This is a genomic window from Caballeronia sp. S22, from assembly GCF_964261745.1.
GTDB lineage: Bacteria > Pseudomonadota > Gammaproteobacteria > Burkholderiales > Burkholderiaceae > Caballeronia > Caballeronia jiangsuensis.
In genome coordinates this window covers 1369351-1483639 of record NZ_OZ180035.1, presented here as the reverse complement: position 1 = coordinate 1483639, position 114289 = coordinate 1369351, and the positions used below count along the sequence as shown (strand labels likewise).

At 62.9% G+C, this 114289-nt stretch carries 99 protein-coding genes, 9 tRNA genes, 3 rRNA genes and 1 pseudogene (2 of these 112 running past the window's edge); 46 read left to right on the top strand and 66 right to left on the bottom strand.

The genetic code is table 11. The features are described 5' to 3' along the window. Positions 1-486, top strand: the 3' portion of a protein-coding gene (locus tag ACEN42_RS06995) for a group III truncated hemoglobin (protein WP_371880991.1). It extends 57 nt beyond the left edge of the window; 486 of the gene's 543 nt are visible here — the last part of the coding sequence; its start codon lies beyond the left edge, outside the window; the stop codon is at positions 484-486. A 6-nt stretch (positions 487-492) separates the two neighbouring features. On the opposite strand, the gene moaE is transcribed toward ACEN42_RS06995, so the two are convergent. The 3 genes from moaE to glp are packed head-to-tail and all read right to left on the bottom strand — an operon-like array spanning position 493 to position 2445. Then, positions 493-966 carry a molybdopterin synthase catalytic subunit MoaE gene (gene moaE, locus ACEN42_RS06990; RefSeq protein ID WP_187604591.1) on the bottom strand — a complete coding sequence of 158 codons (474 nt, stop codon included), beginning with the start codon at positions 964-966 and terminating at the stop codon, positions 493-495. Position 967: 1 nt separating this feature from the next. Next, the gene (moaD, locus tag ACEN42_RS06985) at positions 968-1225 is read right to left on the bottom strand and encodes a molybdopterin converting factor subunit 1 (protein WP_035501053.1); all 258 of its coding nucleotides are present in this window, start codon (positions 1223-1225) and stop codon (positions 968-970) included. Then, positions 1222-2445 carry a gephyrin-like molybdotransferase Glp gene (gene glp / locus ACEN42_RS06980; protein WP_371881080.1) on the bottom strand — a complete coding sequence of 408 codons (1224 nt, stop codon included), beginning with the start codon at positions 2443-2445 and terminating at the stop codon, positions 1222-1224. Before glp ends, moaD begins: the two co-directional genes overlap by 4 nt. A gap of 221 nt (positions 2446-2666) precedes the next feature. Between glp and ACEN42_RS06975 the strand changes: the two genes are divergently transcribed. The 6 genes from ACEN42_RS06975 to ACEN42_RS06950 all read left to right on the top strand — a co-directional run bounded on the left by ACEN42_RS06975 (position 2667) and on the right by ACEN42_RS06950 (position 7762). Continuing rightward, positions 2667-3212, top strand: a complete 546-nt coding sequence (locus ACEN42_RS06975; RefSeq protein WP_035501055.1) for an NUDIX hydrolase — start codon at positions 2667-2669, stop codon at positions 3210-3212. Between the two features lie 43 nt (positions 3213-3255). Beyond that, a complete protein-coding gene (aat, locus tag ACEN42_RS06970) occupies positions 3256-3987 on the top strand; it encodes a leucyl/phenylalanyl-tRNA--protein transferase (RefSeq protein WP_035501057.1) in 732 nt (243 codons plus the stop codon). A 115-nt stretch (positions 3988-4102) separates the two neighbouring features. After that, positions 4103-4930 (top strand): arginyltransferase, encoded by an 828-nt coding sequence (locus ACEN42_RS06965; RefSeq protein WP_371881079.1) that lies wholly within the window; start codon positions 4103-4105, stop codon positions 4928-4930. Positions 4931-5026: 96 nt separating this feature from the next. Beyond that, the gene (locus ACEN42_RS06960) at positions 5027-6049 is read left to right on the top strand and encodes a quinone-dependent dihydroorotate dehydrogenase (protein WP_371880990.1); all 1023 of its coding nucleotides are present in this window, start codon (positions 5027-5029) and stop codon (positions 6047-6049) included. 114 nt (positions 6050-6163) lie between these two features. Continuing rightward, positions 6164-6964, top strand: coding sequence for a cystine ABC transporter substrate-binding protein (locus ACEN42_RS06955; RefSeq protein ID WP_187604588.1), 801 nt, complete (start codon positions 6164-6166; stop codon positions 6962-6964). Positions 6965-7102: 138 nt separating this feature from the next. Next, a complete protein-coding gene (locus tag ACEN42_RS06950; protein ID WP_250483700.1) occupies positions 7103-7762 on the top strand; it encodes an amino acid ABC transporter permease in 660 nt (219 codons plus the stop codon). 31 nt (positions 7763-7793) lie between these two features. Here the strand turns inward: ACEN42_RS06950 and ACEN42_RS06945 are convergent, their stop codons facing one another. From ACEN42_RS06945 to ACEN42_RS06930, 4 genes are all read right to left on the bottom strand, one after another. Beyond that, positions 7794-8798 (bottom strand): Gfo/Idh/MocA family protein, encoded by a 1005-nt coding sequence (locus tag ACEN42_RS06945; RefSeq protein ID WP_371880989.1) that lies wholly within the window; start codon positions 8796-8798, stop codon positions 7794-7796. A gap of 144 nt (positions 8799-8942) precedes the next feature. Beyond that, on the bottom strand, positions 8943-9695 hold the full coding sequence (locus ACEN42_RS06940) for a FadR/GntR family transcriptional regulator (RefSeq protein ID WP_035501066.1): 753 nt from the start codon (positions 9693-9695) through the stop codon (positions 8943-8945). A gap of 484 nt (positions 9696-10179) precedes the next feature. Next, a complete protein-coding gene (locus ACEN42_RS06935) occupies positions 10180-11331 on the bottom strand; it encodes a glycosyltransferase family 4 protein (protein WP_371880988.1) in 1152 nt (383 codons plus the stop codon). A gap of 216 nt (positions 11332-11547) precedes the next feature. Next, entirely contained in the window at positions 11548-12081 is a 534-nt protein-coding gene (locus ACEN42_RS06930; RefSeq protein ID WP_238214322.1) for a GNAT family N-acetyltransferase, read from the bottom strand. 376 nt (positions 12082-12457) lie between these two features. On the opposite strand from ACEN42_RS06930, the gene ACEN42_RS06925 reads away from it, so the two are divergent. The 3 genes from ACEN42_RS06925 to ACEN42_RS06915 all read left to right on the top strand — a co-directional run bounded on the left by ACEN42_RS06925 (position 12458) and on the right by ACEN42_RS06915 (position 16701). Further along, on the top strand, positions 12458-13483 hold the full coding sequence (locus ACEN42_RS06925; RefSeq protein ID WP_371880987.1) for a DUF1839 family protein: 1026 nt from the start codon (positions 12458-12460) through the stop codon (positions 13481-13483). 1016 nt (positions 13484-14499) lie between these two features. After that, positions 14500-15246 carry a Crp/Fnr family transcriptional regulator gene (locus tag ACEN42_RS06920; protein ID WP_016345545.1) on the top strand — a complete coding sequence of 249 codons (747 nt, stop codon included), beginning with the start codon at positions 14500-14502 and terminating at the stop codon, positions 15244-15246. A 33-nt stretch (positions 15247-15279) separates the two neighbouring features. Further along, the gene (locus ACEN42_RS06915) at positions 15280-16701 is read left to right on the top strand and encodes an undecaprenyl-phosphate glucose phosphotransferase (RefSeq protein WP_371881078.1); all 1422 of its coding nucleotides are present in this window, start codon (positions 15280-15282) and stop codon (positions 16699-16701) included. Between the two features lie 51 nt (positions 16702-16752). Here ACEN42_RS06915 and rpiA read toward each other — a convergent pair whose 3' ends face one another. The 6 genes from rpiA to rnr form a co-directional block, all read right to left on the bottom strand. Beyond that, positions 16753-17442 carry a ribose-5-phosphate isomerase RpiA gene (rpiA, locus tag ACEN42_RS06910; protein ID WP_371880986.1) on the bottom strand — a complete coding sequence of 230 codons (690 nt, stop codon included), beginning with the start codon at positions 17440-17442 and terminating at the stop codon, positions 16753-16755. Between the two features lie 65 nt (positions 17443-17507). Further along, entirely contained in the window at positions 17508-17903 is a 396-nt protein-coding gene (locus ACEN42_RS06905) for a SirB2 family protein (protein ID WP_371880985.1), read from the bottom strand. Between the two features lie 13 nt (positions 17904-17916). Further along, positions 17917-18753 carry an N-acetylmuramoyl-L-alanine amidase gene (locus tag ACEN42_RS06900; RefSeq protein WP_371880984.1) on the bottom strand — a complete coding sequence of 279 codons (837 nt, stop codon included), beginning with the start codon at positions 18751-18753 and terminating at the stop codon, positions 17917-17919. A 5-nt stretch (positions 18754-18758) separates the two neighbouring features. After that, positions 18759-19709, bottom strand: coding sequence for an HNH endonuclease (locus ACEN42_RS06895; RefSeq protein WP_371880983.1), 951 nt, complete (start codon positions 19707-19709; stop codon positions 18759-18761). A 34-nt stretch (positions 19710-19743) separates the two neighbouring features. Continuing rightward, the gene (gene rlmB, locus ACEN42_RS06890) at positions 19744-20493 is read right to left on the bottom strand and encodes a 23S rRNA (guanosine(2251)-2'-O)-methyltransferase RlmB (RefSeq protein WP_371880982.1); all 750 of its coding nucleotides are present in this window, start codon (positions 20491-20493) and stop codon (positions 19744-19746) included. Between the two features lie 99 nt (positions 20494-20592). After that, the gene (gene rnr / locus ACEN42_RS06885) at positions 20593-23061 is read right to left on the bottom strand and encodes a ribonuclease R (protein ID WP_371880981.1); all 2469 of its coding nucleotides are present in this window, start codon (positions 23059-23061) and stop codon (positions 20593-20595) included. Between the two features lie 253 nt (positions 23062-23314). Here rnr and ACEN42_RS06880 point away from each other — a divergent pair. The 3 genes from ACEN42_RS06880 to ACEN42_RS06870 all read left to right on the top strand — a co-directional run bounded on the left by ACEN42_RS06880 (position 23315) and on the right by ACEN42_RS06870 (position 25143). Next, a tRNA-Leu gene (locus ACEN42_RS06880) sits at positions 23315-23401 on the top strand. A 137-nt stretch (positions 23402-23538) separates the two neighbouring features. After that, positions 23539-23625 (top strand) — tRNA-Leu (locus ACEN42_RS06875). Positions 23626-23916: 291 nt separating this feature from the next. After that, positions 23917-25143 carry an MFS transporter gene (locus ACEN42_RS06870; RefSeq protein ID WP_371881077.1) on the top strand — a complete coding sequence of 409 codons (1227 nt, stop codon included), beginning with the start codon at positions 23917-23919 and terminating at the stop codon, positions 25141-25143. Between the two features lie 17 nt (positions 25144-25160). Here the strand turns inward: ACEN42_RS06870 and ACEN42_RS06865 are convergent, their stop codons facing one another. Both ACEN42_RS06865 and ACEN42_RS06860 read right to left on the bottom strand, forming a co-directional pair. Then, positions 25161-25631 carry a hypothetical protein gene (locus ACEN42_RS06865; protein ID WP_371880980.1) on the bottom strand — a complete coding sequence of 157 codons (471 nt, stop codon included), beginning with the start codon at positions 25629-25631 and terminating at the stop codon, positions 25161-25163. A 274-nt stretch (positions 25632-25905) separates the two neighbouring features. Continuing rightward, entirely contained in the window at positions 25906-26328 is a 423-nt protein-coding gene (locus ACEN42_RS06860; RefSeq protein ID WP_250483747.1) for a hypothetical protein, read from the bottom strand. Between the two features lie 364 nt (positions 26329-26692). On the opposite strand from ACEN42_RS06860, the gene ACEN42_RS06855 reads away from it, so the two are divergent. From ACEN42_RS06855 to ACEN42_RS06815, 9 genes are all read left to right on the top strand, one after another. Then, entirely contained in the window at positions 26693-29197 is a 2505-nt protein-coding gene (locus ACEN42_RS06855) for an acyl-CoA dehydrogenase (protein ID WP_371880979.1), read from the top strand. A gap of 54 nt (positions 29198-29251) precedes the next feature. After that, entirely contained in the window at positions 29252-30679 is a 1428-nt protein-coding gene (locus tag ACEN42_RS06850; protein WP_371880978.1) for a 3-oxoacyl-ACP reductase, read from the top strand. A gap of 11 nt (positions 30680-30690) precedes the next feature. After that, the gene (locus tag ACEN42_RS06845; RefSeq protein WP_250483712.1) at positions 30691-31596 is read left to right on the top strand and encodes a MaoC/PaaZ C-terminal domain-containing protein; all 906 of its coding nucleotides are present in this window, start codon (positions 30691-30693) and stop codon (positions 31594-31596) included. Then, on the top strand, positions 31593-32888 hold the full coding sequence (locus ACEN42_RS06840) for an acetyl-CoA C-acetyltransferase (RefSeq protein ID WP_371880977.1): 1296 nt from the start codon (positions 31593-31595) through the stop codon (positions 32886-32888). Before ACEN42_RS06845 ends, ACEN42_RS06840 begins: the two co-directional genes overlap by 4 nt. A 65-nt stretch (positions 32889-32953) precedes the next feature. Continuing rightward, positions 32954-34705 carry an AMP-binding protein gene (locus ACEN42_RS06835; protein ID WP_371880976.1) on the top strand — a complete coding sequence of 584 codons (1752 nt, stop codon included), beginning with the start codon at positions 32954-32956 and terminating at the stop codon, positions 34703-34705. A 15-nt stretch (positions 34706-34720) separates the two neighbouring features. Next, the gene (locus ACEN42_RS06830; protein ID WP_371880975.1) at positions 34721-35608 is read left to right on the top strand and encodes a DUF1571 domain-containing protein; all 888 of its coding nucleotides are present in this window, start codon (positions 34721-34723) and stop codon (positions 35606-35608) included. A 194-nt stretch (positions 35609-35802) separates the two neighbouring features. After that, entirely contained in the window at positions 35803-36045 is a 243-nt protein-coding gene (locus ACEN42_RS06825; protein ID WP_238214301.1) for a hypothetical protein, read from the top strand. A gap of 94 nt (positions 36046-36139) precedes the next feature. Next, a complete protein-coding gene (gene surE, locus ACEN42_RS06820; protein WP_035501100.1) occupies positions 36140-36928 on the top strand; it encodes a 5'/3'-nucleotidase SurE in 789 nt (262 codons plus the stop codon). Positions 36929-37016: 88 nt separating this feature from the next. Next, complete coding sequence (locus ACEN42_RS06815) at positions 37017-37481, top strand: DUF2147 domain-containing protein (protein WP_250483717.1); 465 nt, start codon at positions 37017-37019, stop codon at positions 37479-37481. Positions 37482-37559: 78 nt separating this feature from the next. Here ACEN42_RS06815 and ACEN42_RS06810 read toward each other — a convergent pair whose 3' ends face one another. The 6 genes from ACEN42_RS06810 to typA all read right to left on the bottom strand — a co-directional run bounded on the left by ACEN42_RS06810 (position 37560) and on the right by typA (position 47185). Beyond that, complete coding sequence (locus tag ACEN42_RS06810) at positions 37560-37952, bottom strand: transposase (protein ID WP_035501104.1); 393 nt, start codon at positions 37950-37952, stop codon at positions 37560-37562. Positions 37953-38095: 143 nt separating this feature from the next. Continuing rightward, positions 38096-39193: a cell division protein ZapE gene (zapE, locus tag ACEN42_RS06805; RefSeq protein ID WP_187604567.1), complete on the bottom strand. Its 1098-nt coding sequence runs from the start codon at positions 39191-39193 to the stop codon at positions 38096-38098. Between the two features lie 85 nt (positions 39194-39278). After that, on the bottom strand, positions 39279-40709 hold the full coding sequence (lpdA, locus tag ACEN42_RS06800; RefSeq protein WP_238214299.1) for a dihydrolipoyl dehydrogenase: 1431 nt from the start codon (positions 40707-40709) through the stop codon (positions 39279-39281). Between the two features lie 90 nt (positions 40710-40799). Further along, entirely contained in the window at positions 40800-42098 is a 1299-nt protein-coding gene (gene odhB, locus ACEN42_RS06795; RefSeq protein ID WP_187604565.1) for a 2-oxoglutarate dehydrogenase complex dihydrolipoyllysine-residue succinyltransferase, read from the bottom strand. An 83-nt stretch (positions 42099-42181) separates the two neighbouring features. Continuing rightward, positions 42182-45040 (bottom strand): 2-oxoglutarate dehydrogenase E1 component, encoded by a 2859-nt coding sequence (locus ACEN42_RS06790; RefSeq protein WP_371880974.1) that lies wholly within the window; start codon positions 45038-45040, stop codon positions 42182-42184. 318 nt (positions 45041-45358) lie between these two features. Continuing rightward, complete coding sequence (gene typA / locus ACEN42_RS06785; protein WP_035501110.1) at positions 45359-47185, bottom strand: translational GTPase TypA; 1827 nt, start codon at positions 47183-47185, stop codon at positions 45359-45361. A gap of 312 nt (positions 47186-47497) precedes the next feature. On the opposite strand from typA, the gene ACEN42_RS06780 reads away from it, so the two are divergent. The 4 genes from ACEN42_RS06780 (at position 47498) to ACEN42_RS06765 (ending at position 52491) form a co-directional block, all read left to right on the top strand. Then, positions 47498-48013, top strand: a complete 516-nt coding sequence (locus ACEN42_RS06780) for a MarR family winged helix-turn-helix transcriptional regulator (protein WP_187604563.1) — start codon at positions 47498-47500, stop codon at positions 48011-48013. Positions 48014-48088: 75 nt separating this feature from the next. Continuing rightward, the gene (locus ACEN42_RS06775) at positions 48089-49615 is read left to right on the top strand and encodes an efflux transporter outer membrane subunit (protein ID WP_371880973.1); all 1527 of its coding nucleotides are present in this window, start codon (positions 48089-48091) and stop codon (positions 49613-49615) included. 52 nt (positions 49616-49667) lie between these two features. Continuing rightward, a complete protein-coding gene (locus ACEN42_RS06770; protein ID WP_187604561.1) occupies positions 49668-50918 on the top strand; it encodes an efflux RND transporter periplasmic adaptor subunit in 1251 nt (416 codons plus the stop codon). Positions 50919-50931: 13 nt separating this feature from the next. Further along, positions 50932-52491: a DHA2 family efflux MFS transporter permease subunit gene (locus ACEN42_RS06765; protein ID WP_238292997.1), complete on the top strand. Its 1560-nt coding sequence runs from the start codon at positions 50932-50934 to the stop codon at positions 52489-52491. A gap of 58 nt (positions 52492-52549) precedes the next feature. On the opposite strand, the gene truB is transcribed toward ACEN42_RS06765, so the two are convergent. From truB to ACEN42_RS06720, 9 genes are all read right to left on the bottom strand, one after another. Then, on the bottom strand, positions 52550-53488 hold the full coding sequence (gene truB, locus ACEN42_RS06760; RefSeq protein WP_371880972.1) for a tRNA pseudouridine(55) synthase TruB: 939 nt from the start codon (positions 53486-53488) through the stop codon (positions 52550-52552). A gap of 3 nt (positions 53489-53491) precedes the next feature. Then, positions 53492-53878: a 30S ribosome-binding factor RbfA gene (gene rbfA / locus ACEN42_RS06755; protein WP_035501116.1), complete on the bottom strand. Its 387-nt coding sequence runs from the start codon at positions 53876-53878 to the stop codon at positions 53492-53494. A gap of 95 nt (positions 53879-53973) precedes the next feature. Further along, positions 53974-56958 (bottom strand): translation initiation factor IF-2, encoded by a 2985-nt coding sequence (gene infB, locus ACEN42_RS06750; protein WP_187604558.1) that lies wholly within the window; start codon positions 56956-56958, stop codon positions 53974-53976. Between the two features lie 93 nt (positions 56959-57051). Then, positions 57052-58527: a transcription termination factor NusA gene (nusA, locus tag ACEN42_RS06745; protein ID WP_035501118.1), complete on the bottom strand. Its 1476-nt coding sequence runs from the start codon at positions 58525-58527 to the stop codon at positions 57052-57054. Then, on the bottom strand, positions 58524-58982 hold the full coding sequence (rimP, locus tag ACEN42_RS06740) for a ribosome maturation factor RimP (protein ID WP_035501172.1): 459 nt from the start codon (positions 58980-58982) through the stop codon (positions 58524-58526). The genes nusA and rimP overlap by 4 nt, the downstream gene beginning before the upstream one ends. Positions 58983-59355: 373 nt before the next feature. Then, a complete protein-coding gene (gene rluB / locus ACEN42_RS06735) occupies positions 59356-61257 on the bottom strand; it encodes a 23S rRNA pseudouridine(2605) synthase RluB (RefSeq protein WP_371880971.1) in 1902 nt (633 codons plus the stop codon). 130 nt (positions 61258-61387) lie between these two features. Further along, a complete protein-coding gene (scpB, locus tag ACEN42_RS06730; RefSeq protein WP_371880970.1) occupies positions 61388-62350 on the bottom strand; it encodes an SMC-Scp complex subunit ScpB in 963 nt (320 codons plus the stop codon). 331 nt (positions 62351-62681) lie between these two features. Continuing rightward, complete coding sequence (locus ACEN42_RS06725; protein WP_371880969.1) at positions 62682-63917, bottom strand: pyridoxal phosphate-dependent aminotransferase; 1236 nt, start codon at positions 63915-63917, stop codon at positions 62682-62684. Positions 63918-63991: 74 nt separating this feature from the next. Continuing rightward, complete coding sequence (locus tag ACEN42_RS06720) at positions 63992-64894, bottom strand: LysR family transcriptional regulator (RefSeq protein WP_187605043.1); 903 nt, start codon at positions 64892-64894, stop codon at positions 63992-63994. A 429-nt stretch (positions 64895-65323) separates the two neighbouring features. Here ACEN42_RS06720 and ACEN42_RS06715 point away from each other — a divergent pair, with 429 nt between their 5' ends. Both ACEN42_RS06715 and ACEN42_RS06710 read left to right on the top strand, forming a co-directional pair. Then, positions 65324-65725, top strand: coding sequence for a transposase (locus ACEN42_RS06715; RefSeq protein WP_008349224.1), 402 nt, complete (start codon positions 65324-65326; stop codon positions 65723-65725). A gap of 251 nt (positions 65726-65976) precedes the next feature. Then, positions 65977-66234 (top strand): hypothetical protein, encoded by a 258-nt coding sequence (locus tag ACEN42_RS06710; RefSeq protein WP_035501122.1) that lies wholly within the window; start codon positions 65977-65979, stop codon positions 66232-66234. A gap of 237 nt (positions 66235-66471) precedes the next feature. On the opposite strand, the gene ACEN42_RS06705 is transcribed toward ACEN42_RS06710, so the two are convergent. Further along, positions 66472-66783, bottom strand: coding sequence for a hypothetical protein (locus tag ACEN42_RS06705; protein WP_035501123.1), 312 nt, complete (start codon positions 66781-66783; stop codon positions 66472-66474). A 353-nt stretch (positions 66784-67136) separates the two neighbouring features. Between ACEN42_RS06705 and ACEN42_RS06700 the strand changes: the two genes are divergently transcribed. Further along, positions 67137-67772, top strand: a complete 636-nt coding sequence (locus ACEN42_RS06700; RefSeq protein WP_371880968.1) for a YdcF family protein — start codon at positions 67137-67139, stop codon at positions 67770-67772. A gap of 259 nt (positions 67773-68031) precedes the next feature. Continuing rightward, entirely contained in the window at positions 68032-68274 is a 243-nt protein-coding gene (locus tag ACEN42_RS06695; RefSeq protein ID WP_187604555.1) for a hypothetical protein, read from the top strand. A 105-nt stretch (positions 68275-68379) separates the two neighbouring features. Here the strand turns inward: ACEN42_RS06695 and ACEN42_RS06690 are convergent, their stop codons facing one another. Continuing rightward, a complete protein-coding gene (locus ACEN42_RS06690) occupies positions 68380-68796 on the bottom strand; it encodes a gamma-glutamylcyclotransferase (RefSeq protein WP_371880967.1) in 417 nt (138 codons plus the stop codon). A 151-nt stretch (positions 68797-68947) separates the two neighbouring features. Between ACEN42_RS06690 and ACEN42_RS06685 the strand changes: the two genes are divergently transcribed. Next, a complete protein-coding gene (locus ACEN42_RS06685; protein WP_035501127.1) occupies positions 68948-69790 on the top strand; it encodes a helix-turn-helix domain-containing protein in 843 nt (280 codons plus the stop codon). Positions 69791-69800: 10 nt separating this feature from the next. Here the strand turns inward: ACEN42_RS06685 and ACEN42_RS06680 are convergent, their stop codons facing one another. The 7 genes from ACEN42_RS06680 to gltX all read right to left on the bottom strand — a co-directional run bounded on the left by ACEN42_RS06680 (position 69801) and on the right by gltX (position 72741). Beyond that, a complete protein-coding gene (locus ACEN42_RS06680) occupies positions 69801-70265 on the bottom strand; it encodes a GNAT family N-acetyltransferase (protein WP_035501128.1) in 465 nt (154 codons plus the stop codon). Between the two features lie 164 nt (positions 70266-70429). After that, a tRNA-Asp gene (locus ACEN42_RS06675) sits at positions 70430-70506 on the bottom strand. 70 nt (positions 70507-70576) lie between these two features. After that, positions 70577-70652, bottom strand: a tRNA-Glu gene (locus tag ACEN42_RS06670). A gap of 71 nt (positions 70653-70723) precedes the next feature. Then, positions 70724-70800: transfer RNA gene (locus ACEN42_RS06665), tRNA-Asp, on the bottom strand. Between the two features lie 71 nt (positions 70801-70871). Further along, positions 70872-70947, bottom strand: a tRNA-Glu gene (locus ACEN42_RS06660). A 159-nt stretch (positions 70948-71106) separates the two neighbouring features. Next, positions 71107-71182, bottom strand: a tRNA-Ala gene (locus ACEN42_RS06655). Between the two features lie 149 nt (positions 71183-71331). Beyond that, complete coding sequence (gene gltX, locus ACEN42_RS06650; RefSeq protein ID WP_371880966.1) at positions 71332-72741, bottom strand: glutamate--tRNA ligase; 1410 nt, start codon at positions 72739-72741, stop codon at positions 71332-71334. 204 nt (positions 72742-72945) lie between these two features. On the opposite strand from gltX, the gene ACEN42_RS06645 reads away from it, so the two are divergent. Beyond that, complete coding sequence (locus ACEN42_RS06645) at positions 72946-73890, top strand: patatin-like phospholipase family protein (RefSeq protein ID WP_371880965.1); 945 nt, start codon at positions 72946-72948, stop codon at positions 73888-73890. Between the two features lie 75 nt (positions 73891-73965). On the opposite strand, the pseudogene ACEN42_RS06640 reads toward ACEN42_RS06645, so the two are convergent. The 14 genes and pseudogenes from ACEN42_RS06640 to ACEN42_RS06575 all read right to left on the bottom strand — a co-directional run bounded on the left by ACEN42_RS06640 (position 73966) and on the right by ACEN42_RS06575 (position 87483). Beyond that, positions 73966-75202, bottom strand: a pseudogene (locus ACEN42_RS06640) (cytochrome c). Next, positions 75199-75771, bottom strand: a complete 573-nt coding sequence (locus tag ACEN42_RS06635) for a (2Fe-2S)-binding protein (protein WP_371880964.1) — start codon at positions 75769-75771, stop codon at positions 75199-75201. Before ACEN42_RS06635 ends, ACEN42_RS06640 begins: the two are co-directional and overlap by 4 nt. Continuing rightward, complete coding sequence (locus tag ACEN42_RS06630) at positions 75768-78590, bottom strand: xanthine dehydrogenase family protein molybdopterin-binding subunit (RefSeq protein WP_371880963.1); 2823 nt, start codon at positions 78588-78590, stop codon at positions 75768-75770. Before ACEN42_RS06630 ends, ACEN42_RS06635 begins: the two co-directional genes overlap by 4 nt. A 323-nt stretch (positions 78591-78913) precedes the next feature. After that, entirely contained in the window at positions 78914-79111 is a 198-nt protein-coding gene (gene iscX / locus ACEN42_RS06625) for a Fe-S cluster assembly protein IscX (protein WP_371880962.1), read from the bottom strand. 14 nt (positions 79112-79125) lie between these two features. Continuing rightward, positions 79126-79467, bottom strand: coding sequence for an ISC system 2Fe-2S type ferredoxin (fdx, locus tag ACEN42_RS06620; RefSeq protein ID WP_187604546.1), 342 nt, complete (start codon positions 79465-79467; stop codon positions 79126-79128). A gap of 48 nt (positions 79468-79515) precedes the next feature. Continuing rightward, positions 79516-81381 (bottom strand): Fe-S protein assembly chaperone HscA, encoded by a 1866-nt coding sequence (hscA, locus tag ACEN42_RS06615; RefSeq protein WP_371880961.1) that lies wholly within the window; start codon positions 81379-81381, stop codon positions 79516-79518. Positions 81382-81416: 35 nt separating this feature from the next. Continuing rightward, positions 81417-81947 (bottom strand): Fe-S protein assembly co-chaperone HscB, encoded by a 531-nt coding sequence (hscB, locus tag ACEN42_RS06610; RefSeq protein ID WP_187604544.1) that lies wholly within the window; start codon positions 81945-81947, stop codon positions 81417-81419. An 83-nt stretch (positions 81948-82030) separates the two neighbouring features. Further along, a complete protein-coding gene (gene iscA / locus ACEN42_RS06605; RefSeq protein ID WP_035501138.1) occupies positions 82031-82354 on the bottom strand; it encodes an iron-sulfur cluster assembly protein IscA in 324 nt (107 codons plus the stop codon). 57 nt (positions 82355-82411) lie between these two features. Next, complete coding sequence (gene iscU, locus ACEN42_RS06600) at positions 82412-82840, bottom strand: Fe-S cluster assembly scaffold IscU (RefSeq protein ID WP_187604543.1); 429 nt, start codon at positions 82838-82840, stop codon at positions 82412-82414. A 36-nt stretch (positions 82841-82876) separates the two neighbouring features. Then, positions 82877-84100, bottom strand: a complete 1224-nt coding sequence (locus ACEN42_RS06595) for an IscS subfamily cysteine desulfurase (RefSeq protein ID WP_371880960.1) — start codon at positions 84098-84100, stop codon at positions 82877-82879. A gap of 86 nt (positions 84101-84186) precedes the next feature. Further along, complete coding sequence (gene iscR, locus ACEN42_RS06590) at positions 84187-84714, bottom strand: Fe-S cluster assembly transcriptional regulator IscR (RefSeq protein ID WP_035501141.1); 528 nt, start codon at positions 84712-84714, stop codon at positions 84187-84189. Between the two features lie 141 nt (positions 84715-84855). After that, positions 84856-85338 (bottom strand): low molecular weight protein-tyrosine-phosphatase, encoded by a 483-nt coding sequence (locus ACEN42_RS06585; protein ID WP_371880959.1) that lies wholly within the window; start codon positions 85336-85338, stop codon positions 84856-84858. A 123-nt stretch (positions 85339-85461) separates the two neighbouring features. After that, complete coding sequence (locus ACEN42_RS06580) at positions 85462-86673, bottom strand: patatin-like phospholipase family protein (protein ID WP_371880958.1); 1212 nt, start codon at positions 86671-86673, stop codon at positions 85462-85464. Positions 86674-86688: 15 nt separating this feature from the next. Continuing rightward, positions 86689-87483 carry a 3-hydroxybutyrate dehydrogenase gene (locus ACEN42_RS06575; RefSeq protein WP_035501144.1) on the bottom strand — a complete coding sequence of 265 codons (795 nt, stop codon included), beginning with the start codon at positions 87481-87483 and terminating at the stop codon, positions 86689-86691. A gap of 291 nt (positions 87484-87774) precedes the next feature. On the opposite strand from ACEN42_RS06575, the gene ACEN42_RS06570 reads away from it, so the two are divergent. Continuing rightward, positions 87775-88620 carry a 23S rRNA (adenine(2030)-N(6))-methyltransferase RlmJ gene (locus ACEN42_RS06570; protein WP_371880957.1) on the top strand — a complete coding sequence of 282 codons (846 nt, stop codon included), beginning with the start codon at positions 87775-87777 and terminating at the stop codon, positions 88618-88620. A 13-nt stretch (positions 88621-88633) separates the two neighbouring features. On the opposite strand, the gene ACEN42_RS06565 is transcribed toward ACEN42_RS06570, so the two are convergent. Next, a complete protein-coding gene (locus ACEN42_RS06565) occupies positions 88634-89005 on the bottom strand; it encodes a hypothetical protein (protein WP_371880956.1) in 372 nt (123 codons plus the stop codon). 113 nt (positions 89006-89118) lie between these two features. On the opposite strand from ACEN42_RS06565, the gene ACEN42_RS06560 reads away from it, so the two are divergent. Next, the gene (locus ACEN42_RS06560) at positions 89119-89517 is read left to right on the top strand and encodes a DUF305 domain-containing protein (protein WP_238292946.1); all 399 of its coding nucleotides are present in this window, start codon (positions 89119-89121) and stop codon (positions 89515-89517) included. Positions 89518-89617: 100 nt separating this feature from the next. Here ACEN42_RS06560 and ACEN42_RS06555 read toward each other — a convergent pair whose 3' ends face one another. Next, positions 89618-89764 (bottom strand): DUF3563 family protein, encoded by a 147-nt coding sequence (locus ACEN42_RS06555; protein ID WP_075583840.1) that lies wholly within the window; start codon positions 89762-89764, stop codon positions 89618-89620. A 236-nt stretch (positions 89765-90000) separates the two neighbouring features. Continuing rightward, a complete protein-coding gene (gene cueR, locus ACEN42_RS06550) occupies positions 90001-90387 on the bottom strand; it encodes a Cu(I)-responsive transcriptional regulator (protein WP_371880955.1) in 387 nt (128 codons plus the stop codon). A gap of 98 nt (positions 90388-90485) precedes the next feature. Here cueR and ACEN42_RS06545 point away from each other — a divergent pair, with 98 nt between their 5' ends. After that, complete coding sequence (locus ACEN42_RS06545; RefSeq protein ID WP_187604535.1) at positions 90486-90692, top strand: heavy-metal-associated domain-containing protein; 207 nt, start codon at positions 90486-90488, stop codon at positions 90690-90692. Then, positions 90689-91627, top strand: a complete 939-nt coding sequence (locus ACEN42_RS06540; protein ID WP_371880954.1) for a dTDP-4-dehydrorhamnose reductase family protein — start codon at positions 90689-90691, stop codon at positions 91625-91627. The genes ACEN42_RS06545 and ACEN42_RS06540 overlap by 4 nt, the downstream gene beginning before the upstream one ends. On the opposite strand, the gene ACEN42_RS06535 is transcribed toward ACEN42_RS06540, so the two are convergent. The 8 genes from ACEN42_RS06535 to ACEN42_RS06500 form a co-directional block, all read right to left on the bottom strand. Then, positions 91621-95091: an error-prone DNA polymerase gene (locus tag ACEN42_RS06535; protein ID WP_371880953.1), complete on the bottom strand. Its 3471-nt coding sequence runs from the start codon at positions 95089-95091 to the stop codon at positions 91621-91623. The genes ACEN42_RS06540 and ACEN42_RS06535 overlap by 7 nt on opposite strands. 7 nt (positions 95092-95098) lie before the next feature. Beyond that, complete coding sequence (locus tag ACEN42_RS06530) at positions 95099-96742, bottom strand: DNA polymerase Y family protein (protein WP_371880952.1); 1644 nt, start codon at positions 96740-96742, stop codon at positions 95099-95101. Beyond that, a complete protein-coding gene (imuA, locus tag ACEN42_RS06525; protein WP_371880951.1) occupies positions 96627-97490 on the bottom strand; it encodes a translesion DNA synthesis-associated protein ImuA in 864 nt (287 codons plus the stop codon). The genes ACEN42_RS06530 and imuA overlap by 116 nt, the downstream gene beginning before the upstream one ends. A 249-nt stretch (positions 97491-97739) precedes the next feature. After that, a 5S ribosomal RNA gene (rrf, locus tag ACEN42_RS06520) occupies positions 97740-97853 on the bottom strand. A gap of 174 nt (positions 97854-98027) precedes the next feature. Continuing rightward, a 23S ribosomal RNA gene (locus ACEN42_RS06515) occupies positions 98028-100914 on the bottom strand. Between the two features lie 287 nt (positions 100915-101201). After that, positions 101202-101277 (bottom strand) — tRNA-Ala (locus ACEN42_RS06510). Positions 101278-101324: 47 nt separating this feature from the next. Beyond that, a tRNA-Ile gene (locus ACEN42_RS06505) sits at positions 101325-101401 on the bottom strand. Positions 101402-101463: 62 nt separating this feature from the next. Then, positions 101464-102997: ribosomal RNA gene (locus ACEN42_RS06500) — 16S ribosomal RNA — on the bottom strand. The 16S, 23S and 5S rRNA genes sit together here with 2 tRNA genes alongside, the layout of an rRNA operon. A gap of 596 nt (positions 102998-103593) precedes the next feature. Here ACEN42_RS06500 and ACEN42_RS06495 point away from each other — a divergent pair. From ACEN42_RS06495 to ACEN42_RS06480, 4 genes are all read left to right on the top strand, one after another. Next, positions 103594-104808 carry a DUF2863 family protein gene (locus ACEN42_RS06495; RefSeq protein WP_187609789.1) on the top strand — a complete coding sequence of 405 codons (1215 nt, stop codon included), beginning with the start codon at positions 103594-103596 and terminating at the stop codon, positions 104806-104808. A gap of 194 nt (positions 104809-105002) precedes the next feature. Then, a complete protein-coding gene (locus ACEN42_RS06490; protein WP_187609790.1) occupies positions 105003-105812 on the top strand; it encodes a response regulator transcription factor in 810 nt (269 codons plus the stop codon). A gap of 68 nt (positions 105813-105880) precedes the next feature. Next, positions 105881-106555 carry an energy-coupling factor ABC transporter permease gene (locus tag ACEN42_RS06485; RefSeq protein ID WP_029672580.1) on the top strand — a complete coding sequence of 225 codons (675 nt, stop codon included), beginning with the start codon at positions 105881-105883 and terminating at the stop codon, positions 106553-106555. 147 nt (positions 106556-106702) lie between these two features. Next, positions 106703-107287 (top strand): BspC domain-containing protein, encoded by a 585-nt coding sequence (locus ACEN42_RS06480; protein ID WP_029672581.1) that lies wholly within the window; start codon positions 106703-106705, stop codon positions 107285-107287. A 93-nt stretch (positions 107288-107380) separates the two neighbouring features. Here ACEN42_RS06480 and ACEN42_RS06475 read toward each other — a convergent pair whose 3' ends face one another. Continuing rightward, positions 107381-108541 (bottom strand): M14-type cytosolic carboxypeptidase, encoded by a 1161-nt coding sequence (locus ACEN42_RS06475; protein ID WP_238293827.1) that lies wholly within the window; start codon positions 108539-108541, stop codon positions 107381-107383. A gap of 32 nt (positions 108542-108573) precedes the next feature. Further along, the gene (gene yaaA, locus ACEN42_RS06470; protein ID WP_371880950.1) at positions 108574-109353 is read right to left on the bottom strand and encodes a peroxide stress protein YaaA; all 780 of its coding nucleotides are present in this window, start codon (positions 109351-109353) and stop codon (positions 108574-108576) included. 56 nt (positions 109354-109409) lie between these two features. On the opposite strand from yaaA, the gene ACEN42_RS06465 reads away from it, so the two are divergent. The 6 genes from ACEN42_RS06465 to ACEN42_RS06440 all read left to right on the top strand — a co-directional run. After that, a complete protein-coding gene (locus ACEN42_RS06465; RefSeq protein WP_371880949.1) occupies positions 109410-109889 on the top strand; it encodes a putative toxin-antitoxin system toxin component, PIN family in 480 nt (159 codons plus the stop codon). A 46-nt stretch (positions 109890-109935) separates the two neighbouring features. Continuing rightward, positions 109936-111117, top strand: a complete 1182-nt coding sequence (locus ACEN42_RS06460) for a pyridoxal phosphate-dependent aminotransferase (protein WP_371880948.1) — start codon at positions 109936-109938, stop codon at positions 111115-111117. Positions 111118-111192: 75 nt separating this feature from the next. Beyond that, positions 111193-112734 (top strand): 3-hydroxyacyl-CoA dehydrogenase, encoded by a 1542-nt coding sequence (locus ACEN42_RS06455; protein ID WP_371880947.1) that lies wholly within the window; start codon positions 111193-111195, stop codon positions 112732-112734. Then, on the top strand, positions 112731-113519 hold the full coding sequence (locus tag ACEN42_RS06450; RefSeq protein ID WP_238214863.1) for an oxepin-CoA hydrolase, alternative type: 789 nt from the start codon (positions 112731-112733) through the stop codon (positions 113517-113519). Before ACEN42_RS06455 ends, ACEN42_RS06450 begins: the two co-directional genes overlap by 4 nt. 4 nt (positions 113520-113523) lie before the next feature. Beyond that, positions 113524-114249 (top strand): histidine phosphatase family protein, encoded by a 726-nt coding sequence (locus ACEN42_RS06445; protein WP_371880946.1) that lies wholly within the window; start codon positions 113524-113526, stop codon positions 114247-114249. A 25-nt stretch (positions 114250-114274) separates the two neighbouring features. Continuing rightward, positions 114275-114289: the 5' end (the start) of a phosphotransferase gene (locus ACEN42_RS06440; protein ID WP_371880945.1), read on the top strand. Its footprint extends 1083 nt past the window's final position; the window shows 15 of its 1098 coding nt (coding positions 1-15); its start codon is at positions 114275-114277; its stop codon lies beyond the right edge, outside the window.

Below are 114289 nucleotides of genomic sequence, written 5' to 3'. Positions count from 1 at the left end.
AACGTCCGCGCGCTGGTCGAAGCCTTTTATCTCCGCGTCGACGACGATCCGCTGCTCGGACCGATCTTTTCGCGCGCGCTCACGGGGCGCTGGGACGAGCATCTCGCCAAGATGACGACGTTCTGGTCGAGCCTCGTGCTCGGCTCGAAGCAATATCGGGGAAACGTTCAGGAAGCGCATCGTCCGATCGACGATATCGAGCCGCGCCATTTCGCGCGCTGGCTGTCGCTGTTTCTGAATACGGTCGAGTCGCGCTACGAGCCGGCGGCCGCCGTGCAGTTCATGGAACCGGCGCTGCGCATCGCGCAGAGCCTGCAACTCAGCAAGTTCGGCTGGGAATATCAGATTCCCGTCGAGCAGCAGGAACTGCTCGCGGCGCTCAAGCGCCAGCGCACGGGAGATGCGCCCGAACCGCGCTTTCCCGAGCGTCCAGACGCTGAGCCGTTTCCGGCGAAGTTCATCGGCAGATCGGCCGACGACAAGTAACGCGGATCAGGACGGATCGTTTTTCCAGCGCGCGAGCGCCGCATCGTCGGAGTCGCGCGCGTCGACCCAGCGCTCGCCCGCCTCGGTTTTTTCCTTCTTCCAGAACGGCGCTTGCGTCTTGAGATAGTCCATCACGAAGGCGCACGATTCGAACGCGTCCGCGCGATGCATCGCCGTCGTCGCGACGAGCACGATCTGATCGAGCGGCTTCAATTTCCCCACGCGATGCACGATCAGCACGTCCGAGCCGCGCCAGCGCTCGCGCGCCTGATCGGCGATCGCTTCGAGCGACTTTTCCGTCATGCCGGGGTAATGTTCGAGCTCCATGGTTTCGACGGCGCTGCCTTCGTTCAGATCGCGCACCGTGCCGACGAAGCACGCGACCGCGCCGACCTTCGGATTGTCGGCGCGCAACGCGGCCACTTCCGCGCTGATGTCGAAATCGGCTTCCTGCACGCGGACTTTGGAACGCGTCGACATGTCAGCCACCCGTGACCGGCGGGAAAAACGCGACTTCGCAGCCTTCGGTGATGCGCTGGCCCGGATTCGTCATCACGTGATTGCACGCCATGCGCAACGCGCGGCCTTCGGCGAGCGCCTCTTCCCACACACCGCCGCGCATGCGCAGCCAGGCGCGCACATCGCCGACATTGACTACCGTGTCCGGCACGCTGACCGTCTCGTTCGCGACGCCCAGCGCCTCGCGCACGCTCGCGAAAAACCTCAGTTCGACTTTCATATCAGTTCTGAAAATGGGATGAAGCGCACGATCTCGCCGGCGCTGATCGCATGATTCGGCGGATTGTCGATGAGACCGTCGCCCCAGACGGTCGATGTCAGCACGGCGGAACTCTGGTTGCCGAAGAGATCGAGCCCGCCCGACTCGTTCACGCGCGCGCGCAGGAACTCGTTGCGGCGATCGCCTTTTTTCTGGCTGAAGTCGGCGCGCATCGAATGGACGCGCGGCGTGACGTTCGTCACGCCCGCAAGACGCAGCAGGAACGGCCGCACGAACAGCAAAAACGTGCAGAAACTCGACACCGGATTGCCCGGCAAGCCGATGAAAAACGCCTCGCTTCCTTCATCGCCGCGCCGCACCGCGCCGAAGGCGAGCGGCTTGCCCGGTTTCATCGCGATCTGCCACATCGAAATGCGCCCTTCGGCCTCCACCGCCGGCTTCACATGATCCTCCTCGCCGACCGACACGCCGCCGCACGTCAGGATGAGATCGTGGTCGATGGCCGCGCGCCGCAGCGTTTCGCGCGTCGCATCCAGCCGGTCCGGCACGATGCCGAGATCCGTCACCTCGCAGCCGAGCTTCGCGAGCAGCGACCGCAGCGTGAAGCGGTTCGAGTTATAGATCGCGCCGGGCTCGAGCAGCTCGCCGGGCATGCGCAGTTCGTCGCCGGTGAAGAAGATCGCGACGCGCACCCGGCGCACGACATCGAGCTCAGCGCAACCGACCGACGCCGCCAGCCCGAGCGCCTGCGGCGTGAGGCGCGTGCCCGCGGGCAGAATCACCGAATCGCGCCGGATATCCGCGCCTTGCCGCGTGATCCACTCGCCTGCCGCGGGCGTCTGCGCGAACGCGACGCGCCCGTCGTCCGTTGCGTGCGCCATTTCCTGGATGACGACGGTATCCGCGCCGGGCGGAACCGTCGCGCCGGTGAAGATGCGCGCGGCCGTGCCCTCCGCGAGCGCTGCGGCCGCGTGGCCCGCCGGAATGCGCTGCGACACCGGCAACGCGACGGGTGCGCCTTCGCTCGCGCCGGCGAGATCCGCGGCGCGGACCGCGTAGCCGTCCATCGAGCTGGTGTGCATCGGCGGGACGTCGAGCGGCGAGGTCACGTCGGCGGCGAGCACGCGGTTCAGCGCGTCGAGCGTGCCGACGCGCTCGCGGCCGTCCACCTGACGCGCGGCGTCGAGCAGACGGCCGAGCGCCTCGGCGGTGGCGAGCATCGGAGGACGGCTGGAAGCGGCTGGCGTGGTTGACATGGAGTTCATCGTGAAAAGGGACACTGCAATTCCGGTCAACTATTGTAGCGAGAAGGCAGGCGTCGCACTGTCGGCTCCAGGCAAACCGGTCATGCGGCGCCACTGATGCCGCAAACCATGTGCGTGCCTCAAAGCCGCAGCGGCACGGTGATACACTCGCAGGCACACTTCCCACGTCCATTTCCATGAAATTCTGCTCCGTCTGCGGCCACGAAGTCGGTCTCGCCATTCCGCCCGGCGACAACCGCGAGCGCTTTGTCTGCAACAATTGCGGCACGGTTCATTACCAGAATCCGCGCAATGTCGTGGGCACCGTGCCGGTGTGGGACGACAAGGTGCTGCTGTGCCGCCGCGCGATCGAGCCTCGCTACGGCTACTGGACGCTGCCCGCCGGCTTCATGGAAATGCAGGAGACGACGAGCGAAGGCGCCGCGCGCGAAACGCTCGAGGAAGCGGGCGCGCGCGTCGAGATCCAGAGCCTCTTCACGCTGCTCAACGTGCCGCACGTGCATCAGGTGCATCTCTTCTATCTGGCGCGGCTGCTCGATATCGAAGTCGATCCCGGCGAGGAAAGCCTGGAAGTGAAGCTCTTCGAAGAAAGCGAGATTCCGTGGGACGAGATCGCGTTCCCGACGGTCGGCCAGACGCTGCGCTTTTTCTTCGCCGACCGCGCCGCCGGCAACTTCACGCTGCATACGGGCGACATTTTCCGCACGCTGCGCGACGGCTGATCGCACGCTCGCCGACATCACAGAACGCCGCCCACCCGAGAACATGGTTCCCTGGCTCGCCGACGACGATCCCTTCCCGCCCGTCGAGCGCGCGCTCGATGCGGCGAGCGGCGCGCCGGGCCTGCTCGCGGCGAGCGCGGATCTTTTGCCCTCACGGCTCATCGACGCCTATGGGCGCGGTATCTTCCCGTGGTATTCGGACGGCCAGCCCGTGCTGTGGTGGAGTCCCGATCCGCGCATGGTGCTCTTTCCGGCCGAGTTCAAGGTGTCGGATTCGCTGCGCAAGACCCTGAAGCGCGTCGTGCGCGATCCAATCTGGGAAGTTCGCGTCGACGACGATTTTTCCGCCGTGATGCGCGCCTGCGCAGACACGCCGCGCGACGGCCAGCGCGGCACCTGGATCACCTCGGACATCGTGGATGCGTACACCACCTTGCATCGCGCGGGCAACGCCCACAGCGTCGAGACGTGGTACGACGGCGTGCGCGTGGGCGGACTTTACGGCGTGTCGTTCGGGCGCATGTTCTTCGGTGAATCGATGTTCGCGCACAGAACCGATGCGTCGAAAATCGCGCTCGCGGCGCTCGTCGGACACTTGCGCCGCAATCAAATTGAGATGATAGACTGCCAGCAGAACACGTCGCATCTGGCGTCGCTGGGCGGCCGCGAGATCGCGCGCCGCGCGTTCGTCGCGCATCTGCGGCGGGCCACGGCGGAACCGGCGATCGGCTGGCGCTTCGACAAATCCGTCCTGCTCGACGTGCTGGCACGCTGAACGCTTCGCACGACGCCCGAGCGACAAACGTAATGCAGCCGCCATGCGCGCGCCCGAAAGAGGATTCCGCGCGCCGGTCGGCAACGACGAGACGACGCCTGCGAGAGCCGCCAACGTGACACATCCGAACGAGCTGCCGCTGTCACCGCTTTCCGCGCTGCAATTCTATGCAACAGCGCCCTATCCTTGCAGTTATCTGGAAGGGCGCGTCGCGCGCTCGCAGGTCGCGACGCCGAGCCATCTGATCAACTCCGACGTCTATACCGAACTCGTCAAGGCCGGCTTCCGGCGCTCGGGCGTGTTCACCTATCGTCCGTATTGCGACGGCTGCCGCGCCTGCGTGCCGGTGCGCGTGCCGGTCGCGCGCTTCGTGCCGAACCGCACGCAGCGGCGCGTGTGGAAGCAGCACGGCGATCTCGTGGCGAGCGTCGCGCCGCTGCATTACGACGAAGAACACTACGCGCTCTACATGCGTTATCAGTCGGCGCGGCATGCGGGCGGCGGCATGGACCGCGACAGCCGCGACCAGTACGAGCAGTTCCTGCTGCAGAGCAGGATCAATTCGCGTCTCGTCGAGTTCCGCGAACCTGTCGATCCGGCGCATCCGGATGTGCCTGGCGTGCTGCGCATGATCAGCATGATCGACATCCTCGGCGACGGTTTGTCGTCGGTCTATACGTTCTTCGAGCCGGACATGCCGAAGACGAGCTTCGGCACCTTCAACATTCTCTGGCAGATCGAGCAGGCGAAGAGTCTCGATCTGCCGCACGTCTATCTCGGCTACTGGATTCGCGAAAGCGAGAAGATGGCCTACAAGGCGAATTTCCGGCCGCTGGAAGGCCTGATCGACGGACGCTGGACGCTGCTCGATCCCGCGAACACGCAGTCCGCCGGCGCGCTGCCGATGCCCGGGCGCATCCACGGTCCGGGCCAGCCGAAATAGCCGCTTGCGTACTTCCGGCACTGCCCGACCGGCCCGCCGTCCAAAGCCGCTAAAATAGCGGTCTTAAAAAAATCCGCCGTCGCCGGCTTTCATTTCGTGTTCAGTTCCCTCTATCCGATCGCGCGCTCGCATCTTTTCAAGATGGACGCGGAAGACGCTCATCACCTGACGCTGCGCATGCTGGGCGCCGCCGGCCGCACCGGACTCACGGGCATGCTCGCCAAACGCGGCCCCGATTCGCCTCGCACCGTCATGGGCATCACGTTCCGCAACCCGGTCGGCCTCGCGGCGGGCCTCGACAAGGACGGCGCGTGCATCGACGGGCTCGCCGCGCTCGGCTTCGGCTTCATCGAGGTCGGCACCGTGACGCCGCGCGCACAGCCGGGCAACCCGCGTCCGCGCATCTTCCGTCTGCCGGACGCGAACGCGCTCATCAACCGGATGGGTTTCAACAACGGCGGCGTCGATCAGTTCGTCGCCAACGTGAAGGCGGCGCACTATCGCGGCGTGTTGGGCCTGAACATCGGCAAGAACGCCGATACGCCGATCGAGCGCGCCGCCGAGGACTATCTCTACTGTCTCGAACGCGTCTATCCGTTCGCGAGCTATGTGACGATCAACATTTCGTCGCCGAACACGAAGAATCTGCGGCAGTTGCAGGGCGCGGGTGAACTCGATTCGCTGCTGGGCGCGCTTAAGGAGAAGCAGACGCGGCTGTCCGACCTGCACGGCAAGCTCGTGCCGCTCGCGCTCAAGATCGCGCCCGACCTCGACGACGAGCAGATCAAGTCGATCGCGGGCACGTTGCTGGCGCACAGGATCGACGGCGTGATCGCCACGAACACAACGTTGTCGCGCGCCGCCGTGACCGGCATGAAGCACGGCGACGAAGCCGGCGGGCTATCGGGACGTCCGGTCTTCGACGCGTCGAACGAAGTGATCCGCAAGCTGCGCGCGGAAGTCGGGACGGACGTGCCGATCATCGGCGTAGGCGGGATTTTCTCGGGCGAGGATGCGCGCGCGAAGCTCGCGGCGGGCGCGTCGCTCGTGCAGATTTATACGGGGCTGATTTATCGCGGCCCGGCGCTCGTGCGCGAATGCGTCGAAGCGCTCGCGTGATGCCGTCGATCGCGCATATAGACATGAACAAACGATATGACGCGGCGATTGCATTCTTACTATGATCGCCGCATCTGATAAAGACGCTGTGCCCATCAAGAGGAAAACAACACAATGAAACTGTCCACGCTCAAGAAGCTTGTCGCCGCCAGCCTGATCGGCGCGGCATTCACCGCCGTCACGACGGCAGCCCACGCCGACGACCTGCTCGATCAGGTCAAACAGCGCGGCACGCTGCGCGTCGGCCTGGAAGGCACCTTCCCGCCGTTCAACTCGAAAGCGCCGAACGGCGAGCTGGTCGGCTTCGACGTCGATATCGCCAAGGCCGTCGCCGCGAAGCTCGGCGTGAAGCCCGAATTCGTCACGACCGAATGGAGCGGCATCATCGCGGGCCTGCAGGCAGGCAAGTTCGATGTGATCGTGAACCAGGTTGGCATCACGGATGCGCGCAAGCAGACGCTCGACTTCTCGCCGGCGTACACGTATTCGAACGCGCAACTGATCCAGCGCTCGGACGACAAGCGCGAGTTCAAGACGCTCGACGAGCTGAAGGGCAAGAAACTCGGCGTCGGTCTCGGCACGAACTATATGGACATGGCGAAGTCGGTGCCGGGCATCGATGTGAAGACGTATCCGGGCGCGCCCGAGTATCTGCGTGACCTCGCCGCCGGCCGTCTCGACGCGGCGCTCAACGACCGCCTGATGCTCGCGTATCTGCTGAAGAATTCGCAACTGCCGCTGCGCACGGGCGCGAATGTCGGTGCGGGCAATCCGTCGGGCATTCCGTTCAAGAAGGGCAATCCGAAGTTCGCGAAGGCCATCGACGACGCGATGAACCAGCTCGAAGCCGATGGCACGTTCACGAAGATTTCGGACAAGTGGTTCGGCATCGACGTGACGAAGCCGGCGAAGTAAGCCAGCGTTGTTCTGCTGGTCGGGGCGGCATCGGATGACGGTGCCGCCCTTCGTTTTTTCGCTGCCGGTTTATGATGTGCGCTTTGCGCGCGCCGATCGATCCAATTCGCGCGCCGGCTCCTCACCGCATTCCCGTTCATGTCCACGACTTCCCTGCTCGTTCAATCGGCGCCCGTGCTGGCGCAAGGCGCGCTACTGACGATCAAGTTCGCGCTCTACTCGATGTTCTTCGGCCTCATCGCGGCCGTCGTCCTGGCGTTGATGGGCATCAGCCAGAATCGCGCGCTCGTCGCGATCGGGCGCTTGTACGTGAGCGTGATGCGCGGCACGCCGCTGCTCGTGCAGATTTTCGTCATCTACTATGGCTTGCCGAGCCTCGGCATCTCGCTCGAACCGACGCCCGCCGGCGTGATCGCGCTGTCCGCGAACGTCGCGGCATATCTGTCGGAAAGCATGCGCGGCGCGATTCTCGGCATCCACGCCGGACAATGGCTCGCGGCCTATAGCCTCGGGTTGTCGCGCACGCAGACGCTGCGCTACGTGATCGGGCCGCAGGCGCTGCGCATCGCGGTGCCGAGCCTGTCGAACAGTCTCATCAGTCTGATCAAGGACACGTCGCTCGTGTCGGTGATCACCGTGACCGAGCTGTTGCGAAGCGCGCAGGAAGTGATCGCGGCGACCTATCAGCCGCTGCCGCTCTATCTCGCGGCGGCGTTCGTCTACTGGATTCTGTGCAGCGTGCTCGAATTCGTGCAGCGGATTTTCGAGCGGCGTCTCGCGCTGCCGGGGCGACATTAAGAAAAAGCCGCTGAAAAGCGGCTTTTTCGTATCAGTCGGTCTCGAAGGGAAAGCGCAGATTCAGATCGCGCCGTGCCGCGTCGATGATCGCGATCATGCGCATCGACATCGCGTGCGGCATTACCGGGCTTTCGGTTTCGCCCGCGCGCAGGAGCTCGCAAAAATGCGCGGTTTCGTAGTTGAGGCCGCCGCCCGTGAACGGCTCGTCGAGTTCGACCTTGCGTCCGTCCGTGTAAGCGATGGTCGCGCGCGCCGGATTCCACCAGTTTTCGTGGATCGTCACCGTGCCGAGCGTGCCGCCGATGAGCGCATCGCCGCGGCCTTGCAGATCGAGTCCGCAGAACAATTGCGCGATGCCGCGTTCGTGGCGCACATTCAGGCTCGCGAATACGTCGACGCCGGTCGCGCCGAGGCGGCCGATGGTCTGCACGTCGAGCGCCTCGCCGAGCCAGTCGACCGCGAGAAACGCCTCGTAGATGCCGATGTCGAGCAGCGCGCCGCCGCCCGCTTCGAGCGTGAACGACGGATGATCGAGCGGCACGTTCGCCATCGAGCAACCCGCGCGCACGAGCCCGATCTCGCCGATCGGATCGCGCTCCAGATGCTCGCGCAGACGCCGATACAGCGGATAGAACGGCGGCTTCATCGCTTCCATGAAGAGCAGCTTCGCCTCGCGCGCCGCGTCGATCATGCGCTGCAGGTCGCGCGCGTTGACGGCCGCGGGCTTTTCGCACAGCACGGATTTGCCCGCCGCGAAGGCGCGCAACGCGTATTCCGAATGACTGTCCTGCAAGGTCGCGATGTAGAGCGCGTCGACATGACCGAGCATCGCGTCGAAATCGGCGAATGCGCGTGCATCGAATGCATCGGCGAGCGTGCGCGCCGGCTCCTCGCGACGCGACCAGACGGCTGCGAGCCGCGCGCCTTCCACATGCGTGAGACTGTCGGCGAAGCGCCGCGCGATGCGTCCCGCGCCGACGATGCCCCAGCGTATCGTTGCTGCGTCGATGTTCGTATCGGTCAATCCTTCCTCCATGCGCCAGGTTCGTGGTGCGACGCATTGTGCCTGATTGCATCGCATGACGACTTCGCACGGCGCGCGCAGACGGCAAAAAGCCGGGACATGTCCCGGCTCCATGCTTGCGGCTCATCCATCATCGACCGACGTGCTACGAACGCGTTACACCCCCGCGGATGCATTCACGTTCGGCGCGGCGGGCTGGCTGTTCACCCGTTCCAGCGAGAACGCGCGGCCCACTTCTTCCGCCGCCAGATCGACGAGCGCGCGCGTCGCGGATTCGGCCGCGGCGGAATCCTTCGCCTCGATCGCCTCGACGACGCTTTTCTGCGCCGCGAGCGTCGCCTCGCGCACGGATTCGATGCCGTCGACGATCGGATTGACCGTCACCAGCGCGCCGCGCACGATCGCCGTCATCTGGCGAAAGAACTGGTTGCCGCTCGCCGCCACGATGCGCGTGTGCAGAACCTCGTCGGCCGCCTGATATTCCGGCTCGCCGACCTGCAAACGCGAGAGCGTGTCGAACGCGTCGCGGATTCCGGCGATTTCGTCCGGTGTCGCCCGCGCCGCCGCCAATGCGGCCGCGCGCGGCTCGATCAGCATGCGGAATTCGATTACATCGCGCAAAAATGTCTGATCCGGCTTGGCGCGAAATCTCCAGCTCACCACATCCTCGTCGATGAGACGCCAGTCGCTCATCGGACGAATCCGTGTGCCCGTTTTCGGCCGCACGTCCAGCATGTGCCGCGCGAGCAGCATCGAGAGCGCCTCGCGCATGACGGTGCGGCTCACGTCGAACTCCTTCGAGAGGATGTCCTGCGGTGGCAGTATCGCGCCATATTTTTGCTCGACGATGCCGGAAACCAGTCCGTCCATGACCTTCGCCACCAGCGATCGCTCTTTGTTGTCATCCATCTCGCTTCTCCCCTTCTCGCCTGTTCCGTAGCCGTATGTATGAGCGCATCGCTTTCGCTTTCCCCGGGCTGCGAAAGGCACGACGAGTTCCCGACAGGTCCATTCGTCGTGCTAGATACGTTGCGTCTTCGTTGCTTCGAATGCCAGTTGGGAAATTCCTGACAGGGTAATCCCTCTGACCTCGATATCGATATTTCGTTTTTTTCTTTCTTCTGCTTTCGCGTGTATCTGCTGCGCTCGCGCCGCGCGCGCGCAGTCATTCATCAGGGAAACTGAAGAATGGCGGCGTCGCAGCGCGGCAAGTGCGTTTTTTGCAGTCCTTGATCTCCTCGGACCGATCATGCACTCATTTGAGCAAGCATCTCGTAGGCGTTCTGTGCGAACGCGAACGGAAGGCCGCTGGGAAAGTCCTTTTGTATGATCGGAAGGTTTGGGCGAAAGTACCGTGGCGCGGTGCGAGTGCGGTGATTTGTCAGCGCTATGCTTAAATCGCGCCATCTGTCGTACGGGGCCTTCGCGCATCGAGCGCGAGCTGCCGGCGGCTCATCGATTCGCGCTCCTTGAGCGTCTGCTGGTAGACCGCCATGTACTCGCCGCAGACTCTTTCGACCGAAAGCGGCTGCAGGTTTTGCCGCGCACGCGCCGCAAGCTGGCCGCGTGCCTGCCGGTCGAGCAGCAGCCAGCGCAGCTTCGCCGCCGCCTGTTCGATGTCGCCCGCGGTCACGAGCAGGCCCGCGGCGCCGTCGTCGAGCATTTCGGGAATGCCGCCCACGCGCGTCGCGACGATCGCGCAGCCGGCCTCGCGCGCCTCCGCGATCACGAGCGGCCCCGGATCCTCGCGCGACAGGAGCGCGAAGATATCCGCGCTCGCCAGATAGGGCCGCGCATCGGCGACGAAGCCGGTGAAATGCGTGACCTCCGCGATGCCGAGTTCGGCCGCGAGCGCTTCCATCGAAGCACGCTCGGGGCCATCGCCGACGAGATACAGATGCGGCTCGGACATGAACTCCCGCTCGCTCGCGGACTGCTCGCGCACGAGCGCGAACGCCTGCAGGAGATCGGCGATGCCCTTCCTGCGATACATTCCCGCCACGCAGACGATGTTCGGATGCTTCAGGCGCACCGGCTTCGCGGCGGGCCTGCATACGAGCCGCGGCGCGCCCACCGCGCCGTTGAGCACGATCGACATGCGCGCGGGATCGATACCGCGCGCCTGCAAATCCATCGCGACCGCGCGGCTCACGGCCACCATGCGATCGCCCGCGCGCACGAGCGATGCGCTTTTCTGCAGTTCGTGATGCACCGTCGTCACGAGCGCGAAGCGGCGGCGCATGCTGCCGAAACGCGAAATGAGCGCGCCCGTCATCATGTGCGCATGGACGATCTCGGGATCGAAGCGATCGATGAGACGATTGAAGCCCGCGATCATCGACGGCACGCGCCAGGGCTGCCGCGATTGCTGTAGCGGCACATGCGTGATGCCGTGACGGCGCAACAGCGGCTCGAAGCCACCGCCCGACGATGCGACCACGACGTCCTGACCCATGCTCGCCTGCATGCAGGCGAGATCGACCATCATGTTGACGGTGCCGTTGCCGATCGTCTGCGCGTGATTGGCGAGATGGACTATTCGCATGAGATAGGCTGTTTGTACGCTCGCCGGTATTGGCCGGCGGCGTCGATCTTATTGTTTCGAGGACACGCTTCGAGACGGCCTGCGCCACCTCGATCGATGTTATTGCGTTGTTCTTGCCTCGATGCCCGGACGGTCCACGCCTTGTGATGACTGATGCGTTGGCTTCTGTCGCCGCGCGCGCGGGTTGCGGCGCACGCGGCACGTCTCTGGTGGCGCTTAGAGCAACTCGTACGTGGTGGCGTGCTCGCTCGGCGCGAACAGCGTCTTGCTCGTGCCGGCCATCTCGCGCGGTTGCCGGCTCTTTCTCGTCAGACCGATGAAGGGCATGCCGTGCTCGAGAAACGGACCTTCGGTCTTGCGAAAGCCGAACGCCTCATAAAAGCCTCGCAGGCTCACGGGCGCCGTCAGGCGCACGCCGCGGCCCGGCCAGCGCTCGGCGGTCACCGCGAGCACACGTTCGATGAGCGCGTGCGCGGTGCCATCGCCGCGGCGCAGCGGGCTCGTCAAGATCTTGTCCACCACGACCTCGGGATCGTCGGCATCGCCTTCGTGAATGCGTGCATAGGCGAGGACGGGCATCGAACGGCTCATGTCTTCGGCCGCGAATACGTGCGTGCCGGTTTCATCGCGGCCATCCGGATCGAGATGGACATGCGACTGTTCGACGACGAACACCGCACTGCGCGCGCGCAAAATCAAATAAAGCTCACGCGCAGTGAGTTGTTCGAAATCCAGCGTTTTCCAGTTCATCGATTATCTCCATGCTTTACCGGTAATTACCGGCGTTGCGACGATTAAACGTTACGTGCCAACCCGCCTGAAATCGGTGCGCCATCGCACCGACCCAAGCCTCGCGCGCCTTTCAAATAAGCCCGACCACACGCAAAAAGGCGTCCCGGGGAAAAAGACGCCTGCCCGACGAACGAAACGACCGCGCGACAGCCCGCTGAAACGGGCCGTCGCGCGCGTCGGCACGCGTCGATAGCGCTCGCGTAATACGGCACCTTCATGGGAAAATCACAATGCATACCGCCATCGAACGCGACAGAGACGCACAACGAAAAGGACACTCGCTCACCCGCGCGCGCGGTATCGAACGCCGGCCTCGCCGGCCCGAGGTCACGGCATGAGCGCGTTCCATACGAGCGGTGTGACGGATTCAGGCGCGAGTCGTTCCCGCGTCGTGTCGCTCGATCCCTTGCGCATGCGTGCGCGACGCCATCATGCGCATGCGCTGCATCGCGGCGAGCGCATCTGGCGCGAAGCCGTCGCGCCCGCCGATCTATGGATAGAAATCCTGCACGGCAACGGCCTCGAACCGCGCGCCGCGCTGGCCTTCACGGTTGCTCAGGACTTCGAAGCCGATCAGTTCACGCTCGGCAAGCTGCCGCCGGACGACATCGAAAAGCTTTACGGCCTGCAGGTGCAGGAGCTATCCGTGTTCGATTCGCTCGAAGAACGCGCGCTCGTGCAGACACGCCGCTCGAACATCGTGCTCGTCGAAGTGGATGCGTTCTTTCTGCCCGACATGCGCACGGTTTCCTATCATCGCGAGCATGAGAAGACGACCATCGGCATTGATGTGATCGATCCGGATGCGCGGCGACTCGGCTACTTTCATCACACGGGTTATCACCTTCTCGACGGTGACGATTACGACGGCGTGTTGCGTCCGCACGCGCCGCAGCCGGCGCTCTTTCCGCACGTCGAATTCGTCAAGCGCGTACGCGAACCGATGTCCGGCACCTCGCTCGCCGAAGTCTCCGCCGATACGCTATGCGCGCATCTGTTGCGCCGCCCGATGCATAGCCCCATCACTCGCTGGCGGGCGGCGTTTCCCGAGCATGTCGATACGATGATCGCGCGCGGCGAAGCGTATGCGCGCGTTTATGCGTTCAACATGATGAGACAGCTCGGCGCGAATTTCGAACTGCTCGCGCACTACCTGCAATGGATGCGCGATCAGGGCTTCGATATTCCCGTTCAGACGCACGCGGGCGCACGCAAGATCGCGAGCGAAACGATGGTCATGCAGTGCAGGCTCGCGCGCGCGCTTTCGCGTGGCCGTCACGACCTTTGCGAAGCATCGTTCGACGCCATCGAGGATGCGTATGAACGCGTTATTCCGCCTCTTGCGAATATCGTGTGCTGATCGCTCGCGCACGCAGGGATTACTCGTCGATTCGTATAAGTAAAACGCATTCGGTAAAAACATACTTGAGCCCTTGTTTCAAGGGTTTTTTCACTCGCTTACGTTCGCGCCGTATATTCGCTTCGTGACCTCGTTATGTCTTCGCTGCAATTTTGGCGAAGCTCGTTTCGCGCGCGTAAATCGGTTCCGCATGAAATTGTCCCCGATGAAACATTTCGCGGCGCCTCGCTTCCAGTCGAACACACATATTCGAAACGATCGATCCGACGAAACACGCGCAAACGTTTTACGGCTAAATGCCGCTCGTTGCGGCGCTTTGGGGGTCCCCACAAGCCCTGTGTGCGCTATTGCACGCTCGAATACACGCTTCTTGGGCGCGAACGAGCGAGGCATCACGCACCGTCTTTTCACTTCGTGCAATCGGCGCAACGTTTCCGCTTCGTGCAACGCGCGGCGGCAGACTTTTCCGCTCGCCCGCAAAGCCCCGTCCGGCAAGGCTTCGCGGGTAATCAAGCGCTGACGAAAATTACGCGCGTTCGATAGCCCACGAAGCCCATGCAACACGGATGAATCATTTTTCATTGTCCCTACGAAAGCAGGTGTGCTGTCGAAGGGATGTCGACCTGTGAGGCTTGTCGCACGGTAGTCGGAAATGCCTGAACCGTCATTCGGGGGGATTGCGCTGATGAAACTCATCGGTGCTCTCAGGCATTCCTAAGACCACCGATGTTCAAGACTGAAACAAAAACGCTGCGCTGCGCTGCATCACGAAAAGTGCATGAGTTATGAGGCCCCGCCAGCATTGCGATTGCCCGCACTGGCACAGTCCTCGCTAATAGAACCTCGCAACCCGGAACAGCGCGCGAACAACAAACTCGAATACACGCGCAAACGGGCCGCTACGGGGCTGGAGTGATGCTTCATCGAGTTGGTCGCAAGCGACGACATTCGAAAACGGTCACACCAGTAAATAAAAATTGAAGCGCAACGCGCGAAGTTACGAGAGAGAACAAATCATGCTGACCCTCCAGTCCGACCTGCACGGCAATCATCTGCTTGGCGCACTTCCGGCGCACGAATGGCAGGCGCTCACACCGCATCTCGAACTCGTACAACTGCGCACCGAGCAACTGCTCTGCGACTCGGGCCAACGTATTCACCACGTCTATTTCCCGACGACTGCGATCATCTCGCTCCTGCACACGATGGAAGACGGCGGCTCGGTCGAGATCGCCGCGGTGGGCCGCGAAGGCATGACGGGCGTGCCCGTGCTGACCGGCGGCGAAACGATGCCGACGCGCGTGCAGGTGCAATGCCCGGGCTTCGCCTATCGCATGAGTGCGCAAGCGCTGCGCGAGCAGTTCGGCCGCTCGGACTTCCTGCGCCGCCTGATGCTGCTCTATATGCAAGCGCTGCTTACGCAAGTCGCGCAGACGGCCGCGTGCAACCGGCATCACTCGTTGAACAAGCAACTTTGCCGCTGGTTGCTGATCGAAATCGATCGTACCGCGTCCAACGAATTGCAAGTCACGCAGCAACTGATCGCCGACATGCTCGGCGTGCGCCGCGAAGGCGTGACCGAAGCGGCGGGCAAGCTTCACGACGCGGGTCTGATTCATCACAGCCGCGGCTGCATCAAGGTCGTGGATCGCGAGGGACTCGAAGCCCGCGCCTGCGAATGCTACGGCCTCGTCAAACGCGAGTTCGACCGTCTGCTCCCGCGTCTTCGCGCAACCGAGGCGGTATCGGCCTCAAGTGTCTAACGGCTTGGATTAATGCAAGAAAAAAATCACGATTTGTTTTCATGGCTGGCGCGTTGTCTGGATGTCTGTCTCATCATTGCGGGCGGATTGATCGCGCATGACGTACGCTTTTCATCGCTCGATTTCAGCGATATCGAAAGGCTGCTGATCGCGTTCAACTCCGCACTCGCCCTTCTGCTGTTCCCCGCGTTCGGCGTGTACGAGACCTGGCGTGGCAAGCCGCTCGCCATGATGCTCGCGCGCGTCACGCTGGCGTGGATGGCCGTAGTCGCAGCGGGCCTCCTGCTCGCATTCACGCTGCATCGCATGGACGCCGTGTCGCGTCTGTGGTTCGGCTATTCGACGCTCATCTCCGGCGCGCTCATCATCGCGGCGAAACTGCTGGTGTACTCGGGCTTGCGCCTGATGCGCGGACGCGGCCTGAACCAGCGCACGGTGGCGATCGTCGGCGCGCAGGGTTTCTCGCGGACCTTGCTCGCGCATCTGGGCAGCACGCCCGAGCAAGGCTTCACGCCCGTATGCGTGCTCGACACGACCGGCGACACGGAACTGCAGGCAACCGGCGCCGACGGCGTGAACCCTCCGACGACAGCAATCGGCACCGGAGGCAATCGTTTGCCCGTGCTGACCGACTTCGACGAGCTGGTGGAGAAAGTGCGCGCCGAGGAGATCGACGAGGTGTGGCTCGCGCTGCCGCTGTCGCAGGAACACACGATCTACCGCTTCGTGCACGCGCTGCGGCATGACTTCGTGAATCTGCGGCTGATTCCGGACACGCGCAGCATCTCGCTCTTCAATCATTCGATGACCGATGTCGCCGGTCTCGCGACCATCGATCTCACGACGTCTCCGCTCGGCACCTTGCAGATGTGGCCGAAGCTGCTCTTCGACCGCCTCTTCGCCGCGACCGCGCTCCTCGCGCTTTCACCGCTGCTGATCGCGATCGCGATCGCCGTGAAGGCGACATCGAAGGGTCCGGTGTTCTTCACGCAGCATCGCAAGGGCGCGGACGGGCGGCCGTTCCGCATCTACAAATTCCGTTCGATGGGCGTGCATCGGGAGAACACGGGCAGCGTCACGCAGGCGACGCGCAACGATCCGCGCGTGACGAAGGTCGGCGCGTTTTTGCGACGCACGAGTCTCGACGAGCTGCCGCAGTTCCTGAACGTGCTGTTCGGGCATATGTCGGTTGTCGGTCCGCGCCCGCACGCGCTCGAACATGACGATCTCTACAAGGATCTCGTCTACGGCTACATGTTCCGTTACCGCATCAAGCCTGGCATCACGGGCTGGGCGCAGGTGAACGGCTATCGCGGCGCGACGGAAAAGGTGGAGAAGATGCAGAGCCGCGTGAAGTTCGACCTGTTCTACATTCACAACTGGTCGTTCTGGTTCGACATCAAGATCGTCGCGATGACGATGTTCAAGGGATTCATCGGACGCAACGCGTATTGATCGATGCGACCGCAAAAAGCTTGGCGATGCCTGCATCGCCAGGCTTTGTTTTTACTTGTAGTCGATTCGCTCGACGCCCGTTTCGGTGCCGAGCAGACAGATGTTCGCGCCGCGCGCGGCGAACAGCCCGACCGTCACGACACCCGGCCACGCGTTGATCTGCGCTTCGAGCGCGCGCGGATCGGTGATCGAAAGACCTTTCACGTCGATGATCTCGTTGCCGTTGTCGGTGATGAAAGGCGCGCCGTCCTTCACCACGCGCACGATCGGCACGCCGCCCAGCGCCGCGAGCTTGCGGCCGATCGCGGTGCGGGCCATCGGCACGACTTCGACGGGCAGCGGGAACGTGCCCATCACCGGCACGCGCTTGCTCGCATCGGCGATGCACACGAACACGTCCGCCACCGACGCGACGATTTTCTCGCGCGTGAGCGCGCCGCCGCCGCCCTTGATCATCGCGCCGCTCGCATCGATTTCATCGGCGCCGTCGACGTAGATCGAGAGCGTTTCGATGTCGTTCAGATCGAACACCTTGAAGCCGTGCGATTCGAGCCGCGTGGTGGTCGCGAGCGAACTCGACACCGCGCCGCGATAACGCGCCTTCGACTTCGCGATGGCGTCGATGAAACAATTGGCCGTCGATCCTGTGCCGACGCCGATGATCGCGCCTTCCGGCACGTTCGCGTTCACGTAGTCGGCGGCGGCCTGGCCGACCAGTTGCTTGAGTTCGTCTTGAGTCATGGGAGCGGTGCTGCTTATCGGAGAAAACTGAGATTTTATCGGAGCGCGCGAGGCGCATCCGCCGATCATGCAATCGCGTGCAGGAAACCGAGCGGATCGTGCGTGCGCGCGACCGATGCGATGAACGCGAACACGATGATCGCCAGGACGCCATAAACGGCGCGCGCGCCCTTCGTGCGGCCGCGCTTCAGCGCGAACGTGCCGAGCACGATATAGGCGACGAGGCCCGCGATTTTCGCGCCGAGCCACGCGGCGTTCGCCCAGAAGCCGATGATCGCGACCAGCGCGATGGCGCTCACGAGCAACAGCGTATCGATGATGTGCGGCAGGATTTTCGTCGCGCGCGCGCTCAGAAGCCGCGAATTCGTCAGCATCCAGATCCAGCGCAGCACGAAACCGGCGATGGAAAGGCCCGCACAGGTCATGTGGACCGCGCGCAGCGGCAGAAAATAGTCGCCCATTGCGAGCTCCGTTTTAGTTGGCGAAGTACTTGTCGAGCAAGGCCTGGGCGATGGCGTCGCTTTGCGCGTCCGCGTTGCCCGCGTAGTCCGACGGACGGAAGTGCATCTGGAACGCGCTGAAGACGCGGCGGGTCTTGTCGTCCATCACGCCATCGGTCGCGATGTCGTAACCGTAGCGCTTCAGCTTTTCCTGCAGCGCGCGCACATCGGCCGGGGCTTTGGGATCGCGTCCGGCGAGATAAGCCGCGACAGTCGCTTCGTCGGGCCATGCGCCCACGCCGGCATCGTAGAGCGCGCGCCACGGAAAAAGCGGTCCCGGGTCGATCTTGCGTTGCGGCGCGATGTCGCTGTGGCCGACGACGCGCGTCGGCGGGATGTTGTAGCGCGCGATGATATCGCGCGAGAGTTTGATGAGCGCGTCGACTTGCGCGGGCGGATACGGCTGCCATACGCGCTCGCCGTTTTTCTCGCCGATAGGCCCGAGGTTCACGTTCTCGATGCCGATCGACGACGCATTGAGTTCCGTCGCGCCTTGCCATGAGCTCACGCCGGCATGCCAGGCGCGTTTGTCTTCGGGCACCAGTTGATAGACGACAGGCTCGCCCTTTTCGATGCGCGGCGCGTCGGGGACGACGTAGTGGACGCTGACTTCATCGCCCGTCAGGACAGTGAGCGATCGCGCTTCGTCGATTTCGGTGTAGTGCATCACGAGGAAACGGATGCGGGAGTCGGCGTTTTTGGCGTGGTGCTGGGTGTCGGCGATGTAGGTGCCGCGGTCTTGCATCGTGGTGGTGCAGGCGGTGAGGATGCACACGGATATCAATGCCGCCAGGCCAAGCGTTTTTTTCATGCCTATCACGATTGCCTTTCCCGGATCGAGCGCACGTGCATCCAGTGAATCTGCAGCGCTTCGGGACTTGGCCGTTGCCCGGGATGTTTTGGCAGACGGAGCGCACGTCCTTCGAGCGAAGCGTATTCGCTTTCTCGCAGCTCCGGAGCGATCGACACTTCGTGAGTCGCCGGATCGATCGCGATCAACATGCGGTCATAAAGCGTGTGCAGGTCGGCGCGTAGTAAGAGTCCGTTGCGGACGTCGTTGGTTTCCGGGCCCATGTAGCCGCAAATGTGAGCGGCCTCGAGGACTGCTTCGACCGCGCAGTTCGTGAGGGCGCAGCGACGGTCGTACGCGTCTAGCAGCTTTTTGCGGAAGGCGGGCTGGCCTTGCCTTATGACGATAGACGCATCGATCCTCCGTCGTGCGTCTTCAAGGTTCGCCGGATCGAACGCCGTCAAAACCTCAGCGGCTTGTTCGAGTTGGTCGATCGCTGAAGCTCTGTCTTCTGACGAATCAAATCCGGGACTCTTCAACTCGAAATAACCATTGCGCCAATCAGTCACAAACGCTAAGCCAAGAACTCGATACCGCGGTTTTGGCTTAGGCTTGACTTGGCGCAGAACCCCAACAGGAACGCCATCTTTCATGCACGCCACGAGAGCGCGATTCGTGAACTGATTGTCGCGCTCAGCGGGGTCGAGTTGCTCTTGGAAATATCGGTAAGTCCAAGAACGATCGGACTCTACGATCGGCTCGTGATCAGCATATGGGCTGTTGAGCGACTGACGCACGCTCACCGCATAGTCGATACCTTTTGGCTTATGAATACCTTTTGCCTTGTTGACGATGAACGTCCCGTCTGGCAAAGGCTTAGGCCATTCGACTTCTTGCCCTTCGAAGGTTTGAAACCATTGCAAAACGGCACGATGAGACGGAGCCAGCCGGTCGAGTATTGTATTGAGCGATGCCATGAAGAAGCTGCAGCGAGTCCTTGTTCGATGCTGGTTACGATGACTTCTTCACCCCCCGCTGCCTCACCGCCTCAAACAAACAAACCCCGCTCGCCACCGACACATTCAGACTCTCGACCGTCCCCGCCATCGGAATATTCATGACCTCGTCGCAGGTTTCGCGCGTAAGACGTCGCATGCCCTCGCCTTCCGCGCCGACGACGATCGCCACGGGACCGTCCAACTTCGTCTCATAGAGCGAAGCCGTCGCCTCACCCGCCGTCCCGATCACCCACACGCCCGCGTCCTTGAGCTCGCGCAGAGCCCGCGCCAGATTCGTCACGGTGATGTACGGCACGCTGTCCGCCGCTCCGCTCGCCACTTTCGCCGCCGTCGAATTCAACCCGGCGGAACGGTCACGCGGTGCGATCACCGCATGCGCGCCCGCCGCATCCGCGACGCGCAGGCACGCGCCGAGATTATGCGGATCGGTGACGCCATCGAGCACCAGCAGCAACGGCGTGCCCGAGATGCCATCGAGCAGTTCGGCGAGGTTCTGCGCGAGCGGCAGATCGTTCGCGCGCGCGACGATGCCCTGATGCTGAATGTTGCCCGCGAGCCCCCACAGACGCGATTCGTCTGCCGCGATCAGCCGCACGCCCGCTTCCTTCGCGGTCCGCAGAAAGTCCTGCATGCGTCGATCCTTGCGTGTGGGGTCGTACAGCACCTCCTCGATCGAGGATGCATCCGCGCGCAAACGTGCGGTCACTGCGTGAAATCCGTATAGAACCTTGAGACGTGACATGACTGATTCGAACCTTTGAAATCTTGAAAAGCACGACGCGGTCCGATGCACGAAGCTTCGGACCGCGCGTATTCGATGGCGGCAGTGTTGCGCGCCGCCCTAACGCTTCTTGCGCGCCGGCCGCCCCTGCGGCGCCGACTTCGACGCCGCTCCGCGCTTCTTCGCCGCCGCGCCGCCGCGCGGGCTTGCCGAAAGCGGCGCGCCCTTCTTCGTGCCGCCGCGAGCGCGCGTGCTCGGCGCGTCGTCGTCGCTGAAGGGGCGGATGCGCGGTCCCGCTGCGCCATTGCCGACGCTCGCGACATCGCCCGCAGCCGCCGACGGACGCGGCGACGGCGGCTTCACCGGCGTATCGCGGACGAGCCGGAAATCGATCTTGCGCGCATCGAGATCGACGCGGCCCACCTGCACGCGCACACGATCCGACATCCGGTAGCGGATGCCCGTGCGCTCGCCGCGCAGCTCGTTCTTGATCTCGTCGTACTGGAAGTAATCCGAGCCGAGTTCGGTCACGTGCACGAGACCTTCGATGAAAAGCGAATCCAGCTGCACGAAGATGCCGAACGATGTCACGCCGTTCACCATGCCGCCGTATTCCTCGCCGAGCTTGTCGCGCATGAAGTAGCACTTGAGCCACGCCTCGACGTCGCGCGAGGCTTCATCGGCACGGCGTTCGTTCGACGAGCAATGCAGTCCCAGCTCTTCCCAGATCGCGACGCTGTTGCGCGCTCGGCCCCGCGCGGTGTCGTCGGCTTTCTGCATCTCGCGCGCGGCTTTCGTGAGGCCGGTGCTCAGCGACACATCATGACCGATGTCCGGCAGATACTTCTTGCCCTGCAGAATCGCGTAGATCGCGCGATGCGTGAGCAGGTCGGGATAGCGTCGAATCGGGCTCGTGAAGTGCGCGTACGCCTCATATGCGAGACCGAAATGGCCTATGTTGTCCGGGCTGTACACGGCTTGCTGCATCGAGCGAAGCACCATCGATTGCAGCATCTGCGCGTCGGGCCGGTCGCGAATCTGCGCGATCAGCGCGGCGTAGTCGCTCGCGTGCGGCTTGGCGCCGCCGGTCAGCGTCAGGCCGACGCCGCGCAGGAACGTGCGCAAATTCTCGAGCTTCTCTTCCGTCGGCCCCGCATGCACGCGATACAAACCCGGATGCTTGTTGCGCTTCAGGAAATCCGCCGCGCAGACGTTCGCGGCCAGCATGCATTCCTCGATCAGCCGATGCGCGTCGTTGCGGTGACGCGGCACGATCTGCTCGATCTTGCCCTGCGAGTTCACGACGATATACGTCTCGGTCGTATCGAAATCGATCGCGCCGCGTTTCTGACGCGCGGCATGCAGCGACTTGTAGACGCCGTAGAGGTCCTGCAACTGCGGCAGGATATCGGCGCGCTTCGCCGCTTCCGGACCCTTCGTGTTGGTCAGCACGGCCGCGACTTCGGTGTACGTGAGCCGCGCCGCCGAATGCATCACGCCCGGATAGAACTGATACGCCTTGATTTCGCCGCGCGCCGTGATGACCATGTCGCACACGAGCACGCAGCGGTCGACATTCGGATTCAGCGAACAGAGACCGTTCGACAGCTTTTCCGGCAGCATCGGAATCACGCGACGCGGGAAATACACCGATGTGCTGCGATCGAGCGCATCGACATCGAGCGGCTCGCCGGGGCTCACATAGTGCGATACGTCCGCGATCGCGACCAGCAGGCGAAAACCCTGGCCACGACCGACGGCGACCGGCTCGCAATAGACGGCGTCATCGAAGTCGCGCGCATCTTCCCCGTCGATGGTGACGAGCGGCACATCGCGCAGATCGACGCGATGGCGGATATCCACGGGGCGCACTTCGTCGGGCAGCTTGGCGGCCGAGGCCAGGGCGGCGTCGCTGAACTCGTGCGGCACGCCGTATTTGCGCACCGCGATCTCGATCTCCATGCCGGGATCGTCGATATCGCCGATCACTTCGGCCACGCGTCCGAGCGGCTGCGAGTGACGGCTCGGGAAATCCGTCAGATCGACGGACACTACCTGCCCGACCTTCGCCTTCTTCGGATTCTGCGTGATGAGGATGTCGTGACCGATGCGCTTGTCTTCCGGCACGAGAATGAGAGCACCGTTCTCGTTGACGAGGCGGCCGATGATGCGCTTGTTCGCGCGATCCGTCACTTCGACGATATGCCCTTCCGGCCGCCCGCGCCGGTCATAGCCGACGATGCGCGCGAGCACGCGGTCGTTATGCATGACCTTCTGCATTTCGCCGTTGGGCAGGAAGAGATCGTCCTGGCCGTCATCGCGAATCAGGAAGCCGAAGCCGTCGCGATGTCCCTGCACACGGCCCGCCACGAAATTCGACGGATGCGTAAGTTGATAGTGGCCGCGCTTGTCGAGGCGGATTTGCCCGTCGCGTTCCATTGCCGCCAGTCGCTTGAAAAATCCTTCGCGCTCCTGGCGCTTGATCGACAGCGCCTCGGCAATGTCGTTCGCGGCATGCGGTGTCTCGCTCGTGCGCAGCACGCCGAGAATTTCTTCGCGGCTCGGAATCGGATACGGATATTTGCTCAAGGGCGTAGTCGTGTTTTTTCTCGTTGGATGGGACTTTTGCGGTGCTTTGCAACCAATAATGCGGACATCGTTGCGGGCCATTCTAACACCCGTCTTTTAGGCCTCACGGGGCTCGCGAGCCGATACGGCGCGGCCGGCGCGCCGTTACACGCATTGCGTCGAAATGCTTGACAGTTACAATGGGGTCGCTATAATGGCGTTCTTTGCTGCTGACGCAAAACGAATTGCAGCGATTTGCAGTACACGCACCCTTGCCCAGGTGGCGGAATTGGTAGACGCACTAGGTTCAGGTCCTAGCGGTGGCAACACCGTGGAGGTTCGAGTCCTCTCTTGGGCACCAGATGTTCGGAAAAGCCACCTTCGGGTGGCTTTTCTGTTTTATGCGGAGACCGTGCTTTTGATTCCGACAAGTCATATGACTTTACGGTTGACACGGTGCCCGTTCCCGCTAGAATAGCGGGCTTGCTGTACCCCTTGGCCCAGGTGGCGGAATTGGTAGACGCACTAGGTTCAGGTCCTAGCGGTGGCAACACCGTGGAGGTTCGAGTCCTCTCCTGGGCACCAAGGTCCCTCTTTCGCGAGATGCTCGTTCGAGCGCATCGCACGCAAAAACCCCACGCATCGACGTGGGGTTTTTTGTTTTCCGCCTTCATTTTCTATTCGACCTTCTTTCGTTCTGATTCGATTATTTCTGCATCGAACGGTAAATGAATTGATCACCCGGCCTCGATTATCCAGCCGCACGCCCTCGATCGCACGAACCTCGGCGAGCCCGCCCCGACGCGCCCGTGGCCGGTTCGTTAATTGCTCCGTCGCATGGCAACACTCGCCAATCGATTATTCGACCCGGAGAATCTGGCCATGAGTTGGACGCGCGAACAGAGAAACGTGACGGTTGCCGCCTATCTGGGCTGGACCCTCGACGCATTCGATTTTTTTCTGATGGTCTTCGTATTGAAGGATATCGCCGCCGAATTCAATACGAAAATCCCGGATGTCGCTTTCGCGATCACGCTCACGCTGGCGATGCGCCCGCTAGGCGCCTTGATCTTCGGCCGCCTCGCGGACAAGTTCGGCCGCCGTCCCACGCTGATGATCAACATCGCGTGCTATTCGCTGCTCGAGCTGCTCTCCGGCCTATCCCCCAACCTCATGACGCTCCTCATCCTGCGCGCGCTTTTCGGCATCGCGATGGGCGGCGAATGGGGCGTCGGCTCTGCGCTGACGATGGAAACCGTCCCGCCGAAAGCCCGCGGCATCGTTTCGGGGCTCTTGCAGGCGGGCTATCCGAGCGGCTATCTGCTTGCGTCGATCGCTTTCGGTGTCGTGTATCCGCTCATCGGCTGGCGCGGGATGTTCTTTATCGGCGTCGCGCCCGCGCTGCTCGTGATGTACGTGCGTGCGCACGTGCCGGAATCGCCGGCGTGGCGCGCGATGGAAAAACGCCCGCGCCCCGGCCTCCTCGCCACGCTCAAGCGGAACTGGACGCTCTCGATCTACGCAATCGTGCTGATGACCGCGTTCAACTTCTTCTCGCACGGCACGCAGGATCTCTACCCGACCTTCCTGCGCGAGCAGCATCATTTCGATCCGCATACCGTTTCGCTCATTACGATCACGCCGAATATCGGCGCGATCATCGGAGGGCTGCTCTTCGGGGCGCTGTCGGAAAAGATCGGCCGGCGGGTGACGATTTTCATCGCCGCGCTGATCGCGTTGCCTGTGTTGTATCTGTGGGCTTTCTCGACGACGCCGGTCATGCTCGCGCTCGGCGCGTTCCTCATGCAGATTTCGGTACAAGGCGCATGGGGCGTGATTCCGGTCCATCTGAACGAAATCTCGCCCGATGAGATTCGCGCGACTTTCCCGGGCCTCGTCTATCAACTCGGTAACTTGCTCGCGGCGGTGAACGCGACGATGCAGGCGTCGCTCGCCGCGTCGCACGGCAACGACTACGGCATGGCGATGGCGATCGTCGCCGGCGTCGTCGCCGTCGTGATCGCTGCGCTGATTTTCTTCAGCCGCGAGCGCAGAGGTATCGATATGACGCGCACAGCGCGGGAAGCGGGCGCGCCAGGATAATCGCGCCCTCGGCGAATTCAAACGCGCCGGCGGGAACGCAATCCGGCGACGCTACGTTCACGGACGCGCGCGGACGGAAAGGCAAGCATCCGCAGCAGGAAATTCGTATTCCGGGGACGCAGCGCGACGACCTTTTGCAATTCTTTGCGATATCGATACACCGTAGTCGTCGACAAGTTCACGCCGCGCGAAACCGCTGCCACCGAGGCGCCATCCTGCAGCAACGCCAAAGCCTGAAACTTCCGTTTCGGATCGATTCGTCCTCCGAAATTTCTGCCCGGCGATGCCTCGATCACGCGAATGTCCTTGTGCAGGTCATCGATCGTCTCTCCGTCCAGCGACCTTGTGCGGTATGCGTAGCCGTCCGCTTCGTTGCTGAACACGAACAGCCTGTCGTCGTAGATATAGCTCCGATCAATTGCGGCGACCTCTCTGAACAGAGAGTTTATATTTAGCTCTACCGGGTAAACACTTTTGTTTAGGAACACTTAATCTCCTGTTGCCGCTATTTCAGGGCAGGTGGTTGCTGCCTACAGGAGCATTCTGTAGTTTTGCGATCGTCATGAGCGGGTCCGCCAACTCGCTCACGACATCTCCTACTGGTCCCGGTTCTGCGCAAGCGAACCCGGGATCGACACCACTCGCGCGCCCCGACCGGCGAGATCGTCGCGCGAGCGGTCTGTATTTTCGGCGCGTCGAGTTTCGATCCCAACCAGAAGGTTCCGAATTAAACCAATATGGCGATAATCCCCAAGGCTCGTTTCAGCTATGTCCATCGAATGCCAAGAGGCGAATCAGTTCGAGTCGATTGTTTCGGTCGATAACTCCGGCGATACATTGCCAGACGCCGAGCAACCATTTCATCGCCGCTTCGGACATTCCGAGTTCATGTCTGATCGTCGAGGCGGACACATCGTGCTCCAGAAAAACCAGTGCAAGATATATCGCCAGTTGTGTCGGTTCGCCGTTGATATTCCGATATATGCCGTGTGCTGCGCCCTCGCTCGATTCTCGTATTCTGCTGAGCATCTCCATATCCACCGGGACATGCAGATAGCTGACCTCCCCATCGGAGCGGATCAGCATGTAAAGCAAGTCGCCCAACATAAAAACCCAATCCGTAACGCCATGTTCTTCGGGCGCCGTGCCAATGTTTAGTCTGACCAGGTGATCCGGTGTCTCCATTTCCAAATAAGCTCCCGTGGCCACCATGCGCGTGGCAGGTGGTCACAATATGAAGCCCGGCGTTGTGACTTGCTGTGGCGCATCCCGCGAAGATTCACCCACAGCGCCCTTTGACGCCCCGCTCAGGCGGGGCGTCAAGACTCATGCAGTCCCTCCCCATTTGTTTAGCAGTTCGAACTAATAATTCTATTTTTTCATTTCTGATATGAGCAAAAAGAATAGCTCGCGCATTATTGTGCATTGAAGTGTGAACGTCTTAAACAGGAAGAGGTTCGAGCGAAAGCTCTAATCGCACCGATCCTGCTTGAAAGCTGACGTCGTGGTATGAAGCATGCTTCCTCGCAGGAAACTCCGGAGACCCGTGATGCCCGCGCTCTACGTCATCGCCTTCCTCGTGCTCGCCGGCACTCTCACCTTCCTTCAGGCGCCTGCGCTCGCCTGGCTCGTCGGACTGGCGATCTGGGTGGCCGTCGGGCCAGTCATCGGCGTGACGGGGACGATCGGCGTCACGCTGGTCTCGATCGTCTTCGTCCTTCCGGCGCTCATGCTCGCCATCAAGCCGCTGCGCCGCGCGATCGTGAGCCGCCGCGTGTTCGCGACGTTCCGCAAGATCCTGCCGGAGATGTCATCGACGGAGCGCGATGCCATCGAAGCCGGCACCGTATGGTGGGACGCCGAACTCTTCTCCGGCCGCCCGCGATGGGACAGCCTCCTCGAACACGGCGCCCCGAAACTGACGCAGGAAGAACAAAGCTTCATCGACAACGAATGCGCGCGCCTGTGCGAGCTGTCGAACGACTGGGACACGACCGCGATCTGGCAGGATCTGTCGCCGCAAGCATGGGCCTGGATCAAGGAACAGGGCTTTCTCGGCATGATCATTCCGAAGCGCTACGGCGGAAAGGCGTTCTCCGCGTATGCGCACTCGCAGGTCATCATGAAGCTCGCGACGCATTCGTCGGCGGCGGCCGTATCGGTGATGGTGCCGAATTCGCTCGGTCCCGCCGAATTGCTGCTGCACTACGGCACCGAGGAACAGAAGAACCACTATCTGCCGCGTCTCGCGCGCGGCGACGAAATTCCGTGCTTCGCGCTCACCAGCCCGTACGCCGGATCGGATGCCGCCGCCATTCCTGACGTCGGCGTCGTGTGCCGCGGCCTTCACGAGGGTCGCGAGACGCTCGGCTTTCGCGTCACGTGGGAAAAACGCTACATCACGCTCGGGCCGATCGCGACCGTGCTCGGCCTCGCCTTTCGCGCGCTCGACCCCGACCATCTGCTCGGCGACGACGCAACGCCCGGCATCACCTGCGCGCTCATTCCGACGAACCATCCCGGCGTCAACATCGGACGGCGGCACTGGCCGCTCAACGCCGTGTTCCAGAACGGCCCGAACTGGGGCGAAGATGTGTTCATCCCGATGGACTGGGTCATCGGCGGACGCGCGCAGGTGGGCAACGGCTGGCGCATGCTGATGGAATGTCTCGCCGCCGGGCGCGCGATCTCGCTGCCCTCGTCGAATGTCGGCATGGCGAAGCTCGCCGTGCGCGGCACCGGCGCCTATGCCGCCGCGCGCCGCCAGTTCCGCACGTCGATCGGCCGCTTCGAAGGCATTCAGGAAGCGCTCGGGCGCATGGGTGGCAATCTGTACGTGATGGACGCCGCGCGCCGCCTGTCCGCGCAGGCCGTCGATCTCGGCGAGAAGCCCTCGGTCATCTCGGCGATCGCGAAATATCACATCACCGAACGCGCGCGCAAGGTGATCAACGACGGCATGGACGTGGTCGCGGGCAAGGGCATCTGTATGGGGCCGTCGAACTTTCTGGCGCGCGCGTATCAGCAGATGCCGATCTCGATCACCGTCGAAGGCGCGAACATTCTGACGCGCTGCCTGATCATCTTCGGACAGGGTGCGATCCGTTGTCATCCGTACGTGCTCAAGGAAATGGCCGCGACGCGCGAAGCCGATCCGCACCGCGCGCTGCGCGATTTCGACGACGCATTCTTCGGTCACGCGAGCTTTCTCGCGTCGAACGCGATGCGCAGCCTCGTGTACGCGTTCGGCGGCGCCGCGCTCGTGCGCAAGCCCGCGCGCGCCGATGCCCGTCTTGTGCCTTACTACCGCGCCGCCACACGCCTGTCGAGCGCGTTTGCACTGTTCGCGGACGTGTCGATGCTCGCGCTCGGCGGCGAACTCAAGCGCCGCGAGCGTCTGTCGGCGCGGCTCGGCGACATTCTTTCGCAGTTGTATCTGCTGTCCGCGACGCTCAAGCGTTTCGAGGACGACGGCCGGCCCGAGAGCGACCTGCCGCTCGTACGCTGGGGCGCCGAAGACGCGCTTCATCAGGCGAGCGCCGCGTTCGCAGGCCTGCTCGCGAACTATCCGAATCGCGCCGCCGCCGCGTTGCTGCGCGCGCTCGCGTTCCCGTTCGGCCTGCCGCACGCGCCGAGCGCCGATGCCCTCGGCAACGACATCGCGATGCTGATGCAAACGCCGGGCGAGGCTCGCGAACGCCTCGTCGCGGGCTCGCACGTTTCGGCATTCGAAACCGATCCGATCGCGCGCGGAGAAAAATTGCTCGCGCTCACGCCCGCCGTCGCGGCGCTGGAAGCGCGTCTGCGCGATGCCGTCAAGGCGGGCCGGGCCGAACCGCTGCCGCAGAGCCCGCAGGAAGTGACGGCGTGGGCGCAAACGGCCTCGGAGCGCGGTTTGATCGACGAAAGCGAGCACGCGCTTCTGGCCGAATGGGCGGCTCATGCGCGCGAAGCGGTGAAAGTCGATGATTTTTCCGCAGACTTCGGTATCCTCGAAGCATTGCAAAAGCGCAGCGCGGCACTCGAACGGCAATGGCCGGAAACGGTCGCCTGAACCACGCAGGCCCGAGGCCACGCCGCGCGCGCCCCGACGACCGATCGCCAATCGATGAAAGACCGCTATCTCGACTTCGTCAATTCGCCCTTCGGCACGAGCATCGCGCGCTCGCTCGGCCTGCCGCGTCCCGAGGTATTGCGCCGCCATCGCGCGGATCGCGCCGAATTCGGCGGCATGGCCGCCATCGGCGCGGGACCGTCGCCTGCGCTCTTCGATGACCTGCTGGCCGTGCTGTCCGCCATCGGCATGACGAGTATCGCGCACGAAAGCGCGTCCGGCTGGCTGCCAGTCGCCGCCCGCCACGGCGCGATGAGCGGCCGCTTCGAGCCGCGCGCCCGCGACACATCCGCGAGCGATCGTGTCGAAGCATTGATCTTCGATGCGACTGGCATCGACGAAAGCAGCCAGTTGCATTCGCTGTACGCGTTTTTCCACGACGCGCTGCGCTCGCTTGCCAGAAACGGACGCATCGTCGTCATCGGGCGTCCACCCGCCACGCGCGAAAGCGTGAAAGCCGCGACCGCCCAGCATGCGCTCGAAGGCATGACCCGCTCGCTCGGCAAGGAAGCGCGCAACGGCATCACGGCGAATCTGCTGCGCGTGGCCGACGGCGCCAATTTCGAATCGGCGCTGCGCTTCTTCCTTTCTCCGCGTTCGGCCTATGTCTCGGGCCAGGTCGTGACCATCGACGCGCCCGCCACCGCACCCCAAAGCTGGACGAAGCCGCTCGCGGGCAAGCGCGCGATCGTGACGGGCGCGGCGCGCGGCATCGGCGCGTCGATCGCGGCAGTGCTGGCGGAGCATGGCGCGATCGTCACCGGGATCGATATCGACGCCGCCCGCGACGCGCTCGATCAGACCATGCTGTCGATCGAAGACGCATCGCCCTCGGGCGGCGCGCATGCGGCGCTCGTCGCGGACATCGCCGCACCCGAAGCGCCAGCCGACATCGCCGCCGCGCTTGCCGCGTCGGGCGGCATCGATATCGTCGTGCACAACGCGGGCATCACGCGCGACAAGACCATCGCCCGCATGAGCCCGGAGATGTGGGACAGCGTGATCGACATCAATCTGCTGGCGCAGGAGCGCATCGACGACGCCCTGCTCGCGCAAAACGTGCTGCGCGAGCAGGGACGCATCGTTGCTGTGTCGTCGATCAGCGGCATCGCGGGCAATCGCGGGCAGACCAATTACGCGACCTCGAAGGCCGGCGTAATCGGCCGCGTGCGCGCGATGGCGCCGTCGCTGCGCGCGCGCGGCATCACGATCAACGCGGTCGCGCCCGGCTTCATCGAAACGCATATGACCGCCCGCATGCCCTTCGGCGTGCGCGAGGCCGGCAGACGGCTCAATTCGATGGGACAAGGCGGCTTGCCCGTCGATGTCGCCGAGACCGTCGCGTGGCTCGCGAGTCCGGGCAGCGCGGGCATCACGGGCAACGTGGTGCGCGTGTGCGGCCAGAGCCTGATCGGCGCGTGAGGGGCGACCGCATGCACGCACCGACCATGCCGCGCGCCCGCACCGTCGTCATCGATACCTTGCCGCCGCCCGCGAAGCTCTACGGACGCGCGCTGCCCGCGCTCTTCAGACGCGCACGCTCGCCGGAGTTGCCCGCGCTCAGGCTCGTGCGTCCCGACGTCAAGCTCGACGCGGAGCAGGTCGGCCGCTATGCGCGCGTCTGCGGATTCATCCCCGAGCATGGCGTGCCGCTCACCTTCCCGCACGTGCTCGCGTTTCCCCTGCATCTGATGATGCTCACCGACCCATCGTTCCCGTGGTCCGCGCTCGGCGTCGTGCATCTGTCCAACAGCGTGCGGTTGCGGCGTCCGCTCACGGCGGGCCAGGGCTTGCGCATCGAAGTGGAGTGCGGGCCGCTCATGCCGCATCAGAAAGGCCAGGCGTTCACGCTGCATACGCGCATCTACCGGCGCGGCGAAGCCGTGTGGGAAGGCGACAGCGTCTATCTGAAGCGCGGCGTGCGCAGCGAAAGCGCGGCACCGTCTATCGAAATCGCCGATGCTTCCGATGCGCGCGTGCCGCTGCTCGCACGCGAAGCGCGCTGGCAGCTCCCGCCGCAACTCGGACGCGACTACGCGAAGGCATCGGGCGACTTCAATCCGATCCATCTGCATATGCTGAGCGCGAAAGCGTTCGGCTTTCCACGCGCGATCGCACATGGCATGTGGACGCTCGCGCGCACGCTCGCGGCGCTGCATCCGATCAAGCCGCTCGCGTCCGGACACGCGCACGGCGATTTCAAGTCGCCGCTCTATCTGCCCGGCGACGCCACGCTCTGGACCGCCGCGCCCTCGCCCGCCGCGCGCGATTTCGAAGTGCGCGATCTCGCGGGCGACCGGCCGCATCTGCGCGGCCATTTCGAATGGGAGCTGCCATGAGCGAAGCGCGGAGGGTCGCGATCATCGGCAGCAACCGGATTCCGTTCGCGCGCTCGAACACGGCCTACGCGAGCGCGTCGAATCAGGACATGCTGAGCTTTACGCTGCAAGGTCTCGTCGATCGCTTCGATCTGCATGGCATGCGTCTCGGCGAAGTGGCCGCGGGCGCGGTCGTCAAGCATTCGCGCGACTTCAACCTGACGCGCGAAGCCGCGCTCTCGACCACGCTCGCGAAGGAAACGCCCGCCTACGACGTGCAGCAGGCGTGCGGCACCGGCCTCGAAACTGCGATTCTGGTCGCCAACAAGATCGCGCTCGGGCAGATCGACGTGGGCATCGCGGGCGGCGTGGATACGGCGTCGGATGCGCCCATCGCCGTGAACGAGCGCATGCGCAAGATCCTGCTCGAAGCGAATCGTGGACGCTCGGCGGGTCAGCGTGTCGGCGCGCTCGCGAAACTGCGGCCCGGCATGTTCTTCCGGCCTCTTTTGCCGCGCAACGCGGAACCGCGCACGGGCCTCTCGATGGGCGAGCACTGCGAACTGATGGCCAAGCGCTGGAAGATTTCGCGCGAGTCGCAGGACGCGCTGACCGAGGAAAGTCATCGCAAGCTCGCGGCTGCTTATGGGCGCGGTTTCTTCAACGATCTGATGACGCCGTACAAGGGGCTCGCGCGCGACAACAACCTGCGCCCCGATGTCACGCTCGATCAGCTGTCGCAGTTGAAACCCGTCTTCGATCGCGACGCCGGCACGCTCACCGCAGGCAACTCGACGCCGCTCACCGATGGCGCATCGGCCGTGCTGCTCGCCTCCGAGCAATGGGCCGCCGAGCGCGGACTGCCGGTGCAGGCGTTCCTCACGTTCTCCGCGACCGCGGCCGTCGACTTTTTCGACAAGCGCGAAGGCCTCCTGATGGCGCCCGCTTACGCGGTGCCGTCGATGCTCACGCGCGCCAAGCTCGCGTTGCAGGACTTCGATTTTTACGAAATTCACGAGGCGTTCGCCGCGCAAGTGCTGTGCACGCTCGCCGCGTGGGAAGACGATGAATACTGCCGCACCGCGCTAGGCCTGGGCGGGTCGCTCGGAGCGATCGACCGCGCGCGGCTCAACGTGAACGGCGGATCGCTTGCGACCGGTCATCCGTTCGCGGCGACGGGCGGGCGCATCGTCGGCACGCTGGCGAAGATGCTCGCGAAAGCGCCCGAACGCGGCGACGGCAAGCCGTTGCGCGGACTGATCTCGATCTGCGCGGCGGGCGGCCAGGGCGTCGTCGCGATACTGGAGCGGTAAGCGGAAGAAGCAAAAAATAAGGCGCGCCAGTCGACGAAAACGAAGCGCGCCGACGGAGACACCACATGAGCCCGGGACAGACAGCGCCGCGCGGGGCTTTTACGCCGCACGCGACGGACGGCATCTGGTACGCGTCGTATCCGCCGTATGTCACGCGAGACATCGATCCTTCGCGCTATCGCTCGCTCGCGCATTTCTTCGACGAGTGCGTCGAGCGGTTTCGGGATCGCGTCGCGTTCGTGAGTCTCGGCTCCGAGCTGACATTCGCCACGCTCGGCGAGAAGGCGCACGCGTTCGCGTCGTATCTTCAAAGCATCGGCGTGAAGCCCGGCGATCGCGTCGCGCTGATGATGCCCAACACGCTGGTCTATCCCGTCGCGCTTTTTGGCACGCTAATCGCGGGCGCGATCGTCGTCAACGTGAATCCGCTCTACACGGTGCGCGAACTGAGCCATCAACTCAAGGATAGCGGCGCGCAGACCGTGGTTGTGTTCGAGAACTTCGCGAGGACCGTGCAGGACGCGCAGCCGGGCTCGCGTGTGAGGAATATCGTCGTGACCGGGCTTGGCGATCTGCTCGGCAACGGCCTCAATGTGAAAGGCCGCGCGATCGATCTGTTCCTGCGTCATGTGAAGAAGCAGGTGCCCGCGTACGCGCTGCCCGATGCGGTCCGTCTGCCGCAGGCGCTCGCGCGCGGCGCGCGGCAGAAGTTCGAGCCGGTGCGCGTCGGTCATGGCGACATCGCGTTCATTCAGTACACCGGCGGCACGACGGGCGTCGCGAAGGGCGCGATGCTCACGCATCGCAATGTCATCGCCAATCTGCTGCAGGCGCTCGCATGGGCAGGCGGGCAGCTCGTCGATGGCGAGGAAATCATCGTCACGCCGTTGCCGCTCTATCACATCTATTCGCTGACGGTGAATGCGCTCGCCTTTCTCGCGATCGGCGCGCGCAACGTGCTGATCGTCAATCCGCGCGATATCAACGCGCTCATGCGCACGCTGCGTCACGAAAACTTCACGGCGATCACCGCGCTCAACACCCTCTACAGCGCGCTCATGGACAACGACGCGTTCCGCCAGCGCGACTTCTCCGCGCTCAAGCTCGCGATGGCGGGCGGCATGGCGACCCAGCGCGTGATCGCCGAGCGCTTCAGGGCGATGACCGGCCAGACGCTCGTCGAAGGCTACGGCCTCACCGAATGTTCGCCGCTCGTCGCCGCGACGCCGCTCGATGCTCACGGCGCGAGCGAATTCGACGGCAGCATCGGCGTGCCAGTGCCCTCCACGCTCGTGCGCATGCGCCGCGACGATGGCGCATGGGCGAACGTCGACGAACCGGGCGAACTCTGCGTGCACGGCCCGCAAGTGATGAAAGGCTACTGGAACCGTCCCGAGGACACGGCGAAAGCCATCGATCCAAACGGCTGGCTCGCGACCGGCGACATCGGTGTGATGGACGCGCGCGGCATCATCCGGCTCATCGACCGCAAGAAGGACATGATGATCGTGTCGGGCTTCAATGTGTATCCGAACGAAATCGAGGACGTGCTCGCCGCGCATCCCAAAGTGCGCGCGGTGGCCGCCGTGGGCGTGCCCGATCCGGTGACGGGCGAGCGCGTGAAGGCGTTCGTCGTGCGTCGCGACGACGCGCTCACGGTGGAAGAACTGCTGAAGTTCGCCCGTTTACACCTGACCGGCTACAAGGTGCCATCCTACGTCGAGTTCCGCGACACGCTGCCGCTCACGACGATCGGCAAGGTCCTCAGACGCGAATTGCGCGACGCCGAATTAAAACCACGAAAATCGCAGGACTGACTTTCGGAGATGCTCATGCCGCGTGCGCGATGCCGCCAAGCTTCTGACTTGCTGCTCGCGTGCGCGGGCCTGTTGTGTCTCGTGCTCGCGCTCGCATGTTCAGGTGCACGCGCGGATGCAACCGAGGACGTCGTGCGCGTCGGTGAATTGAGCGTCGAGCAGCAGGCGCAATGGCTCTCGCGCTCGGCCGAGAGCGGCGCGCTCGCGAAACTCGACGACGCGCAACTCGTCGCCCTGTTTCACTCGCTCGACGCGCGCACGCTGCCGCGCTATTTGCAGGAGGGCCTGGACGACTTCCAGTCCTGCGAATTCACGATGCGCCGGCGCGAGCGCATCAAGGGGAAGTGGCCGAAGCGCGCGGATCACATGCTCGTGCGCGTCACGCGCGAGCCCTTGCGCATCTACGCAAAATGGCTGCCCGATGGCGCGCATGCGGGCCAGGAAGTCATCTACGACGATTCAAAACGCCCCGACCAACTCTACGGTCATCTGGGCGGCTTGCTGGGTGTCGTGCCGATGTGGACATCGGTGAATGGCGCCTTCGCCCGCGCGCAGTCGAATCATTCGATCCGCGAGCTCGGCATCGTCGCGATCACGCAGCGCTTCATCGACGAAGGGCGCAGGTTTGCCGAAGCGGGCATCACGAAGCCGTCAAATATCGAGGTGAAGATGATCGATGGTCTGCGCGTCGTCGCGCTCACGTATGAAACGCCCACGGGACAGCCCGAGTTTTACGCGAAGAAGGAAGTGCTCGGGCTCGACCTCGAGCGGCCGGTTTTCCGCACGGTGGAGTCGTACGACAACGACGGCAATATTTTCGAAAGCGTCGTGTTCGAGCGCATCGAGATCAAACCCTTCGATGATCTGACGTTCGACCCGAAGAATCCTGACTATCGCTTCTGAGCGGCACGCCGATGAAATGAACGCTGAACTCGTGACATCGGATGTAACAACGTGCCGCGTCGCGCGCCGCGTGTTTTAAGTTTCGCCTAAGAGTCGGCCGATAACCTTCCCGCACTCCATCGACATCAAGGTCCGCGCAGAGGCACCGCGCCAGAAGCGCCGCACATCGTCATGCAAACTTGAGGAATTCGTTCATGAACCTCCGCCGTCCGGCTTCCGCACCCGTGCGAGCCATCAAAAGGCTTCTGAGCCATCACGAAATCGCGACGTTGCTGTTGCTGTTTCACGCGCCCATCGACGTAATGGCCGCCACGCCCGACGTCGCCTCGTTGCAGGAATATGGCTATGTCGAGATCGTGTCGCCGGATATGGGCGCGCCGAAACTGCGTCTGACCGAAGACGGCAACGCGGTGCTGCGCGGCCTGGGCGTAAAGTAAGGCGTCAGGAAGAACCGGGCAGCGGACGCCCGAATACGCGAACTCTGTAATAATCGGTCGATACTTTTCACCATCGACCAAGGAGCGATTCGCGATGTCCGCCCTCTCACCCATCGTGCAGCGTGTGCTCATCACCAACGACGACGGCATCGACGCGCCCGGCTTAGCCGCGCTGGAAGCCGTCGCCGCCGAACTCGCGCACGAAGTCTGGGTCATCGCGCCCGAGCACGATCAAAGCGGCACGTCGCACTCCATCAGCCTGCATTCGCCGCTGCGCGTGTCGCGCCAGGGCGAGCGGCGCTACGGCGTGCAGGGCACGCCCGGCGACTGCGTCGTGATGGGCGCGCGCCACATCATGAAGGACGCGCCGCCCACGCTCGTGCTCTCCGGCATCAACCGCGGCGCGAACCTCGGCGTTGAGACGATGTTCTCCGGCACCGTCGGCGCGGCGATGACGGGCCTGCTGCTCGGCTTGCCGTCGATCGCACTCAGCCAGACCTTCACCGATCGCGAGAACGTGCGCTGGGATACGGCGCGCGCGCTGGCGCCCGGCGTGATCCGCCAGTTGCTCGCGATCTCCCACGACGCGCCCACGTGCCTGAACGTCAACTTCCCCGATTGCGACGCGTCCGCCGCCGGTCCGCTGACCGTGACGCGGCAGGGTGTCGGCCTCGTGGAAGGCATCGATGTGCTGCCGCTCGTCGATCCGCGCGGCATCGACTATCACTGGCTGCGCTTTCAGCGCGGCCCGCGCCCGAATTCGCCCGATAGCGAAACGGCGGTGGTCGCGTCCGGCCGCGTCTCGGTCACGCCGCTGCATTTCGATCGCACCGACGAGCGCACGTTCGCCACACTCGAAGCGGGTCTGAAAGGCGGCGTCTGAGTCTTGAACGCGCGCCGCTAGAACGTTTCCTCCCAGACGGGAGCGGTCGCTTTCTCGTATGCTCGGGCGATCACAACAAGGAGACGACATGACCCGTTCCATCGGCTCGCGCGGCGCGCGCGTGATGCTCGGCGCGCTCTGCGCCACCTTCGCCGCGAGCGTGTTCGCGCAGGCGGCGACGCCCGTCGGCACTTGGCAAACCATCGACGATCAGACCGGCAAGCCGAAAGCGATCATCCAGATCGTCGACGACGGGAGCGGCCAGTTGTCGGGCAAAGTCGTGCGTGGCATCGGCGAGTTCGATCATCCCGAGCGACGCTGCACGGCCTGCACCGATGAGCGGAAGGATCAACTGGTCAAGGGCATGACGATCATCACCGGCATGCGGCAGAACGGCGATGCATGGGACGGCGGCCAGATTCTCGATCCCGAGAACGGCAAGCTCTACAAGTGCAAGATGAAGATGGAGGACGGCGGGCAGAAGCTCGTCGTGCGCGGGTATATCGGCGTGTCGCTGCTGGGGCGTTCGCAGACCTGGCTGCGCCAGCAGTAAGTTCCAGAAAGGACAAAGCCGGTCGAAGCTATATATCTTCGACCGGCTTTGCTTATCTCGTACGTGCGTTCGACGAGATCATGCGGCGTGACGGTGATGCACCTCGACCACTTGCACGCCTTCGGGCAAGCCCACGCTCTCGGGCTTGAACTCCGGCGGCACGCGCATGCGCGATGTCATCAACGCATAGAGCGATTCTCCGGCCGGCCCGAACAGTTGCGACATGACGCGCAGCAGGACGCCCGACTCGTGCCACGTCTTGAAACGCCGATGACACGTCTGATACGACGGATATTTGCGCGGCAGCGTGGACCACGACGCGCCGCTGTACATCACCCAGAGCACACCGTTGAGCACGGCGCGGGTGTTGGCGAGCGGCCGGCCACGCAACTCCAGACGCGGGCGCAGTTCGGGAAGCAGCGGTGCGACCATCTGCCATTCTTCGTCGGACATGTCGCGGTAGGGCTTCACGGTAGTTTCTCCAATTTGCTGACTGATAACCGGCATCGACGATACCGAGTACCCGAAAGCCGGCAAATCGGAGTGATCCGAATCTTGAAATAGCCCCCAAAGCCTTATGCCGATTGGCTAACCGCAGATTTTTGATACTCGTATTAGGTGAGCGAGATATCCGCGACGCGCCGTGGCGCCTCCAGATACTCCTTCGACTGCATCTCGATAATGCGCGAAACCGTGCGCGCGAATTCGTTGGCCATCGGTCCTTCCACGTACAGCTCTTCCGCGGGAACGGCCGCCGACATCAGCAGCTTCACCTTGTGGTCGTAGAAGACATCGATGAGCCACGTGAAGCGGCGCGCTTCGGACGCCATGCGCGGCGTCATCTGCGGCACGTCCGACAGGATCACCGCATGGAACCGGTTCGACAGTTCGAGATAGTCGTTCTGCGAACGCGGGCCGCCGCAGAGCGTCGCGAAGTCGAACCACACGACGCCGTCGGCCTTACGCAGCGCCTTGATCTCGCGCTTTTCGATGTGCAGGATCGGGCTTTCGTCGGGCACGGCCGCGAGCTTCGCGTAGTCCGCGCGCAAGGCTTCGCTCGCCGCCGCGCCGAGCGGCGTGTGATACGCCTTCACCTGCGACAGCGTGCGCTTGCGGTAGTCGGTGCCGGCATCGACGTTGAGCACATCGAGATGCTCCTTGATGAGTTCGATCGCGGGCAGAAGACGATCGCGATGCAGCCCTTCCGGATACAGCGTGTCCGGCTCGTAATTGGACGTCATCACGAACTGCACGCCGTTCTTGAAGAGGCGGTCGAGCAGACGATAGAGAATCATCGCGTCGGCGATATCCGAAACGTGGAATTCGTCGAAGCAGATCAGCCGGTATCGTTTGGCGATGCGTTTCGCCAGTTCGTCGAGCGGATCGGCCTGCCCTTTCAGCTCTTCCAGCTCGCGATGCACTTCGCGCATGAACTCGTGAAAATGCAGCCGCGTCTTGCGCTGCACCGGCACGACGGCATAGAAGCTGTCCATCAAAAAGCTCTTGCCGCGTCCGACGCCACCCCACATGTAGACACCGCGCGGCAGGTCCGGACGCACGAGAAACTTCTTGAGCGCGTTGGAGCGGCGCGACTTGTATGCGACCCACTCTTCGTAGCACTGCTGCAGGCGCGCGACCGCCGCGAGCTGCGCCTCGTCCGATTGATAACCCCGCGTGCGCAGTTCGCTTTCGTAGTATTCGGTGACGTTCATCTTCTGCCGTTTGAAGTGACGAAGGCGAGCGGTTTGATCCGCTCGCCTTCGTGTGCGATGCCTGACTGCCCGAAGCCGAGCTCGATTACATGTTCAACGCGCGCTTGTCGACGGCCAGCGCCGCTTCACGCATCACTTCCGACAGCGACGGATGCGGATGGCAAATGCGGCCGATATCTTCCGACGCCGCCTTGAACTCCATCGCGACAACGGCTTCCGCGATCAGATCCGATGCGTCCGCCGCGATCACGTGCACGCCGAGGATCTCGTCGGTCTTCGCGTCGGCGATCATCTTGACGAAGCCTTCAGCCTTGCCGATGCCGAGCGCGCGGCCATTGGCCATCATCGGGAACTGGCCGGTCTTGATCTCGCGGCCTTCGGCCTTGAGCTGCTGTTCCGTCTTGCCGACCCACGCGATTTCCGGTTCCGTGTAGATGACCCACGGCACGCAGTTGTAGTCGATATGCGGCTTCTGACCATCGATGATCTCCGCCACCGCCACGCCTTCGTCTTCCGCCTTGTGCGCGAGCATCGGGCCGCGCACCACGTCGCCGATGGCGTACACGTTCGGCACGCTCGTCGCGCAATGGTCGTCCACGTCGATGAAACCGCGCTCGTTCGCCTTCAGGCCGATTGCTTCCAGGCCGAGGTTATCGGTGTTCGGCACGCGGCCGATCGACACGATCAGGCGGTCCGCTTCCAGCGTCTGCGCGTTGCCCGCGTTGTCCGTGTAAGCGATCGAAACGCCATTGTCCGACGTCTTCACTTCGCCGATCTTCACGCCGAGGTGAATGTCGAGACCCTGCTTCTTGAACTGCTTCGCGGCTTCCTTGGCGAGCGATTCGTCCGCCGCGCCGAGGAACTGCGGCAGCGCTTCGAGCACGGTCACGTCCGCGCCGAGACGCCGCCACACCGAGCCGAGTTCCAGACCGATCACGCCCGCGCCGATCACGGCGAGCTTCTTCGGCACGGCGTCGAACGACAGCGCGCCTTCGTTGTCCGCGACGATCTTGTTATCGACCGGAATGTTCGGCAGATGACGCGCCTTCGAACCCGTCGCAATGATCACGTTCTTCGCCGTGACGACTTCCGTCTCGCCTTCGCCCGACACTTCGATCTGCACGCCGGCAGCATTCTTGCCGGTGAACTTGCCATGACCCTTGAGCCACGTGATCTTGTTCTTGCGGAACAGGAACTCGATGCCCTTCGTCATCTTCTCGACGATGCCGTCCTTGCGCGCCAGCATCTTCGACACATCGAGCTTCACGTCCGACACGCTGATGCCGTGATCGGCCAGATGCTTCGACGCATTTTCGAATTCTTCCGACGACGCGAGCAGCGCCTTCGACGGAATGCAGCCTACGTTCAGGCATGTGCCGCCGAGCTTCAACGCGCCCGCCGGATTCTTCCATTTCTCGATACACGCAACCGTCTTGCCGAGCTGCGCTGCGCGAATCGCCGCGATATAGCCGCCGGGGCCCGCGCCGATCACGACGACGTCAAATTCCTTGGACATGACTTTCCTTTGGTCTGGCTCCGCTCATGCGGAGCAGCCTCGTGCGATGCGCGCGAGCCTATCGCGCGCATCGAGGCGAATTGCTTTTTCTTACAGGTCCAGCAGCAGACGGGCCGGATCTTCCAGCGCGTCCTTCATCGCGACCAGCGACAGCACGGCTTCGCGGCCGTCGATGATGCGGTGGTCGTACGACAGCGCGAGGTAGTTCATCGGGCGGATCACGATCTGGCCGTTTTCCACCACGGCGCGTTCCTTCGTCGCGTGCACGCCGAGAATCGCGGACTGCGGCGGGTTGATGATCGGCGTCGACAGCATGGAACCGAACACGCCGCCGTTCGAGATGGAGAACGTGCCGCCGGTCATGTCTTCGATCGACAGCTTGCCGTCCTTCGCCTTCTGGCCGAATTCGGCGATCTTCTTCTCGATGTCGGCGAGGCTCATCTGATCTGCATTGCGCAGGATCGGCACCACCAGGCCGCGCGGCGAACCGACCGCGATACCGATGTCGAAATAGCCGTGATAGACGATGTCGTTACCGTCGATCGATGCGTTCACGAGCGGGAACTTCTTCAGCGCATGCACGGCGGCCTTCACGAAGAACGACATGAAGCCGAGCTTCACGCCATGTTCCTTCTCGAAGCGATCCTTGTACTTGTTGCGCAGATCCATGACCGGCGCCATGTTGACTTCGTTGAACGTCGTCAGGATGGCGTTGGTTTGCTGCGATTCGAGCAGACGCTCGGCGATACGCGCACGCAGACGCGACATCGGCACGCGTTGTTCCGGACGGTCCTTGAGCCACTGATCGGCCGATGCCGGCGCCGACACTTGCGGCAGCGCGGGCTTGGCGGCGCGCGCGGGGGCGGCGGCCGGAGCCGGAGCAGCAGCCTTCGCAGGCGCCGGAGCCGATGCCGAAGCGGCGAGCGCGTCGCCCTTCGTGATACGGCCGTCGCGGCCCGAGCCGGACACCTGATCCGCCGAAACGCCCTTCTCGGCCAGAATCTTCGTCGCGGCAGGCGAGGCAGCACCGCCCGCCGACGCTTGCGCAGCAGCCGGAGCAGCGGCGGCGGTCGTTTCCGCGACCGGCGCGGGTTTCACTTCGGCGTCGCCGGCAGCGGCGACGGCGGCAGGCGCTTCGCCCGCTTTCGCTTCGGTGTCGATCTTCGCGATGAGTTCATCGGCGGTGACGATATCGCCGTCGTGCTTGATCACTTGCGCCAGAACGCCCGCGGACGGCGCGGGCACTTCCAGCACGACCTTGTCGGTCTCGATTTCGATGAGGATTTCGTCCTGGGCGACAGCCTCACCCGGCTTCTTCTTCCATTGCAGCATGGTCGCTTCCGAGACCGACTCGGAAAGCTGGGGAACCTTGACTTCTACGATAGCCATTTCTGTATTGTCCTAATGCGTGTCTGTGTGTTCGAGCGTCGGGACCGGGCTGCGGCGTGCGCGCCCGGTCTCTCGAGCGTTGCTTACTTCGCGATGATCTGCGCGCCCTTCAGGCGGCCGAACGCGCCTTCCACGAGCGCCTTCTGCTGCTCGTAGTGCTTCGCGTAGTAGCCGACTGCCGGCGATGCCGAAGCCGGACGGCCGCTGTAGGCCAGCTTCATGCCGTCGCGCATGCCTTCGCGCAGATGGTGCTCGACGTAGAACCAGGCGCCCTGGTTCTGCGGCTCGTCCTGCACCCAGACCACTTCCGTCGCGTTCTCGTACTTCTTGATTTCCGCGTCGAACTGCTTGTGCGCGAACGGATACAGCTGCTCGATACGCATGATGGCGACATCGTTGCTCTTCGCTTCGCGGCGATGCGCGACGAGGTCGTAGTACACGCGGCCCGAACACACGACCACGCGCTTGACCTTCTTCGGCTCAATGCCTTGCTCGACTTCACCGATGACCGGCTGGAACGAGCCCTTCGACAGTTCCGTCAGATCCGACACGGCTTCCTTGTGACGCAGCAGCGACTTCGGCGTGAAGATGATCAGCGGCTTGCGGAACAGGCGGATCATCTGACGGCGCAGCAGGTGGAAGACCTGCGCCGGCGTCGTCGGCTGGACCACCTGCATGTTGTGGTCCGCGCACAGTTGCAGGAAGCGCTCGATACGCGCCGACGAGTGCTCCGGACCCTGACCTTCGTAGCCGTGCGGGAGCATCATCGTGAGACCCGAGACGCGGCCCCACTTCACTTCGCCCGACGAGATGAACTGGTCGATCACGACCTGCGCGCCGTTCACGAAGTCGCCGAACTGCGCTTCCCACGCGACGAACGTGTTCGGTTCGGCCGTCGAATAGCCGTACTCGAAGCCGAGCACCGCTTCTTCGGACAGCACGGAGTCGATCACCGTGAACTTGGCCTGGCCTTCCGCGATGTTCTGCAGCGGAATGTAGGTGCCGTCGTTCCAGCGCTCGCGGTTCTGATCGTGGAGCACCGCGTGACGGTGCGTGAACGTGCCGCGACCGGAGTCCTGGCCCGTCAGACGCACGGCGTAGCCCGATGCGACCAGCGACGCGAACGCGAGATGCTCGCCCATGCCCCAGTCGAGCTTGGCTTCGCCGAGACCCATCGCGCGGCGATCGTTGATCACGCGCTCGACGAGCGGGTGAACCTTGAAGTTCTCGGGAATCGTCGTGATGCGCTCGGCGAGACGCTTCAGTTCGGCGAGCGGCACGGCGGTGTCGGCCGCGTCGGTCCACTTGCGGTTCAGGAACGGCACCCAGTCGACCGCGTACTTGCTCTTGTAGTTCGAGAGCACGGGATCGATCGTGTGATGGCCTTCGTCCATCGCCTGACGATATTCCTTGATGAACCGGTCGGCGTCGTCGGCCGTGATCACGCCTTGCTGCACGAGCTTTTCCGCGTAGACGGCGCGCGTGCCCGGATGCTTGGCGATGGTCTTGTACATCAGCGGCTGCGTGACGGCCGGCGTGTCCTGCTCGTTGTGGCCGAGCTTGCGGAAGCAGATGATGTCGACGACGACGTCCTTGTGGAACTTCATGCGGAAGTCGATGGCGAGCTGCGTGGCGAGCACGACGGCTTCGGGATCGTCACCGTTCACGTGCAGCACCGGCGCCTCGATCATCTTGACGACGTCCGAGCAGTACAGCGTCGAGCGCGCATCGCGCGGGTCCGACGTGGTGAAGCCGATCTGGTTGTTGATGACGATGTGAAGCGTGCCGTGCGTGCCGTAGCCGCGCGTCTGCGCGAGGTTCAGCGTTTCCATCACGACGCCCTGGCCCGCGAAGGCCGCGTCGCCGTGCACTTGCACCGGCAGCACTTGCAGACCTTCTTCGTCGCCGCGGCGATCCATACGCGCCTTGGCCGAACCTTCGACCACCGGATTCACGATTTCCAGGTGCGACGGGTTGAACGCGAGCGACAGGTGAACCGGGCCGCCTTCGGTGGCGACATCCGACGAGAAGCCTTTGTGATACTTCACGTCGCCGGCCGGCAGGTCATCGACGTGCTTGCCTTCGAATTCGGCGAACAGGTCCGCCGGCATCTTGCCGAGCGTGTTGACCAGCACGTTCAGACGCCCACGGTGCGCCATGCCGATGACGATTTCCTGCACGCCGCTCTTGCCCGCGTGACGGACGACTTCGTCCATCGACGCGATGAAGCTCTCGCCGCCTTCCAGCGAGAAGCGCTTCTGGCCGACATACTTGGTGTGCAGGAAACGCTCGAGGCCTTCGGCGGCCGTCAGGCGGTTCAGGATGTGCTTTTTCTTTTCGTTCGTGAAGTTCGGCGTCGAGCGGATCGACTCGAGCTTCTCCTTCCACCAGCGCTTTTGTTCAGGGTCGCTGATGTACATGAATTCAGCGCCGATCGTGCCGCAGTACGTATCGCGCAGCGCCTTGACGATGTCGCGCAGCGATGCCTGCTCGAAACCGAAGTACAGGTTGTTCGCGTTGAACACCTGATCCATGTCGGCTTCGGTGAAGTCGTAAAAGCCGGGTTCGAGTTCGGGGATCGCGGGACGCTCGCGGCGCTTGAGCGGATCGAGGTTCGCCCATTGCGTGCCGAGGAAGCGATACGCGCCGATCAGCGATTGGACGTAGACCTGCTTGCGCGCGGTGGTGAGGTCGCCTGTGCTTTCGCGCGGCAGGAAGGCGTTCGCCTTTGCGCGCTGAGCAAACGACTCGACGATGGGGCCGTGGGCCACGTCGTTATGAGCCGTGCCGTCCGATGCGGGCACGTTCTGCAACGCATCGAAGTAGGCTCGCCAGGTCTCGGGCACTGACGCGGGATTATCGAGATATTGCTCGTACAACTCTTCGACGTACGGAGCATTACCGCCGAACAGATAAGAGTTCGACTGGAATTGCTTCATCATTTTACGCTCACCTTTCTTCGAGTTTCTCGAGGAAGTGCGGGTTAAGAAACCTTCCGCGCCACGGCCTGACCGTTTAGCGGATTGCGCGAATCAAGTCTGCTTGGAAGGACCTAAAAAGCGACAGCTAATCAAAGAAGCATAGCACAGAACGAATAGTCATATGACGGATCGCCGCATGTGCCTGCCGTCGTCATCCTTTACGCAACAAGCATGTGCGGGCTTTTATGAGATACGCAAGGGTCTCTTGCATGACGACGAAAAAAGCAAAAGCCGCCCGAAGGCGGCTTTTGCTCTGCCGATGCGATCGACGCCTGAAACTTACTCGGCGTTCGCTTCACGGCTCGCGCGACGGCGCTCGTGCTCTTTCAGATGACGCTTGCGCAGACGGATCGACTGCGGCGTCACTTCGACGAGTTCGTCATCGTCGATGAACTCGACCGCGTATTCCAGCGAAAGCTGGATCGGCGGCACGAGGCGCACGGCTTCGTCGGTGCCCGACGCGCGCACGTTGGTCAGCTGCTTGCCCTTGATCGGGTTCACGACGAGGTCGTTGTCGCGGCTGTGAATGCCGATGATCATGCCTTCATAGAGCGCATCGCCGGGCGACACGAACATGCGGCCGCGATCCTGCAGCTTCCACAGTGCATAGGCGACAGCGGCGCCGTCGTCCTGCGAGATCAGCACGCCGTTACGACGCTCGCCGACCGAGCCTTCCTTCACCGGCGCGTACGAATCGAACGTGTGGCTCATCAGACCCGTGCCGCGCGTGAGCGTCAGGAACTCGCTCTGGAAGCCGATCAGACCGCGCGCCGAAATCTTGTACTCGAGACGCGTGCGGCCACGGCCGTCGGAGGTCATGTCGAGCATTTCGCCCTTGCGGCGGCCGAGTTCTTCCATCACGCCGCCCTGATGCTGGTCTTCGATATCGACCGTCAGGTTTTCATACGGCTCGCACTTCACGCCGTCGATTTCCTGCAGCACGACGCGCGGACGCGACACCGCGAGCTCATAGCCTTCACGGCGCATGTTCTCGACGAGAATCGTCAGATGCAGCTCGCCTCGGCCCGACACTTCGAACGTGGTTTCGTCGCCGGTGTCTTTCACGCGCAGCGCCACGTTGTGGTTCAGTTCCTTCGTGAGACGGTCGCGAATCTGGCGGCTCGTCACGAACTTGCCTTCCTTGCCCGCGAGCGGCGACGAATTCACGAGGAAGTTCATCGTGAGCGTCGGTTCGTCGACGGTGATCATCGGCAGCGCTTCGGGATTGTCCGGCGAGCAGATCGTCACGCCGATGCCGATTTCCTCGATGCCGTTGATCAGCACGATATCGCCGGCCTGCGCTTCTTCGACCTGCACGCGCTCGAGACCGTGGAACGACAGCACCTGATTGATCTTGCGATTGATGATCGCGCCGTCCGGGCCAGAACGCACCGCCACCTGCATGCCGGGGCGAATGCGGCCACGCGCGACACGGCCCACGCCGATACGGCCGACGTACGAGTTGTAGTCGAGCGACGTGATTTGCAGTTGCAGCGGGCCGTCCGGATCGGCCGGACGAACCGGCACGTGTTCGAGGATGGCTTCGAAGAGCGGACGCATCGTGCCTTCGCGCACTTCGGGCGAGAGACCCGCGTAGCCGTTCAGGCCCGACGCATAAACGATCGGGAAGTCGAGCTGCTCTTCGGTCGCGCCGAGCTTGTCGAAGAGATCGAAGGTCTGGTTGATCACCCAGTCGATACGCGCGCCCGGACGGTCCACCTTGTTGATGACGACGATCGGCTTCAGACCCAGCGCGAGCGCCTTCTTCGTGACGAAGCGCGTCTGCGGCATCGGGCCTTCGACGGCGTCGACGAGCAGCAGCACGGAATCGACCATCGACAGCACGCGCTCCACTTCACCGCCGAAGTCGGCGTGTCCCGGCGTATCGACGATATTGATGTGCGTGCCTTCGTATTCGACGGCGCAGTTCTTCGCAAGAATCGTGATGCCACGTTCCTTTTCGATGTCGTTCGAGTCCATGACGCGCTCGGCGACCTGCTGGTTTTCCCGGAACGTGCCCGACTGGCGGAGCAACTGGTCGACGAGCGTGGTCTTGCCGTGGTCGACGTGGGCAATGATGGCGATATTGCGGAGGGCGCGAGTCATATAGAGATGTCTTGGTTGTGCGCCGTCGGAGCGAGTCTCTTCAGCGAGACTTCATGGCTCGGCAAACCCCCCTTGAAACCGTCATGCAAGCATGACTATGCGGGCCCGGCGCGGTGAGAACCGTAAATTATAGCACGCATGGATGTCGTTCCCTTGCAATAGGACTCAACCCGTAAGTCTTGGGTCTCGACCCTGCGCGTCGCAGCCGCGCAGGGTCGATTGTTAAGCGGTTTCAGAAAAGAGTCTTGCAGCGACTGAAACGCTTGCCTATAATCCTGCCTAGTCAACTATTGCAATCGCACAATTATTTCCATGAGCGACGCTCCGAAATCTGCGGCCATCGGCGACTATGTGTTCGCCGAGAGCGTCGGCTACCTGATCGGCCGGGTGCGCTCGACCATGTGGAACATGGTTACGCAACACACGACATCCGAACTCGGCATCACGAGCACACAGGCAAGCATCCTCTTCATGCTGGCAGTCGGCAAGTGCCTGACGGCCGCGGACATCGCCCGCGAATACGGGATCGACGCGAGCGCCGTGACGCGCCTCATCGACCGGCTGGAAAAGCGCGGCCTGCTCTCGCGCGTACGCAGCGAGGAAGACCGGCGTGTCGTGCGCCTCGCGCTGACGGACGAAGGCCAGGCGACGGCCGAGAAGATTCCCGCCATCTTTACGCGCGTGCTGGATAACCTGCTCGCGGGCTTCACGCCCGAAGAAGTGGGTTTCCTGAAAAGTATGCTTCGGCGGATTCTGGCAAATTCCTGCGATCCTTCCGTCGCGTCGCTGCTTCATGCCAACGATAAGCCTGGTACGTCATTGCGATGACAAGCAAATTTGTCATCGCAAGCCTACAAAATGATTGCAACGTCCATCTTTAATTCTCTTCTCAAGAGACGAGATATGAACCACCTTTCCTTGTCCGCGCTGCCCGGCGAGCGTCGCGTGAAGAGCGCCGTGGCTGCCGCGATGGCTGCGCTCGCGCTCGCGGGTTGCGCGAACTACGCGGGCATTTCGAGCGACAAGCAGATTGCCGCGCCTGAAAACTTCGATGCCACGCAGAGCCTGCCGGGACAAGGCGGCCAGTGGCCGGCGCTCGACTGGGCGAAGCAGTTCGGGGATCCGCAATTGCCGCAACTGATCGACGAGGCGCTCGCGGACAATCCGACCATCGCGCAGGCGCAATCGCGCATCGCGAAAGCGTCGGCGTACATCGAAACGTCGCGCTCGGCGCTCTATCCGAAGGTCAACGGATCGTATTCGTGGACGCGCGAGCTGTATTCGGCCAACGCGCTCTTCCCGCCTCCCTACGGCGGCACCTGGTACAGCGAGAACAACGTGCTCGCGAGCGCGTCGTGGGAACTCGACCTGTGGGGCAAGAACCGCTCGCGGCTGAACATGGCTGTCTCGCAGCAAAAGGCCGCCGAGGCGGACATGCAGCAGGCGCGCGTGACGCTGGCGACATCGGTCGCGCGCACGTATAACCAGCTTGCGCTGCTCTACGCGTTGCGCGATGTCGCCCAGCGTGAGATCGCGAATCGGCAGGACGTCGGGCGCATCACGAACGGGCGCGTCGCGGCCGGGCTCGACACCAACGTGGAGCGCCGCACCGCGGAAGGCAACGTCGCGACGAGCCAGACGAACTCGACCGAGCTCGACGGACAGATCGAAACCGTCCGCTATCAGCTCGCCGCGCTGCTCGGCAAGGGTCCGGACCGCGGCCTGCAGATCGCCAAGCCCGTGATCAATCCGAACGTCAACGTGAGTCTGCCCGACAACGTCCCCGCCGACCTCGTCGCGCGCCGCCCGGACATCGTCGCCGCGCGCTGGCAGGTCGAAGCCGCGACGCACAATATCAAGGAAGCGAAGGCCGAGTTCTTCCCGGACATCAACCTCGCGGCGGGCTTCGGTTTCGACGCGTTCGGCTGGGGCCGCTTCCTGCAGGCGAGCAGCCGCCAGATCCAGATCGGACCGGCGATTCATCTGCCAATGTTCGATGCCGGCGCCCTGCGCGGCCAGTTGAAGGGCCGTTACGCTGACTTCGAGGGCGATGTCGCGAACTACAATCAGACGCTCATCAATGCGATGAACGACGTCGCGACCAATATTTCCGCGATCCGCTCGCTCGACAAGCAGATGGCCGACGCCCAGCGCGCACTCGCGGCGGCGTCGAGCGCCTATCAGCTCGCGGTGATCCGCTACAAGGCCGGCCTGTCGCCGCAGTTGCAGGTGCTCAACGCCGACGAAAACCGCCTCGCCAACGAACAGACCGTGACGAATCTGCGCCTGAAGCGCACCGATCTGCAAATCGCGCTGATCAAATCGCTCGGCGGCGGCTTCGACGCGACGAGCACGAATCTCGCGATCGGCGGCAACGGGCAGAATCCGGCGAGCACGCAGGCGGCGAATCAGTCCGCGCCGTCGAAGTAAGCCGCGCACAAGAACACGCATCAAGACCAATACGGAATATTCGGAGTCTTTCATGAGCGACCCTCAACAAACCGCCGCCGCGCCCGCGCCGAAGCAAAGCAACGGCAAACGCCGCCGGCTGATGACGCTGATCGTGCTCGTCATCATCATCGCCGCCGTCGCGTACGGGCTGTACTACTTCCTCGTCGCGCGCTTCCACGAAGCCACCGACGACGCCTATGTCAACGGCAACGTCGTGCAGATCACGCCGCAGGTCGTCGGCACGGTGATCTCGGTGAACGCGGACGACACGCAGACCGTAAAAGTGGGCGATCCGCTCGTCGCGCTCGATCCGGCCGACTCCAAGGTCGCGCTCGATCAGGCCGAGGCGAATCTCGCGCAGACCGTGCGCCAGGTACGCACGTTCTTCGTGAACAACAACCAGTACGAAGCGCAGATCGCGTTGCGCAAGTCGGATCTGTCGCGCGCGCAGGACGATCTGAAGCGCCGCATGCAAGTCGCGCAGACGGGCGCGGTGTCGCAGGAAGAAATCTCGCACGCCCGCGACGCGGTCCGTGGCGCGCAGGCCGCGCTCGACTCCGCCGAGCAGGAACTCGCGTCGAACCGTTCGCTCACGGCCAACACGACGATCGCCGATCACCCGAACGTGCTCGCCGCGGCCGCCAAGGTGCGCGACTCGTACATCAACTTTGCGCGCAATACGCTGCCGGCGCCAGTGACGGGCTATGTGGCGAAGCGCTCGGTGCAGGTCGGCCAGCGCGTCTCGCCGGGCAATCCGCTGATGGCAATCGTGCCGCTCAACGGCGTGTGGGTCGACGCGAACTTCAAGGAAGTGCAGTTGAAGCACATGCGCCTCGGGCAACCCGTGGAACTGACGGCCGACCTGTACGGTTCGAGCGTCGTGTATCACGGCAAGGTCATCGGCTTCTCGGCCGGCACGGGCTCGGCGTTCTCGCTCTTGCCCGCGCAGAACGCGACGGGTAACTGGATCAAGGTCGTCCAGCGTCTGCCGGTGCGTATCCAGCTCGATCCGAAGGAACTGGAGCAGCATCCGCTGCGCATCGGCCTCTCGATGAACGTCGACGTGACGATCAAGAACGAGGAAGGCGGCCAGCTCGGCAACGCGCAGAACACGGTCTACCAGACCAACGTGTTCGACAACTACGGCGCGCAGGCCGATCAGGAAATCGCGCGCATCATCCAGCAGAACGCGGGCACGGGCGCGGGTTCGTCGGCGCAGAACACGCCGTCGTCGGCGCGCGGCAAGGCGACGAAGTCCGCATCCGCCGCCAAGCTGATGTAAGCGGATTCGCCTCATGTCTTCGCAAAACGTCGTTCACCCGCCGCTGTCGGGCGGAAAGCTCGTCATCGGGACGATTGCCGTATCGCTCGCCGTGTTCATGAACGTGCTCGACACGTCGATCGCGAACGTCTCGATTCCGTCGATCTCCGGCGACCTCGGCGTGTCGTCGGATCAGGGCACGTGGGTCATCACGTCGTTCGCGGTCGCCAACGCGATCTCGGTGCCGCTCACCGGCTGGCTTACGCAGCGCATCGGCCAGGTGCGGCTGTTCCTCGGCTCGATCATCCTGTTCGTGCTCGCGTCGTGGCTCTGCGGCCTCGCGCCGACGCTGCCGTTCCTGCTCGCCGCGCGCGTGCTGCAAGGCGCCGTCGCCGGCCCGATGATCCCGCTGTCGCAGACGCTCCTGCTCGCGAGCTATCCGCGCGAAAAAGCGCCGATGGCGCTCTCGATGTGGTCAATGACGACACTCATCGCGCCGGTCGCGGGCCCGGTGCTCGGCGGCTGGATCTCCGACAACATCTCGTGGCCGTGGATCTTCTACGTGAACATCCCGGTCGGTATCGCCGCGGCGCTCGCCACCTTCGCGATCTTCCGCGACCGCGATTCCGCGATCCGCAAGGCGCCGATCGACACCGTCGGGCTCGCGTTGCTCGTGATCTGGGTCGGCTCGCTGCAGGTCATGCTCGACAAGGGCAAGGATCTCGACTGGTTCAACTCGACGACGATCGTCGTGCTCGCGCTGATCGCGGTGATCTCGTTCGCATTCTTCATCGTTTGGGAGCTGACGGCGGAGCATCCGGTCGTGGATCTGTCGCTGTTCGAATTGCGCAATTTCACGGGCGGGACGATCGCGCTGTCGATCGGCTACGGACTCTACTTCGGCAATCTCGTGCTGCTGCCGCTGTGGCTGCAGACGGATATCGGCTACACCGCGACGAACGCCGGCCTCGTGATGGCGCCGGTCGGCCTGTTCGCGATCCTGCTTTCGCCGATCACCGGCAAGTTCCTGCCCCGAACCGACCCGCGCTACATCGCGACCGCCGCGTTTCTCGTGTTCGCGCTGTGCTTCTGGATGCGCTCGCGTTATACGACGGGCGTCGATACCTGGGCGCTCACGGTGCCGACGGTGATTCAGGGCATCGGCATGGCGGGCTTCTTCATTCCGCTCGTGTCGATCACGCTGTCGGGTTTGCCGGGGCATCGGATTCCGGCGGCGTCGGGCTTGTCGAACTTCGTGCGGATCATGTGCGGTGGCATCGGCACGTCGATTTTCTCGACCGCGTGGGAGCATCGTTCGATCGTGCATCACGCGCAACTCGTCGAGCAGGCCAACTCGTATAACCCTGTCTTTGCAAACTCGATGCAGCAGATGGGCGCGCTCGGTTTCTCGAAGGATCAGACCTACGGCCTGTACAACAGCATGGCGACGCAGCAAGCCGCGCAGCTCGGCGTGAACGACATGTTCTATATCTCCGCGGGGATTTTCGTCGCGCTGATCGCGTTGATCTGGATCACGCGGCCCGAGCGTTCGGGCGGTGGGGATTCGGCAGCGGCGGCGTCGGCGGCGCACTGACCGAATTGCCGCACGTGGAATGAAGAGAGCCCGGTTGATCGCTCAACCGGGCTCTTTTTTATTGCGCCGTGACGATCAATCGTTCGGGCGCGAGCACACCTTCGCCCGCACGCGCCACGCCGAGCAGGCGACCGCCTTCTCGCGCATAGACACGCACGCGACCTTCTTCGAGGCGCGTTTGCACGACGTCCGCGAGCCGCAGGCGCTGGCCGTGAAGAAAGCGCTGGGTCGCTTCGTCATTCAGTTCAACCGCGGGAAAGGTGGACAGAAGCGCGTCGACAGGCTGAAGCCGTGCATCGCGCTCCGCTTCGTTCATGCCGGTGAGTTCGTCCAGCGTGACCGCGTGCTCCAGCGTCAACGCGCCGACGCCCGTGCGCCGCAGCGCCGTCAGATGCGCGCCGCAACCGAGCGCCTCGCCGATATCTTCCGCCAGGGTGCGCACGTATGTGCCCTTGCTGCACGTCACACGAAACGTCACGAGCGGCAGCGCGCACGAGATCAACTGCAACGCGTGAATCGTCACCTGACGGCCTTCGCGTTCCACCGTCTGACCTGCACGAGCGTATTCGTAGAGCGGCTTGCCGTCGCGTTTGAGCGCGGAGTACATCGGCGGAACCTGCGTGATTTCGCCGAGAAACTTCGTCATTGCTTCTGAAACCGCCGCCTGGTCGCACGTTACGTCACGCGTGTCGATGGCCTCGCCTTCGGCATCTCCGGTCGTCGTGCGGATGCCGAGACGCATGGTCGCTTCGTAAGTCTTGTCCGCTTCAAGCAGGTCTTGCGAGAACTTCGTCGCCTCGCCGAAACAAAGCGGCAGCAAACCCGTCGCGAGCGGATCGAGCGTGCCGGTGTGGCCCGCCTTCTTCGCGAGATAAATCCGCTTCGCCTTGATGAGCGCATCGTTGCTCGACAGCCCGAGCGGCTTGTCCAGCAGCAGCACGCCATCCAGCGCGCGGCGCGGAATCTTCGGCCGCGCCTGTTTTTCCGTGCCACTCATGGCTTACTTGCCTTCCTGATCGTCGTCCGCGTCCTTCGCGCGCGAGGCGTTCGCTTCGTCGATCAGGCGCGACATCTCGACGGCCTTCTCGATCGTCTGGTCGTAGTGGAAGTGCAGCGTGGGCACCGTATGGATATGCAGGCGCTTGAACAGCATATTGTGCAGATGTCCCGCCGCGTGATTCAAACCTTGCTCGGTCTGTTTCGGATCGCCGGTGAGTGTCGTGAAATAGATCTTCGCGTGCGCGTAGTCGGGCGTGAGCTCGACGCTCTGAATCGTCACGAGACCCACGCGCGGGTCTTTGACCTCGCGCATGAGTTCGGAAAGATCTCGCTGGATCTGGTCCGCAATCTGCACGTTGCGGTTCGGGGATGTCCGTTTTTTAGCCATGATGTCGTTTCCGTGTTTCTTTTCTTGCCGCCCGATGCAAAAAGGGCGGAGCGAGCCGCCAGGCTCACCCCGCCCTTTTATCGGCGGCTAGCGCATTACAGTGTGCGAGCCACTTCCGTCACTTCGAAGACTTCGAACTGGTCGCCTTCCACGATGTCGCTGAAGTTCTTGATCGACATACCGCACTCGAAGCCCTGACGCACTTCCTTGACGTCGTCCTTGAAGCGCTTGAGCGAATCGAGTTCGCCGGTGTGAATCACGACGTTGTTGCGGATCACGCGCACCGACGAGGAACGCTTGACGACGCCGTCCGTGACCATACAACCCGCGATCAGACCGACCTTCGGCACGCGAATGACCTGACGCACCTCGACCATGCCCGTCACCGTCTCGCGCTTCTCCGGCGCGAGCATGCCGGACATCGCTGCCTTCACCTCATCCACTGCGTCGTAGATGATGTTGTAGTAGCGGATGTCGATGCCGTTCGACTCGGCCAGCTTGCGGGCTTGCGCATCCGCACGCGTGTTGAAGCCGATGATGACGGCCTTCGACGCCGTCGCCAGGTTGACGTCCGATTCGCTGATCGCGCCGACCGCGCTGTGCACGATCTGCACACGCACTTCGTTGGTCGAGAGCTTTTGCAGCGACTGAACCAGCGCTTCCTGCGAACCCTGCACGTCCGCCTTGACGATAAGCGGCAGGTTTTGCACTTCGCCTTCGCCCATCTGCTCGAGCATGTTCTCGAGCTTGGCGGCCTGCTGCTTCGCCAGCTTGACGTCGCGGAACTTGCCTTGACGGAACAGCGCGATTTCGCGCGCCTTGCGCTCGTCCGGCAGCACGATGACTTCCTCGCCCGCCGCCGGCACTTCCGACAGACCCTGAATTTCAACCGGAATCGACGGACCTGCCGTTTTCGTCGGCTTGCCGGTTTCGTCCAGCATTGCGCGCACGCGGCCGTAGGCGCTGCCCGCGAGAACCACGTCGCCGCGATTCAGCGTGCCCGACTGCACCAAAATGGTCGCGACCGGGCCCTTGCCCTTATCGAGCTTGGCTTCGATCACGAGGCCCTTCGCGGCTGCATCGACCGGCGCGGTCAGTTCCAGCACTTCGGCTTGCAGCGACACGTTTTCCAGCAGATCGTCGATACCGCGGCCGGTCTTCGCCGATACTTCGATGAACGGCGAATCGCCGCCGTACTCTTCCGGCACCACGCCTTCCGCGACGAGTTCCTGCTTCACGCGGTCGGGGTTGGCTTCCGGCTTGTCGATCTTGTTGATCGCGACGACGATCGGCACGCCGCCCGCCTTCGCGTGGGCGATCGCTTCCTTCGTCTGCGGCATCACGCCGTCATCCGCTGCTACCACCAGAATGACGATGTCAGTTGCCTTCGCGCCGCGCGCACGCATGGCCGTGAAGGCCTCGTGACCCGGCGTGTCGAGGAAAGTGATGACGCCGCGCGGCGTTTCGACGTGATACGCGCCGATATGCTGCGTGATGCCGCCCGCTTCGCCCGCCGCCACTTTCGCGCGACGGATGTAGTCCAGGAGCGAGGTCTTGCCGTGGTCGACGTGACCCATGACGGTGACGACCGGCGGACGCGGCAGCTTCTCTGCCGTGTCTTCCGTGGCCTCGCCTTCGACGAGCAGCGCTTCCGGATCGTCCAGCTTCGCCGCGACCGCGCGATGGCCCAGTTCCTCGACGACGATCATCGCCGTTTCCTGGTCCAGCACCTGGTTGATCGTGACCATCTGGCCGAGCTTCATCATCACCTTGATGACTTCCGAAGCTTTCACCGACATCTTGTGCGCGAGGTCGGCCACCGAAATGGTTTCCGGCACATGCACTTCACGGATGATCGGCTCGGTCGGCGCCTGAAACGTGGTCTGATCCTGATGCTTGCCGCGACCCTTCGGACCGCCGCGCCAGCCGCGATCGACGCCGCCGCTCGAATCGCCACGGGTCTTCATGCCACGGCGCTTCGATGCGTCGTCCTGCTGCCAGCCGCCCTTGCCAGCCTTCTTCTTGTCGCCAGCGCCTGCCGGAGCTGTCGATGCGGGAGCCGTCGTGCCAGGTGCAGCCGGCTTCTTCGCCGCCGCGGGACGTGCCGCCTGCGCGCCTTCCGGTCGCGCGGGCTTGTGCAGCGTGCCCTTCGCTTCGGCGGCCTTCGCCGCTTCCACCGGCTTCGGTGCGGGCGCGGGTTCCGGCGCCTTCACCTGCGCCTTGCGCGGGGTGTTCATCATTTCGCGGATGGCGCGCGCTTCGGCTTCCGCCGCCGCACGACGCTTCGCGATGGCTTCCTGCTCCAGACGCGCCTTGTCGGCCTTTGCCTTCGCGTCTTCTTCGGCCTTCTTCGCGGCTTCGCGCTGAGCAGCGCGCTCGCTCGCGGCCTTCTCTTCCGCTGCCTTTTCGGCGGCTTCGCGCTGAGCGGTATCGTCCTGCTTCGGTTCCGGCTTGGCTTCGACCGCCGGCTGCGTACGCGCTTCCTGACGCGCGGACTGCGCCGCACGCGAGATTTCCGCCGCCTGAGCCGCAGCCGCCGCACGGCGCGCTGCTTCCTCTTCCTGCTTCTTGCGCTCGGCTTCCGCCGCTTCCTCGCGGGCGCGGCGCTCGGCTTCCTCGCGTTCGAGCTTTGCCTGTTGCTCCTTCAGCTCGCGCTCTTCGCGTTCGAGCTGCTCGGCGGCGTGACGCGCTTCTTCCTCGCGGCGCTGCAGTTCGGCCTCGTCGACTTCCGGCTCTTCGACGTGATTCGGCGCGGCCTCGGCCTGCTCGAGACCGGGTTCGTCGCGCTTCACGAAAACACGCTTCTTGCGCACCTCGACCTGAATGGTGCGAGCTTTACCCGTTGCGTCGGATTGTTTGATTTCCGACGTATGCCGGCGGGTCAAAGTGATCTTGCGCTTGTCGGCGTCGGCGGAACCGTGCGACTTGCGCAAATGATCGAGCAGACGCGCCTTGTCCGTTTCAGACAGGTCGTCATTCGCGCTCGCTTTCTGGACGCCAGCCGCCTGCAACTGCTCGAGCAGGACGCCCGCAGGCATTTTGAGTTCCGCGGCAAATTGGGCTACGTTGTTACTCGCCATTCATTCCTCTTGATGCAAGGACATATCCTTGCGGTTAGATCGGGGTCACGCGGCCAAACAGGCCGCCAAATATCAGTGCGCCATGGTCATTTCTCACTGGAACCAGTGTTCACGTGCTTTCATGATCAACGCCTTAGCGGCATCCTCTTCCATACCGGTCATTTCGACCAGTTCATCGACTGCCAGCTCCGCGAGATCGTCGCGGGTCTGAATCTGGTGCTCTGCGAGCTTGGCAAGCAGCTCGTTGTCCATGCCGTCGAGACTCTTCAGCTCGAGCGCGACGCCTTCCACTTTCTCTTCGTTGGCGATCGCCATCGTGAGCAGCGCGTCGCGTGAGCGATTGCGCAGCTCGTGCACGGTGTCTTCGTCAAAGGCTTCGATTTCGAGCATTTCGTTGAGCGGCACGTAGGCGATTTCTTCGAGGCTCGTGAAGCCCTCGTCGATCAGGATGTCGGCGACTTCCTCGTCCACATCCAGACGCGCCATGAACAGGTCGCGCAACTTGCCACGCTCTTCGTTCTGCTTCAACGCCGACTCGTCCGGCGTCATGATATTGATTTGCCAGCCGGTGAGTTCGCTTGCGAGTCTCACGTTCTGGCCGGCGCGGCCGATGGCGACGGCGAGCTCGTTTTCGTCCACGACGACGTCCATCGAGTGCTTTTCTTCATCGACGACGATCGACTGAACGGCTGCCGGCGCGAGGGCGCCGATAACGAACTGCGCGGGATCTTCCGACCATAGCACGATGTCGACGTTCTCGCCACCGAGCTCGTTACGCACGGCCTGCACGCGCGAACCGCGGATGCCGACGCACGTGCCGATCGGGTCGATGCGCTTGTCGTAGGCGATCACCCCGATTTTCGCACGCACGCCGGGATCGCGCGCGGCTGCCTTGATTTCCAGCAGGCCCTGTTCGATTTCCGGCACTTCCAGTTCGAAGAGCTTCATCAGGAACTCGGGCGCGGTGCGCGAGAGCTCGATCTGCGGACCACGCGCGGTGCGGTCGACCTTCGCGATATACGCGCGCACGCGGTCGCCCACGCGCAGATTTTCCTTCGGGATCAGCTGGTCACGGCGCAACAGCGCTTCGACACGGCCCGACTCGACGATGAAATTGCCCTTGTCCAGGCGCTTCACCGAGCCGGTCATGATCTTTTCGCCGCGCTCGAGGAAGTCGTTCAGGATCTGCTCGCGCTCGGCGTCGCGCACCTTCTGCAGGATGACCTGCTTGGCGGCCTGCGCGCCGATGCGGCCAAATTCGATCGACGGAATCGGCTCCTCGATGAAGTCGTCCACCTCTGCGTCGGGCTTCTGTTCCTTCGCTTCGAACAGCAGGATTTCCTGATCCGGCTCTTGCAGGCCGGCCTCGTCCGGCACGACGCGCCAGCGGCGGAAGGTTTCATGCTCGCCGCTCTCACGGTCGATAGCGACGCGGATATCCACGTCTTCTTCGAAGAGCTTCTTCGTTGCGGAAGCAAGCGCAGCTTCCAGCGCTGCGTACACGACGTCCTTGTTGACGTTCTTTTCGCGTGCCAGCGCATCCGCCAGCATCAATACTTCGCGACTCATTGTTTGCGGCTCCTAAAATCAACCTTGGGGACGAGACGTGCCTTATCGAGGTCCGCGAGCGTGAAATCGAGCATCGCGGCGCCGTCCTTCCCTTCAAATTCCAATCCGATCGTGTCGCCGTCAGGGGCGTGCAAGATGCCACGGAACGATTTGCGCCCGTCCAGCGGCTTTTTCAACGTGATGGAGACTTCGCTCCCCGCGAAGCGCTCGAAATCCGCCAGTTTCTTGAGCGGGCGGTCGAGCCCCGGCGACGATACCTCGAGCCGGTCGTAATCGATGTTCTCGACTTCGAGCAAGTATTGGAGCTGGCGCGTGACCTTCTCGCAGTCTTCGATGGCGATACCAGCCGGCTGGTCGATATATATACGCAGCATGCCGCCTCCCGAACGCTCGAGATCGACAAGCTCGTAGCCAAGGCCCGAGACCGTGGTTTCTATCAATTCCGTCAGTTGCACAGTAACTCCAAGGTGTTTCGCGCGCTCCACGCAAAAACACCTGCGAGCGAGCGCCTTCATGCGGGCGCGCACCCTGCTCCCGAGATGCCGAACCGAATAGCCAAAAAAAAATGGGCGCAACGCCCATCATCTTCAACCGAGGTCGCACCCGGGCAGCGAAAAAACTACGTGCCCAGCGACTTCATGATTTTAGCCATTTTTCAGGATAAACGCAAACGTAACGCGCGCTTTCAGCCCTGTTGAGCCCAATTTCACGTCGATTCGTCTTCGTGATCCCGAAGAGTAAAGCGCTTGTTTTCGCCATCGGAAACAGGTGCGGCCATCGCACCCGATTCCCAATGGCGTTTTTGCCTTTCTTTGCGCTTTGCTGTGCTCAGCGGCCGCGCGAGCGATTGCGCGCGCCCCGGCCGGCGCCGCCGCCCGGCTTGCCCTGCGACGGACCCTGCTGTGCGCCGCCCTGGCGATTGCCACGCGGCGCATTGCCGCCCGCAGCACGCTTGCCAGCGCCGCTGCCGCCCATGCCCGGCGCGCCGCCTTGCGGACGAGCGCCGCGCGGACCCGGCCGGCCGCCGCCACCGTTAGCCCGGTTGCCGTTCGGCTCGTTGCCCACGCGGTTGCCGTTCGCTTCGCGTCCGCCGCGACGGCCCATGCCGCCGGCGTTGCCCGTTCCCGTGTTGGCGCCGAATCCGCCGCCCATGCCGCCGAGCCCGAAGCCGCCGGCGACGCCGCCCGGCTGACCGCGCCGGCCGCCGCGACCCGGCGTCTGCTGCTGGGCCATGCGCGAGTGCGAGCTCAGCACCGGTTCGCGTGTGATGAAGCCCATCGACGTCTGCATCGGATCGGGTTGCACGCGCGGCGCCGCACTGCGTCCGCCCTTCTCGGCTGTCGGCAGCTTCAGGCCGACCGACTCCAGCAGGCTGCGCACCTCATTGTCTTCGAGCTCCTCCCAGCGACCGCGCTTCAGGCCACGCGGAAGCGCGATCGGACCGTGACGCGTACGGATCAGGCGGCTCACCATCAGACCCGCGGCCTCGAACATGCGGCGCACTTCGCGATTGCGGCCTTCGGCCAGCGCGACGTGATACCAGTGATTCGTGCCTTCGCCGCCACCGTCCTGAATGCGCAGGAAGTTGGCGGGACCGTCGTCGAGTTCGACGCCCTTCAGGAGCTTCTGCTTCATCCCCTCAGACAGCTGGCCGACCACGCGCACCGCATATTCACGCTCGACGCTGTAGCGCGGATGCATGAACCGGTTCGCCAGATCGCCCGACGTCGTAAGCAGCAGCAGGCCTTCGGTGTTGAAGTCGAGTCGGCCGACCGCGAGCCATTTGGCCGTTTTCATCGACGGCAGCTTGTCGAACACGGAAGGACGGCCTTCCGGGTCCGCGTGGCTGACGATCTCGCCCGTCGGCTTGTGATAGAGCAGGATACGCGGCGGCTTGCTCGCGAGCTTGCGCTTGAGCGGCTTGCCGTTGATGCGCACCTGATCGCTCGGCATGATGCGCTGGCCGATATGCGCCGGTTCGCCGTTCACCGACACGCGGCCGGCGATGATCAATTCTTCCATGTCGCGACGCGAGCCCATGCCGGCGTCGGCGAGCACTTTGTGCAGCTTCGGCGCGTCGTCGTCCGGTTCCAGCACGCGCTTTTGCTGCGGGGCGTTGCGGCCGCGTCGCAGCATCGGGGCGCGCACGCCGCCCGAGCCGTTGTCGGCGTCGAAGGCCGGCGAGGTCACGTAGGCGAAGACGTCGTCGACGGCGGCAGCGGCCGCGCTCTCGACCGTCGCGGGCCCCGAGTCACTGGCGTTGCGCTTGCCGCCGCGCTTTTGCTGCGGCGGGTTCTTGCGCCGTCCGCCTTCACGCGGCGCGGATGCCTCGGCCTGCACGACCGGTTCATCCGCCGCTTCGGCACTGGCCTCGCCAGCGTCGGCGCGCGCATTCTTGCGGCCGCGCGGACTCGCGCCTTCGCTCTTGCGCGGTTTTGCGGCCGGGTCCTTGCGCGGAGTGCGCACCTGCGCCGCGACGACGCCATCGGGCGGCGTCTCGTTCACGGCGCCCGGCACGCTTTCGTCCTTGGTCTTCGCGACAGCGCGACGCCGTGCGATCAGGCTGCGCGGCCCGCGGCGCAGCCCACGGCGCGGCCGGTCTTCGCCCTCGCCGCTTTCATCGGCGCGATCGGCGCGCGTGCGTTCGCCGGCGTCGGCCGACTCGGATGCGTCCGCGGCATGCGCCGGGCGCGCGGATTCAGGCGAATCGCTGTCGTGGGAGTGTGTCAAAACAACCTCAAATGTCGAATCGCGCGCCCGTCGCGGGCGCGTCTAAAAATCCGCTGATCGGTCCGGCTGGTCGTCTCGAGATGATCTTTATGGAGAGCCGGGTTGTGCGATCAGGGGCGTTGCAATTGCGTCAGGCGCGGCGCGCCGTCGGTTCTTCGGAGTCGTCGTCCAGTTCTGCGTCGTTCGATGGACTTGCGTCTCTTTCCTCTTCACGCGGCATCGACACAGGTGCGTCGTGCGTGGTGCTCAGCGACTGCGCGTGAATCCCGGGCGGCACTGCGATGCGCTCGTTCAGCGCGTCCGCATGTTCCGATCCGAGTGTTTCCTGCTGTTCTTCTGCCTGTTCGTGCTCTGCCGGGACGTCGGCTGCGCTCTCATCGCTGCCGGATGTTTCGGCTTCGACGGTTTCAGCCGACTGCGCCGCTTCAACGGGGTTGACCGGCGCGGCCGCATCGTGTTCCCCGTTATTCGCAGCTTCGACTGTGTCCTGCGCCTGAGCGCTCGCCGGCTGCGCGTCCCCGGCGATGCTGTCCGGGAATTCGATCGAATGCTGCGCGAGCAGCGATGCCTCGAGTTGCGCCGCCGGATTGTCCAGCGCGGGCAACTCGTCGAGCGCGGTCAGACCGAGATCGTCGAGAAACTGCTTGGTCGTCGCGTACAGCGCCGGACGGCCCGGCACGTCGCGATGACCGATCACCTCGATCCAGCCACGGTCTTCCAGCTGCTTCACGACTTGCGTGTTCACCGTCACGCCGCGAATCTCTTCGATATCGCCCCGCGTAACCGGCTGCCGATACGCAATGATTGCCAGCGTTTCGAGTACGGCCCGCGAATACCTCGGCGGCTTTTCGGGGTGCAGCCGATCGAGATAAGCCCGCATCGCCGGCTTGCTCTGAAAACGCCAGCCCGAGGCGAGCGCCACGAGTTCGACACCGCGTCCCGACCAGTCGGCCTTGAGCGCTTCGAGCAACGTGCGAACGGTATCCGCCGAAATGTCGTCGGCGAATAGCTTGCGCAATTCATTCAGCCTCAGCGGTTCCTGCGCGCAAATCAAGGCAGTCTCGAGGACGATCTTCGCCTCTTGGGTATTCATGCAGCTTGGGTCAACCCTGTATGGTCAATGATTCAATTCAAAATCGGGCTTGCGCAGGACCGACGCCACCAAACTGGTGCGAACGATAAAGCTGGACGCGGAGTTTCAAGACGCGCTCGCCCGATTGTAATCGGTCATATTGATTGGGAGCACGCACCGGGGAGAGGCGATATTGGGCGATCGGTGAGCGAATCGCCGGGCCATCCCAGCCGGACGAGGTGGCGCTTTCATAGGCGAAAGCGCGTGACTGAGCGCCATATTACGCAAAAACAACCGGGGCGTAAAGGTGAACGCTTCAACCTCGACCCAACTCACTCGACGCCGGCACAACTCAGGCGACGGCGCGCGCCGCCAGGAAACGCTGCAAACGCTCGACGCCCGCGTCGAGCCGCGCGGGATCGCACGCGTAGCACCAGCGCACGAAACCTTCGCCTTCCGGGCCGAACGCGCTTCCCGGCGCGAGACCGAGACCGGCTTCGCGCACGAGCGACTTGCACAATTCGAGACTGCTTCGCGCGCCCGGCAGCGAGAAGAACAGATACATCGCGCCGTCGGGTGCGCGGACGTCGACGCCTTCGATCGTCTGCAAAGCATTCACCAGATGATCGCGGCTCGCGCGCAAATCGGCGACGAGCGTCTGCGTGAAGCGCTCGCCCTCTTCCACCGCGACGATGCCCGCCTGCTGCACGAACGACGGCGCGCACGAGGTGTTGTATTCCACGAGCTTGCCGAGGTCGTCCATCAACTGCGTCGGCGCAACGATCCAGCCGAGCCGCCAGCCAGTCATCAGCCATGCCTTCGAAAACGAATTCACCGCGATCACACGTTCGTCGCGCGCGGCGACATCGAGAAAGGAAGGTGCGACCGACACGCCGTCGCCGTAATACAGACGCTCGTAGACTTCGTCCGCGACGATCCAGATGCCGTGACGGCGGCAATGTTCCAGCACGATGCGTTGATCTTCGCGCGTCATCGTCCAGCCGGTCGGATTGTTCGGCGAGTTGATCATCAGCATGCGCGTGTCTGGCGTGAGCGCCGCGAGCAGGCGGTCGAGGTCGAGCGTCCAGCCACGCGCGTCATAAGTCAGCGAGACCGTGTCGACGCTCGCGCCGAGGATCTTCGGAATCTCGACGAGATTCGGCCAGAGCGGCGTCACCGCCACGACCCGGTCGCCCGCTCCGACGACGAGTTGCGCCGCGAGCATCAGCGCATTCACGCCGGCGCTCGTGACGGCGATGTGCGCTGGCGTCGTCGCGCCATGCAGCGCGCTTACGTAACGGCTGAGCGACTCACGCAGGGGCGCGATGCCAAGATTGTGCGTGTAGAAGGTGGCGCCGTCGGCGAGCGCGCGGCTTGCGGCGTCGCGAATGAACTGCGGCGTCACGCGGTCCGATTCGCCGAACCAGAACGGAAGCACGTCGGGTACGCCGAAGCCCGCGTTCGCGACCTCGCGGATCTGCGACGGCCTCAAGGCCCGCACCGCGTCGCGGGCGTTCGGCGCACCGGATCCGTGCACGCCAGCCAGCTGGCTCAGTTCGCTGATCACCGCTCCTTCCGACTCACTCATCGCTCGCCCCGTCGTCTTGTCTTAAAAAAGGAAGTCTAACGCGTGTCCCGCGTTTTCCCAGTCGGCCGAACGGCCTAGGCGAGGTCTTCCGCACGCCTCGGCAACGACGCGATCAGCGACCAGACCGATTCCGCCGCCGGCGACAGCGAACGATCGCGCCGGCGCACGAGCTCCACGGTCCGCTCGGCGCGCGGTTCGAGCGGCAATGCCACAAGCGACGAGTCCGCCGGCAGCGGCAGCGCCAGCCACGGCAAGACGCTTACGCCGACGCCCGCCTCCACGAGCCCGAACACGGTCGCCGAGTGGCCGAGTTCCTGCACGACCTGCGCTTCGACGCCGTGCTCGTGCATCACGGCATCGATGATGGGCCGGCTGCCGGATGCGTAGTCGAGCATGACGAGCCGCTCGCCGGCGAGCGCTGCCCACGGCACCGCGGCCTCGCGGCCGAGCCGATGGTCGCGCCGCGCGACGAGACAGAACGAATCGGTCATCACGGGCTCGCCATGCAGATCGTCGGAGGAAAACGGTCCGATCACCACGCCGAAATCGACTTCACCGGACTTGACCTTGCGCAGGACGTCGGACTGGACGTCGTCGCGCAAACTCAGCGTGATCAGCGGAAACTGACGCAGGCACGTCGCGAGCACCCGCGGCATCAGCCGGCACGCGACGGTCGGGCTCGCCGCGACGATCACGCGTCCGCGGCGCTGCTCACCGAGATCGCGCACCTCGCGCAGCGCTTCGTCGAGATCCGCCAGAAGACGCGACACGGTGCCGACGAGGTTCGCGCCGACGTCGGTCAATAGCACCTCGCGCGTCGTCCGGTCGATCAGCTTGAGACCGATCTCCCCTTCCAGTTCGCGCACGCAGCGGCTGACCGCCGACTGGGTCAGACCGATCTCATCGCCCGCGCGGCTGAAGCTGCGCAATCTCGATACTTCGATGAAGACGCGCAGTTGCCGCAACGTCACGTTCAATGGCGCGCTCATTCAGATTGCTCATCAATTAGCCTGTTTCATGCGAAATTATAACGGCCTATTGGTGTGATTTCATGCGCGAACGTACGTTTCGCTGCGGTGCAGCAAATTGCCGAAACGCACGCTGGATGGGCCTATTGCACTTGATTGGTGATTGTCCCGATTTCTTAATCAGTCTGTTTCGGGTCTGATACGGGCCATGCTGACATCGCGTCAGCCTACTGCCATGCGGGTTTCCCGGATTTCGCGACATGCATGGCACGGTTCTCGCATTTCATTGCGCACAGAGGTCGGGGCCATACGCGGTTACATCGAACATTCGTCCGCCGCAACCGCTCCGGCCTCCTTCCCAGGTATTCGTTTTTCGAATTCCGCCCAGAGTGCGCGGCGCGGGGCAGCGCACCGGGGTTAGCTTCGCTGAGGTGAGATATGGTGCTGTTCGACGATTTGAGAGATAACGAGTGGGCGCTGGTCGAGGCGTTGTTCTGTTCCGAGCCGGCGCGTAGCGAACGGCGTGGACGTCCGCGCGTCGAAGCGCGAGCTGTGGTCAACGCGGTTTTGTGGGTGCTGTCGACTGGCGAAGGCTGGTCGAAGTTGCCCGGACGCTATCCGTCCCCGCCGACCTGCCGCCGCCGCTTCGATGAATGGCAGGCGGACGGCACGCTGGCCGAAATCGTGAAGCGCCTTTCCAGCAACGGCCGTGAAGTGTCGCTGCGCGGGCGCATCGGTTCGAGCGCCGCGAAACCGCCGGCGCCGCCGAGTCGCGATCGTCTGCGCGGCGCGTTCTGGACGAATCCGGAATCGTGGCGCGCTCCGGCGAAGATGGCCTGACCGGATTCGCTTCTTCGAAGCCGGCGCTGCCGGCTTCACGCAGACGTTTTGCCTCTCGCGCAGGCCCTGGCCTGCGCGAAATCCAGTCCTTCCGAATTCGTCGCGCCGACGCCACAGCCGGCGCGGGCCAGCCGTCCGGCGTGAGGCCACGACGAAACAACTCTTTACCATTCCTTACAGCGCTACGGCGGATCACAGCATAGCTTGGTGAATGATCGAACAGGCCCCACGAAGGCTTCGAGGATTTCACCATGAAGGCATCGACTCTGCTCGTGCATGGCGCGTTCGTCGCGCTGACGAGCACTGCGGCGATGAGCCAGGCCCAGCCCCCGCCGCCTGCATCCGATTTCCACGTGACTACGAAGGCCTCGATGGCCGCGTCGCAGAACGCCGGCAGGAGTCGCGACGCCGCGCCACCCGCGCCGCGTGGCGATCTGCGGGGCGACATTGCGAGTAACGCGCGCCCACGCCCGGATTCGGAACGCGATCCGCACTTGCAGCATCGTTGAATTCGCTGCAGGACGATGCGCGCTTCAAGGAACCACTTCGGCGCGCGCCAGTCACACCCCATGCCATGAACAGCGCGTGGCAACAGTGATATCCGGTCTGCCCGTGTCGTTCGCGATACGGGCACTTTTTTTGGCTGAGCGTCGACTGCAGGCCGATTGTCGGCTTTTTCGTTTGACGACAACCCGCCCTCGACCCGTCTGTCGACTGTCGAAGGCTTCCGGGCGTACCCGGAAGTACTAGACTCGCGCCTCCAGAACCGCTTCCTGGCCGCCGAACGTGTAACGTTCAGCACGACGCAAGTCCCAGTCGCTGGAGCGCTCGTCGCGCGAGAGCCGCGAGAATTCGTGCTTGCCGCGCTCGGTGACGACCGCGATGTCGACGGGAGCATGAAATCCAGGCGCGGGCGCCACGGTGCGCTGCCGGGTGAGTTCGAGCAAACCGAGCGCGCGCAGGAGGTCGAAAACGTTGGGACGTTTCGCCCAGGGAACCTGACGATACTGCGCACGGCGAAGTGCTTCGAGTACAACTTCGTTGGAATACGTGGTCATCTCGTTCTTTCTTCCTGTGCAGCCATGACGACGCCCGTGACGGTCGCAAAACGGGCCGCGACGTCGACTAAACGCGGCGCGCCGAATCTCGTCTGCGATGACGACTCGCAGCCGAATGTTTGGCCGCCGCTTGCGTTAGGTGCTGCTTTCTATTACAAGCCCCCGTTGAGAGCGCGCTAATCACGCGCTTTACTGCGACATCCGCCGATGCGTTCCAAAGCACGCGATGACGGAACGAATTGCCCTCAAACCAATACGTTACCCCAATCAAATTGGTTCTATTCACTTTATTGCTGCTTTTTTTTGCATTATTTGCGCTGTGGCGACGTCGCCGCACTCAGATCGCGATCGCCGTGGCGGCGTTCGCGTGGGCGATGGGCGCAGGCTGGCTCGCGACTCCGCTGCTCGATCTCGCGCAGCACGGCTATCGTCATACCGACGTGCCGTCGTTCGCCCCTCAGACGACGATGGTGCTGATGGGCGGCGGCACCGCTCGCAGCGACGCGGGACTCGTTCCGCAGTTCAATGCGATGCGGCGCATCGCCGCCATCGGGAAGCTTTATCGCGAGTGCCGCGAAACCGGCGCGTCGTGCAAGGTGATCCTGAGCGGCGGCGACCCGCAGCGCCACGGGCAGGCCGAAGCTGACAATTACGCGCCTTACGTGCTCGCGGAGGGCGTCGCTCCGGGCGATCTCGTGCGCGAGAATCAGAGCCTCAATACTTACCAGAACGCACGCAACGTGGCCGAAATTGTGGGCCCCGCACATGACAGCCGTTTGATCGTCGTCACATCCGCGTATCACATGCGGCGCTCGATGCGCGCGTTCGAGGCTTTCGGCTACTCTCCCGTGCCTTACGTGTCGGACGTGCGGCCCACTCGCGTCACCTTGCTTCCGCGTATGCGAGGTTTCGCGAACAGCGAACTCGCCATGCACGAACTCGTCGGGCTCGCGCGCTTCAATGTGTATCGCTGGTTGCATCTCTACTAGCCGGGCGCGCGCCGAAATGCTAAGCACTCTAAAATAATTCGACGACGACGCCTGCGCGTTCATGACCGGCGCCGGACGGACGCACGACACACGGTTGCCCGATTCCAGGCTTATGATGCGGATTGTCTGATCGTCAGACGCGCGAGGCTCGCGGCTGACGTCCCGCGAAGCGGCGGGAGCGATTTTTGCTCAGACGGAGGCGTCATTCCACCGGATCGGACAGACGATTCCCGGGTTCAACTGCCACTAGGAGGTAACAATGAAGAAAGTGTCCCTGGCTGTTCTGTTGTCCCTCAGCGCGGTCGCGTCGGGCGCTTATGCCCAGAGCGATCAGGGCGTGACCATGAGCACCGATCCTGCGAAGATCGCCGATATCGAATCGCGTGCGCAAAATTTGCAGACGCAGCAAGAGAACATGCAAAACATGCGCTCGCAGGCGCCTTCGCACAAGTCGATGCATCACAAGAAATCGCCCAAGCCGGCGGCTGGCTCGACCCAGTAAGCCTGGCTTCACACTGTAGGCACGGGGCCATTCACGCCGCCCTGGAACCGACACATCGGCTCCGGGGCGGTGCGGAATTTATTTAGTCGTTGTATCGCCCAGCGCTCACACGCGTGTCGCGCGATGCGACACCCAGTCTCCGCTCTCGATACACGGCTGTCCGGCGACGGCCGCAGCCGCGATCGGATAGATCAGGCAATCGATCCGATCCATCCTGCCATCGACATCCACTTCCACGTGCAGTCGATGCGATCGGAACAAGCCTTCGACGCCCGGATAAATCTCTTCGATTTCATCGAGCACGGGTACGAGCGCGTCGTCGATGCGATAGACGTCGCCGCGAATCGGCGCGCCCTCTTCGTCGATCACGAGGCCCGGATACGTGCCGAAGTCAAAGAGTCGCCCGCGGACATGCGCAGCGCCGATCCATTCCGGCGTCGCGATGCCGTTGCGTCCGGCTGCGCGGTTGATATCGTTGACCTCACCGGCGCGCAGCGTGCCGTAGACAAAAACGTATTGCATCGAAAACGCGCTCCTGTTGTCGGGAAGTTGACCCACGGCAATTATGCCCCGCGCAAAAATCGCGGCGCGCTCCGGGGAGCGCTTTCGGCTACCATCGGCGCGTGCGTCCCGATGAATCCCGGACGCCCGAACCCACTCCAACCGAGCGAACATGCCTACGTTTGTCGAATCGAGACCGTCGAGCGAGGAAGTCGAGCACCTCGACATCCCCGTCGAGCATTCGCCGACGCTCGATCATCCGATTCGCGTACGGTCGCGGCCGGTTCCTTATGGCGTGCGTATCGCGCTGCATACGCACCCTTGGGCGCAGGTCGCATACACGTCGCGCGGCGTGCTGCGCGTCGCGACCGCCGATTCCACCTGGATGGTGCCGCCCTCGCGCGCGATCTGGGTGCCACCCAATGTCACGCATGAAGTCGTGATCGTCGAGGACGCGTATCTACGCACGCTATATGTCGATGCGAGCGTGGTGCCGGCCGGACTCGGCGCATGCCGCGTCGTCGAAGTGTCGCCGCTCTTGCGCGAAGTCATCGCCGCGCTCGACGAAGAATCGATTTCCCGTCAACGCGAGCGGCTGCTTGGCACGCTCGCACTCGATGAGATCATCCGTTCGCAGCCTTTGCCGCTCTCCGTGCCGATGCCAAACGAAAAGCGACTGCGCGCCTTATGCAACGCCGTGCTGGCCGATCCGTCGCATTCTGATCTGGAACGCTGGTCGTCGGAAGCGGGCGCGAGTTCGCGCACCATCGCACGCCTGTTCAGGCGGGAACTTGGCGTGAGTTTTTCGCAGTGGCGTCAGCAGGCCGTCCTCGCGCGTGCAATTCCGCTACTGAGTCAGGGGCGCCCGCTCGCGCAAGTCGCGCGCGAACTGGGCTATCAAAGCCAGAGCGCATTTTCCGCGATGTTCCGTCGTGCGTTCGGCGAGAGCCCGCGCGCGTTTTTCGCGCGCGATACCCGCGATGATCGCGATACGCGCGAAATCGACGGTGCATAGGCGCGGTTCTTCAGACGCGCCGCACCATGTGCCGGATCGCGCCGAGCTGCGCGAGACGCGGACCCGCCGGCCGGTATCCCAGACGAATGTAGAGCCGCGCCGCGGGGTTATCGACGAACACGCGCAACTGACATTCGGCGAGCCCGCGCGCTCTCGCCCATCGATGCGCCGTGTTGAGCAGGAACGTTCCGGCTCCGCGCCCGCGATAACCCTGCGCGATCTGCACATCGCGGACGTGCAGCGAATTGTCTTCTTCGGTGACGCGCATGACCCCGATCGGAATTCCGTCCGCCTGCAAGATGAAATTTTCGGACTCACGCCAGCTGGAGAGGAAGAGATCGCCGCGCCACACGAGATTATGGCGACGGTAATAGCCGACCATGTTGTCGTGCGTGAGGGCTTCGGCGAAGGCGAAGTCCGCCATGGTCGCCTGGCGCAGTTGATAGAGCGAGAGGTCTTCGGTCGGGTCGAGCATCGCACGGGGCACGAGAACAAGTGCCTAAACACTAAGACAGTGCGCGCGGGCTGGCAATGGCCATTATTACGGTCGAGTGCGAATCGAAGGCGTACGAAAGGGAGCGGCCCGGCGAGCGGGCAAAAAAAATCCAGCCGACGGGCTGGATTTTTCGCACAACGATTTGGCGGAGCGGACGGGACTCGAACCCGCGACCCCCGGCGTGACAGGCCGGTATTCTAACCAACTGAACTACCGCTCCACTTCTTTGATCGACTCGCAGTGTCATCTGCGAACCTTGCAGCGCTTTCTACTAGCAGCCGCCGATGTTCTGGCGTCCCCTAGGGGATTCGAACCCCTGTACTCACCGTGAAAGGGTGATGTCCTAGGCCTCTAGACGAAGGGGACTTCAACTTCTACACACTTTGCGGCGAAAAAAAACCGGCTCTCATTAGCCGGAGTGTTCCTGCTCGCAAGTTTGGCGGAGCGGACGGGACTCGAACCCGCGACCCCCGGCGTGACAGGCCGGTATTCTAACCAACTGAACTACCGCTCCACTTCTTTTCATCAACCCGCAATGTCACCTGCGAGTCTTGCAGCGCTTTTTACTAGCAGCCGCCGATGTTCTGGCGTCCCCTAGGGGATTCGAACCCCTGTACTCACCGTGAAAGGGTGATGTCCTAGGCCTCTAGACGAAGGGGACAGAAACTTGTGATTCTGTCTGTACTACCTTTCGCTTTGGCAACCTACTTGACGCCAATCAGCGAAGACCGAAATTCTATACAACTTCGTGCTACTTGTGAAGTATTTTCTGCGCTTTCCGATTCCGGTCAAACAGCTTCGCGCTACTTCATCTGTTCTTTGGTGGAGGTAAGCGGGATCGAACCGCTGACCTCTTGCATGCCATGCAAGCGCTCTCCCAGCTGAGCTATACCCCCTTGCAGAACAGAAACGAGATTGTATAGGGCGTATTTGAAGCTGTAAATACCTTCTGACGACTTAAGCGAAACTTTTTTGTCTCGTCGGACGCCGATGCGCGCAATGGATGACGCGCGATCGCCGCCGCGAGTCATCCGTCGTTGCGCAATCAGCCGTTCGCCTTCTCCAGACGCTTCAACACGGCATCGCGACCGAAGAGCATCAGGACCGCATCGATCGATGGCGTGTGGGTCGTGCCCGCGACCAGCAGCCGTACCGGCATCGCGAGTTGCGGCATCTTGAGCTTGTGCGCCGTGAGGGTCGACTTGAGCGCCGCCGCGATCGCTTCCTTGCTCCACTCGACGTTCGCGAGCGCCGCACGCAAGTCGGCGATGGCCGGACGCACGGCATCGGTGACGTGTTGCGCGAAGGCGTCCGGATCGATGGCAGGCTCGCGGTAGAACATTGCGGCGTTATCGGCGATCTCCTTCACCGTCGACGCGCGATCCTTCAGGAGCGCGATCGCCTGATCGAGCGGCGCGCCGCCGTCGATGGCAGCGGTATCGACGCCCGCCTCCAGCAGGAACGGCTTCGTCAGCTCCGCGAGCCGCGCGTTGTCCGCTTCCTTGATGTAATGCGCGTTGAGCCAGTTGAGCTTGTCGTGGTCGTACTGAGCCGGCGACTTGCCGAGATGCTCGAGATCGAACCATTCGACGAACTGCTCGCGCGAAAAGATCTCGGCATCGCCATGCGACCAGCCGAGGCGCGCGAGATAGTTCACGACCGCCTCCGGCAGATAGCCGTTGTCGCGATAGCCCGTCACGCTCATCGCGCCGTGGCGCTTGCTCATCTTCTCGCCCTGCTCGTTCAGCACCGTCGGAAGATGCGCGTACACCGGCGCCTCGCCGCCGAGCGCGCGCAGGATATTGATCTGACGCGGCGTGTTGTTCACGTGATCGTCGCCACGAATGACGTGCGTGATTTTCATGTCGAGATCGTCGACGACCACGCAGAAGTTATAGGTCGGCGTGCCGTCGGGGCGCGCGATCACGAGATCGTCGAGCTCCTCGTTCGAGATTTCGATGTGGCCTTTCACCGCGTCGTCCCAGGCGACCGCGCCGGTCAACGGATTGCGAAAGCGCACGACCGGCTTCACGCCTTCCGGCACCGGCGGCAGCACCTTGCCCGGCTCGGGACGCCACGTGCCGTCGTAGCGCGGCTTCTCGCCCGCGGCGCGCTGGCGCTCGCGCAGCGCGTCGAGTTCTTCCGTCGACATATAGCAGTGGTATGCGAGCCCTTTCTCCATCATCTGCGCGACGACCTCGCGATAACGCTCCATGCGCTGCATCTGATAGAACGGGCCTTCGTCGAAATCGAGTCCGAGCCACGCCATGCCTTCGAGAATCGCATCGACCGATGCATCGGTGGAGCGTTCCAGATCGGTGTCCTCGATGCGCAGCACGAAGGTGCCCTTCATCTTGCGTGCGAACGCCCACGGATAGAGCGCGGAGCGGATATTGCCGAGATGGATGAAGCCGGTCGGGCTCGGGGCGAAGCGTGTACGGACTTGGGTGGTCATTGCTGTTTACTCGATGAATGGCGGTGCGCGCTCGCGCTCGATTCCCGCTCAAAATGAGACGAAATTATACTCGCCGCCCGCTTTGTGCCGGTCCGCGCGCCTTTTGTTTTATGATGTGCGCGCTTTTCCCGATCTCCCGAAACACCCGCCTGCAACGCCCGCACGGACGGGCGTCCGGGACCCGCTGCACCGCCGGAGCACAACTTGAATTCATCGTCACCCCGTCTTTCGCGCCGCGCGTTCTCGCTCGCGGCCGCATCGTCCATTCTCGCCGCCTGCACGACCACGAGCGGCGGCGTGTCGGGCGAAACCGCCTCCGGCACGCCGGTCGCGCCGCCGTCGAACACGGAGCCGCAGCGGCCGATTCGTATCGGTCTCGCGCTCGGCGGCGGCGCCGCGCGCGGCTTCGCGCATATCGGCGTGATCAAGGCGCTCGAAGCGCGCAACGTGCGCGTCGATCTCGTCGCGGGCACGAGCGCGGGTTCGGTGATCGCGGCGCTGTACGCATCGGGGATGACCGGCATCGCGATCAACAAGCTCGCGCTCACCATGGACGAAGCCTCGATCAGCGACTGGGCGATGCCCTTTCGCACGCGCGGCATCCTGCAAGGCGTCGCGCTGCAAAACTATCTGAACAAGACGCTCGACAACCGTCCGATCGAAAAGATGGCGAAGCCGCTCGGCATCGTCGCCACGGATCTGAAGAGCGGCCAGCCGATTCTCTTCCAGCGCGGCAACACGGGCATCGCGGTGCGGGCGTCGTGCAGCGTGCCGTCGATTTTCGAGCCGGTGAAGATCGGCGAACGCGAGTATGTCGACGGCGGCCTCGTGAGTCCGGTGCCGGCGGCGTTCGCGCGCAAGATGGGCGCCGATTTCGTGATCGCGGTCGATATCTCGGCGCGGCCGGAAAGCGGGCTCACGTCCAGTTCGTTCGACGTGCTGATGCAGACGTTCACGATCATGGGCCAGACCATCAAGGCCTATGAACTCGACAAATACGCAAACGCGGTGATTCGCCCGAATCTCGTCGCGATGAGCAGCAGCGATTTCAGCCAGCGCAACGCGTCGATCCTCGCGGGCGAGGAAGCGGTCGCCAAAATGTGGCCGACGCTGCAGCGCCAGCTCGCGGAGCGCGGCGCGCGGGTCTGATCGTTTTCATCGCGCGTCAAATGCAACGAGGCCACGCAATGTTGCGTGGCCTCGTGTCTTTTCAAGCGTCTCGATTTAGCGCAGCGACTTCACCTTGTCGGCCGTCACATCGCCGGGCTGTCCGCCCCACGTCACGCGAAGATAGTTCGCGAGTTGCGCGATCTGCTCATCGCCGTAAGTGCCGGCGAATCCCGGCATGGTTTGCATGTTCTCGATGCCCGGAAAACGCTGCGCCTCGATGCCGTCGAGCATCGACGTGACGAGATTGCGCGGGTCGGCCTGACGCAAGGTCGAGTTGCCATCCATGCCCACCGCGACATGCGGCTTGCCCTGAGCTTCGATCCCGTGACAGCCCGCGCAGGAATCGAGGTAGAGATGGCGGCCCGCGGTGAGTTGCGCCGTGTCGTCGAACTTGACGGTGACGAGCGGCGCGGGTTGCGGCGGCGCGTCGCCGAGTAGGTATGTCGAGAGCGCGCGCAAGTCATCGGCGTTCAGGTGCTGCGTGCTCAGATAGATCACGGGATGCATCTCGCCGAACGCGGAACCTTGCTTCGCCACGCCGGTTGCGAAGAACGCCTGCAGATCCGCGCCCGTCCAGCCGCGCGCGGCGAGCGCGGTCGGCGTGATGTCCGGCGCCCCGATGCGCCCGAGCGTGCCGCCCTGCAACGTCAGCGCGCCCTGCATCTGGCCGAACGCGCCGCGCGGCGAGTGGCATTCCGCGCAATGGCCCAGCGCGTTGGCCAGATAGCGCCCGCGCGTCCAGTCGGCGGACTGTCCCGACGATGCATCCGGCAGCGTGTCCTTCAGAAACAGCATGTCCCAGAAGCGCACGGCGAAGCGCACGCTGTATGGAAACTTGAGATCGGATGCGACGTTCGGCACCGCCGCGGGCTTTTGCGTCATCAGGTACGCGTAGATCGCGTCGCTGTCCTCGCGCGACATCTGCCGGTACGACGTGTACGGCATCGCGGGATAGAGTTTTGTGCTTCGGCGTCACGCCATCGTGCAGCGCGCCGTAGAACTCGTCGGCGCTCCACATGCCGATGCCGTGCTTCGGATCGGGCGTGATGTTCGTGCCGTAGAAGGTGCCGAATTGCGATTCGAGCTTCACGCCGCCCGCGAACGGCGCGCCGCCGGGCGCCGTGTGGCACGCGGCGCAATCGGCGGCATGCGCGAGGTAGCGTCCGCGCGCGATCTGCTCGGGCGAGCTTTTCGGCGGTGTCGCCATATCGTTGTGGCCGCCGCAACCGGCGAGCGCGAACGATGCCGCCACCAAAGGCGCAACGACACGGGTCAGGATCGATCTCATCATGCGACGTCCTTCACGAGTCCGGGCGTGGCGAGCACGAGATCCTTGACCGCTTCGTAGTAGCGCACATAGCCGGTGCAGCGGCAGATGTGCTCGTTCAGCGCGTCCATGATCGTCGCTTCGATCTGGTCTTTCGCGATCGGATTGCGCCTGAGCCTTTCGATCAGCACGGTCGTCGCGTTGACGAAGCCCGGCGTGCAATAGCCGCACTGGAAGCTGAAGTGTTCGAGGAACTTCTGCTGCACCGTCGACATTTCGACGACGTCGCCCTGCTCGTTGCGCTTCGCATGGCCTTCGACCGTGCGCACGGACTTGCCGTCGAAGAAATGCGCGCCGTTGATGCACGTGCGCGCTTCCTCGCTGGTGCCGTCCGCGTGGTCGACGATCACCACGCACGCGTGGCAGATGCCCTGACCGCAGCCGAGACGCGAGCCGGTGAGGCCGAGATATTCGTGCAGAAAATCGATCATCGACAGACCGGCGGGCACCTGCATCGGGCCGATCTTTTTGCCGTTGATCGTCATCGAGAGCGCGCGCGATTCGATGCTCGCGGCGGATTGGATGGCCGTCATGCGAGCACCTCCTGAATGTTTTGCGGCGTCACCGGCAGATCGGTGAAGCGATGGCCGATCGCGTGCGCGATCGCGTTGACGATGGCCCCGACCACCGGAATCATCACCACTTCGGCGATGCCCTTCGGCGGGTCGGTTTCGGAAAGCGGCGGCAGCACTTCGCCCGTCTGCTTCCACACGGCGACGTCGCTCGCGAGCGGCAGGCGATAGCGATTGAAGTTCCACGTGCCGTTGCCGGGGCCGTCTTCGTAGAGCGGCAGATATTCGTGCAGCGCGTGCCCGATGCCCATCGCGAGGCCGCCCTGCAACTGACCCGATACGAGTTGCGGCGCGATCTGATTGCCGCATTCCATGATCGAATGATGCGAAAGCAATTCGACCTCGCCGCTCGATTCGCTCACGGCGAGTTCGACGAGCGTGCCGAGCGCGCTGTAGTACGTGACGGTCGCGTTGTTGCGTTGCACGGGCGCGATGAAAACACGCTTGCGGTCGAGCACCGTGTAACCGTTGGGCGTGGCTTTCGCGGCGCGTTTTGCGTGGCCGTCGCCGAAGCGCAGCGAAAGACCGTCGAGCGGAAGCCGCACGACCTCGCCCGCGATATCGAACTGCGCCTCGCTCCATTGCCAGCGGTTGAACGTATGCACCGCCGCGCCCGTGACGAGCCCGAGTTCGTGCGCCTTCTTCGCGAGTGCTTCGAAAGCAATCGGCCCGAGTCCGTCGGCGGAAAGCTTGCCGTCCGTCCAACGCGCGTCTTCGATGCGCACGACGAACGATGTCGCCTGACCGCCGCCGATGCCCTGCCCCCAGATCGCGAGCGCCGCGGGCCAGATGCCGTGGCGGAAGATCACGCGCGCCGCCTCGCGCGTCGCGTGCGTGAAGTAGTACGCGGAGTTCGTCGCGCTCGCCGGCGACATGTACGCGGGCGACCAGCGCGGATTCGCGCTCAGGCGATCCTGCTCGGCCTGCGACATGATGTACGGATCGCCGCTCGTGACGACAGGTAGATCCGTCCAGTCGATCGTCGCCATGTGAACCTCGGCCGCGGGCTTGCCGAGCCATTTCGCGCACGCGAGCGCCTGCGACGTCGACGAACCGGTGCCGATCTCCGCGCCCGAATGATGCAGCGCGATGCGACCATCGACGGTGAATTCGATCCTGGCGAACGCGCTCTCCGCGCCCGTGCCGAAGTCCTTCTGCGTGCACGCGAACCCGACGCCGTAGCGCTTGCCCGGATGCGCGGCTTCGTATTCCGACTTGCGTTTCGCGCGCTCCGTCCAGAGCGGATGCGCCTGCGCGCGCCGAAGCACGTCCTCGGCGCGCACGGCGCCCGCCGGAATCGCGCCCTGCGTGTTCTTCATGCCGGTGCGCATCACGTTCTTCAGGCGCAGTTCGATCGGATCGAGTTCGAGCGTGTGCGCGATTTCGTCGATCATCATCTCGGTCGCGGCCATGCTCTGCAGCGTGCCGTAGCCGCGCGCCGATCCCGCGTCCACCGCGCGCGATGCGATCGCGGTCGCGGTCAGATCGCTCTTCGGGATGTAGTAGATGGATTGCGCCGCCGTCGCACCGACCATCGCGACCGATGGCGAGAAGTTGCAACGCCCGCCGCCATTGGCGACGAAATCGCCCTTGAACGCCTGAATCAGCCCCGACTTCCGGTCGATCACCATGCGATAGCGCATGTCGAACGCGTGCCGCTTGAGCGAAGTCTGGAACTGCTCGAAGCGATCGTTGGCGAGACGCACCGGACGGCCATCGCCGTACAGCGACGCGAGCAGGCCGTAGAACGGCATGTTGTAGTGATCCTTCGATCCATAGCCGACCGTGTAGCACGGATGCAGGAACAGGTTCTTTACCGCAAAGCGCGACTTCGCCGTCATCTCGATCGCGCTTTCGGCCACTTCATGCGGGCCTTGCGTCGGGATGACCATATGCAGCGACTGCGTCGCCGCGTCGTACCAGCAGTTCGCGTTGTCGGGTTCGAGCGCGGCTGTGTCGACGGATTGCGTGCGATAAGCACGGTCCACGACGAGCCACTCGGCCGGCGGATGATCGAGCGTGTCGCCGATCGCGTTCGCATGGAACACACCCTGCTCGTCGAGCTTGCCGTGCTCGGCGGCGCTCGCCCAGACCGGCTCGCGCTTCTTCATCATGTGCGGAAAGAGCGGCGTGTCCTTGAGACTGGAGAAGGTATCGTCGTCGTAAGGCGTCTTGCCGCCGACGCGCACGAAGCGGAACGCCGCCCACGGATCGCGCTCGATCGGACCGGTCGTCGCGCCGTAACGGATGACGCCGTCGCGGAACTGGAGCTTGTCCTTCGCGAAGCGAAAACGCGCGAAATCGTGGTAGATCAGGATCGCGACCGCCTGCCCGAGATACGCCGGCGTCTTGCCGGCGGGCAGCAGCATGTCGTCGCCATAGAAAGCGGGGAACGCGAGCTTGTCGCGCGCGAGATCGTCCGCGGTGACGATGCGATCGGGCGCGAGGCCGCCGTCGAGCATCGAGAGATCGAACCCCTCGTAGATGCAGTCGGCGCGCGTCGTGCGCAGGATCAGCGCGTGCGACTGGTCCTTCGGCCAATGCGGCATGTCCGCCGCGCGAACGTCGCGCGCGAACACCTTCGCGCCCGTCACCTTCGCGATGCCGTCGATGCGAAACTTCGCGCCGCCGCTTGTCGCATCCCACTGGACGGGAGTCAGAATCTTCTCTTCGAACAACGCGGCGAATGCACGGCTGCCGAGCGGCGCAACGAACACCGACACGCCAGCGAGCGCACTCGCTTTCAGAAAACCGCGCCTCGACAGGCCGAGTTTCCCCATTTACTTCTCCCCAAGTGATCGCCAGCGGATCGTCCGCAGCGGGACCGTTACCCGCCGCAAGTTCGGCAATGTGAATTTTGTTTGCAATGCGAAGCATTGCCACGCGGGCGATTCCTTTTCCGAACGCGTGATTCAGCGAGCCGGAATTGATTGCCGACGCGCAGCGGGCGCGATTTTAAGTCGCAGGGGAAGGGGCAACAACGCTCGCGACGTCAAGTTCTGTCAAACATGAAATGCGTTGCGGACGAGCGGAAAGTCGCGAGCGAAAACAAAACGGCGGCTCGCAATGAGCCGCCGTTCGTGGGAATGCAGGCAGGACCGGATCAGTAATCCGCGTCCCCGATCCAGGCCGCCTGGATCGCCTCCAGAATCTTTTCGTTGGATTTTTGCGGATCGTCGTCGAAACCGTCCAGTTCAGTAATCCAGCGATGCAGGTCAGTGAAACGCACATATTGGGGATCGATATCCTGATGCGCGTCGGTGAGTGCCATCGCGATCTCCTGAGTATCTGTCCACTTCATGGGCGAGCCTCCTGTCAGTGATTTTCTTTGGCGTGATTGATTGAGTACCGCGGGATCTCGACCACCAGATCCTCGTCGGCAGGCACCATTGCCTGACATGATAACCGCGATGTCGGTTCGAGACCCCACGCTTTGTCGAGGAGATCGTCCTCGTCTTCCTCGGACGGCTCGAGCGCGTTGAAGCCCTCCCGGATGATGACGTGGCACGTCGTGCATGCGCACGATTTCTCGCAGGCATGCTCGATCTCGATGCCGTGTTCCAGCAGGTTGTCGCAGATGCTCTTGCTGACGTCGGCGTCGATCACCGCGCCATCCGGGCAGAGTTCCACGTGAGGCAGCACAACGATTTGAGGCATGGGACTGATTTTCCGTAAATGCTTGTTTGTTCGATAACCGCGCGACGATCAGACATCGTCGAGCTTGCGGCCCGCGAGCGCGCGGCGGATGCTCTTGTTCATGCGCCGCGCGGCGAACTCGTCGGTGCCGGTGGCCAGCGCCTTCGTGGCGTCCTCGATCTTTTCGACCGAATCGCCGCTCGCGAGCGCCGTGAGCCCGGTCACGAGCGTCAGAATTTCCGCGCGCTCTTCGTCGTCGAGCAGTTCGCCATCGGTCTCGAGCGCGGCGTGCGTCGCTTCGATCAGACGCTCCGCTTCCACCTGCGCCTCGCGCAACGCGCGCGCGTGCATGTCCGTTTCCGCGGTCTGGAAGCTCTCTTCGAGCATGCGGGCGACTTCGTCATCGGCAAGACCGTACGACGGCTTCACCACCACCGAGGCCTCCACGCCCGATCCCTGCTCGCGCGCGAACACGGAAAGCAGCCCGTCCGCATCGACCTGATAGGTCACACGAATGCGCGCGGCCCCGGCCGCCATCGGCGGAATGCCGCGCAGCTCGAAGCGCGCGAGCGAGCGGCAGTCGGACACGAGCTCGCGCTCGCCCTGGACGACGTGAATCGCCATCGCGGTCTGGCCGTCCTTGAAGGTCGTGAAATCCTGCGCGCGCGCGGTGGGAATCGTCGAGTTGCGCGGGATGATCTTTTCGGTGAGGCCGCCCATCGTCTCGACGCCGAGCGACAGCGGAATCACGTCGAGCAGCAGCCAGTCGTCGCCTTCGCCACGGCGATTGCCGGCGAGCAGATCGGCCTGGATCGCGGCGCCGAGCGCGACGACCTGATCCGGATCGAGATTGACGAGCGGCGGCTGGCCGAAGAACGCCTCGACCGCGCGGCGGATGACCGGCATGCGCGTCGCGCCGCCGACCAGCACGACGCCCTTGATGTCCTTGGGCGCGACTTTCGCGTCGCGCAGCGCCTTCTTCGTCGGCGCGAGCGTGCGCGCGACGAGCGATTCGGCCAGCGCGGCGAATTGCGCCTCGGTCACGGCGACGTCGATTTCGACGCCCGTGGAAAGCGTCGCCTGAACGCGCGTCTCGGGCACGTCCGACAGCGCTTCCTTCGCCGAGCGCACGCGATCGAGCATCAGGCGCACGTCTTCCGGCGTATCGAGCGTGACGCCCGCCTGCGCCAGCACATGCCGATACAGCGCGTGATCGAAATCGTCGCCGCCGAGCGCGGAATCGCCGCCCGCCGCGAGCACCTCGAAAACGCCCTTCGTGAGCTTCAGGATCGACAGATCGAACGTGCCGCCGCCGAGATCGTAGACAGCGAAAAGGCCTTCGGAGCCGTTGTCAAGACCGTAGGCGATGGCAGCCGCGGTCGGTTCGTTCAGGAGGCGCAGCACGTTCAGGCCGGCGAGTTTCGCCGCGTCCTTGGTCGCCTGCCGCTGGGCTTCGTCGAAATAGGCGGGCACCGTGATCACCGCGCCGACGAGATCCTCGCCGAGCGTGTCTTCCGCGCGGTAACGCAGCGTCGCGAGAATTTCCGCCGATACTTCGACCGGGCTCTTCACGCCGTCGATGGTGCGAATCTGCACCATGCCGGGCGCGTCGATGAAATCGTACGGCGCGTTCTCCGCGCCCTCGACTTCGCTCTTGCCGCGACCCATGAAGCGCTTGACCGACACGATCGTGTTGCGCGGATCGATGACGGCTTCTTCCTTCGCTGTCCGGCCGATGCGTCGTCCGCCCTTCTCCAGATAGCGCACCACCGACGGCAGCAGCACGTGGCCGTCCTCGTCGGGCAGCGCTTCGGGCACGCTGCTGCGCACGGCCGCGACGAGCGAGTTCGTCGTGCCGAGATCGATACCGACCGCCACGCGCCTCTGATGCGGCGCCGGGGCCATGCCGGGTTCTGAGATTTGCAGTAAAGCCATCGTTGGTCTTATGGGGTTATTGCGGCTGACTCGTCTTACGCGTGTTCCAGCCGCTCGATCTGCGCGCCGATTTCATGAGCCACGCGTTCGATGAACATCAATTGCCGCACCGCCTCGCTCGCGGCCTGATCGGATCTGCTGTCGATCAGCGCTTCGAGTTTCGTGAAGCGCACGCGTTCTTCTTCACGCAATTCGTCGAGCAGCGCTTCGAGCGCGCCGATGTTCTTCGCGCCCGCGGCATCCTCGATATTTTCGCGCCATTCCATCTGCTGCATCAGGAACGCGGGCTCCATCGCGGTGTTGTTCTCCGCGCCGACGTCGATGCCGCGCTGCGACAGCATATAGCGCGCGCGCTTCAACGGATCGCGCAAGGTCTGATAGGCCTCGTTCGTGTGCGTGGCCCATTGCATCGCGAGACGTTTCTGCGCATCGCCGGCTGCGGCGAACCGATCCGGATGCACTTGCGCCTGCACGGTGCGATAAGCGTCGTCGAGTTTCTGCGGATCGACGGCGAACGTCTGCGGCAGATCGAAGAGGTCGAAGTGACTGTCGGTAAGCGAGGCCATGCTATGTCTATGGATTCAGTGTGCGCGAATGAAAAAGGCGGCACGCGCCGCCTCTTTTGCCGATGCCGCCGGCGTCATTCGCGTCAGACGCGGAACGATTCGCCGCAGCCGCACTCGTCCTTCGCGTTCGGGTTGTTGAACTTGAAGCCTTCGTTCAGACCTTCGCGGGCGAAGTCCAGTTCGGTGCCGTCGAGATACGGAAGACTTTTCGGATCGATCACGATCTTCACGCCCGACGTCTCGAACACGGTGTCTTCAGGCGTGAGTTCATCGACATATTCGAGCTTGTACGCCAGACCCGAACAGCCCGTCGTGCGCACGCCCAGCCGCAGGCCGACGCCCTTGCCGCGCCGCGTCAGATACTTCTGCACGTGTTGTGCCGCTTTATCCGTCAACGTGATTGCCATAGTCTTCGCTTCTCTCTCCGAGGCGCCACGCACCTGCATGGCGCCCGCTTTCGTCACTTAAGCCGCGTGCTGCTTCGCTTCCGTCGCCTGCGCTTCCGGCGCAACGACGCCATGACGCTGCTTGTAATCGAGGACCGCTGCCTTGATCGCGTCTTCCGCGAGAATCGAGCAGTGGATCTTCACCGGCGGCAGCGCCAGTTCCTCGGCGATGTGCGTGTTCTTGATCGTCAGCGCCTGATCCAGCGTCTTGCCCTTCACCCACTCGGTGACGAGCGAGCTCGATGCGATCGCCGAACCGCAGCCATACGTCTTGAACTTCGCATCTTCGATCACGCCATCCGCGCCAACGCGGATCTGCAGCTTCATCACGTCGCCGCAGGCCGGCGCGCCGACCATGCCGGTGCCGACGGTGTCGTCGTCCTTCGAGAACGAGCCGACGTTACGCGGATTTTCGTAGTGGTCCAGAACCTTGTCGCTATAAGCCATGATTCAAACTCTCCTTTGTTCGGTGACGCGTGTCGCTCAGTGCGCGGCCCACTGGATGGTCGAGATGTCGATGCCGTCCTTGTGCATTTCCCAGAGCGGCGACAGATCGCGCAACTTCGCGATCTTGGTCTTCAGCAGGTTGATCACGTAGTCGACATCCTGCTCGGTGGTGAAGCGGCCGACCGTGAAGCGGATCGAGCTGTGCGCGAGTTCGTCGTTGCGGCCGAGCGCACGCAGCACATACGACGGCTCCAGCGAAGCCGATGTGCACGCCGATCCCGACGACACCGCGACATCCTTCACCGCCATGATCAGCGATTCACCTTCGACGAAATTGAAACTGATATTGAGGTTGTGCGGCACACGACGCTCCATGTCGCCGTTGACGTACACCTCTTCGATGTCCTGGAGGCCCTTCAACAGACGGTCGCGCAGCATGCGGATGCGCTCGTTTTCCGTCGCCATTTCTTCACGCGCGATGCGGAACGCTTCGCCCATGCCGACGATCTGATGCGTCGCGAGCGTGCCCGAACGCATGCCGCGCTCGTGACCGCCGCCGTGCATCTGCGCCTCGATGCGCACGCGCGGCTTGCGACGCACGTACAGCGCGCCGATGCCCTTCGGGCCGTACGTCTTGTGCGCCGAAAACGACATCAGGTCGACCTTCAGCTTTTGCAGGTCGATCTGGATCTTGCCGGTGGCCTGCGCGGCATCGACGTGGAAAATGATGCCCTTCTCGCGCGTGATCTCGCCGATCGCCTCGATGTCCTGGATCACGCCGATTTCGTTGTTCACGCTCATCACCGACACGAGAATCGTGTCCGGGCGGATCGCCGCCTTGAGCTTCTCCAGATCGATGAGACCGTCATCCTTCACGTCGAGATACGTGACTTCGTAGCCTTCGCGTTCCAGCTCACGCGTGGTGTCGAGCACGGCCTTGTGCTCGGTCTTCACAGTGATGATGTGCTTGCCCTTGCTCTTGTAGAAGTGCGCGGCGCCCTTGATCGCGAGGTTGTCCGATTCCGTTGCACCCGACGTCCAGATGATCTCGCGCGGATCGCAGTTCACGAGCGCCGCGACGTTCTCGCGCGCTTCCTCGACCGCACGCTCCGCATCCCAGCCGTACTGATGGCTGCGCGAGGCCGGATTGCCGAACTGCTCGCGAAGATACGGGATCATCTTGTCCACCACGCGCGGATCGACGGGGGTCGTCGCGCTGTAGTCCATGTAAATGGGCAGGTGGGGAATATCGTTGTTCATCAGTCGCTCCGGGAAATCGGTCAAAGCTCTTGGCTGGGATGCTTTCTATCTGCGCGCCCGGCTCTCGTGCCGGCGCAACGCCTATGTCATCCGGCCAGGTTGAAAATGGAATTCGGACCCTTGGGCGCGACGCGCGCGGCCTCGACGCCAGCCGATTCGGCGCGCCGGTCACGCAGCACCGTCGACGAACCTTCGCGGGCGCGCTGCTGGTCGACCAGATCCTTCAAGGAGACGGAATCCAGATACTCGACCATCTTCTGATTGAGCGTCGCCCAGAGTTCGTGGGTCATGCAGTGGCCGTCGTGCTGTTTCGTGCCTTCGCACGTGCCCTTGCCGCCGCATTGCGTGGCGTCGATCGGCTCGTCGACCGCGATGATGATGTCGGCGACCGTGACGTTCTCCGCGCGGCGCGCGAGGTTGTAACCGCCGCCCGGTCCGCGAACCGATTCGACGATCTCATGCCGCCGCAGCTTGCCGAAGAGCTGTTCGAGATAGGAAAGCGAGATGCGCTGGCGCTGACTGATGCCTGCCAGCGTCACCGGGCCCTGCTCCTGGCGCAACGCCAGGTCGATCATCGCCGTGACGGCGAAACGGCCTTTCGTGGTGAGTCTCATAATTGGGGGCTAACGCTAATACTCGATGATTTTCGTCAAGTATAAATATCCCACAGTTTTAGTCAAGTATCCGGGACGAGATAAGTAGTTTTTTAATTGGTTTCTTCGGCACTCGCACGGCTGGCGTGCGGGCGCGGGCTGTCAGGCCGTCAGTTGGGCACGCAAGGCCTTCAACAAGCCTTCGCAGGCGTCCTCGCACTGATCGAGCACTTTTTCGAAACCTTCCTCACCGCCGAAATAGGGATCGACGACAACGCGGCTGTCGTCGTTCGTGGCGAACTCCATGAGCAGGCGAATCTTGTCGCGATACTCGGGCGGGCAGACTGCCGTCAATGCGGTGGCGTTCGCGTCATCCATGACGATGAACAGGTCGAAGCGCGCGAAATCGGCGGCGGCAACCTGACGGCCGCGCAGCTTCGACAAATCGTAGCCGCGCTTCTTCGCCGCTTTCTGGGCACGTTCGTCCGGTGCCTCGCCGATATGCCAGTCGCCCGTGCCCGCCGAATCGATGACGATCCGTTCAGCGAGCTTCGCGCGCTCGACGAGGTCGCGCATCACCGCTTCCGCGCTGGGCGAGCGGCAGATGTTGCCGAGACAGACGAAGCAGATCGCGATCGAGTTCATCTAAAGCCGGAAAAGTGTTGGCGCCCGGCGACGTCGACTGAGACAGCCGCCGGAATGCGTCCGCGATTATACAAAGTGACACACTTTCTCGCCCAACCGGGCATTCCAGCGTTCGGGGTGCGTTCACCGTTCGTCGCGATGGATGTCGTGCGTGACGAAGCGTGATTCGCCGTTGGGCATGTCGAGCCAGTCGCGATGCGCAAGCGTGCGGCGCATGTCGGCGAGACCGCTTTCCCAGTGCTCGCGCATCGTCGAAAGGCCGAACTGGTAGTCCTTGTAATGACCCTCGTATTCCTTTTGCCGATAGATCAGGTGAATGATGTTGTAGCGCTTCGAACACGCCAGTTCGGCGGCAAGCCTGCACCATTCGTCATTCTTCCGAGTTTCTTCGGGCACGAGGTCGAGCACGTGCTGCAACACGTTCCGGTAGCGCTGCGCGCGCTGCATCTGATCCGTGACGAGGCGCGTGCGGCTCGAATACTGCACGTCCTTCACGCGTCCCATTACGTCGACGATGCTGTCCGGCACCGGCCCTCGCGCGCTCCACAGATCGACTTGGAAAGCGAGCGTGTCGCGTCGCGGCGTCGCCTGCGCGATCTCGTAAAGCGGCGTGTTCGACATGAGGCCGCCGTCCCAGTAGAACTGGCCATCGATCTCGACCGCGGCAAAACCCGGCGGCAGCGCGCCGGATGCGATGAAATGCTCGGCGCGCAACTCGATCTGCCTGTTGTCGAAATAGGCGAAATTGCCGGTCGCGACATTCACCGCGCCGACCGACACGCGGGTCTCGCCGGAGTTGATGCGGTCGAAATCGCAAAGACGCTCGAGCGTGGCCTTGAGCGGCGTCGTGTCGTAGTAGCTCGCGGTTTGCGGCGAGCCCGACGCGATCGGCGACGGCGGCGGAAAGCGGGGAATGAAAAAGCCCTTCTGCCCTTCGACGACCGCGCCCGCGGCCTGCATCGCGGTGAACGCCTTGCGAATCTCGTCGCCGGAATCGAAGAGCGCGCGTTCGACGAAGGCGGGCAACGGGAAACCGAATGCCGGCTGGCAGATCGTCTCCCAGAATTCCAGCAGACGCGTCACGCGATGTTCCGGCGCGTTACCCGCGATGATCGCCGTGTTCAGCGCGCCGATGGAGATGCCGGCGATCCAGTTCGAATGAATGTCCGCCTCGTGAAGCCCCTGATAAACGCCCGCCTGATAGGCGCCGAGCGCGCCGCCGCCCTGCAGCATCAGCGCGATCGTCTCGTAGGGCGGCAAGTGGATCCGGGACTGCGCGCGCGCTTCGGCCGAAGCTGACACTCGCACCGCGTGTTCGTTCTCGATTTCCGACATCCCGCGTGTTCTCCCTTATTGCATGAACCAGCCGTGGCTCACGACGAACGATTGCCCCGTCAGCGCGGCCGTTTCGAACGCGGACAGGAAGAGCACGGTCTGCGCGACATCCTCGACGGTGGTGAACACGCCGTCCACGGTGCCTCCCAGCATCACGCGCTTCACGACTTCCTCTTCGCTGATCTTCAGTTCCTTCGCCTGCTCGGGAATCTGCTTGTCGACGAGCGGCGTACGCACGAAGCCCGGACAGACGACGTGCGAACGCACGTTATGCTTCGCGCCCTCCTTGGCGAGCACGCGCGCGAGGCCGAGCAAGCCGTGCTTCGCGGTCACATAGGCCGACTTGAGCGGCGACGCCTCGTGCGAATGCACCGAACCCATGTAGATCACGACGCCGCCGCGATCGTCCTTGTACATGTGCTTCAGCGCGGCTTTGGTGGTGAGAAACGCGCCGTCGACATGGATGGCCATCATCTTCTTCCAGTCGGCGTACGCGTAGTTTTCGATCGGATTGACGATCTGAATGCCCGCATTCGACACGAGAATATCCACCGAGCCGAGTTCCGACGCGGCGCGATCGATGCCCTGATTCACCGCATCTTCGTTCGTCACGTCCATCGCAATGCCGATGGCCTTTCCGCCCTGGCCGCGAATTTCCTCGGCGACCGCGTCGGCGCCCGCCTGATTCAGGTCCGCGATGGCGACCGCCGCGCCCGCGCCGGCGAGCGTGAATGCGATCGCGCGGCCGATGCCGCTCGCCGCGCCCGTCACGACCGCGGTCTTGCCGTCGAGCTTACCGTTTGAGGACATGCGAACCTCCTATCCAGTGGAAGACATCAGGTGAATGAAAACATCTGTCAGCACGACCATCAAGCTGGCCGTTCGGCATAGGAAAATTCGTGCGAAACATCAGAATGCCTACGCCGTTCGGCCGACTGTTCATGAGTGCCCGGGAGCGGCTATTGTGCATGAAGGACGCAGTGCGCTGCAGCGAAAGCCCGGCGTCGTGAATATTGCGGCGAGCGGCGTCGGCTAGAATAGGCCCCCTCCCCCGCACCTTTTTCATTCCTGTTTTTTCACGCCCCACGCGGGCCTCTCGTCATGCTCAGTTATCGTCACGCCTTTCATGCGGGCAATCACGCCGATGTGCTGAAACACGCAATCGTCATTCAGATGCTTCGCCATCTCGGCCTGAAGGACAAATCGTATTGGTACATCGACACGCACGCCGGCGCCGGCGTCTATTCGCTCACCGAAGGCTACGCGGCGAAAAACGCGGAGTTCGAAACGGGGATCGGGAAGCTCCAGGATCGGGACGATCTGCCGCCGCTCCTCGCTGACTATGTCGATGAAGTGAAGGCGCTGAATCCCGACGGCGATCTTCGCTTTTACCCCGGCTCGCCCTATCTCGCCTGGCGCACGATGCGCGAGCAGGATCGCATGCGGCTTTTCGAGCTCCACAGCACGGAGATCGACGTGCTGCGCCACAATTTCCGCGATGCTGGCCGGCGCGCGATGATTTACGAAGGCGACGGCTTCGACGGCATCAAGGCGCTTCTGCCGCCGCCGCCGCGCCGCGCGCTCGTGCTAATCGACCCGTCGTACGAGGACAAGCGCGACTACGCGCGCACGCTTACATGTCTCGACGAAAGCATCAAGCGCTTCGCGACGGGAACGTACGCGGTCTGGTATCCGATCGTTACGCGCATCGAGTCGCAGCGCTTCGCTGACCAGTTGAAAGCCATCCAGCCGAAAGGTTGGCTGCATGCCGCCCTGACTGTGCGGCAACCGCCGACTGACGGCTTCGGGCTGTTCGGCAGCGGCATGTTCGTGATCAACCCGCCCTACACGCTGGCGAAGGAACTGAAGGCTTCACTGCCCTATCTCGTCGATGCGCTCGGCGAGGACGACAACGCGTCGTTCAAGCTGGAACATCGCGCGGACTAAGCCTGGCCAGCAATCAGGGATGAATCGTGCGCGGCACCCGCGGCCGTATGCCGCCGCCGGGTTGCGTGGGCACGGTGCTCTGCCCGTTCGAATATTCGACGTAGGGTGAAACCACGATCGGCGGCTCCGCCTCCTGCGGCAGGCCGGGCAATGTCGCCATCGGCACCATGCCGGGACCGCCGAGCGGCCCGCTCTGAAGTACGGTTCCGCTGACGCCGCTGTGGATGCCGGTTTGCGTATCGAGCACCAGAGGTTCGCCGCCCGGCTTGGCGAACGTCGATTGCGGACTGAACAAAGCTGCGGCGAGCGCGACACAAACACATGCGAGTCTCGCGACGCGATCGCGGATGCGTTTATTCGTCGTGTCGTTGATGTGGCCTGGCATCGTGTGCTCTTTTATGTAGACGAAACTGCTTTACCTTACCCCCGTGGCAAGCTTTAGGCTAGGCGTTCGCACTCAGAAGCAGCTTCGCAACCGCCCTTTTCACAGGAGATACGATGAAATCGAAACGAATCGCGCTTGCCGTCTTCACCGCCCTCTGTAGCGCAAGCGCGATCGCACAGCCCGCCGCGCCTGCGAGCGACGCGATGCCGGGCATGAACATGGAACAGCACGCGCCGAAGCCCACCGATGTGTCATCCACCGCCGCGTTTCAGGCGGCCGATCAGAAAATGATGTCGGGGATGTCGGGTGTCGAGTACACGGGCGACGCCGATCGGGATTTCGTCGCGCACATGATTCCGCATCACCAGGGCGCTGTGGAAATGGCGAAGGTCGAATTGAAATACGGCAAGGACGCGAAGCTTCGCAAGCTTGCGAAGGACATCATCGCTTCGCAGGACAAGGAAATCGCGTTCATGAAGCAGTGGCTGGAGCAGCATCCGCCTAAGCATTGAGGCTCGGCCGAAAGCGTGCAGCAGCAGAAACGCAAAAGCCCCGCGATGCGGGGCTTTTCAACTTTCACGTTCGGCGCTTTCGACGCCAGGAACGAAACGCTTACGCGTTGTAGCCGTTCGATTCGAGCGAGCGGATGCGCTTTTCGAGCTGGACGATGTCCGTCGACTGCGCGAGATACGCTTCACGGCGACGTTGCTCGGCGGCTTCGAACCAAAAGCTCAGTTTTTCGATCAGAAATGCAAACATGATGTTCTCCAAGGTCTTTAAAAGATCCCTGGCAATTCGGGTCAGGGATTACCCGCACTAGGGAATACCCGGATTATAGAGGAGAACGGCCGCGCCGGGGTAGTGAAATGCTTGAATACTGTGCATTCGGTTTCGGAATGGTGCGGGCCGAAGATTTGCTTTAAATCACTGATTTTTCGGACAATTAGCAAGTCTCTAAGCGTGGCTTGGTATCCTTGAGCACCGTATTGGTGCAATCACTGCGCCAGCTTGTCCAGAATCGGGCAATCCGGTCGGGCATCGCCATGACAATGGGTCGCCAGATGCGACAGCGTGTCGCGCATTTCCGTCAACTCGGCGATTCGGCGGTTCAGCTCCGCGACGTGTTCCAACGCGATCGACTTCACCTCGGCACTTGCCCGCGACCGGTCGTGCCATAAAGCAAGCAGCTTGCGGATATCCTCGACTAGAAAGCCGAGCCTACGCGCCTGTCGCACGAAGCGCAGCGCATGCACTTCCGGATCGCCGTACACGCGATATCCGGACGACGTCCGCCCGACCGCATTGAGCAAGCCGACGCTCTCGTAATAGCGGATCATCTTCGCCGTCACGCCCGAGGCGCGGGCCGCTTCGCCGATGTTCATCGTTCGCTCCTGAAAAAATGTCATCCCGACTCTACACCTTCCCATCATGGCAAGGTATACGATGACGTTGATCCGAGCTTTTTAAAGAGGAAACCGCAATGACCGAATTCGAAGTTCAGGGCATGAGTTGCCAGCACTGCGTCGCGGCCGTGACGCGCTCGATCCAGGAAATCGACCCGCAGGCGCAGGTTCGCGTCGATCTGGAACGCGGCACCGTCGCCGTCGAGTCCGGGAAATCGAGCGACGAACTGAAGGAAGCCATCGACGAAGCCGGCTATACGGTCGTCGGCGTCGCGTCGGCATGAGGGGGAGCGAACGGTTCACCGTCGCGCTCATCGGCGCGTCGGGATTACTGGGTCGCGCCATCGCGGGCGAATTGGCGAGCGCGCCCGGCGCGAAAGAATGGCGCATCGTGCGCACGGCCCACAGCCGCGCCGACGCACGGAACGCGAAACTCGATCTGCTCGACCGGGACGCGGTGTCCGCCTTCTTTCGCGAGTTCGCGCCCGATGCGATCGTGGTCGCGGCGGCGGAGCGACGCCCGGACGTCTGCGAAAACGATCCGGCGCTCGCTCGCGCGCTGAACGTCGATGCGTTGAGCGTGATCGCAGACGAAGCGCGCTCGCTCGGCGCATGGGTCGTGTCGATTTCGACGGATTACGTGTTCGACGGCGCCGCCCCGCCCTATTTTCCCGACGATGCGCCCGCGCCGCTCAACGCCTACGGGCAAAGCAAGCTGGACGGCGAACGCGCGTTGCTCGAGAGCGACCCGGCGTCCTGCGTGCTGCGCCTGCCGCTGCTTTATGGGCCGTTCACGGACTGGAACGAATCGGCGGTGACGAGCCTCACGCCCGCAATCGTGAAATCAGCCGATCCGGCGATCCCGCCCGCGTCGATGGACGCCTGGGCGACGCGCTATCCGACGTTCACGCCGGATGTCGCCGTGGTGATCCGCGGGATGCTCGAACATCATGCGAAAGGCGCGACGATCTCCGGCATCACGCAATGGTCCGGCGACGAACCGATGACGAAGTTCGACATCGCCCAGCGCATCGCGCGAGCGCTGAAAATTGACGCAAAGCTCGTTGCGCAGCGCACGCCGACGGACGCGACGCCGCGCCCGCGCGACTGTCATCTCGATTCCGGGCGGCTGGAAGCGCTGGGCATTGGTCGCCGTACGCCGTTCGACAGCGCGATCGCCGGGCTGCTCGCCAAATATCCGGACTTCCCGGATCAGTGAAAATCGCGGCTCGACGCAGCGAGGCGGCCGAGCAGCGCGCTATGGTCTTCGAGCCGTTGCGCCACCAGATGACGCACCTCGCCCTCCATTTGCCAGACGCCGTGCACGCCGAGCAGCGACGCCCCGAGCAGCACTTTGCGCTGCTTCTCGACGAGGCTCGGCCAGACGATCACGTTGATCGCACCGGTTTCGTCCTCGATCGATACGAAGATCGTGCCGTTCGCCGTGCCCGGCCTTTGCCGCACCGTCACGATGCCGCACGCGCGCACGAAGCGTCCGTTTCTGATGTCCGCGAGTTCGGCGGCAGTCTTGAAACGCAGGCGGGAAAGCTTGTCACGCAAAAGCGCGAGCGGATGACGATTGAGTGTGAGTCCGAGGCTCGCGTAATCGTCGACGATTTCGCGGCCTTCCGATGCTTCCGGCAGCAGAAGCGGCGTCTCGCTCATCGGCGCATCGCGCAGCAATTCCGGCGCGCGCTGTTGCGCGGTGACCGCCCACCATGCCTGACGTCGATGCCCCGCGATGCTCGCCAGCGCATTGCCCGCCGCGAGCGCTTCGAGTTCGCGTCGTGACAGGGCGGCACGGCGCGTTAGATCGTCGACATCGATGAATGGCGCTTGCGCGCGCGCTGCCATGATCCGCTCGGCCGCCGCCTGCGGAAGACCCTTGATCAGCTGCAGGCCGATCCGCACGCCCGGCCCTTTCGCGCCGTATTGCCGTCCATCCAGTTCGACGCGCTTTCTGAGTCTGCGCGCCGCGCGCCGCACAGTCTTCCGAAACACGCGATCCGACGCGGCCGCGCCATAGAACTGCTGACGCCGCCGCTCCTTGCCGGCATCGAACACGACTCGCTCGCCATCGCCTGACCGCGCTTCCAGCACCGACTCCCAATCGCTCAGAGAAACATCGGGCGCGAACACCGGCACGCCGTGACGCCGCGCATCCTGCACGAGTTGCGACGGCGAATAGAAACCGAGCGGCTGGCTGTTCAGCAAACCGGCCAGAAACGCCGCAGGCTCGTAACGCTTGATCCACGCGCTGATATAAACGAGCAGCGCGAAGCTCGCCGAATGACTTTCCGGAAAGCCGTATTCGCCGAACCCCTCGATCTGCTTGCACACGCGCGCGGCGAAATCGTGCTCGTAGCCGCGCGCAAGCATCTTCTTCATGAGATCGGCCTGATACTTCTCCAGATGACTGCCACGGCGCCACGCGGCCATCGCGCGGCGCAACTGATCGGCCTGCTCCGCCGTGTAGCCCGCCGCGACCATCGCGAGCTTCATCACCTGCTCCTGAAAGATCGGCACGCCGAGCGTGCGGCCGAGCACCGGCCGCAGTTCCTCTTTCGGATACTCCTCGTCCTCCAGCCCCTGTTTGCGGCGCAGATACGGATGCACCATGCCGCCCTGAATCGGACCGGGCCGCACGATCGCCACTTCGATCACGAGGTCGTAGTACTTCTGCGGCCTCAGGCGCGGCAGCATGCTTTGCTGCGCGCGCGATTCGATCTGAAACACACCGATGGTGTCCGCGCGGCAGCACATCTCGTAGACGGCCTTGTCCTCGCGACGAATATGCGAGACCCCGAAACCCGGCACGCCGCGCCGCAGCGCGACGAATTCGAGGGCGCGCCGGATCGCCGACAGCATGCCGAGCGCGAGCACGTCCACTTTCAGGAGCTTCAGCTGATCGATGTCGTCCTTGTCCCACTGGATCACGCAGCGGTCTTTCATCGCGGCGTTTTCGATCGGTACGAGCCGCGACAAACGTTCCCGCGCGATCACGAAACCGCCGACGTGCTGCGACAGATGCCGCGGAAAGCCGCGCAACTCGCGCGTCAGCCGGATGAGATGCTTCGTGACGTGCGAATCGTCGCTGAAGCCCGCTTCCCTGAGATAGCCCGCCACCGCCGACGGCCCGTCCCACCATTGCTGCGACTTGCCGATGCGCTCGATCAGCGACGCATCGAGCCCGAGCGCCTTGCCGACGTCCTTCAGCGCGCTGCGCGTGTGATACGTGATGAGCGACGCCGCCAGCGACGCGCGATGCCGCCCGTACTTCCGATAGATGTACTGGATGACTTCCTCGCGCCGCTGATGCTCGAAATCGACGTCGATATCGGGCGGCTCGTTGCGCGCCTGAGAAATGAAGCGCTCGATCAGCAAACCCATCCGGACCGGATCGAGCTCAGTGATGAACAGGCAATAACAGACGATCGAATTCGCCGCCGAGCCGCGTCCCTGACACAGAATATTCTGGCTACGCGCGAACGAAACGATGTCATACACCGTCAGGAAGTACTTCTCATATTCCAGCCTGGCGATGAGCGCCAGCTCTTTTTCGATAAGACCGATCGTCTCGGCATCCATGCCGTTCGGCCAGCGTTGCAGCGCACCGGCAATCACCCGTTTGCGCAGATAGCTCGCGGGCGTCTCGCCGGGCGGCACCAGTTCCTCGGGATATTCGTACTTGAGTTCGTCGAGCGAGAAGGTGCAACAGGCGGCCACCTTCAGCGTTTGCCTGATCGCCTCCTTTGGATACAGCGCGCCGATGCGCAGCCGCGTGCGCAGATGCCGCTCTGCGTTCGCTTCGAGCGCGTAGCCGCATTCGGCGAGCGGCCGATTCAGGCGAATCGCGGTGAGCGTGTCCTGCAAAGGCTTGCGCGAACGCGCGTGCATCAGCGCGCCGCTCGCCGCGACGAGCGGCAATCCGCTCGCTTCGGCGATCACGCGACACGAAGCAAGACGCTCGTCGTCGCTGCCGTCCTGCCAGAGCTCCAGCGCGAGCCACGCACGGCCCGCGGCAAAGCCGGCTAGCCAGTGCGCGCGGTCGAGCGTATCGGCGAGCGTCGCCGATCTCTGCGGCACGAGAATCAGGATGCAATCGGGCAAGTACTTCAGATGCGCAATATCGCCGCGCAGATCGGCCGCGTTGGATGACGCGGTCGGATCCGTGCAGTCCTCCGGACCTATCTTGTAGCTGCCCTTGGGCGAACGAGCGCGCGCTTGTGAAATCAGCTCCGACAGATTGCCGTAGCCCGCCCGATTCGTCGCGAGCGCGATGAGCGTGCAGAACGGCGCGCCATCGGCATCGGTGAGATGCAGTTCGCTGCCGATGATCAGCTTCAGATCCTGCTTCTTCGGCGGCGGCTCGCCGGCAAGCTGGGCGGCTACGGCATCGGCGCGCGCCTTCGCTTCGATGTCCTTGATCGCGGCATGCGCACGCACGACGCCCGCGAGCGAGCATTCGTCCGTGATCGCGAGCGCGGTATAGCCGTGCTCGAGCGCTGCCGCAGCCAGCTCCTGCGGATGCGATGCGCCGCGCAGGAATGAGAAGTTGCTCAGGCAATGCAGTTCGGCATAGCCGGGCAACAACGCCGAGGCCGACATCGCGCCGGGAAATGCGGTCTTGTCGTCGCCTTCGTCGCCCTCGCCCAGGCCGATGATGTCGCTCAAATCGTCCATGTCGGCATCATCCGAAAAACCCGTGCAGATACCAGTCGCCGGTGAGACGTTCGCGATACAGCCAGAACATGCGGCCGCGATCGTCGGCGGCAACGTAGTAATCGCGCTGGACGCCATTGCCGTCCCACCATCCCGCCTCGATACGCTCGGTCCGGCTGATCAGCTTCAGCGCGCGTCGATAGAACGGCCGCTCGTTGCGCAAGATCAGCTTTTGCGGCGTTTCGAGTATCCACGACGGACGGGGCTGCGAAGGAACGGCCACATCGGGAAGCTCGAGCGGCCCGCCGGATTCGGTTTGCGCTTCGGATTCCGCTTCGGTCGGCGTATCGGCTTTTGCCGCTTGCATCTTCGACGATTTCTTCCCGCGCTTCGGCTTCGTTTCGCCTGCGGGCTTATAAGCTTCGACCGTCATCGCCGCTTCGGGCCGGTGATCGTCTCGCGCGACCAGCTGTACGACGCTCTCCGCGCCGAGCCGCGCGCTCAGACGTTCGAGCAGTTGCGCCATCGATTCGCTGTCGGAACCGGGCATCGGAAACAGGGTCTCGGCCGGCGGCGCATGCTCGCTCACCTTGTCGGCAAGAAGCTTCATCTCGATGACGGGCGCTGCGAGCGCCGTCTGATTCAGCTTCTCGCGCACCAACCAGAGAATGTGATCGGCTTCGCGTGTCGGTACGGCCCACGCCACCTTGAACGTCGACGTTTTCGGCGCGTGACGGGCCGCCAGTTCGTGTTCGAGCAACAGCGAAAATTCGCTGACGGCCGCATGATGCGCGCTCAGCCAGCCGGCGAGTTGCAGCACGAGCCGGCGGGCGGCGAACAGCAGCGCCTCGGCACTTTCCACGCGCGCCTGCAGTTCGATCCGAGCCTCGAACGACGCCGGCGCGCAAAACGCCTCGCGCGGATCGGGCGCCTGGCCGTACGCTTGTGCGAGCCATTGCAGAACGCCTTGGCCGAACCGTCGCGCGACGCCCTTGCGTGGCAGCCGACGCAAATCGGCAAGCGTTGCGCAGCCGATCTGCTCGAACACGTTGCCGTGCGAATGCGCCGATGGGATGAGCGATACGGGCAACGCATCGAGCACGTGGACGAGCGTCGTCTCTTTCACGATGCGCACGCGCCGCGCGACACGACGCGTGCGCGCGTGAGCCAGCAGCCATGCGCCCCACGCTGTCGGCGCGCAGCCCATGCGCGAAGTGAAGCCGCATCCTTTCACCGTCGATGTCACCCTGGACAGCAACGCGCGCAAACCGCCGAAAAGCCGCATGCTCCCGCTGACTTCGAGCAGCACCGTGTTCGCATGGGCCAGCACGACTTTGGGCGTAAATGCGAGCAACGCCAGCGCAACGGCTTCGAGCGCGTTCTGCTCCTCGCGAACATCGACGGCGAGCAGCGTCAGTTGCGGCGCGAGCGCGAACGCATGCGAGCGCGTGCTGCCGGGCCGCACGCCGAGCCGAAACGCGACGAGATCGGGCATCAGGATGCGCGCGTGATCGGCGAGCGCGAAGCATGGTTGACCGATATCGCTGGCGCGAACGTCATTCGGCGTCGATGTTGCTCCAGGCGAGATCGAATTCCCCGATGCCGAGGGCATCGAGGGCGGCCTGACTGCTTCGAGCGATAAAAGCGGCAATGTCACCGCTATCCACAACATGTTTGACCTCTCGTGCTTTCCTTGCCTGATGCGCACGACGAATATGTTCGGGCAGAGCAGGCATTTGCAGCGGCAAGCTCAACTGCAACGGCTTGCCCAGCAATGGACCACGCCGCTTGATGATGTCGATTTCGAGCATGACGGCTTGCATCCATTCGCGACGGTTCATCGTCGGTGCGCTGGCGGGAAGTATCGGTTTGCAGACCATGCGCAATGGTGCGGCGGATGATTGCCTCGCCGCTTTGAGCGGACGGAACAGGAACGCCAGCGACCGCGCTTCCTGAGCCGCCACTTGCAGCCTTCGCAGCGCCTCGGGGCGCACTTGAGGCAGCCAGATCAGCACAGCGCCGATACCTTCCTGCTTCAGCGACTGCTCCGCAGCCCAGAGCACCTGATCTTCGGGCGCCTTGACCCAGACCAGTTTGTCGACCGCGATTTTCATCGCCCGAAATGCAGCCAAATTGGGCTTCCACGGTGGCGCAATGAAGATGACGGAGCGGCCTTTGCCTACTGTCAGTTCTCGAAGCATGTGTGCGAGCAATCTGATTTCGCCCACGCCGCTCTCTTCGATCAGTAATTCGGTGACCGTGCCGGGCATCCAGCCTGCACCGGGCAAGGCCAGGTCAAGCGTCCGAAATCCACTCGAAATGATGCTCGAGTCGGGATCGTTGATCGGACTGCCTTGCCAGATCTGACGCTGCAGATGCGAGGTCAGCCCGATGTCGAGCAATGAAAGTGCTGCACCCATCAGTTTCCCCCGTCCAGCGCGAATGCAAGGGCCTGCTCATGGTTCGAGCACTCAGCGGTCTTTGGTTTTACTGTATATTTATACAGTATTTTGAGGCGGGAGGGTAAACATCTGGCGACGCAGGCGCGTGCGTTGCCAGAGCATGGGTGAGAGATTCGAGGAGGGAATTGCTGGCGTTCGTGCGAACTCGCCGCTCCAACGCAAAAACCCCACCTTTGCGGGGTGGGGTTTTTGTTTGCGGCATGAGGAGCCTGACGATTACCTACTTTCACACGGGTGATCCGCACTATCATCGGCGTGGAGTCGTTTCACGGTCCTGTTCGGGATGGGAAGGGGTGGTACCGACTCGCTATGGTCATCAGGCATGACTTGTTGTTGTATCGCCTGTAGGGCGCTACAACCAATCCGGGAAGAAGTAGTATTGAATTCGGGTGGTGACTGTTGCACACACGGTACTCAACCAGTACTACCCCCTACGGGGGCGAGATGCTCGTAAGTGCTGAAGCACTGACGATCATCGCGAAACACACTGGTTATAGGATCAAGCCTTACGGGCAATTAGTATCAGTTAGCTCAATGCATTACTGCACTTACACACCTGACCTATCAACGTCCTGGTCTGGAACGACCCTTCAAGGGGCTCGAAGCCCCGGGGATATCTCATCTTAAGGCGAGTTTCCCGCTTAGATGCTTTCAGCGGTTATCTCTTCCGAACATAGCTACCCGGCGATGCCACTGGCGTGACAACCGGTACACCAGAGGTTCGTCCACTCCGGTCCTCTCGTACTAGGAGCAGCCCCCTTCAAATATCCAACGCCCACGGCAGATAGGGACCAAACTGTCTCACGACGTTTTAAACCCAGCTCACGTACCTCTTTAAATGGCGAACAGCCATACCCTTGGGACCGGCTACAGCCCCAGGATGAGATGAGCCGACATCGAGGTGCCAAACACCGCCGTCGATATGAACTCTTGGGCGGTATCAGCCTGTTATCCCCAGAGTACCTTTTATCCGTTGAGCGATGGCCCTTCCATACAGAACCACCGGATCACTATGACCTGCTTTCGCACCTGCTCGACTTGTCGGTCTCGCAGTTAAGCACGCTTATGCCATTGCACTATCAGCACGATTTCCGACCGTACCTAGCGTACCTTCGTACTCCTCCGTTACACTTTGGGAGGAGACCGCCCCAGTCAAACTGCCTACCATGCACTGTCCCCGATCCAGATAATGGACCAAGGTTAGAACCTCAAACAAACCAGGGTGGTATTTCAAGGACGGCTCCACCGAAACTAGCGTTCCGGTTTCATAGCCTCCCACCTATCCTACACAGATCGGTTCAAAGTCCAATGCAAAGCTACAGTAAAGGTTCATGGGGTCTTTCCGTCTAGCCGCGGGGAGATTGCATCATCACAAACACTTCAACTTCGCTGAGTCTCGGGAGGAGACAGTGTGGCCATCGTTACGCCATTCGTGCAGGTCGGAACTTACCCGACAAGGAATTTCGCTACCTTAGGACCGTTATAGTTACGGCCGCCGTTTACCGGGACTTCAATCAAGAGCTTGCACCCCATCATTTAATCTTCCGGCACCGGGCAGGCGTCACACCCTATACGTCCACTTTCGTGTTTGCAGAGTGCTGTGTTTTTATTAAACAGTCGCAGCCACCAGTTTATTGCAACCTCTTCACCCTTCTGGCGCAGGCCAGTCAAGCTACAGAGGCGTACCTTATCCCGAAGTTACGGTACCAATTTGCCGAGTTCCTTCTCCCGAGTTCTCTCAAGCGCCTTAGAATACTCATCTCGCCCACCTGTGTCGGTTTGCGGTACGGTCACTATTAGACTGAAGCTTAGAGGCTTTTCTTGGAACCACTTCCAATTGCTTCGCTTCCGAAGAAGCTCGCGCCACACCCTTGAATTATGTGCCCGGATTTGCCTAAGCACCTTCTCCAATGCAGCGACCGGGACGTCCAACACCCGGACAACCTTCCGCGATCCGTCCCCCCATCGCATCTAACAATGGTGCAGGAATATTGACCTGCTTCCCATCAGCTACGCATTTCTGCCTCGCCTTAGGGGCCGACTCACCCTACGCCGATGAACGTTGCGTAGGAAACCTTGGGCTTACGGCGAGGGGGCTTTTCACCCCCTTTATCGCTACTCATGTCAGCATTCGCACTTCCGATACCTCCAGCACGCTTTTCAACGCACCTTCGCAGGCTTACGGAACGCTCTCCTACCACACACGTGTCTTTCAACGTGTATCCGCAGCTTCGGTGACTGGCTTGAGCCCCGTTACATCTTCCGCGCAGGACGACTCGATCAGTGAGCTATTACGCTTTCTTTAAAGGGTGGCTGCTTCTAAGCCAACCTCCTGACTGTTTTAGCCTTCCCACTTCGTTTCCCACTTAGCCAATCTTTGGGACCTTAGCTGGCGGTCTGGGTTGTTTCCCTCTTGACACCGGACGTTAGCACCCGATGTCTGTCTCCCGTGATTGCACTCTTCGGTATTCGGAGTTTGCTATGGCGTAGTAATCCGCAATGGACCCCACAACCATGACAGTGCTCTACCCCCGAAGGTGATACACGAGGCACTACCTAAATAGTTTTCGGAGAGAACCAGCTATTTCCAAGTTTGTTTAGCCTTTCACCCCTATCCACAGCTCATCCCCTAACTTTTCAACGTTAGTGGGTTCGGTCCTCCAGTACGTGTTACCGCACCTTCAACCTGGCCATGGATAGATCACTTGGTTTCGGGTCTACGCCCAGCAACTGATCGCCCTATTCGGACTCGCTTTCGCTACGCCTGCCTTAATCAGTTAAGCTCGCTACTGAACGTAAGTCGCTGACCCATTATACAAAAGGTACGCCGTCACCCCTTACGAGGCTCCGACTGTTTGTATGCATGCGGTTTCAGGATCTATTTCACTCCCCTCCCGGGGTTCTTTTCGCCTTTCCCTCACGGTACTGGTTCACTATCGGTCGATCACGAGTATTTAGCCTTGGAGGATGGTCCCCCCATCTTCAGACAGGATTTCACGTGTCCCGCCCTACTTCTCGTACCCCTAGTTCTTCCAAGCTGTTTTCGTCTACAGGGCTATCACCTGCTATGGCCGCACTTTCCAGAGCGTTCGACTAACAATTCAGATAAAGAGTACAGGCTGATCCCATTTCGCTCGCCACTACTTTGGGAATCTCGGTTGATTTCTGTTCCTGCGGTTACTTAGATGTTTCAGTTCACCGCGTTCGCTTCACGTAACCTATGGATTCAGTTACGGATGACCCATACGGGCCGGGTTTCCCCATTCGGATATCGGTGGATCAAAGCTCGTTTGCCAGCTCCCCACCGCTTTTCGCAGGCTACCGCGTCCTTCATCGCCTGTGATCGCCAAGGCATCCACCACATGCACTTGTTCGCTTGACCCTATAACGAGTGTGTCTCGCAACACCCTCGTCATAGGCTGAGTATTCGCGTTGTGCCGTATTCCAAAGCAATCTTTCGATCACCTTTTCATACTTGATACAATCACTACCCTGATGCCCCTACTCACACCCATCTCTAAGTGCTTTCAGCGCATCTCTTTACTACTTCTTCCAGATTGTTAAAGAACGTTTAGCCGATCGGGTCACTTCACTACCCAACAGCATCAACTGGCTATAGTCGCCAATGCACAACGTTGAATCACCATTCAGCGCTGTGCATTGAGGACTTGGTGGAGGATGACGGGATCGAACCGACGACCCCCTGCTTGCAAAGCAGGTGCTCTCCCAGCTGAGCTAATCCCCCTACGTGGCCTGACCATGAGCTGTTGCCCCATCAGCACGCTTTTCGGGTGGTGGGTCTGGTTGGATTCGAACCAACGACCCCCGCCTTATCAAGACGGTGCTCTAACCGACTGAGCTACAGACCCTTAGCCTGTCTTAAACAACAGCCGATAAGCGTGAGCGCTTAATGTTGCGTGCGAAGCTCGAGAAAGGAGGTGATCCAGCCGCACCTTCCGATACGGCTACCTTGTTACGACTTCACCCCAGTCATGAATCCCACCGTGGTAAGCGCCCTCCTTGCGGTTAGGCTACCTACTTCTGGTGAAACCCACTCCCATGGTGTGACGGGCGGTGTGTACAAGACCCGGGAACGTATTCACCGCGGCATGCTGATCCGCGATTACTAGCGATTCCAGCTTCACGCAGTCGAGTTGCAGACTGCGATCCGGACTACGATCGGTTTTCTGGGATTGGCTCCACCTCGCGGCTTGGCAACCCTCTGTTCCGACCATTGTATGACGTGTGAAGCCCTACCCATAAGGGCCATGAGGACTTGACGTCATCCCCACCTTCCTCCGGTTTGTCACCGGCAGTCTCCTTAGAGTGCTCTTGCGTAGCAACTAAGGACAAGGGTTGCGCTCGTTGCGGGACTTAACCCAACATCTCACGACACGAGCTGACGACAGCCATGCAGCACCTGTGCGCCGGTTCTCTTTCGAGCACGTCCACCTCTCAGCAGACTTCCGACCATGTCAAGGGTAGGTAAGGTTTTTCGCGTTGCATCGAATTAATCCACATCATCCACCGCTTGTGCGGGTCCCCGTCAATTCCTTTGAGTTTTAATCTTGCGACCGTACTCCCCAGGCGGTCAACTTCACGCGTTAGCTACGTTACTAAGGAAATGAATCCCCAACAACTAGTTGACATCGTTTAGGGCGTGGACTACCAGGGTATCTAATCCTGTTTGCTCCCCACGCTTTCGTGCATGAGCGTCAGTGTTGGCCCAGGAGGCTGCCTTCGCCATCGGTATTCCTCCACATCTCTACGCATTTCACTGCTACACGTGGAATTCTACCTCCCTCTGCCACACTCAAAGCCTGCCAGTCACCAATGCAGTTCCCAGGTTAAGCCCGGGGATTTCACATCGGTCTTAACAGACCGCCTGCGCACGCTTTACGCCCAGTAATTCCGATTAACGCTCGCACCCTACGTATTACCGCGGCTGCTGGCACGTAGTTAGCCGGTGCTTATTCTTCCGGTACCGTCATCCCCCTCAGGTATTAACCAAGAGGTTTTCTTTCCGGACAAAAGTGCTTTACAACCCGAAGGCCTTCTTCACACACGCGGCATTGCTGGATCAGGGTTGCCCCCATTGTCCAAAATTCCCCACTGCTGCCTCCCGTAGGAGTCTGGGCCGTGTCTCAGTCCCAGTGTGGCTGGTCGTCCTCTCAGACCAGCTACAGATCGTCGCCTTGGTAGGCCTTTACCCCACCAACTAGCTAATCTGCCATCGGCCGCCCCTATAGCGCGAGGTCCCGAAGGAGCCCCCGCTTTCTTCCGTAGATCGTATGCGGTATTAATCCGGCTTTCGCCGGGCTATCCCCCACTACAGGACACGTTCCGATGTATTACTCACCCGTTCGCCACTCGCCACCAGGGTTGCCCCCGTGCTGCCGTTCGACTTGCATGTGTAAGGCATGCCGCCAGCGTTCAATCTGAGCCAGGATCAAACTCTTCAGTTCAAACCTGTTACTGTTTTTCGGTTCCGTTAGAAACCGGTCGCTCACTCAACGTTCTGACGATGATTGTTCATCTTAAAGATGAAAAACCTTCCTCTGATACTTCGTGTGAGACTCTTGATACTTTTGCTTGTTGTCTCAGCCTAAAAAGACTGAAACCGCACTCGCTATCAAGCGCCCACACTTATCGGCTGTTAGTTTTTAAAGAGCACATCGCAAGACATTCACTACATCAACTTCCGTCTTGCGTCGCTGCATCAGCAGCAGAGAAACGAGATTATGAACAACGTTTCGGTTCGTGTCAACAAGATTCGAAGCATTTTCTCTTCTTGCCAACCGCGCTCAGAACCTTCTACAACCCACCCCGAGCGCACCACCGATACTGCCCACTCCCGCTTCCTTCGCGTTCAACGAATCGCGAAGGAACGGAATTCTAGTGAGCGAATGCCTCCTCCGCAAGGGAGATGCGAAAAAATAATTCGGCCGCTCTGGACGCCCTCGCCCGCCATAGATCGACAGACCTTAACGGCGCACGATAAAAGCGTCGTCCGAGCGACTACAATCAAAGGTTCACCGCACCAATTAACTTTCGTACTTATATGCGCTCGCGAATCGCAAAACGTATTCCCCCGGATGCCGACAAGCTCGTCAGCCTCTCCCTCGCGCTCTTCGCGTCCGGAAGCCGCGTCGAGGACAGGTTCTGGGAAGCCCGCCTTGACACCCTCATCGCCAAACTCGTGCGTAACGGCAATCAGACGACGCTCGACGCCGCGCTCGACCATTTGCAGCAGAATCATCCAGACGCCTACGGAGCGCTCGCCGATATGGCCGAGACGCACAGTGAGTCATTCAAAATCGACATCGAGGGCGCGCCCCACGAAGCATTGCTCATTTCCGCGCCGGTGCTCGCGTGGACGCGCTACGCGATCCCGTCGGGGGCGCTCAAGGGCGACGCCGTCGATGCCCTGCGCACGCAAATGCAGGCGCATGTTCTCGCAGCGGACGCGCGCGTCGCCGTCGCGCCCTATCTCTATAGCATCGACCAGTTACCGCGACACCACGTGGATACCGCACGCCTCGCGCAACAGTTGTTGCAAACGGTGTTGAGCGGCACCGCCGCGCGCCTGAATCTGTCCGATCTTCCCGAAACCTCGCCGATTCTCGCCGACCCGCGATTCCTGCTGGCGCTGGTCGTCGTGCCGGCCGGCGCGGCGTTCTTCCGCTGGCAGGAGGACGAAAACGGCAGCCGCGTCGAGCGCGGTCAATGCCTCGAGCAGTGGGCAGCTCAGGGCGGGCCGAGCTTCGCCGCCATCTTGCCTGGCTGTGAATTCGAGTGCCTGCTTCCCGATGCCTACTACTCGGCCTGCCGCGACGCCGACGAGCAGGTCCGTCCCCACACCGTGCGCACCGCAGTCCGATACCTGTTCGACACGCTCGGCACCGCGCCTCAGGATTTACGCGCGGTTATCGCGGGCTTCGGCGAACGGCGCATCGACGAATACCGCATCGGCTTCACGCGGCGCGGCAGCAACGACGTGATCTACGGCGTCGTGTGGCCGCTCTACGGACGAGAGAACGGAGAATCGGGGATGGACGACGACGCGGCCGATCTCGAAGGCGCCGATGGCCCGGTCGAGGAAATCGTCGAGTTGCTCAAAAAAACAGGCGTCTCGGATGTGCGGCGTCACGCGGGACGCTTCGAGCCGGAGTTCTGCGACGACTGCGGCGTGCCGCTCTACGCGGATCCGCTCGGCGAGATCGTTCATGCCGAGATGCCCGAGGACGCAGAACCGGCGCAGCCTCATTTCCACTGACAATCGGCAAGAGAGCCGTTTTCAACCCGACGAACCCCGCCCTCGCGCGGGGTTTTTGTGTATTTATGCCTATGCCATTCGGATAGGGGGCTGAATCAGCCTAAATTTGTCAATATAGCCACTGACGCCGAAATGCAAGCAGGCGTCGAGTCCCGGAGCCGAGGGGCAACGGGTGTATTGACACGAGGTAAAGCATGATAATCAACATTATTGGTTCCGACGCCGAGCGCCGGGCGGGCCTTAAAACATTGCTGCGCCGTGTTGCGCGCCAGGCGCAATTCACCGAGGCGAAGGATTGGAGACAAGCCCGTTCCGCCTTGAAACGCTCCGAACCCGACATGATCGTGATCGACTGGGCGCCCGACATGCGTACCGGCGACCTACAGCTTCTGCTCGACGAGGCGCCCCGCGTGCCCGCAGCCATCATGGTCGACCGCTGCGGTGCTGCGCTCGTCTATGCGCTGATAAGCGTCGGCGCAATGGGCGTGATCCCACGCGCGCTTGACCCGATCCTTATCCTTCGCGCCTTTGAGATGGTGCTCGTCGGCGGCCACTACATTCCGCCCGACGTGGTCGACCCGGAACTGACGCTCGAACTCACCGCCCGCCGCGCTCGGGATATCGCCAAACTGCCGCTCAAAATCCGCCATCATCCGGCGCTGTCGCCCCGACAGCAGCAGATCATGCGCTGCGTCCACATGGGCAGCACGAACAAGATGATCGCGAAGACGCTCGGTATCAGCGAAGGCACGGTGAAGATCCACCTTGCAAGTATCTTCCAGCAGCTGGGCGCGACAAATCGCGCCGCCGCGGTTGCGATCTACAACGGCGTGCAGAACTCGCACCTCGAAATTCTGCGCATTGGAAGCGAGAGATCCGCGCGTGTCGTCGCGGGGCAGCCAGGCGCAATTCCGTTGCGCCGTCCACGGACGCGTTATCCGTCGCTTCTCGACAACGACGCGGCTGCGCTTCCCATGGCCGCCGAGCCGGAGTCGACGTTCTAGCAACAAACCAGGCAAACGGGTTCGTCCTTTGCGCACACGTTTTACGCGCAACGAGTAATATGCAAGGCATGGGGTTCTTCTACACACCGCTACCGCTTTGGCTTACCGTCGGCAGCTGGATCGCAGCCGCGGGCGTGCTCGCGCTCGGGCTGCTGCAGCGACCGTTCGCTCGTCTGCAGGATGCGACGCTGCAAAACGTGTGGCTCGGCATCATCGTCGCGGTCTCGGTGCTGTGGGCATGCAACGCATGGTTCGATGACGGACCCGTCATTCATCTGCTGGGCGCGACGCTGATGGTCACGTTGTTCGACTGGAGGCTCGCGCTAATCGGAACTGCTGCGACTACAGGCCTCGCCGCCGTCGTTCTCGATGCCTCGTGGCTTTCGGTAGCGACCACCTACCTGCTCTTCGGCGCGCTGCCCGTCGCGGTCTCGACCCTGTTGCAGCGTTTGAGCAATGCCTGGTTGCCGCGCAACCTCATCACCTTCATCACCGGGCACGGCTTCGTCACTTCGGCTGCGGCGGTGGCGGCGGCATGTGGCGCCACCGTGCTGCTCGAGATGGCGCTCGCTAGCGGCCGGTTCGTCGTACCTCCGGCGTTCACGCGAGGCTCGCTGCTGCTGGGTGTCGGCGAGGCGCTCTTCACCGGTCTGCTTACCATCCTGATCGCCGTGTACAAACCTGCGTGGATCACCACGTATGACGTGCGCCGCTATCGCCTCGATCGCGGTCCGCGCGTCTAAGTCTCGCGAACCTTGCCCGCCTCGTGCGATCCCATGCCTCGGATATCGGATTCCGGGCGATGGGCACGCGTGCAAAGTACGATAAGATTGAACTCCTTCCCCACACGGCGCATCTTACTTGCCCGTGTCTTCTTAGCGCCAGACTTGATGGAAAGTAACTTCGCACCGCGCCGGCTCCTGCGGCTCGTCGGCCGGTTGGCGGTATGCGCATCACTCACATGCGCGGTTTCCGCTTTTGCCGATTCGCTCGACGAGCGCAACGAACTGATTCACCACTTCGTCATCGACTTCAAGGCCAACCCGCTCGTCGCGGATTGCGCCGCGCATGGCAACTTCATCGCCAGTACGTCTTCGGCTTTCGATCACGTCGAATTCCCACCCGACTCGTTCGATGCCTCGCATTCCGCAATCGAACCGTGGAACGATTCGTTCGACGAGAAGAAGCAGCGGATCAAGGTGGACAACGTGGTGACCGTCGAAGGTCAAGGCATGCCGAAGGACGGGGAGCGCGATCCCACTCCGCTCAAGTTCCGCTGCGGTTATGTCGGCAGCCAGATGCTCGCTTTCGGCTGGAACGATCCGGTGCCGGCGTTGCGTCCACGTGCCGAACCGCGCTCGACCCACAGTACGAAGGGCAAACACGGCACGAAAAACAAGGCGACCACGGGCAAGACGAAGAGCACGTCGAAGTCTTCGGCCAAGTCGACGAAGAAGACGACCAAGAAGCACTAGCCGATACCTTCCCTGCGACGAAGACACGACAAAAAAGGGCGTGGCCACATGAAGTGGCCACGCCCTTCTTGCTTCAGCGGTTAGTCGCCGGCGTCAGGCGCCGGAAGACTGCAGATGCCACAGGATGGCCTGCAGCATCGACGCGCCGAGCGCCGCACTACGCGCGCCACTCCAGCCGACGCTCTCATCCGGCAGATTTGCGTTGTCCTTGAACGGCATCTCCAGCGTGAGCGACAAGCACTTGTACTCGTTGCCGATGTACTTCGACGCGAGCTTCAATGCATCCGTCTGATACTTGCTCGACTCGTAGCCATACACGTCCTGGAAATCCGGGCTCGCCTGCTTGAAGAATTCGACAAACGCCTTCTGTTCCTTCGCCTGCTGCGGCGTGAAACCCGGCAGCATCTCCGATCCCGCGACGAACACATAGGGAATCGCTTCGTCGCCGTGGATATCGAAGAACAGGTCGCAGCCCGTTTCCGCAATGGCCTCGCGCACGGCGAGCACTTCCGGGCTGCGCTCGGCGCTCGGCTCCATCCATTCGCGGTTCAGGTTCGCGCCCGCCGCGTTGGTGCGCAGGTTGCCGAGCACGCTGCCGTCGGGGTTCATGTTCGGCACGATATGGAAGATGGCACGCTCGAAGAGCGAACGCGCAACCGGATCGCCCGCCCAGTCGCCGAAGCCCGCGAGGCGCTTCACGAGCCCTTCGACGAACCATTCCGCCATCGTCTCGCCCGGATGCTGACGCGCGATGATCCAGACTTTCTTCTTCGGCTCGGCGTCGCCGAAGTCCGGGATGCCGAGCGAGAGCACCGACATCGGGCGGCCTTGCACCGAGCTGCCGAGTTCGGTCAGCGTCGCGAGCGGCATCTGCTGAACCGCACCGAGAAATTCCGAGTGGCGCTCTTCGCTGTACGGCTCGAAGTACGCGTAATAGATACGATCGAAGTCCGGCGTGTGATCGATCTTCATCACCTTGCCGTCGTATTCCGTCGATACACGGAACCAGTTCACGCGGTCATAACTCGCGACCGCCTCATAGTCGCGCCAGCCTTCCGGGAACGCGCACTGGGCCGCGTTCTCGAAGGTCATCACGAGACGCTCGCCACGCGCGCCGGACACGCGAAAGTAGAACCATTGCGCGAAATCGGCATGCGAATCGGGACGGATGCGCAGCCGAATGTCCTCGGGATCGTCGGCGTTGAGGACTTCGATCGCGCCCGCGTCGAAATTGCTTGAAATGGAGAGTGTCATCTGCGTTTCCTTGCGTGCTTGCCGCGCGGGTCTCAATCCCCGATGCGGCGACGAAATACGTATGTCGTGTCGTTCGACGCCTTCGGGTCGAACCTGTAGCCTTCGCTGTCGAAGCTCTTGAGCGCTTCCGGCTCGTCGACGCGGTTCTCGACCGCAAAACGCGCCATCAGACCGCGCGCGCGCTTCGCGTGAAAACTGATGATCTTGTAGCGCCCGCCCTTCCAGTCTTCGAAGACCGGCGAGATGACCGGAGCCGCGAGCAGCTTCGGCCTGACCGACTTGAAATATTCCCCCGACGCGCAATTCACCAGCACGCGCGCGCCGCGCTGCTTTTTCAGCTGTTCGTTGAGCGCCGCCGTGATGCGCTCGCCCCAGAACGCGTACAGATCCTTGCCGCGCGCGTTCGGGAATTTCGTGCCCATTTCCAGGCGATACGGCTGCAACAGATCGAGCGGCCGCAGCAGACCGTACAGCCCCGACAACACGCGCACATGGTTCTGCGCGAAGTCGAGATCGCCCGCGGAGAGCGTCTTCGCGGCGAAGCCTTCGTACACGTCGCCGTTGAACGCGAGCACCGCCTGCTTGGAATTGTGCGCATCGAAAGTCTTCGACCACTCCGCGTAACGCTGAAAATTCAGCGCCGCGAGCTGGTCCGAAATGCCCATCATGCCGCCGATCTGTTGCGGCGAAAGTTCGCGCAGCCCGTCGATCAACTCGGCGGCGTCATCGACGAATTGCGGCAGCGTGTGCTTTTTGATATGAGCAGGCGTCTCGTAGTCGAGCGATTTGGCGGGAGAGAGAACGATTATCATGGAGGCTCGCCGGCACCCCGCCGGCGATCGTTGGCATAAACCCCTGATTGTATCGAATGGACAATTCCGCCGCGCCGCTGCCGTCGCCGACGCGCGTGGTGCTCGATTCGAATGTGTGGATCGACATCCTCGTATTCGACGACGCCGCCACGCGCCCGATTCACGCGGCCCTCGAAGCCCGCACGCTCGAAGCGCTGATCGACGAACGCTGCCTGCGCGAACTCACGCGCGTGCTCGACTATCCGCAGTTCGTGCGCATGGAAGTCGACAAGACCGCCGCGCTCGCGACCGTCGCGCGCCTGTCGACGCTCGTCGCCGCGAGCATCGAAGCAGACGAGCGTCCGCTGCCCAAATGCCGCGATCGCGACGACCAGAAGTTTCTCGAACTCGCGCACGCGTCGGGCGCGCAGTGGCTGGTCTCGAAGGATCGCGCGGTGCTGAAGCTCGCGCGCCGCATCGCGCGCGACTTCGCCTTTCGCATCGCCGAACCGAAACCCTTCGTGCTCGCGTTCGAAGCACAGGCGGCCATCGGCTGATGCTGTCTTAAAATAGTCGCGAGCCCTATTCAACGTCCACATCATCATGAACGCCACGCACGAATTGCCGCCGACACCGCCCGAGCTTTCCTTCCCGTCGCGTCTGCCCAATGTGGGCACGACCATCTTCACCGTGATGAGCGCGCTCGCGACGCAAAAGGGCGCGGTGAATCTCGGTCAGGGTTTCCCCGATTTCGACTGCGATCCGCGCATCGTCGATGCGGTCGCCGGCGCAATGCGCGACGGCCACAATCAATATCCGCCGATGGCGGGCGCCGCGCCCTTGCGCCACGCGATCGCGCGCAAGATCGACGCGCTCTACGGCCGCACCTACGACCCGGATACGGAGATCACGGTGACCGCCGGCGCCACGCAGGCGCTGCTCACGGCCATACTGTGCTGCGTGCATCCGGGCGATGAAGTCATCGTCATCGAGCCGATGTACGACAGCTACGTGCCGTCGATCGAGCTCGCGGGCGGCAAGCCGGTGTTCGTGTCGCTCGAAGCGCCCGATTACGCGCTGCCCTTCGACAAGATCGCCGCCGCGATCACGCCGAAGACGCGGCTTCTGATGATCAACACGCCGCACAATCCGACCGGCCGCGTATGGCGCGCCGACGACATGAAAAAGCTCGAGGAGATCGTGCGCGACACCAACGTGCTGATCGTCTCCGACGAAGTCTACGAGCACATGGTCTACGACGGCGCGCCGCACGAAAGCGTCTCGCGCTATCCGGAACTGGCCAAACGCAGCTTCGTCGTGTCGAGCTTCGGCAAGACCTTTCACGTGACCGGCTGGAAAGTGGGCTACGTCGCCGCGCCCGCCGCGCTCACCGCCGAATTCCGCAAGGTGCACCAGTTCAACGTGTTCACGGTGAATACGCCGATGCAGATCGGCCTCGCGCACTATCTCGAAGATCCGAAGCCGTATCTGGAACTGCCCGCGTTCTATCAGAAGAAACGCGACTTCTTCCGCGCGGGACTGTCGAACACGCGCTTCTCGCTGCTGCCTTGCGACGGCACATACTTCCAGTGCGTCGATTATTCGAAGATCAGCGACATGCCCGAAGCCGAATTCGCGCAGTGGCTCACGAGCGAGATCGGCGTGGCCGCGATTCCCGTGTCGGCGTTCTATCACGAGAGCCATGAATCGGGCGTCGTGCGCTTTTGCTTTGCGAAAAAGGAAGAAACGCTCGCGCTCGCGCTCGAACGTCTCGCCCGACTCTGAGCGACGGCGCGAGCGCCGAACCGCATCGAACCCGACGCCACGCGCGTTCCCATCTCCGAGGAGCAGAACCGCATCATGAGCCAGCACGACTACAGGATCGAGACGCTCGGTATCGTCGGCAGCGGCGCGATGGGGCGCGGCATTGCGCAGATCGCGGCGCTCGGCGGGCTGAACGTGCATGTCTACGACACGAATCCGAAAGCGCTCGCCGCCGCGCGCGCGTATCTGTCGGAGACGTTCGCGAAACTCACCGCCAAGGGCAAGCTCAAGGAAGCCGACGCGCACGCCGCGCTCGCGCGCATCCGAGATGCGGGCGACGCGAGCGAACTGGCCGATTGCGATGCCATCGTCGAGGCGATCGTCGAGAATCTCGACATCAAGCGCGAGCTGTTCCGCGAGCTCGAAGCGGTGGTCGGCAAGCATTGCATTCTCGCGTCGAATACCTCGTCGCTGTCGATCACCGCGATCGCCGCCGGCTGCGCGCATCCGGAGCGCGTCGCGGGCTTTCACTTCTTCAATCCCGTGCCGCTGATGCGTGTCGTGGAAGTCATCGACGGCCTGCGCGGCGATCCGCGCGCCGGCGACGCACTGATGGACCTCGCGCGCCGCATGGGCCACACGCCGGTGCGCGCGAAGGACATGCCGGGCTTCATCGTCAATCACGCCGGGCGCGGCATGAATACCGAAGGCCTGCGCGTGGCTAGCGAAGGCGTCGCGAGCTTCGCTGATATCGACCGCATCATGCGCGAGCAGGCGGGCTTTCGCCTCGGGCCGTTCGAACTGCTCGATCTCACCGCGCTCGACGTCTCGCATCCGGTGATGGAATCGATCTATCACCAGTTCTATGAAGAGCCGCGCTTCAAGCCGTCGCCGATCACCGGCACGCGGCTCGCGGGCGGTCTCATCGGGCGCAAGGCGGGCGAGGGGTTTTATCGATATGTCGATGGCAAGCAGGACGTGCCGCCGGAACCCGCCGCGCCCACACAACTGCCGACGCACGTCTGGATCAGCCGCGCGTCGCACGCCGGTCGCGAGGAGGTGCTGAAGCTGATCGCCAAATGCGATTGCTCCGTCCACATCGACGCGGGCCACACGCCCGAGCCGGAATCACTCATTATCGTGACGCCGCTCGGCCTCGATGCGACGACCGCCGCCGTCAACGAACATCTCGACGCCACGCGCGTCGTCGCCGTCGATACGCTCTTCCCGCTCGATACCGTCGCGCGCCGCACGATCATGACGACGCCCGCGACCTCGCCCGCCATGCGCGACGCCGCGCACGCCCTCTTCTCGTTCGACGGCGTGCCCGTCACCGTGATCCGCGATTCGACCGGCTTCGTCGCTCAGCGCGTGGTGGCGACGATCGTGAACATCGGCTGCGATATCGCGCAGCAAGGCATCGCGACGCCCGAGGACATCGACCTCGCGGTGACGCTCGGCCTCGGCTATCCGCGCGGCCCGCTCGCGCTCGGCGACGCCATCGGCGCGACGACCATCCTGACCATCCTGCGCAACATCCACGCCGTACTCGGCGACCCGCGCTACCGGCCGGCGCCCTGGCTCACGCGGCGGGCGCAGCTCGGACTTTCGCTTACCCATATCGAGGAGCTCAGATGAGCGCCGAATTACTGACAGACCGTCCCGCGGGCAGCGACACCACCCTCGTGCTCAAGTTGTCCAATCCCGGCGCGCGCAACGCGCTGCATCCGGACATGTACGCCGCTGGCATCGAGGCGCTAAACACGGCGGAGCGCGACAACAGCGTGCGCGCGATCGTGCTGACCGGCGCCGACAATTTCTTCTGCGCGGGCGGCAATCTGAATCGCCTGCTCGAGAACCGCGCGCAGGATCCGTCGGTGCAAGGCGCGAGCATCGACTTGCTGGCGGAATGGATCAGCGCGCTGCGCGCATCGACGAAACCGGTGATCGCGGCCGTCGAAGGCGCGGCCGCGGGCGCGGGCTTTTCGCTTGCGCTCGCGTGCGATCTGATCGTTGCCGCCGATGACGCCAGGTTCGTCATGTCATATGCGCGCGTCGGCCTTACGCCCGACGGCGGCGCGTCGTGGTTCCTGTCGCGCGCGCTGCCGCGCACGCTCGCAAGCGAAGTGCTGCTCGAAGCGAAGCCGATCGGCGCGGCGCGTCTGCACGAAGTCGGCGTCGTGAACCGGCTGACGAAGAAAGGCATCGCGCTCGATGCGGCCATCGCGTGGGCCGACGATCTCGGCAGCGTGTCGCCGAAAGCGATGGCGCGCATCAAGTCGCTGATCAGCGCCGCCGACGTGCAGCCGCTCGCCGCGCATCTCGACATGGAACGCGACAGCTTCGTCGACGCGCTCCATCACGGCGATGCGCTCGAAGGCATCACCGCGTTCCTCGAAAAGCGTCAGCCGAATTATCGTTAAGCCCATGGCACAGTACGAATTGCCGAAGCGCCGCCGCATCTTTCTGATGCGTCATGGAGACGTCACTTATTTCGACGACAGCGGCCGCGCGATCGATCCTGAAAGCGTCCCGCTCAACGAACAGGGACGCGAGGAAGCGAGCGCCGCGGGCCGCGAGTTCGCCGCGCAAAAGATCCACTTCGATCGCGTGATCGTGAGCGGATTGCCGCGCACGGTGGAAACGGCGCGTCGCGTGCTCGCGGAAACGGGTCAATCGATCGAGCCGGAAATCTGGCCCGAGTGGCAGGAAATTCGCGGCGGCAAGCTCAAGGACCTCACGACATCGGACATCGAGCGCGCGTTTCTTTCGGTGTTCGATGGCGTCGTGCCGGAAGAAACACAATTTCTCGGCGGCGAGACGATCGGCGAGTTGCTCGATCGCGCGCTGCCCGCGGTTGCGCGCCTGCGCGAGGATCGCTCGTGGGACACGGTGCTGCTCGTGCTGCACGGCGGCGTCAATCGCGCGCTGCTCTCGCATGCGATCACAGCCGGCGGGCGCGCGTTCTTCGGGCATCTGTCGCAGGCGACGGGCTGCATCAACGCACTCGACGTCGGCGACAAAGCGAGCGACTGGATCGTGCACGCGATCAATCATTCGCCGCCCTCGCCGCTGCACGCCGACGTGCGCAACACGACGATGGAACTGCTCTATGCGCAGTTCGTACGCTACAAGGCCGTCGACATGAAGTGATGGCGACGCAAAAACGGAGGAGACGATGCAGGACGAAGAA

Bases quoted from the DNA above. Each gene is read 5' to 3' on its own strand.
- ACEN42_RS06560 (WP_238292946.1), top strand. From the start codon at position 89,119: ATGAAATCGAAACGAATCGCGCTTGCCGTCTTCACCGCCCTCTGTAGC.
- ACEN42_RS06765 (WP_238292997.1), top strand. From the start codon at position 50,932: ATGTCTTCGCAAAACGTCGTTCACCCGCCGCTGTCGGGCGGAAAGCTC.
- ACEN42_RS06825 (WP_238214301.1), top strand. From the start codon at position 35,803: ATGAACCTCCGCCGTCCGGCTTCCGCACCCGTGCGAGCCATCAAAAGG.
- ACEN42_RS06900 (WP_371880984.1), bottom strand. From the start codon at position 18,753: ATGAAAAAAACGCTTGGCCTGGCGGCATTGATATCCGTGTGCATCCTC.
- ACEN42_RS06905 (WP_371880985.1), bottom strand. From the start codon at position 17,903: ATGGGCGACTATTTTCTGCCGCTGCGCGCGGTCCACATGACCTGTGCG.
- iscX (WP_371880962.1), bottom strand. From the start codon at position 79,111: ATGAAGTGGACAGATACTCAGGAGATCGCGATGGCACTCACCGACGCG.
- ACEN42_RS06485 (WP_029672580.1), top strand. From the start codon at position 105,881: ATGGGGTTCTTCTACACACCGCTACCGCTTTGGCTTACCGTCGGCAGC.
- ACEN42_RS06475 (WP_238293827.1), bottom strand. From the start codon at position 108,541: ATGACACTCTCCATTTCAAGCAATTTCGACGCGGGCGCGATCGAAGTC.
- rpiA (WP_371880986.1), bottom strand. From the start codon at position 17,442: ATGACTCAAGACGAACTCAAGCAACTGGTCGGCCAGGCCGCCGCCGAC.
- ACEN42_RS06775 (WP_371880973.1), top strand. From the start codon at position 48,089: ATGAACCACCTTTCCTTGTCCGCGCTGCCCGGCGAGCGTCGCGTGAAG.
- cueR (WP_371880955.1), bottom strand. From the start codon at position 90,387: ATGAACATCGGCGAAGCGGCCCGCGCCTCGGGCGTGACGGCGAAGATG.
- ACEN42_RS06595 (WP_371880960.1), bottom strand. From the start codon at position 84,100: ATGAACAACGATATTCCCCACCTGCCCATTTACATGGACTACAGCGCG.
- ACEN42_RS06695 (WP_187604555.1), top strand. From the start codon at position 68,032: ATGAAGAAAGTGTCCCTGGCTGTTCTGTTGTCCCTCAGCGCGGTCGCG.
- ACEN42_RS06790 (WP_371880974.1), bottom strand. From the start codon at position 45,040: ATGATGAAGCAATTCCAGTCGAACTCTTATCTGTTCGGCGGTAATGCT.
- ACEN42_RS06565 (WP_371880956.1), bottom strand. From the start codon at position 89,005: ATGCCAGGCCACATCAACGACACGACGAATAAACGCATCCGCGATCGC.
- ACEN42_RS06450 (WP_238214863.1), top strand. From the start codon at position 112,731: ATGAGCGCCGAATTACTGACAGACCGTCCCGCGGGCAGCGACACCACC.
- ACEN42_RS06895 (WP_371880983.1), bottom strand. From the start codon at position 19,709: ATGGCATCGCTCAATACAATACTCGACCGGCTGGCTCCGTCTCATCGT.
- nusA (WP_035501118.1), bottom strand. From the start codon at position 58,527: ATGAGTCGCGAAGTATTGATGCTGGCGGATGCGCTGGCACGCGAAAAG.
- zapE (WP_187604567.1), bottom strand. From the start codon at position 39,193: ATGAACGTCACCGAATACTACGAAAGCGAACTGCGCACGCGGGGTTAT.
- ACEN42_RS06495 (WP_187609789.1), top strand. From the start codon at position 103,594: ATGCGCTCGCGAATCGCAAAACGTATTCCCCCGGATGCCGACAAGCTC.
- glp (WP_371881080.1), bottom strand. From the start codon at position 2,445: ATGCTCGCCACCGCCGAGGCGCTCGGCCGTCTGCTCGACGCCGCGCGT.
- ACEN42_RS06685 (WP_035501127.1), top strand. From the start codon at position 68,948: ATGCCTACGTTTGTCGAATCGAGACCGTCGAGCGAGGAAGTCGAGCAC.
- imuA (WP_371880951.1), bottom strand. From the start codon at position 97,490: ATGGGTGCAGCACTTTCATTGCTCGACATCGGGCTGACCTCGCATCTG.
- ACEN42_RS06710 (WP_035501122.1), top strand. From the start codon at position 65,977: ATGAAGGCATCGACTCTGCTCGTGCATGGCGCGTTCGTCGCGCTGACG.
- ACEN42_RS06955 (WP_187604588.1), top strand. From the start codon at position 6,164: ATGAAACTGTCCACGCTCAAGAAGCTTGTCGCCGCCAGCCTGATCGGC.
- ACEN42_RS06950 (WP_250483700.1), top strand. From the start codon at position 7,103: ATGTCCACGACTTCCCTGCTCGTTCAATCGGCGCCCGTGCTGGCGCAA.
- ACEN42_RS06480 (WP_029672581.1), top strand. From the start codon at position 106,703: ATGGAAAGTAACTTCGCACCGCGCCGGCTCCTGCGGCTCGTCGGCCGG.
- ACEN42_RS06925 (WP_371880987.1), top strand. From the start codon at position 12,458: ATGAGCGCGTTCCATACGAGCGGTGTGACGGATTCAGGCGCGAGTCGT.
- ACEN42_RS06935 (WP_371880988.1), bottom strand. From the start codon at position 11,331: ATGCGAATAGTCCATCTCGCCAATCACGCGCAGACGATCGGCAACGGC.
- ACEN42_RS06545 (WP_187604535.1), top strand. From the start codon at position 90,486: ATGACCGAATTCGAAGTTCAGGGCATGAGTTGCCAGCACTGCGTCGCG.
- ACEN42_RS06570 (WP_371880957.1), top strand. From the start codon at position 87,775: ATGCTCAGTTATCGTCACGCCTTTCATGCGGGCAATCACGCCGATGTG.
- moaD (WP_035501053.1), bottom strand. From the start codon at position 1,225: ATGAAAGTCGAACTGAGGTTTTTCGCGAGCGTGCGCGAGGCGCTGGGC.
- ACEN42_RS06585 (WP_371880959.1), bottom strand. From the start codon at position 85,338: ATGAACTCGATCGCGATCTGCTTCGTCTGTCTCGGCAACATCTGCCGC.
- gltX (WP_371880966.1), bottom strand. From the start codon at position 72,741: ATGACCACCCAAGTCCGTACACGCTTCGCCCCGAGCCCGACCGGCTTC.
- ACEN42_RS06460 (WP_371880948.1), top strand. From the start codon at position 109,936: ATGAACGCCACGCACGAATTGCCGCCGACACCGCCCGAGCTTTCCTTC.
- ACEN42_RS06945 (WP_371880989.1), bottom strand. From the start codon at position 8,798: ATGGAGGAAGGATTGACCGATACGAACATCGACGCAGCAACGATACGC.
- ACEN42_RS06770 (WP_187604561.1), top strand. From the start codon at position 49,668: ATGAGCGACCCTCAACAAACCGCCGCCGCGCCCGCGCCGAAGCAAAGC.
- ACEN42_RS06530 (WP_371880952.1), bottom strand. From the start codon at position 96,742: ATGTTGTGGATAGCGGTGACATTGCCGCTTTTATCGCTCGAAGCAGTC.
- ACEN42_RS06575 (WP_035501144.1), bottom strand. From the start codon at position 87,483: ATGTCCTCAAACGGTAAGCTCGACGGCAAGACCGCGGTCGTGACGGGC.
- ACEN42_RS06455 (WP_371880947.1), top strand. From the start codon at position 111,193: ATGAGCCAGCACGACTACAGGATCGAGACGCTCGGTATCGTCGGCAGC.
- scpB (WP_371880970.1), bottom strand. From the start codon at position 62,350: ATGAATACCCAAGAGGCGAAGATCGTCCTCGAGACTGCCTTGATTTGC.
- surE (WP_035501100.1), top strand. From the start codon at position 36,140: ATGTCCGCCCTCTCACCCATCGTGCAGCGTGTGCTCATCACCAACGAC.
- ACEN42_RS06930 (WP_238214322.1), bottom strand. From the start codon at position 12,081: ATGAACTGGAAAACGCTGGATTTCGAACAACTCACTGCGCGTGAGCTT.
- ACEN42_RS06830 (WP_371880975.1), top strand. From the start codon at position 34,721: ATGCCGCGTGCGCGATGCCGCCAAGCTTCTGACTTGCTGCTCGCGTGC.
- odhB (WP_187604565.1), bottom strand. From the start codon at position 42,098: ATGGCTATCGTAGAAGTCAAGGTTCCCCAGCTTTCCGAGTCGGTCTCG.
- ACEN42_RS06725 (WP_371880969.1), bottom strand. From the start codon at position 63,917: ATGAGTGAGTCGGAAGGAGCGGTGATCAGCGAACTGAGCCAGCTGGCT.
- aat (WP_035501057.1), top strand. From the start codon at position 3,256: ATGGTTCCCTGGCTCGCCGACGACGATCCCTTCCCGCCCGTCGAGCGC.
- ACEN42_RS06580 (WP_371880958.1), bottom strand. From the start codon at position 86,673: ATGTCGGAAATCGAGAACGAACACGCGGTGCGAGTGTCAGCTTCGGCC.
- ACEN42_RS06940 (WP_035501066.1), bottom strand. From the start codon at position 9,695: ATGGATGACAACAAAGAGCGATCGCTGGTGGCGAAGGTCATGGACGGA.
- iscU (WP_187604543.1), bottom strand. From the start codon at position 82,840: ATGGCTTATAGCGACAAGGTTCTGGACCACTACGAAAATCCGCGTAAC.
- ACEN42_RS06535 (WP_371880953.1), bottom strand. From the start codon at position 95,091: ATGGACGATTTGAGCGACATCATCGGCCTGGGCGAGGGCGACGAAGGC.
- ACEN42_RS06975 (WP_035501055.1), top strand. From the start codon at position 2,667: ATGAAATTCTGCTCCGTCTGCGGCCACGAAGTCGGTCTCGCCATTCCG.
- rbfA (WP_035501116.1), bottom strand. From the start codon at position 53,878: ATGGCTAAAAAACGGACATCCCCGAACCGCAACGTGCAGATTGCGGAC.
- ACEN42_RS06635 (WP_371880964.1), bottom strand. From the start codon at position 75,771: ATGACGGCCATCCAATCCGCCGCGAGCATCGAATCGCGCGCGCTCTCG.
- ACEN42_RS06780 (WP_187604563.1), top strand. From the start codon at position 47,498: ATGAGCGACGCTCCGAAATCTGCGGCCATCGGCGACTATGTGTTCGCC.
- ACEN42_RS06490 (WP_187609790.1), top strand. From the start codon at position 105,003: ATGATAATCAACATTATTGGTTCCGACGCCGAGCGCCGGGCGGGCCTT.
- ACEN42_RS06715 (WP_008349224.1), top strand. From the start codon at position 65,324: ATGGTGCTGTTCGACGATTTGAGAGATAACGAGTGGGCGCTGGTCGAG.
- ACEN42_RS06690 (WP_371880967.1), bottom strand. From the start codon at position 68,796: ATGCAATACGTTTTTGTCTACGGCACGCTGCGCGCCGGTGAGGTCAAC.
- infB (WP_187604558.1), bottom strand. From the start codon at position 56,958: ATGGCGAGTAACAACGTAGCCCAATTTGCCGCGGAACTCAAAATGCCT.
- ACEN42_RS06920 (WP_016345545.1), top strand. From the start codon at position 14,500: ATGCTGACCCTCCAGTCCGACCTGCACGGCAATCATCTGCTTGGCGCA.
- ACEN42_RS06680 (WP_035501128.1), bottom strand. From the start codon at position 70,265: ATGCTCGACCCGACCGAAGACCTCTCGCTCTATCAACTGCGCCAGGCG.
- ACEN42_RS06445 (WP_371880946.1), top strand. From the start codon at position 113,524: ATGGCACAGTACGAATTGCCGAAGCGCCGCCGCATCTTTCTGATGCGT.
- ACEN42_RS06540 (WP_371880954.1), top strand. From the start codon at position 90,689: ATGAGGGGGAGCGAACGGTTCACCGTCGCGCTCATCGGCGCGTCGGGA.
- ACEN42_RS06840 (WP_371880977.1), top strand. From the start codon at position 31,593: ATGAGCGAAGCGCGGAGGGTCGCGATCATCGGCAGCAACCGGATTCCG.
- iscA (WP_035501138.1), bottom strand. From the start codon at position 82,354: ATGGCAATCACGTTGACGGATAAAGCGGCACAACACGTGCAGAAGTAT.
- yaaA (WP_371880950.1), bottom strand. From the start codon at position 109,353: ATGATAATCGTTCTCTCTCCCGCCAAATCGCTCGACTACGAGACGCCT.
- ACEN42_RS06555 (WP_075583840.1), bottom strand. From the start codon at position 89,764: ATGTTTGCATTTCTGATCGAAAAACTGAGCTTTTGGTTCGAAGCCGCC.
- ACEN42_RS06855 (WP_371880979.1), top strand. From the start codon at position 26,693: ATGCCCGCGCTCTACGTCATCGCCTTCCTCGTGCTCGCCGGCACTCTC.
- moaE (WP_187604591.1), bottom strand. From the start codon at position 966: ATGTCGACGCGTTCCAAAGTCCGCGTGCAGGAAGCCGATTTCGACATC.
- ACEN42_RS06850 (WP_371880978.1), top strand. From the start codon at position 29,252: ATGAAAGACCGCTATCTCGACTTCGTCAATTCGCCCTTCGGCACGAGC.
- rlmB (WP_371880982.1), bottom strand. From the start codon at position 20,493: ATGTCACGTCTCAAGGTTCTATACGGATTTCACGCAGTGACCGCACGT.
- ACEN42_RS06465 (WP_371880949.1), top strand. From the start codon at position 109,410: ATGGACAATTCCGCCGCGCCGCTGCCGTCGCCGACGCGCGTGGTGCTC.
- ACEN42_RS06630 (WP_371880963.1), bottom strand. From the start codon at position 78,590: ATGGGGAAACTCGGCCTGTCGAGGCGCGGTTTTCTGAAAGCGAGTGCG.
- hscA (WP_371880961.1), bottom strand. From the start codon at position 81,381: ATGGCTTTACTGCAAATCTCAGAACCCGGCATGGCCCCGGCGCCGCAT.
- ACEN42_RS06860 (WP_250483747.1), bottom strand. From the start codon at position 26,328: ATGGAGACACCGGATCACCTGGTCAGACTAAACATTGGCACGGCGCCC.
- ACEN42_RS06845 (WP_250483712.1), top strand. From the start codon at position 30,691: ATGCACGCACCGACCATGCCGCGCGCCCGCACCGTCGTCATCGATACC.
- truB (WP_371880972.1), bottom strand. From the start codon at position 53,488: ATGAGTGGCACGGAAAAACAGGCGCGGCCGAAGATTCCGCGCCGCGCG.
- typA (WP_035501110.1), bottom strand. From the start codon at position 47,185: ATGACTCGCGCCCTCCGCAATATCGCCATCATTGCCCACGTCGACCAC.
- ACEN42_RS06835 (WP_371880976.1), top strand. From the start codon at position 32,954: ATGAGCCCGGGACAGACAGCGCCGCGCGGGGCTTTTACGCCGCACGCG.
- ACEN42_RS06815 (WP_250483717.1), top strand. From the start codon at position 37,017: ATGACCCGTTCCATCGGCTCGCGCGGCGCGCGCGTGATGCTCGGCGCG.
- hscB (WP_187604544.1), bottom strand. From the start codon at position 81,947: ATGGCCTCGCTTACCGACAGTCACTTCGACCTCTTCGATCTGCCGCAG.
- fdx (WP_187604546.1), bottom strand. From the start codon at position 79,467: ATGCCTCAAATCGTTGTGCTGCCTCACGTGGAACTCTGCCCGGATGGC.
- lpdA (WP_238214299.1), bottom strand. From the start codon at position 40,709: ATGTCCAAGGAATTTGACGTCGTCGTGATCGGCGCGGGCCCCGGCGGC.
- ACEN42_RS06705 (WP_035501123.1), bottom strand. From the start codon at position 66,783: ATGACCACGTATTCCAACGAAGTTGTACTCGAAGCACTTCGCCGTGCG.
- iscR (WP_035501141.1), bottom strand. From the start codon at position 84,714: ATGAGACTCACCACGAAAGGCCGTTTCGCCGTCACGGCGATGATCGAC.